The organism is Exiguobacterium sp. s28 (genome assembly GCF_018618135.1).
Lineage (GTDB): Bacteria > Bacillota > Bacilli > Exiguobacteriales > Exiguobacteriaceae > Exiguobacterium > Exiguobacterium mexicanum_A.
The window spans coordinates 1-95224 of record NZ_JACSLL010000012.1 but is presented as its reverse complement, the minus strand read 5'-3'; the positions used below and the strand labels follow the sequence as shown (position 1 = coordinate 95224).

The 95224-nt window shown below is 53.4% G+C and carries 101 protein-coding genes and 2 pseudogenes; 15 read left to right on the top strand and 88 right to left on the bottom strand.

Going from position 1 to position 95224, the window contains the following annotated elements:
- Window positions 1-110: 110 nt before the first annotated feature.
- The 5 genes from KNP78_RS12435 to KNP78_RS12415 form a co-directional block, all read right to left on the bottom strand.
- Complete coding sequence (locus tag KNP78_RS12435; protein WP_214797743.1) at window positions 111-704, bottom strand: AmiS/UreI family transporter; 594 nt, start codon at window positions 702-704, stop codon at window positions 111-113.
- A gap of 111 nt (window positions 705-815) precedes the next feature.
- Window positions 816-1676 carry a PPK2 family polyphosphate kinase gene (locus tag KNP78_RS12430; protein WP_034777421.1) on the bottom strand — a complete coding sequence of 287 codons (861 nt, stop codon included), beginning with the start codon at window positions 1674-1676 and terminating at the stop codon, window positions 816-818.
- 112 nt (window positions 1677-1788) lie between these two features.
- Complete coding sequence (locus tag KNP78_RS12425; RefSeq protein WP_214708587.1) at window positions 1789-3318, bottom strand: M4 family metallopeptidase; 1530 nt, start codon at window positions 3316-3318, stop codon at window positions 1789-1791.
- 179 nt (window positions 3319-3497) lie between these two features.
- Window positions 3498-4496: an ABC transporter permease gene (locus tag KNP78_RS12420; RefSeq protein ID WP_034777418.1), complete on the bottom strand. Its 999-nt coding sequence runs from the start codon at window positions 4494-4496 to the stop codon at window positions 3498-3500.
- A complete protein-coding gene (locus KNP78_RS12415) occupies window positions 4489-5409 on the bottom strand; it encodes an ABC transporter ATP-binding protein (protein ID WP_034779847.1) in 921 nt (306 codons plus the stop codon). Before KNP78_RS12415 ends, KNP78_RS12420 begins: the two co-directional genes overlap by 8 nt.
- 117 nt (window positions 5410-5526) lie before the next feature.
- Between KNP78_RS12415 and KNP78_RS12410 the strand changes: the two genes are divergently transcribed.
- Window positions 5527-6276 (top strand): GDSL-type esterase/lipase family protein, encoded by a 750-nt coding sequence (locus tag KNP78_RS12410; protein WP_214708585.1) that lies wholly within the window; start codon window positions 5527-5529, stop codon window positions 6274-6276.
- A 36-nt stretch (window positions 6277-6312) separates the two neighbouring features.
- Here the strand turns inward: KNP78_RS12410 and KNP78_RS12405 are convergent, their stop codons facing one another.
- Entirely contained in the window at window positions 6313-6984 is a 672-nt protein-coding gene (locus KNP78_RS12405) for a hypothetical protein (RefSeq protein ID WP_214708583.1), read from the bottom strand.
- Window positions 6971-8101, bottom strand: coding sequence for a mandelate racemase/muconate lactonizing enzyme family protein (locus KNP78_RS12400; RefSeq protein WP_214752827.1), 1131 nt, complete (start codon window positions 8099-8101; stop codon window positions 6971-6973). Before KNP78_RS12400 ends, KNP78_RS12405 begins: the two co-directional genes overlap by 14 nt.
- 78 nt (window positions 8102-8179) lie before the next feature.
- Here KNP78_RS12400 and KNP78_RS12395 point away from each other — a divergent pair, with 78 nt between their 5' ends.
- A complete protein-coding gene (locus tag KNP78_RS12395) occupies window positions 8180-9370 on the top strand; it encodes an HTH domain-containing protein (RefSeq protein WP_034777414.1) in 1191 nt (396 codons plus the stop codon).
- Window positions 9371-9387: 17 nt separating this feature from the next.
- Here the strand turns inward: KNP78_RS12395 and nhaC are convergent, their stop codons facing one another.
- The 14 genes from nhaC to KNP78_RS12325 form a co-directional block, all read right to left on the bottom strand.
- On the bottom strand, window positions 9388-10788 hold the full coding sequence (nhaC, locus tag KNP78_RS12390) for a Na+/H+ antiporter NhaC (protein ID WP_214824560.1): 1401 nt from the start codon (window positions 10786-10788) through the stop codon (window positions 9388-9390).
- A gap of 164 nt (window positions 10789-10952) precedes the next feature.
- Window positions 10953-12050, bottom strand: a complete 1098-nt coding sequence (locus KNP78_RS12385; protein ID WP_214708575.1) for an amidohydrolase — start codon at window positions 12048-12050, stop codon at window positions 10953-10955.
- A gap of 21 nt (window positions 12051-12071) precedes the next feature.
- Window positions 12072-12416 carry a DoxX family protein gene (locus KNP78_RS12380; RefSeq protein ID WP_034777412.1) on the bottom strand — a complete coding sequence of 115 codons (345 nt, stop codon included), beginning with the start codon at window positions 12414-12416 and terminating at the stop codon, window positions 12072-12074.
- A gap of 55 nt (window positions 12417-12471) precedes the next feature.
- The gene (locus KNP78_RS12375; protein WP_034777411.1) at window positions 12472-13734 is read right to left on the bottom strand and encodes a S1C family serine protease; all 1263 of its coding nucleotides are present in this window, start codon (window positions 13732-13734) and stop codon (window positions 12472-12474) included.
- Between the two features lie 121 nt (window positions 13735-13855).
- Complete coding sequence (locus KNP78_RS12370) at window positions 13856-14674, bottom strand: fumarylacetoacetate hydrolase family protein (protein WP_214824558.1); 819 nt, start codon at window positions 14672-14674, stop codon at window positions 13856-13858.
- A gap of 54 nt (window positions 14675-14728) precedes the next feature.
- Window positions 14729-15184 (bottom strand): anaerobic ribonucleoside-triphosphate reductase activating protein, encoded by a 456-nt coding sequence (gene nrdG, locus KNP78_RS12365; protein ID WP_214708567.1) that lies wholly within the window; start codon window positions 15182-15184, stop codon window positions 14729-14731.
- Window positions 15162-17006: an anaerobic ribonucleoside triphosphate reductase gene (locus KNP78_RS12360; protein ID WP_214797759.1), complete on the bottom strand. Its 1845-nt coding sequence runs from the start codon at window positions 17004-17006 to the stop codon at window positions 15162-15164. The genes nrdG and KNP78_RS12360 overlap by 23 nt, the downstream gene beginning before the upstream one ends.
- 190 nt (window positions 17007-17196) lie before the next feature.
- Window positions 17197-18048, bottom strand: a complete 852-nt coding sequence (locus KNP78_RS12355) for a formate/nitrite transporter family protein (RefSeq protein ID WP_200881482.1) — start codon at window positions 18046-18048, stop codon at window positions 17197-17199.
- 201 nt (window positions 18049-18249) lie between these two features.
- Window positions 18250-18909, bottom strand: coding sequence for a 50S ribosomal protein L25/general stress protein Ctc (locus tag KNP78_RS12350; RefSeq protein ID WP_034777406.1), 660 nt, complete (start codon window positions 18907-18909; stop codon window positions 18250-18252).
- Between the two features lie 163 nt (window positions 18910-19072).
- Window positions 19073-20875, bottom strand: a complete 1803-nt coding sequence (gene mutL / locus KNP78_RS12345) for a DNA mismatch repair endonuclease MutL (RefSeq protein ID WP_214752822.1) — start codon at window positions 20873-20875, stop codon at window positions 19073-19075.
- A gap of 4 nt (window positions 20876-20879) precedes the next feature.
- The gene (gene mutS, locus KNP78_RS12340) at window positions 20880-23405 is read right to left on the bottom strand and encodes a DNA mismatch repair protein MutS (RefSeq protein ID WP_214797750.1); all 2526 of its coding nucleotides are present in this window, start codon (window positions 23403-23405) and stop codon (window positions 20880-20882) included.
- Between the two features lie 54 nt (window positions 23406-23459).
- Window positions 23460-23891 (bottom strand): YlbF/YmcA family competence regulator, encoded by a 432-nt coding sequence (locus KNP78_RS12335; protein WP_021067281.1) that lies wholly within the window; start codon window positions 23889-23891, stop codon window positions 23460-23462.
- Window positions 23892-23992: 101 nt separating this feature from the next.
- Complete coding sequence (locus KNP78_RS12330; protein WP_214797751.1) at window positions 23993-24421, bottom strand: GNAT family N-acetyltransferase; 429 nt, start codon at window positions 24419-24421, stop codon at window positions 23993-23995.
- Between the two features lie 16 nt (window positions 24422-24437).
- Window positions 24438-25901 (bottom strand): phytoene desaturase family protein, encoded by a 1464-nt coding sequence (locus KNP78_RS12325; RefSeq protein ID WP_214797752.1) that lies wholly within the window; start codon window positions 25899-25901, stop codon window positions 24438-24440.
- A 140-nt stretch (window positions 25902-26041) separates the two neighbouring features.
- On the opposite strand from KNP78_RS12325, the gene KNP78_RS12320 reads away from it, so the two are divergent.
- From KNP78_RS12320 to KNP78_RS12290, 7 genes and pseudogenes are all read left to right on the top strand, one after another.
- Window positions 26042-26542, top strand: a complete 501-nt coding sequence (locus KNP78_RS12320; RefSeq protein WP_214797753.1) for a hypothetical protein — start codon at window positions 26042-26044, stop codon at window positions 26540-26542.
- Window positions 26543-26558: 16 nt separating this feature from the next.
- Window positions 26559-27005, top strand: a complete 447-nt coding sequence (locus KNP78_RS12315; RefSeq protein ID WP_214797754.1) for a GNAT family N-acetyltransferase — start codon at window positions 26559-26561, stop codon at window positions 27003-27005.
- Between the two features lie 13 nt (window positions 27006-27018).
- The gene (locus KNP78_RS12310; protein WP_214752815.1) at window positions 27019-27540 is read left to right on the top strand and encodes a DNA topology modulation protein; all 522 of its coding nucleotides are present in this window, start codon (window positions 27019-27021) and stop codon (window positions 27538-27540) included.
- Window positions 27537-28259, top strand: a complete 723-nt coding sequence (locus KNP78_RS12305) for a nucleotidyltransferase domain-containing protein (protein ID WP_214797755.1) — start codon at window positions 27537-27539, stop codon at window positions 28257-28259. Before KNP78_RS12310 ends, KNP78_RS12305 begins: the two co-directional genes overlap by 4 nt.
- A 9-nt stretch (window positions 28260-28268) precedes the next feature.
- Window positions 28269-28412: pseudogene (locus KNP78_RS15715) on the top strand (P-loop nucleotide/nucleoside kinase family protein); the annotation flags it as partial.
- Between the two features lie 208 nt (window positions 28413-28620).
- Window positions 28621-29379 (top strand): transporter substrate-binding domain-containing protein, encoded by a 759-nt coding sequence (locus tag KNP78_RS12295; RefSeq protein WP_034777396.1) that lies wholly within the window; start codon window positions 28621-28623, stop codon window positions 29377-29379.
- A complete protein-coding gene (locus KNP78_RS12290) occupies window positions 29376-30380 on the top strand; it encodes a pyridoxal phosphate-dependent aminotransferase (protein ID WP_214752809.1) in 1005 nt (334 codons plus the stop codon). Before KNP78_RS12295 ends, KNP78_RS12290 begins: the two co-directional genes overlap by 4 nt.
- A gap of 33 nt (window positions 30381-30413) precedes the next feature.
- Here KNP78_RS12290 and KNP78_RS12285 read toward each other — a convergent pair whose 3' ends face one another.
- Window positions 30414-30968: a maltose acetyltransferase domain-containing protein gene (locus KNP78_RS12285; protein ID WP_214752807.1), complete on the bottom strand. Its 555-nt coding sequence runs from the start codon at window positions 30966-30968 to the stop codon at window positions 30414-30416.
- Between the two features lie 90 nt (window positions 30969-31058).
- On the opposite strand from KNP78_RS12285, the gene KNP78_RS12280 reads away from it, so the two are divergent.
- Complete coding sequence (locus tag KNP78_RS12280; RefSeq protein ID WP_034777393.1) at window positions 31059-31982, top strand: DUF7916 family protein; 924 nt, start codon at window positions 31059-31061, stop codon at window positions 31980-31982.
- 42 nt (window positions 31983-32024) lie between these two features.
- Here the strand turns inward: KNP78_RS12280 and hisIE are convergent.
- The 9 genes and pseudogenes from hisIE to KNP78_RS12230 form a co-directional block, all read right to left on the bottom strand.
- A pseudogene (hisIE, locus tag KNP78_RS15825) lies at window positions 32025-32662 on the bottom strand (bifunctional phosphoribosyl-AMP cyclohydrolase/phosphoribosyl-ATP diphosphatase HisIE).
- Window positions 32611-33378 carry an imidazole glycerol phosphate synthase subunit HisF gene (gene hisF, locus KNP78_RS12265; protein ID WP_214797010.1) on the bottom strand — a complete coding sequence of 256 codons (768 nt, stop codon included), beginning with the start codon at window positions 33376-33378 and terminating at the stop codon, window positions 32611-32613. Before hisF ends, hisIE begins: the two are co-directional and overlap by 52 nt.
- Window positions 33371-34084: a 1-(5-phosphoribosyl)-5-[(5-phosphoribosylamino)methylideneamino]imidazole-4-carboxamide isomerase gene (gene hisA / locus KNP78_RS12260; protein WP_214710015.1), complete on the bottom strand. Its 714-nt coding sequence runs from the start codon at window positions 34082-34084 to the stop codon at window positions 33371-33373. Before hisA ends, hisF begins: the two co-directional genes overlap by 8 nt.
- A complete protein-coding gene (gene hisH, locus KNP78_RS12255; RefSeq protein ID WP_214797011.1) occupies window positions 34062-34649 on the bottom strand; it encodes an imidazole glycerol phosphate synthase subunit HisH in 588 nt (195 codons plus the stop codon). The genes hisA and hisH overlap by 23 nt, the downstream gene beginning before the upstream one ends.
- Window positions 34646-35233, bottom strand: a complete 588-nt coding sequence (hisB, locus tag KNP78_RS12250; RefSeq protein ID WP_214797012.1) for an imidazoleglycerol-phosphate dehydratase HisB — start codon at window positions 35231-35233, stop codon at window positions 34646-34648. Before hisB ends, hisH begins: the two co-directional genes overlap by 4 nt.
- On the bottom strand, window positions 35220-36233 hold the full coding sequence (locus tag KNP78_RS12245; protein WP_138859525.1) for a pyridoxal phosphate-dependent aminotransferase: 1014 nt from the start codon (window positions 36231-36233) through the stop codon (window positions 35220-35222). The genes hisB and KNP78_RS12245 overlap by 14 nt, the downstream gene beginning before the upstream one ends.
- A complete protein-coding gene (gene hisD / locus KNP78_RS12240) occupies window positions 36230-37447 on the bottom strand; it encodes a histidinol dehydrogenase (RefSeq protein WP_034777383.1) in 1218 nt (405 codons plus the stop codon). The genes KNP78_RS12245 and hisD overlap by 4 nt, the downstream gene beginning before the upstream one ends.
- Entirely contained in the window at window positions 37444-38052 is a 609-nt protein-coding gene (gene hisG, locus KNP78_RS12235; protein ID WP_034777382.1) for an ATP phosphoribosyltransferase, read from the bottom strand. The genes hisD and hisG overlap by 4 nt, the downstream gene beginning before the upstream one ends.
- Window positions 38049-38972: an ATP phosphoribosyltransferase regulatory subunit gene (locus KNP78_RS12230; RefSeq protein ID WP_214710981.1), complete on the bottom strand. Its 924-nt coding sequence runs from the start codon at window positions 38970-38972 to the stop codon at window positions 38049-38051. The genes hisG and KNP78_RS12230 overlap by 4 nt, the downstream gene beginning before the upstream one ends.
- A 109-nt stretch (window positions 38973-39081) precedes the next feature.
- Here KNP78_RS12230 and hisJ point away from each other — a divergent pair, with 109 nt between their 5' ends.
- Window positions 39082-39894, top strand: coding sequence for a histidinol-phosphatase HisJ (hisJ, locus tag KNP78_RS12225; RefSeq protein WP_214824556.1), 813 nt, complete (start codon window positions 39082-39084; stop codon window positions 39892-39894).
- A 162-nt stretch (window positions 39895-40056) separates the two neighbouring features.
- On the opposite strand, the gene KNP78_RS12220 is transcribed toward hisJ, so the two are convergent.
- The 13 genes from KNP78_RS12220 to KNP78_RS12160 form a co-directional block, all read right to left on the bottom strand.
- A complete protein-coding gene (locus KNP78_RS12220) occupies window positions 40057-40413 on the bottom strand; it encodes a hypothetical protein (protein ID WP_034777378.1) in 357 nt (118 codons plus the stop codon).
- A 200-nt stretch (window positions 40414-40613) separates the two neighbouring features.
- Entirely contained in the window at window positions 40614-41189 is a 576-nt protein-coding gene (locus KNP78_RS12215) for a deoxycytidylate deaminase (RefSeq protein ID WP_034777377.1), read from the bottom strand.
- 53 nt (window positions 41190-41242) lie between these two features.
- Window positions 41243-42472 (bottom strand): toxic anion resistance protein, encoded by a 1230-nt coding sequence (locus KNP78_RS12210; protein WP_034777376.1) that lies wholly within the window; start codon window positions 42470-42472, stop codon window positions 41243-41245.
- Window positions 42456-43172 (bottom strand): 5-bromo-4-chloroindolyl phosphate hydrolysis family protein, encoded by a 717-nt coding sequence (locus KNP78_RS12205; RefSeq protein WP_034777375.1) that lies wholly within the window; start codon window positions 43170-43172, stop codon window positions 42456-42458. The genes KNP78_RS12210 and KNP78_RS12205 overlap by 17 nt, the downstream gene beginning before the upstream one ends.
- Window positions 43173-43356: 184 nt before the next feature.
- Window positions 43357-44709: a sodium-dependent transporter gene (locus tag KNP78_RS12200; RefSeq protein ID WP_034777374.1), complete on the bottom strand. Its 1353-nt coding sequence runs from the start codon at window positions 44707-44709 to the stop codon at window positions 43357-43359.
- A 121-nt stretch (window positions 44710-44830) separates the two neighbouring features.
- Complete coding sequence (locus KNP78_RS12195; RefSeq protein ID WP_034777373.1) at window positions 44831-45709, bottom strand: diacylglycerol/lipid kinase family protein; 879 nt, start codon at window positions 45707-45709, stop codon at window positions 44831-44833.
- The gene (locus KNP78_RS12190) at window positions 45706-47211 is read right to left on the bottom strand and encodes an ABC transporter permease/substrate-binding protein (protein WP_034777372.1); all 1506 of its coding nucleotides are present in this window, start codon (window positions 47209-47211) and stop codon (window positions 45706-45708) included. The genes KNP78_RS12195 and KNP78_RS12190 overlap by 4 nt, the downstream gene beginning before the upstream one ends.
- Window positions 47204-47938, bottom strand: coding sequence for an ABC transporter ATP-binding protein (locus KNP78_RS12185; RefSeq protein WP_214752794.1), 735 nt, complete (start codon window positions 47936-47938; stop codon window positions 47204-47206). Before KNP78_RS12185 ends, KNP78_RS12190 begins: the two co-directional genes overlap by 8 nt.
- 158 nt (window positions 47939-48096) lie before the next feature.
- Window positions 48097-48840, bottom strand: a complete 744-nt coding sequence (locus KNP78_RS12180) for a 3D domain-containing protein (RefSeq protein WP_214752792.1) — start codon at window positions 48838-48840, stop codon at window positions 48097-48099.
- Between the two features lie 223 nt (window positions 48841-49063).
- The gene (locus KNP78_RS12175; protein WP_034777369.1) at window positions 49064-49528 is read right to left on the bottom strand and encodes a GDYXXLXY domain-containing protein; all 465 of its coding nucleotides are present in this window, start codon (window positions 49526-49528) and stop codon (window positions 49064-49066) included.
- A complete protein-coding gene (locus tag KNP78_RS12170; RefSeq protein ID WP_214752790.1) occupies window positions 49525-50715 on the bottom strand; it encodes a DUF2157 domain-containing protein in 1191 nt (396 codons plus the stop codon). Before KNP78_RS12170 ends, KNP78_RS12175 begins: the two co-directional genes overlap by 4 nt.
- 17 nt (window positions 50716-50732) lie before the next feature.
- Window positions 50733-50933 (bottom strand): DUF2187 family protein, encoded by a 201-nt coding sequence (locus tag KNP78_RS12165; protein ID WP_021067243.1) that lies wholly within the window; start codon window positions 50931-50933, stop codon window positions 50733-50735.
- A 41-nt stretch (window positions 50934-50974) separates the two neighbouring features.
- Complete coding sequence (locus KNP78_RS12160; RefSeq protein ID WP_214752788.1) at window positions 50975-51601, bottom strand: NUDIX hydrolase; 627 nt, start codon at window positions 51599-51601, stop codon at window positions 50975-50977.
- Between the two features lie 104 nt (window positions 51602-51705).
- On the opposite strand from KNP78_RS12160, the gene KNP78_RS12155 reads away from it, so the two are divergent.
- On the top strand, window positions 51706-53244 hold the full coding sequence (locus tag KNP78_RS12155; protein ID WP_353048147.1) for an FAD-dependent monooxygenase: 1539 nt from the start codon (window positions 51706-51708) through the stop codon (window positions 53242-53244).
- Between the two features lie 33 nt (window positions 53245-53277).
- On the opposite strand, the gene KNP78_RS12150 is transcribed toward KNP78_RS12155, so the two are convergent.
- Complete coding sequence (locus KNP78_RS12150) at window positions 53278-53526, bottom strand: hypothetical protein (protein WP_034779838.1); 249 nt, start codon at window positions 53524-53526, stop codon at window positions 53278-53280.
- Window positions 53527-53621: 95 nt separating this feature from the next.
- Here KNP78_RS12150 and KNP78_RS12145 point away from each other — a divergent pair, with 95 nt between their 5' ends.
- A complete protein-coding gene (locus tag KNP78_RS12145) occupies window positions 53622-53915 on the top strand; it encodes a hypothetical protein (RefSeq protein WP_235420186.1) in 294 nt (97 codons plus the stop codon).
- 28 nt (window positions 53916-53943) lie between these two features.
- Here KNP78_RS12145 and KNP78_RS12140 read toward each other — a convergent pair whose 3' ends face one another.
- From KNP78_RS12140 to recU, 8 genes are all read right to left on the bottom strand, one after another.
- Entirely contained in the window at window positions 53944-54519 is a 576-nt protein-coding gene (locus tag KNP78_RS12140; RefSeq protein WP_214752784.1) for an NERD domain-containing protein, read from the bottom strand.
- 18 nt (window positions 54520-54537) lie between these two features.
- Window positions 54538-54834, bottom strand: a complete 297-nt coding sequence (gene gpsB / locus KNP78_RS12135) for a cell division regulator GpsB (RefSeq protein WP_034777365.1) — start codon at window positions 54832-54834, stop codon at window positions 54538-54540.
- 5 nt (window positions 54835-54839) lie between these two features.
- A complete protein-coding gene (locus KNP78_RS12130; protein WP_034777364.1) occupies window positions 54840-55385 on the bottom strand; it encodes an SLOG family protein in 546 nt (181 codons plus the stop codon).
- On the bottom strand, window positions 55382-56539 hold the full coding sequence (locus tag KNP78_RS12125) for a ribonuclease H-like domain-containing protein (protein ID WP_214752782.1): 1158 nt from the start codon (window positions 56537-56539) through the stop codon (window positions 55382-55384). Before KNP78_RS12125 ends, KNP78_RS12130 begins: the two co-directional genes overlap by 4 nt.
- Complete coding sequence (locus KNP78_RS12120) at window positions 56536-58785, bottom strand: DEAD/DEAH box helicase (RefSeq protein ID WP_214752781.1); 2250 nt, start codon at window positions 58783-58785, stop codon at window positions 56536-56538. Before KNP78_RS12120 ends, KNP78_RS12125 begins: the two co-directional genes overlap by 4 nt.
- Window positions 58786-58799: 14 nt before the next feature.
- A complete protein-coding gene (locus KNP78_RS12115) occupies window positions 58800-59360 on the bottom strand; it encodes a hypothetical protein (protein WP_251128543.1) in 561 nt (186 codons plus the stop codon).
- Between the two features lie 89 nt (window positions 59361-59449).
- Window positions 59450-62077, bottom strand: coding sequence for a transglycosylase domain-containing protein (locus KNP78_RS12110; RefSeq protein ID WP_214824553.1), 2628 nt, complete (start codon window positions 62075-62077; stop codon window positions 59450-59452).
- 21 nt (window positions 62078-62098) lie between these two features.
- Window positions 62099-62695, bottom strand: a complete 597-nt coding sequence (recU, locus tag KNP78_RS12105; protein ID WP_084592793.1) for a Holliday junction resolvase RecU — start codon at window positions 62693-62695, stop codon at window positions 62099-62101.
- 352 nt (window positions 62696-63047) lie between these two features.
- Between recU and KNP78_RS12100 the strand changes: the two genes are divergently transcribed.
- Complete coding sequence (locus KNP78_RS12100; protein ID WP_034777355.1) at window positions 63048-63899, top strand: DUF3800 domain-containing protein; 852 nt, start codon at window positions 63048-63050, stop codon at window positions 63897-63899.
- A gap of 40 nt (window positions 63900-63939) precedes the next feature.
- Here the strand turns inward: KNP78_RS12100 and KNP78_RS12095 are convergent, their stop codons facing one another.
- From KNP78_RS12095 to bshB1, 15 genes are all read right to left on the bottom strand, one after another.
- Window positions 63940-65160 (bottom strand): MFS transporter, encoded by a 1221-nt coding sequence (locus tag KNP78_RS12095; RefSeq protein WP_214824550.1) that lies wholly within the window; start codon window positions 65158-65160, stop codon window positions 63940-63942.
- Window positions 65161-65264: 104 nt separating this feature from the next.
- Window positions 65265-65927, bottom strand: a complete 663-nt coding sequence (nth, locus tag KNP78_RS12090) for an endonuclease III (protein WP_034777352.1) — start codon at window positions 65925-65927, stop codon at window positions 65265-65267.
- Window positions 65927-66514 (bottom strand): DnaD domain-containing protein, encoded by a 588-nt coding sequence (locus tag KNP78_RS12085; RefSeq protein ID WP_034777350.1) that lies wholly within the window; start codon window positions 66512-66514, stop codon window positions 65927-65929. Before KNP78_RS12085 ends, nth begins: the two co-directional genes overlap by 1 nt.
- Before the next feature lie 59 nt (window positions 66515-66573).
- The gene (gene asnS / locus KNP78_RS12080) at window positions 66574-67875 is read right to left on the bottom strand and encodes an asparagine--tRNA ligase (RefSeq protein WP_034777348.1); all 1302 of its coding nucleotides are present in this window, start codon (window positions 67873-67875) and stop codon (window positions 66574-66576) included.
- A 20-nt stretch (window positions 67876-67895) separates the two neighbouring features.
- On the bottom strand, window positions 67896-69083 hold the full coding sequence (locus KNP78_RS12075) for a pyridoxal phosphate-dependent aminotransferase (RefSeq protein ID WP_034777347.1): 1188 nt from the start codon (window positions 69081-69083) through the stop codon (window positions 67896-67898).
- 21 nt (window positions 69084-69104) lie between these two features.
- Entirely contained in the window at window positions 69105-69563 is a 459-nt protein-coding gene (locus tag KNP78_RS12070) for a hypothetical protein (RefSeq protein WP_235420184.1), read from the bottom strand.
- 17 nt (window positions 69564-69580) lie between these two features.
- Window positions 69581-69766, bottom strand: a complete 186-nt coding sequence (locus tag KNP78_RS12065; protein ID WP_016509977.1) for a YpmA family protein — start codon at window positions 69764-69766, stop codon at window positions 69581-69583.
- A 66-nt stretch (window positions 69767-69832) separates the two neighbouring features.
- Window positions 69833-72643: an ATP-dependent DNA helicase DinG gene (gene dinG, locus KNP78_RS12060; protein WP_214752775.1), complete on the bottom strand. Its 2811-nt coding sequence runs from the start codon at window positions 72641-72643 to the stop codon at window positions 69833-69835.
- Between the two features lie 107 nt (window positions 72644-72750).
- Window positions 72751-73134, bottom strand: a complete 384-nt coding sequence (gene panD / locus KNP78_RS12055; RefSeq protein ID WP_021067221.1) for an aspartate 1-decarboxylase — start codon at window positions 73132-73134, stop codon at window positions 72751-72753.
- 5 nt (window positions 73135-73139) lie between these two features.
- Window positions 73140-73970 carry a pantoate--beta-alanine ligase gene (gene panC / locus KNP78_RS12050; RefSeq protein WP_214824547.1) on the bottom strand — a complete coding sequence of 277 codons (831 nt, stop codon included), beginning with the start codon at window positions 73968-73970 and terminating at the stop codon, window positions 73140-73142.
- Window positions 73967-74803, bottom strand: a complete 837-nt coding sequence (gene panB / locus KNP78_RS12045) for a 3-methyl-2-oxobutanoate hydroxymethyltransferase (protein ID WP_138859551.1) — start codon at window positions 74801-74803, stop codon at window positions 73967-73969. The genes panC and panB overlap by 4 nt, the downstream gene beginning before the upstream one ends.
- Window positions 74804-75021: 218 nt before the next feature.
- Entirely contained in the window at window positions 75022-75984 is a 963-nt protein-coding gene (locus KNP78_RS12040; RefSeq protein WP_214752773.1) for a biotin--[acetyl-CoA-carboxylase] ligase, read from the bottom strand.
- The gene (locus KNP78_RS12035) at window positions 75957-77096 is read right to left on the bottom strand and encodes a CCA tRNA nucleotidyltransferase (RefSeq protein WP_034777341.1); all 1140 of its coding nucleotides are present in this window, start codon (window positions 77094-77096) and stop codon (window positions 75957-75959) included. The genes KNP78_RS12040 and KNP78_RS12035 overlap by 28 nt, the downstream gene beginning before the upstream one ends.
- Window positions 77093-78214, bottom strand: a complete 1122-nt coding sequence (gene bshA / locus KNP78_RS12030; RefSeq protein WP_034777340.1) for an N-acetyl-alpha-D-glucosaminyl L-malate synthase BshA — start codon at window positions 78212-78214, stop codon at window positions 77093-77095. The genes KNP78_RS12035 and bshA overlap by 4 nt, the downstream gene beginning before the upstream one ends.
- On the bottom strand, window positions 78211-78894 hold the full coding sequence (bshB1, locus tag KNP78_RS12025; protein ID WP_034777339.1) for a bacillithiol biosynthesis deacetylase BshB1: 684 nt from the start codon (window positions 78892-78894) through the stop codon (window positions 78211-78213). Before bshB1 ends, bshA begins: the two co-directional genes overlap by 4 nt.
- Before the next feature lie 111 nt (window positions 78895-79005).
- On the opposite strand from bshB1, the gene KNP78_RS12020 reads away from it, so the two are divergent.
- Window positions 79006-79881 carry a YitT family protein gene (locus KNP78_RS12020; RefSeq protein ID WP_034777338.1) on the top strand — a complete coding sequence of 292 codons (876 nt, stop codon included), beginning with the start codon at window positions 79006-79008 and terminating at the stop codon, window positions 79879-79881.
- A gap of 46 nt (window positions 79882-79927) precedes the next feature.
- On the opposite strand, the gene KNP78_RS12015 is transcribed toward KNP78_RS12020, so the two are convergent.
- The 20 genes from KNP78_RS12015 to KNP78_RS11920 all read right to left on the bottom strand — a co-directional run bounded on the left by KNP78_RS12015 (window position 79928) and on the right by KNP78_RS11920 (window position 95047).
- A complete protein-coding gene (locus KNP78_RS12015; protein WP_052090100.1) occupies window positions 79928-80395 on the bottom strand; it encodes a GreA/GreB family elongation factor in 468 nt (155 codons plus the stop codon).
- Between the two features lie 59 nt (window positions 80396-80454).
- On the bottom strand, window positions 80455-81138 hold the full coding sequence (locus tag KNP78_RS12010; RefSeq protein WP_034777336.1) for a zinc metallopeptidase: 684 nt from the start codon (window positions 81136-81138) through the stop codon (window positions 80455-80457).
- A 38-nt stretch (window positions 81139-81176) separates the two neighbouring features.
- Window positions 81177-81791: a DUF1405 domain-containing protein gene (locus KNP78_RS12005; RefSeq protein ID WP_034777335.1), complete on the bottom strand. Its 615-nt coding sequence runs from the start codon at window positions 81789-81791 to the stop codon at window positions 81177-81179.
- A gap of 99 nt (window positions 81792-81890) precedes the next feature.
- Window positions 81891-82685, bottom strand: a complete 795-nt coding sequence (locus KNP78_RS12000) for a menaquinol-cytochrome c reductase cytochrome b/c subunit (protein ID WP_021067210.1) — start codon at window positions 82683-82685, stop codon at window positions 81891-81893.
- A 33-nt stretch (window positions 82686-82718) separates the two neighbouring features.
- A complete protein-coding gene (gene qcrB / locus KNP78_RS11995) occupies window positions 82719-83390 on the bottom strand; it encodes a menaquinol-cytochrome c reductase cytochrome b subunit (protein ID WP_021067209.1) in 672 nt (223 codons plus the stop codon).
- Between the two features lie 15 nt (window positions 83391-83405).
- Window positions 83406-83909 carry a QcrA and Rieske domain-containing protein gene (locus tag KNP78_RS11990; RefSeq protein WP_021067208.1) on the bottom strand — a complete coding sequence of 168 codons (504 nt, stop codon included), beginning with the start codon at window positions 83907-83909 and terminating at the stop codon, window positions 83406-83408.
- 110 nt (window positions 83910-84019) lie between these two features.
- Window positions 84020-84460, bottom strand: coding sequence for a DUF2487 family protein (locus KNP78_RS11985; RefSeq protein WP_034777334.1), 441 nt, complete (start codon window positions 84458-84460; stop codon window positions 84020-84022).
- Window positions 84461-84628: 168 nt separating this feature from the next.
- Complete coding sequence (locus KNP78_RS11980; RefSeq protein WP_034777333.1) at window positions 84629-85162, bottom strand: ReoY family proteolytic degradation factor; 534 nt, start codon at window positions 85160-85162, stop codon at window positions 84629-84631.
- Between the two features lie 24 nt (window positions 85163-85186).
- The gene (locus tag KNP78_RS11975; RefSeq protein WP_034777331.1) at window positions 85187-86458 is read right to left on the bottom strand and encodes a tetratricopeptide repeat protein; all 1272 of its coding nucleotides are present in this window, start codon (window positions 86456-86458) and stop codon (window positions 85187-85189) included.
- 36 nt (window positions 86459-86494) lie between these two features.
- Window positions 86495-87745 carry a 3-phosphoshikimate 1-carboxyvinyltransferase gene (gene aroA / locus KNP78_RS11970; RefSeq protein ID WP_034777329.1) on the bottom strand — a complete coding sequence of 417 codons (1251 nt, stop codon included), beginning with the start codon at window positions 87743-87745 and terminating at the stop codon, window positions 86495-86497.
- A 1-nt stretch (window position 87746) separates the two neighbouring features.
- On the bottom strand, window positions 87747-88793 hold the full coding sequence (locus tag KNP78_RS11965) for a 3-dehydroquinate synthase (RefSeq protein WP_034777327.1): 1047 nt from the start codon (window positions 88791-88793) through the stop codon (window positions 87747-87749).
- On the bottom strand, window positions 88787-89947 hold the full coding sequence (gene aroC, locus KNP78_RS11960) for a chorismate synthase (RefSeq protein ID WP_034777325.1): 1161 nt from the start codon (window positions 89945-89947) through the stop codon (window positions 88787-88789). Before aroC ends, KNP78_RS11965 begins: the two co-directional genes overlap by 7 nt.
- A 10-nt stretch (window positions 89948-89957) precedes the next feature.
- Window positions 89958-90737: a CheR family methyltransferase gene (locus KNP78_RS11955; RefSeq protein WP_034779832.1), complete on the bottom strand. Its 780-nt coding sequence runs from the start codon at window positions 90735-90737 to the stop codon at window positions 89958-89960.
- A 117-nt stretch (window positions 90738-90854) separates the two neighbouring features.
- The gene (ndk, locus tag KNP78_RS11950; protein WP_034777324.1) at window positions 90855-91271 is read right to left on the bottom strand and encodes a nucleoside-diphosphate kinase; all 417 of its coding nucleotides are present in this window, start codon (window positions 91269-91271) and stop codon (window positions 90855-90857) included.
- A 91-nt stretch (window positions 91272-91362) separates the two neighbouring features.
- On the bottom strand, window positions 91363-92325 hold the full coding sequence (locus KNP78_RS11945; protein WP_034777323.1) for a polyprenyl synthetase family protein: 963 nt from the start codon (window positions 92323-92325) through the stop codon (window positions 91363-91365).
- Window positions 92326-92328: 3 nt separating this feature from the next.
- Window positions 92329-93030, bottom strand: a complete 702-nt coding sequence (locus tag KNP78_RS11940) for a demethylmenaquinone methyltransferase (RefSeq protein WP_034777322.1) — start codon at window positions 93028-93030, stop codon at window positions 92329-92331.
- A 20-nt stretch (window positions 93031-93050) separates the two neighbouring features.
- Window positions 93051-93623 (bottom strand): heptaprenyl diphosphate synthase component 1, encoded by a 573-nt coding sequence (locus tag KNP78_RS11935; RefSeq protein WP_034777321.1) that lies wholly within the window; start codon window positions 93621-93623, stop codon window positions 93051-93053.
- 127 nt (window positions 93624-93750) lie between these two features.
- A complete protein-coding gene (locus tag KNP78_RS11930) occupies window positions 93751-94023 on the bottom strand; it encodes an HU family DNA-binding protein (protein WP_021067196.1) in 273 nt (90 codons plus the stop codon).
- Window positions 94024-94132: 109 nt separating this feature from the next.
- Window positions 94133-94843 carry a hypothetical protein gene (locus KNP78_RS11925; RefSeq protein ID WP_034777320.1) on the bottom strand — a complete coding sequence of 237 codons (711 nt, stop codon included), beginning with the start codon at window positions 94841-94843 and terminating at the stop codon, window positions 94133-94135.
- Between the two features lie 3 nt (window positions 94844-94846).
- Window positions 94847-95047: a DUF2768 family protein gene (locus tag KNP78_RS11920; protein ID WP_034777319.1), complete on the bottom strand. Its 201-nt coding sequence runs from the start codon at window positions 95045-95047 to the stop codon at window positions 94847-94849.
- Between the last annotated feature and the right edge of the window lie 177 nt (window positions 95048-95224).

Sequence of the window (95224 nt, the reverse complement as noted above, 5' to 3'; positions counted from 1 at the left end):
TGCGGCTCCCTGCTTGCCCCCAGAAAAGCGAGCTGTGCCCGGTCGGGCAAATAAAAAAGACTGCAGACAATGTTTTGTCTACAGTCTGAGACGCTCACGAAGAGCGTCATTCATTGTGTCACTTCAAGAACTCGGCGGCCTCGCCACATCGTGAACCCAATGTAGAGAACCGTCGTGCCGCTCGCTGCCCACCAGATCACGTCATAGAGCGGTGTCATCAAGTTGGCCAGTCCAAACAGCGCCGGGACGATTAGCGTCAACCAAGCGAGCAAGAATGCGACTCGGGCCGTCAACCCATCAATTTGGCGCCCAAGACCCATCCCTACATAGAACAGTCCCCACAGGAACGACCAGAACAACCAGGTTACGGCGCCCATCACATCGCCCATCGTGAACGAGATGGTGGCATAAAAAACGGCTGAAATCGAAACAAATAGCGAGAACCAACCGACGCCACGTCCGTCGAGGTCGAACAAAAATGTCACACCGACGTACAAATAGGTGAAAGCGAACAAATAGATGCTCGCATATCCGAACACTTCCGCCGAACTCGCCCCGATGACGAGCCACGTCGCGATGAACGTCTGCAACAGTCCTGTGAAGAGACTGAATACACCCGCACTCTTGACGTCCACTTTCCCGAATAAGACGAGGCTGTTAATGAACAGTGCCACGCCACCAAATAATAAACTAATATTCCCCACTCTCATTGCTCCTTCGTACAGATGTCTGACGTCTTATTTTATACGTCCACTGTAACGTGAATTCGTTTTCAGTGCAAGTGGGGAAATGGATGTTCACGGAGTCGACAAAGGTCACTCATTCTCGAGCGTTTCAATCGCTTCATCAATCCGGTCCTGTTCGTCCTCCGTAAATGTCGGGAATTTAGGATCGATGTCTTCAAGGACGTCAATCATAATCGTGGAGACGATATATCTGGCGTACCAGTCATCATCTGCCGGGAGCACAAACCAAGGTGCATGTTTCGACGCCGTGTTCGATAACATATCCTCAAAGATATCCTGGTAATCATCCCAATGCTTTCGCTCTTCGACGTCATTGAATGAAAACTCCCAGTTCTTGCTTGGATCTTTCAGTCGTTCAAGCAAGCGGTCACGCTGGACTTCTTTTGACACGTTAAAGAAAAATTTGATGACTTTGAATCCGTTCTCATCTAAATATTGTTCAAAGTCATTGATTTGGCGATAACGGACCTTCCATACCGACTCTTTGTCCTCTTCATCAGGGATGACCTCTTCCCCGAGCAAATCATGGACGCGCGGAGCGATCACTTCTTCATAATGCGACCGGTTCAAGATGCCTACCTGCCCCCGCTCTGGCATGAGGTCATGCATCCGCCACAAGTAATCGTGTTTCTTTTCCGTGTCCGATGGTTTTTGGAACGCGTTCGTCTTTAACCCTTGCGCGTTCAAGTTCGAAAAGATATAACTGATCGCCTCATCTTTGCCGCCGGCATCGAGCGCCTGCAAGACGACAACGATCCCTTTCTTCGATTCGGCGTACAGCTTCCAATGCAACTCTTTCAATCGCTCCACGCTCTTTGGAATCAACTCGTTTTGTAACGTCTCGTCAGATGGCCGATCTTGTATCGTGGTCGGGAAATCGCTGAGACGAATCCCATTTTTATGGTCAATGCGAAAAGTTTGAATATCCATGTGTCCTCCTTGACTCGATTGAATTCTAAGTACAACACCTATTTACCCTATTCTTTCAAAAAATAGCGACAAAAAAATCCTTTCCGCCGAAGCGAAAAGGACTGAATCAAGTTTAGTTGATGCCGACCGCATCGAACGATTTCGCCGCTGCGACTGCTTGCGTGCTCGTCGCACCGTGCAAGTCTTTGGCCGATTGAACGACGGCTTGACGTAGGCTTGAGAAGTTCGAAGTCGGTGTCAAGTAGACCGTGAGGGCACGGTAGTAGATGTCCCCCATCTCCATGACGCCGATGCCTTGGACCGAGACGCCGTAGTGTGACCCGCCGCTCGCTAAGAGATAAGCCGCTTTGTTGACGATTCCTGAGTTGATGTGGACGCCGCCGTTATCCTGCGTCCCCGTGTAACGGACCGAGTAGTGGTCCGGGTCACCATATGCTGCCGGATTCGACATCGAGCGGAGTCCGTCCCCAGCCACGCCAGGCGTGTAGATGTCTTCCCCGACCAACCAGTCGAAGTTCGAGCCGACACTATATTCCGCGACCGTACCGAAGATATCCGATACCGCCTCGTTGATCGCACCCGATTCATTTTGATAGATCAAACCGGCCGTGTATTCTGTAACGGCGTGTGACAATTCGTGAGCGACAACGTCGAGGGCACCAGAGAGGTACGTGAACGTTTGGCCGTCCCCGTCACCGTACACCATCTTGCTGCCATCCCAGAACGCATTGTTGTAGCTACGGCTATAGTGGACCGTCGAGTTGAGGGCCGCACCGTTGTTATCGTAACTGTTGCGTCCATAAGTGTTCTTGAAGAAGTCATACGTCTTCGTCGCGTTGACATGGGCACTGACAGCGGCCCGGTCGTACGTCGTGTTCAAGACGTTGTCAGCGTCGGCCCAGAGCGATCCAGGAAGGCGCGTCCGGTTTCCGGCGTCATACGTATAGATGCCTTTACCGCGCGTCGAGTCTTGGAGATAGTAGTATGAACCGCTCTTCGTCGTCTTGAACGTTTGGCTCTGACCAAGAACGTCGATTCCCGTTCCCGTAAATGTCGTACCCGTGACGCCGTTCGTCGGTTTGGCGTGCGCCAATTGGTTGTATTTGTTCAATACTTTCCCGCTTGCCGCATCGATGAAGTATGTCCAGCGTGACGGCTCATCCGCATCAAGGATCGTCCCGGTCACTTCATACGCATAGACCGCCTCTTCACCATTCGGATAGACGACGAGTTCCGCTGCCGGCTCAAGCTCGTATGCGCCTTTGTGGCCGACAAGCTCTTTATAACGAGCGACCGCTTTTTGTTCGTTCAGTTTGATCGATTTATGTAATCCTTTAAGTTGTTTCGTATCATCAACGACCGTTTTCAATTGGCCATCGTTATCGACGACACCGACGACAATTCCACCGAAGACTGGCACTCCGTCGACCGTCTGTTGTAATTTGACAACTTGTCCGACTTTGTCACGCTTCGATTCGAGCGTTTTGAATTCGCCTTTCGCTTTCGCATACTCTTTGACGATCGTCGTCGGGGCTTCGTTCGATGGTTTCGTCAACGTGCCCGACTTGAGCTCCGCCGCGCCGACGAGTTGTGGCACGAGCAAGACTCCTGCGATGAGTGATGTAGATAAAACTTTTTTCATGTGTGTTTCCCTCCTTATGTGGTGTCTCCTACTTTACATAGTTTCCCACATTTAATATATCCAACTTTTTAATTATTTTGACAATTCAAATTATTAAGACATTTGGACTAACCCGTCCTCTTCTCTAGTCGTATCAGCCGTAACAAAAAAAGCGTCACCATGGAAGGTGACGCCAGTCATCAATAGACATCTTTTTGTGTGAAATGGTAGAACGCATACGCGAGAGCCGCTAGCGACCAGACGAATATGACGATGAGCGAGAACGGCAACGTCATCCCCTCGATTGGTGGGGCTTGCCCCTCGAGATAGGTATGAAGACCGAAGTTGACGTTGACCAAATATTTCGAGCTGTCCCAATTCGACCCGAGCGACGTGAGGAGCGGTCCTGAAATCAGGACGGCCATCATGATCCCAATCCCTGTCGCCGTGTTTTTGACGATGACCGAGATCATGAGCGCAATCGTCCCGACGGCTGCGACGACAAACCAAGATAGTCCGACCGACATGAGCAAGTATTGCCACATCGGCAGCGTATGAACGAAGTCGGTCGAGAACGTCCCCGTCGACGAGGCCTGGAAGCCGGTCAAAATCGGGGCGGTCCATCCGTCCCAACCGAGCACGATGCCGGAGATGGCGTAACTAACGAACGCCGTGATGAAGATGAGAATCGACGTATAAAGCAGCGTCGTCATCCATTTGGCGAGCAAGATTTTGAATCGTCTTACGGGCCGTGACAACAGTGTCTTGATCGTCCCGTCATTGTGTTCACCGCTGACGATATCCGCCATCAAGACGATGATGAAGAGCGGCAGCACGAGCGTCGTCCCTTGCGAGAAGAAGACTCGCATGAACGTCGGAGCCCCGGGATAGTTCGGGTTGATATCATTATCTAAGTAGTATTGATTCTGTTGGACCTGGAACTCCAAGATTTGACGGAACTCGTCCTGAACGTTCGCCGAGGCGAGCCGGTTTTGCGTATCGACAATCTCTTGTTGCAAATCGACGCGCCAATCGATCGTCCCTTGTTCTTCGCGCTGTTTCTCGATTTGACGATAGTTCGCATACGTGAACATCGAAACGAGCACAATCAAGATGATCGAGACGACGAGGAGTCGTCGCTTCTTATGGATTTTTAAGACTTCGTTCCGAATAAGACCAAGTATTGACGGATTAGACAATATGGTCACCCCCGGTCAATGAGATGAATAATTCTTCGAGTGTCTGGACGCGTCGTTCAAGCCCGAATACGTCGACTCCCCGGTCAAGCAAATAGCGGTTCAAGCGGGCCGTCTCTTCAAGATTCATCGAGACGCGAATCGTGCGCTCGTCGACGACGTCGGCGTGCTCAATCGATTCGAAACCGCGCACAATCGGCAAGACTTCAAAACTGTCGGCCACATGAACATCGACAGTCGACGCCAACTCATGAATCAATTCGTCAACCGTCCCGACTTTGACGATTTTTCCGCGCGACATGATGGCGACGCGGTCCGCGAGCAGTTCAATCTCAGCCAAAATGTGGCTCGAGACGAGGACGCTCAGTCCAGTCTCTTCGACGAGACGGCGGATGAAGAGTCGAAGATCGCGAATCCCCATCGGGTCGAGCCCGTTCGTCGGTTCATCAAGAATCAAGACGCGGGGATTGTTCAACATCGCTTGGGCGATACCGAGCCGTTGCCGCATTCCGAGCGAGTAGGTCTTCACTTTATCATCGATCCGCGCCGTCAAGTCGACGAGGTCGATCACTTCTTGAATCCGGGCCTCATCGACACCGGGCAACATCCGGGCAAAGGCGTTCAAGTTCTCACGCCCGCTCATGAATTTATACAGCTCCGGATTCTCGACGATGGCCCCGATTTGGTTCATCGCCTGAACGAATTGTCGTTCGACGCTGAATCCACAAATCGAGACGGTCCCTTTCGTCGGCTTAATCAACCCGACAATCATCCGGATTGTCGTCGTTTTGCCGGCCCCGTTCGGACCTAAAAATCCGAACACCTCACCTGGGAATACATCGAACGAGATGTCATCGATGATTGTTTTCTTACCGATTACTTTTGTCAAATGGTCTATTTTCAATGTTGGTTGCATCATCTCACCTCTCCTACATTCTATCGGACTCAACCGCATCTGTCCTATTCGAACATTCACATAGGGCAGGTTCAAACTTATTTGATATGATAGTCTCATAGAAAGTGAGGGAATCACATGAAAAATGGGAAATGGTATTCGTTTTTAATCGGTTCGGTCTTCTTGACGGGCATCGCCTTATACGGTTTATGGATCGGCTATCAAGATATCGTCAACCCACCGGAACGCACACTCTCGATTAGTGAAGATTCGAGACCCGAACCGGTCGGTGACGTTTACGTCGCTTTAGGTGACTCCCTGACACGCGGCGTCGGGTCGACGTCAGGTGCTGGCTACGTTCAGCCGGTCGGTGAAACGCTCGACGAAGACGGCATTCGTACGCAGAACTTGGCCGTCTCTGGTGCCCGGACTGAGGATTTGTTGGCCCAACTCGAACAACCGGAAGTACGGCGAACGATTGAGAACGCCCGCTACATCACACTCACGATTGGCGGCAACGACCTGTTCAATCGCGGCGAGAACGTCGATAACTTTGAATCGGTCGATATCGAACAAGTCGTGACCGATGCCAAGACGAATTTGAATGACATCTTTGAACAAGTTCGCGGATTGAACGATACGGCACAAATCGTTTATATCGCGCTCTATAATCCATTCCAAGAGAACGAAAACGGTGAGGCGTTCAATCAACTGATTCTCGATTGGAACGCCTCGGCGGCCACGTTCGGAAACGCGCAACGCATCGACGTGATCGACCCGTTCGCATACGTCTCTGACGTCTCGCGTGACCTCGCGACCGACCAGTTCCATCCGAGCGATCGGACGTACGAAAAGTTAGCCGAGGACGTCCTGTTCATCCTCGAATAAGTAAGATGGCCTGATCATCGCGATCAGGCCATTTTTTCATCGTTCATATTTGACGAGCCAGCTCTCCCCGTCGCGCGTCATGGACGTTCCGTACCAACCCGCCTTCAACAAGGCGCCCTGTTGCTCCGTCTCGCCCATCTCGAGCCATGTCGCTTCTCCGGCCGGTCGCCAGTCGCTGTGCAGTTCCTTCATAAAGATGTAGCGCAACTTCCCGCCATACTTCGGTTTAAGGGCACCGATGCGAAGCCCGAGGGCAAACTTGTCTTTCAAGCTCGGGATGTTGAATGGTGCCACGGTCGCACAGACGAGGTCGAATCGGCTACCATGTTCCAGCTCTTTCATCAGAAGCCTGCCGAGATGCTGTTGCAGGCCGTAGCCGCGGTAGTCCGGATGGACGTTCGTCACTTCTTGATAAATGATGCGTTCCAGTCCCTCTGATGGATATCCGATATCATAGCCGAGATGCTCGTCATCGAGCGGTGGGATGAGGAGCGCGCGGAACGCGATTAACGTTCCCTTGTGATACGCCCCGATGAGCGTCCGGTCCGTCAACAACTTGACGAACTCCTCTGTCGACAGGGACTGATACTGGCTCCCTTCCGTCAGTGTATCCATGACATCCTGTTGCACCGCCTCGATTTGTCCCAGGTCGGTCATCGCCAAATAGGTGACCTCGATGTCGAGGCCGTTACAATCACCGCGCCACATGATCGGTCCCTCCGACGACGTACGTCGCGGTCGTCAGACGTAATAAGACAGATTCATCGACGTCGACACCGAGTCCTGGTCGTTCAGACAATCGAATGAACGGAAGGTCGTACGTCAAATTGCCGATGTCTTCTGCGAAACGGAGCGGCCCTGTCAATTCGACCGATTGGACGATTTTGCTCGAGAACGCGACGTGGAAACCTGCACTCGAGGCGACCGACGACTCGACCATCGACCCGATTTGGCACTCAATACCTGACATCTCGGCCATATGGACAAGTTTTTTCGCCGGGTAGATGCCGCCGCACTTCATCAGCTTAATGTTCACTTTGTGGGCGGCCTGCATCATCGTCAGACGACGCATTTCGGTTACACCCCGCACGCCTTCATCAATCATGAGCGGGACCGAGATTTTCCCTTTTACTTCGACCATGCCTTCAAAATCGTCGGCTTTGACCGGCTGTTCGACCCAATCGATATGGAATGGTTCGAGCAACTTCATCGCTTGGAGCGTCTTGGCAGCATTGACCCAACCTTGATTGACATCGACCCGAATCGGAACGTCCGGTCCGACAGCTTGCCGAACCGCCTCGACACGTCGTACGTCCGAGGCGACATCGACGCCGACTTTCATCTTGACGGCTGTATAGCCTTGTTCGATTTGTTCGAGCGCCTCGGCCGCCATCGCTTCCGGATCTCCGATGCTTAACACGTGCGTGACCGGGAAGGCATCGTGATAACGGCCGCCAAGCAACTCATACACAGGCAAGCCAAGTTTTTTCCCAACAACGTCGTGGCAGGCAATATCAAGCGCCGCCTTCGCCGCCGGCACGTCCCGGATGGCTCGGTCCATCACGTCATGGATTCGTTCCATATGCATCGGGTTTTGCCCGATCAAAAGTGGTCCTAGCACATGTTGGATGACGCTAATCGTACTGTCGAGCGACTCACCCGTGACGTGCTCATCAGCGACGGCCTCGCCGTAACCGACATGTCCGCACTCGGTCGTCAGTTTCACGATTACCGACGGCATGTCGTCATAGCGGTGATAACTGACGATGAACGGTACTTTCAGTGGTAGACGTATCGCAAACAGCTCGATTTTCTTTATTCTCATATCCATTCCCCTTTACTTTTTATATATCGTTAGCTATATTGTCGTTAAATAGTCGTTAAATTGCAAGGAGGAGTTTTGATGTCCATCCATATCGCCATCGTCGGGTCGCACGAATTCGTGGCGACCATCCGTACCCTCGGTGCCCCAGAAGGTGTTCGGTTCGCGTATCACCCTTATGAGCATCCCCATGAAGCAGCCGTTATCGCCAAAACGCTCGGCTCGTTCGATGGTGTCTTTTTTTCCGGGTCGTTCCCGTTCACTTATGCGGCCCCCTACCTTCAAAACGTGGCGACCCATCACGTCGTCCAAGACGAGACTGTCCTATTAACGACACTTCTCTATGCGACGCTCACCCACTCAGTCCCTCTTGATCAACTGTCCATCGATTTGGTCGAGCCGGAGCGCTTGACGTCAATCCTCGAGTCGTTCCCGAATCATGCCTCGACTCCTGTCGTTATGAAAATCGAACCGAATATCGCTTTCGAAGATGTGATTACTTTTCACACGGAGCACCGGGCCAAGCAGGCGAAACTGGCCGTGACGAGCATCGAACAAGTTCATCGTCAACTCGTCCGTGATGGGTATCATAGTCTATTGATGATCGAGCCGCGGACCACGGTCGAGCGCCATCTCGATATGTTAATTCAACGAATTCGACGCCAGTTCGCGGACGACGCCCAGTTCGCCATCATTCGTTTCGAGACCGACGACAAGGCATTACTCGAACATTTGAAAGTGGTCCGCTACCTTGGCGGACACATCGAATCGACCGACGATGGTCGTATCACGCTACTTACGACACGAGGCGAGACGAACAACGCCCTCGATACAAGTACGCTCAGCCCAACAGGTGATTATCGAATCGGAATCGGCTATGGCACGCAATATCAACAAGCATACGAACATGCTGAGATCGCACTATCGGCCGCGAGCAAGGAGCGCATTCGAATCGTCGACGATTCAAAACGCCTGTCCTTTCCGAACCGTGAGGACCGCATCCCCTATCGAGTGACCGAAGTAGCGGTCTTTGACGTCATCAAGCAAGCTGGAATCAGTCCGGTCAACATCGGTAAAATTATGCAGTTCTCAAAGCACCATCTCGAATTCACGGCAAAAGAGTTGACTGACCATCTCGCCGTCTCAAGACGGACGACGGAGCGACTCATCAAAAAATTACATGACGCGCAACTGATCGAAGTAATTGGTGAAGAGATGAGTTACAACCAAGGACGACCTCGTGCCGTCTATAAATTCAATTTCCCGACCTGAATAGGCCGGGAAATTTTTCATTGTGCTGCTTGTTTTTCGAGTGGCAGTTCCACACTCTGCACAGCAATCCGTGCAATCGTGAAGCCTGTGAACGCATAGATAATCGAGATGACCGGAACAATGAAGTTCAAGATCGCGTATGGCGCATATTCGAACGCCCCGACGCCGAGCGTCCCGAGAATGAACACACCGCACGTGTTCCATGGGATGAAGACCGACGTCAGTGTCCCGCCGTCCTCGAGTGCCCGGGATAAGTTTTTCGAGTGAAGCCCCATTTTCTCATAAGCACCTGCAAACATACGAGATGGAACGACGATCGAGATGTATTGTTCGGAACACGTGGCGTTCGTTGCTACCCCGGCGAGAATCGTCGACGCAATCATCGAACCGGCCGTCTTCGCCAGTTTGACGATTTGATTCATGATCGATTGCAGCATCCCCGAGTATTCTAAAATCCCTCCGAACGTCATCGCGACGATCGTCATCGAGACGGTGTACATCATCGCGTCGAGACCGCCCCGACTGAACAAGTTGTCGACGAGTTCATTACCGGTGTCGATCACATACCCGCTCTGCAACGCCCCGACGCTGTCGGCGAGCGAACCGCCTTGGACGATGACTTGGGCGAGAAAGCCGAGCGCAATCCCGACGACGAGTGCCGGAATGGCCGGTACTTTCCTCGCGACGAGGACGATGACAGCAAGTGGAATCAAGAGGAGCCACGGCGAGATGACGAAGCTGTCCTGTAAAATACCGAGTGTTTGGACGATTTCTGAAGAGTCCGTCGTCGTCTCACTGAACCGTCTGCCAAGCCACCAATAGGCGCCGAGCGCGATGACGAGCCCTGGAATCGTCGTGTAGAGCATATGCCGAATATGTTCGAACAAGTTCGTGTGCGTCAAACCCGCCGCGAGGTTCGTCGTATCCGACAACGGGGACATCTTATCCCCGAAGTATGCCCCTGAGATGACAGCTCCGGCGACCATCGGTGCTGGTATCCCCATACTCAGCCCGATGCCCATCCCGGCGACGCCGATCGTTCCCATCGTCGACCATGAGCTGCCGATCGAGAGCGCGACGACCGAGCAGATGATACAAATCGTCACCAAGAAATAGGCCGGTGAAATAATTGTCAATCCGTAATAAATCATCGTAGCGACGACACCTCCCCCGATCCAGGCACCGATCGTTAAACCGACCAAGATGATGATGACGACGGCCGGTAGTGCGAGCCGAATCCCTTTGTACATCATCTCCTCGATCTCTTTCCACTTGTACCCGTGTCGCCATGCGACGAGCGACGCGACCGCTGTCCCGACGATGAGTGGGATGTGCGGCCCTTGTTCCAATTTGACGATGGCTACGAGCATGACCCCGATCATGACAAGTAGCGGCAATACCGCCCAGCGAAGCTTCATGTCTACCTTGTTCCCCTGTTGTTCCATGTGTCTTCCTCCCCGATAGCGAAAAATTCAGAATTGTCGTTATATTGTCGCTAATAAGTAGATGATAACGCTTACATTTAAAGTTGGCAATAAAAAAATGAACGAGCTCGTCCGGCCCGTCCATCTAGTCAATCGCTTCAATTATCGTTTGCGGCCCGGCGCAACGTATCGGCGAGTAAGGCGGCCGCTTCTGGTAAGACGTCCCGATCGAACGACATATGAGGATGATGGAGCCCCGGTGTCAAGTTCGCGCCGATTCCGATCATCGTCGCATCGAGTCCCGGCTGTTCGACCGTATAGAAATGAAAGTCGTCACTACCTGATGTAATGATCCGGTCGACGAGCGCGCTTTCCCCGAAGCGGTCGACAATCGCTTCGGCCGCATGTCGGCTCGAGCGTTCGCCAATCTCCGCACCCGGTGTGAAGTCTTGCCAGTCCCAGTGGATGGTGACATCATGAAGGACGGCGATTTGCTGTAACAGCGTCTCGACGCGGTCACGTAACGCGAGCAGCTCCTTGTTCTGTTGAGCCCGGACGTCGAGTGAGAACGTCGCGTTCCCTGGGATGATATTCAAATTATCGCTACCGGCTTGGACGCCCGTCAACTTGATCGAATGGGGCTCGAACGGCGACAAGTAGATGCTTTTGAGCATCTGTTGAATCGTAAAGATGACATCTAACGCGTTTTGACCTTGGTGCGGTCGAGCACCATGGGCATCGTCCCCGATAACGCTTCCTCTTAGAAAGAATGCGGCTCCGTGTTGAATTGCAGCCGCATATTGTCCGCGCTGCAATTCCTCGAGCGGTCGCAAGTGGATGCCATACAGCTGACTCACTCCTTCGAGTGCCCCTTTTTGAATCATCGCGAGCGAGCCGTTCCCTTGTTCTTCCGCCGGTTGGAAAATGAAGCGAATCCGCTTCGATAGCATCTCATGTCTCAACAGGTCGAGCGCGCCGAGCACCATGCTGATGTTGGCGTCGTGCCCGCATGAGTGATTGGCTTGAAACGTCCCGTCGACTTGTTGCCATAAGGCATCGATATCGGCCCGGACAGCGATGACGTCATCACCTTGTCCAATCTCTGCGATGACCCCGGTCACGTCCGCAAACGTCTCGTGACGGACTTGCCATGACGTCAAGATGTCGGCAATCGTCTTCGTCGTCTCAACCTCTTTCCAGCTCACTTCCGGATGAGCATGAAAATGCTCAAACCAGTTCAATACGTTCGTCGTCATGATCAATTCCCCCATATGTACTTATATTTTTTTGACCCCTTTGATTAAGAGCCACTGCAGCGGCAATCGGGCCCACGTGACCCATTTTGGGAGCGGTATCTTGCCTAGTTTCGACGGTTTGAGCGCCATGTTGATATTGGCCGGGAACACCGCGATTAAGAATGCGGGTAATGTCCCTTTCACGAAGCGCGTCCCTTTGTTCATGAGCAACAACACACCATAGACGACCTCGATGACCCCGCTTGCCTGGACCATGAATCGTTTGAACGGCCATGATTTCGGAATAATCGACATGAACGCCCGCTCCTGAATGAAGTGCATGATGCCGGCCCCTAGAAATAAAATCCCGTATAGTTTACGAATCAACTGAACCCCTCCTTTTTTCTAAGCATAACAAAAAAGATGGGCTGCGTGCCCATCTTTACAGTGCGTCTCCATTTGCGTTTTGAATCTCGACATCGACCGTTTCGGTCTTACCGTCACGAACGTATTCGATTGTGACGGTCCCGTCCGTGTCTCGAATCAGTTCACTCCGCAGGTCGATGAACGATGAGACAGCCTGGTCGTTGATTTTCACGATGACATCGCGTGCCTCAAGTCCTGCCCGTGCAGCCGAACTGTTCGCTTGCACTTCAACGATGATCGTGCCCGACGTCACCGACTCCGGCAAATTGATTTGCTCGGTCAAGTACCCCGGTGGGAACTCAGACACGTCTCGGAGCGACACACCGAGCGACGGATGATTCACTTCGCCCGTCTGCTCGATTTGATTGATGAGCGGCAAAGCGATATCGACCGGGATGGAGAAGCCGACCCCTTCGACCGAGTCGGTCGCGATTTTCATCGAGTTGATCCCAATCAATTGTCCTGATTCGTTGATTAACGCGCCACCGGAGTTACCCGGGTTGATGGCCGCGTCCGTCTGAATGACTTCGGCGTTGAAGTCGGCTTGTCCGTTCTCATCCGTATCGACCGGGACGAGACGTGACGTCGACGAGACGACGCCGCGTGTGACCGAGTTCTCAAACTGCCCGAGCGGGTTCCCGATGGCGACGACGGTTTGCCCCGGTTTCAACTCGCTCGACTTTCCAATCGAGATGACGGACGAGACTTTGTCCGCATCGACTTCGAGCACGGCCAAGTCATACGTGGCGTCGCTACCCATCAATTTGGCGTCCGCTGTCGATCCGTCATTGAATGTCACGGTCAAACGGTCAGCACCGTTGACGACGTGATGGTTCGTGACGATGTAAGCCGAGTCGCCGTCTTTCTTATAGATGACACCCGAGCCGACCCCGGCTTCGACAGCTTCACTTGAAAAACCGTTTGACGCGAAATTGTTCACCGTCACGACAGCAGGCTGTGCGGTCGCGACCGCATCGGTAACCGAGCTGTCCGTTGTCGTAGACGTCGTCTGGACCGGCGACCCTTCCGACGTCACGTTCGTATCAGACACATTTGTCGGCACTTGATCGATGAACGGAAAAGCGATGGCGCCAGTCAAGACGGCACCAATCACGCCGCCGACAAACCCAGGGAACATCCGGCCGACGAACGATGGTCGGGCCGGTTGCTCTGCGCGCGACGGTTCTTGTCGTTGTTCTGACGAGCCGAGCTCGGTATCGAGCCAATCCTCGCGGTGATTTTGTTCATTTGATTCTGTTGGACGATCATTGCGTTCCATGTGTAATCATCTCCTATATGATGTTTCCTCTTTGTTCTACCCTTAGTATAAGAGGCATAGTCATCGTTTTGCGGAAATGAAGCATCGATTACAAGATTCTTCACAATTTGCGTCAATTGGGTCAGACGATGACGTTACGGAGCGTCCCGAGTCCCGTGATGCTCACTTCGACCTTGTCTCCTGATTGGAGATAGACGGGCGGCTTCATGCCGTGGCCGACCCCGGCCGGTGTGCCGGTTGCGATGATGTCTCCTGCTTCAAGTGTCATGCCCTTTGACAAAGTCCGAATTAACTCTTCGATCGGGCGAATCATATCCGCCGTCGACCCATCTTGACGTGTCTCGCCATTGACGACCGTTTGAATCATGAGTGGGAACGAGAGCTCATCCGGTGTGACGATATACGGCCCCATCGGACAGAACGTATCGAACGATTTGCCGCGGAAAAACTGGACGTGTTGTTTTTGCACATCCCTGGCCGTGATGTCGTTCAGAATCGTGTAACCAAAAATATGGGCATCGACGTCGTCAATATCCCGGCCTGATTTTCCGATGATGACGGCGAGTTCGCCTTCATAGTCGAGCTGATCGGTCAATTCGGGGTGACGTTCGACGACAGCCTCTGGGCCGACGACCGAGGTTGGCGCTTTCGTGAAGATGACGAGCTTACCGGCCCCCGCCGTATCCATCTCTTTCACATGTTCTTCGTAATTTTTCCCGATACAGATGACATTTTTGAGCGGACGATACGGTGCGACGAACGTGACGTCTTGAAGCGCCAGCCTTGGCGCGACATCTAGATCGACATCCGGTTCAAACTCACGCGCGATGACTTCTAACAGCGAAGTCGTATGTAATTGGTCACTGACGTCATAGACGAACTCTCCTGCCACGACACCGACCCTTTGCTCTCCTTCAACTTGAAAACTACACCATTTCATCAAAATTCCCCCTTCTTTGCTAGTATACAAAAAATCGGGACGCGACGGCCCCGATTACGCTTTGTTTAAGAAAATAATCCGCTGGTTGCTCGATCCCCGAAACCGGAGCGACCGGTCCATGAGCGGCTGTTCGAAACGCCCATCGACGAGCACATCGGCACGGTCGAGCACGCTTGTGACGAATTCGTCGTGCATGGCTTGCAACTGTTCGAGCGTATAGCCCGTATACACCCAAACGTTTTTCTGAAGGACCTTACATCCGTCGACGAGCCGGGCCAATTCTTCCGGTTGCAGAAATGGTTCCCCGCCAGAAATCGTCACCCCGTCCCAGCCTGATTGTTCGATTTGAGCGAGTAAGTCCGCGACCGAGACGTCTTGTCCCCCACGTGGATTCCAAGATTCTGGATTATGACACCCAGGGCAACGGTGCGGGCAGCCTGCCGTAAAGATGACCGTGCGAATGCCTGGACCGTCGACGACCGATTCTTCAAGTACGGATAGGACGCGCATGATGCTTCACCCTCGCTCGTTCTTCTTCTCGTTTTGCCGAATTCCACCGGTCCATCGTCCCGACCAAGTAGCCGGTGATGCGACGGATCCGTTCAATTCGTTCATGCTCGCCACATGTCGGGCACGCTTCGTCGATGATCCCTTCAAGGCCGCAGTTGCCACAACGGTCGACCGGATGGTTGATCGACCCGTAGCCGACGTTCTCGGTCCGCATGAGCCGGACGATCGCTTCGACCGCTTCCGCATTATGGGCGAGCGATCCGTCGACTTCGACATACGTGATATGACCCGCATCACAGAGCGCGTGGTAAGGCGCTTCGAGACGGACTTTATCGCGAATCGAGACCGATTGATACACGGGCACATGAAACGAGTTCGTATAAAAGGCGCGGTCGGTCACACCTTCGATCATCCCAAACGATTGCTGATCTCTCGTCACAAATTTACCCGACAATCCTTCGGCCGGGGTCGCCAAGAGAGAAAAGTTCAAATCGTATCGTTCCGATGCCTGCTTCATTCGATCACGTAAATGAGTGACGATATCGAGCCCAAGCCGTTCCGCCTCTCGTGACTCGGCATGCGTGCCACCTGTGAGCACACGAAGCGCTTCGGCGAGACCGATAAATCCAACCGAGAGCGTCCCTTGCTTCAGTACCTCGCGAAGATCGTCTTCTGGACCGAGTCTCTCTCCCCCCCGCCAGACGTGTTGGGCATAGAGAAACCGAAATTCGTCGGCGTGCCGCTTCGCTTGATAGTCGAATCGTTCGAGCAATTGATCGATGGCGACGTCGACGTAAGCGTCGAGCGTCTTATAAAAAGTATGGATATCCGAGGAGACGAGTGCCATTTTGACCAAGTTCAACGTCGAAAATGATAAGTTGCCTCGTCCAATCGACGTCTCGGCACCATGCCGATTCCCCATCACCCGTGTCCGACAACCCATGTAGGCGACTTCCGAGCCGTGCGTCCCGTCGTAGTATTGAAGGTTGAACGGAGCATCGACGAACGAGAAGTTCGGGAATAACCGCTTGCCCGTCACACGACAGGCGAGACGGAACAAGTCGACGTTCGGATCGTCCTCATGGAAGTTGACCCCTTCTTTCACTTTAAAGATTTGAATCGGGAAAATCGGCGTCTCCCCGTTACCGAGCCCTCGCTCGGTCGCACGCAGCAACTCTCGAATGAATACGCGTCCCCACCGGCTCGTGTCGGTGCCGTAATTGATGGAAACGAACGGTACTTGTCCGCCACCACGTGAGTGCATCGAGTTGGCGTTGTGGATAAACGCCTCACACGCTTGATACGTCGCCGCGATTGTTTCAGACTCGGCAGTTTCAAAGAGTTGCTCGGTCGTCCATTCGACTGGTAGCTTTTTGAGCCGCTCGAGCTGACGTTCATACGTCTTTTCGACATACGGTGCGAGGTCGACATCAAACATCGGGAAAGCTTGACCGCCATGCTGCATGTTTTGGTTCGCTTGAAGAATAATCGAAGCGAGCGCCATCGCCGAGCGGATATCCTGGGGCGGTCGAATCGTCCCGTGCCCGGTATGAAATCCGTTCGTGAGTAGCTCACCGAGTGGGATTTGACAACACGTCGTCGATCCTGTCACGTAGTAGTCGGCGTCATGGATATACAAAAAATTATCCTCGACGGCTTGACGTGACCGTTCTGATAATAGATATGTCGTCGACAATTGTTTTGATACTTCTGAGGATAATCGTGCCAATTTTCCAAGTGGTGATTTCCCGTCGACGTTGGCGTTCTCTTGTACGAGGTCCTGATCTGGGAGAACACAGACATCTTCATAAAGCTGGAGCATATTCACTCCGCATCACCTCACTATATATTGATTGCAAGCGAGTTAATTACTCACTTAAGTTCCATATATAGATTATGTCATGTTTTGCTATTGAGATGTGAAGTCGAAATTGTGATCAATGCTTGTGATAAAAACGCAAAAACAGTCGAGCCACTGACGTGGACTCGACTGCTCGTTGTCGTGAGCTACCTCATACTTCTTTGGCAGGTTTCACAATTTTCAATTCGACTTCTTCCGTTGCTTCCGATTCTTGGGCTTCACGCAAGCCTTTCGCGTTTAACCACGTATAGATCGCACCCATGAACAACGCGCCACCGATGATATTCCCGAACGTGGCTGGGATCAAGTTGTGGATCGCGCCGGCAAAGCTGATCGCCTCAGGATGCGGGACGACGAGCGTGAGGGCGAACAAGACGAAGTTGGCGATGACGTGATCAAATCCTGAGGCGAAGAAAACGGCGACGAGGAAGATCATCGAGAAGATTTGGGCGAACTCGTTTTTCATTTGCTTCGGCAAGAAGATGGCAAGACAGACCATCCAGTTGCAGAAGATCGCGCGGAAGAAAATTTCGACCGTCGTGTGGTGCATCTTGCTTTCGACGACCGAGAACAGCCAGTTGTCCATTCCAAGTTCTTGGATGACACCGGTAGGAGCGAGCAGCAAGGCGAACAAAACGCCACCGAGCGCATTCCCGACAAAGCAGAGCAACCAGACGAGCATCGTGTCGCTGAGCGTCGTGTACCCCCGCATCGTCGAGGTTGTGAAGTACATTGTATTCCCGGTGAACAGTTCGGCTCCGCCATAGATGATCATGACGAGGGCGATCCCGAATGAGAATCCTCCGATGAGCGTTGTGAACGGAGAATCGATCAAATACATTCCGTTGACGACTTTCAGTGTGAAAATTGAAGCGAATCCGATAAAGATCCCCGCGAGCATTGCTCGTAAAAAGTACTCCATTGGCCGATAATGAATCATTTGCGAAGATGCCTGTGCTTTCTTCCGCAACGATTCGAGTGCATGGATTTCCATTGATGCCATGTCACAAACCCTTCTTTCTGTTTGAATGAAACCATTATAATAAGAACGAACATGTGAAATCATTAACAATATAAGCCCGAAACGAATAAATTGCAATCGCCCCTTCCACATGTTGACACATTTTTCACATCGTAATCGTTTACATTTGTCGGATTTGTGACTAGAAAAAAACGACCCTTCGCAAAGGGCCGTTCGAAATGATTATTCTTTGTTTTCAGAAGCCTCTTCCGACTCTTCCGTTGAAGTTTCTGACGCCTCTTCAGTCGCTTCAACTTCGCCTTCTGTCGCTGTATCAGCTTCAAGGTCTTCGACCGCCACCGGTTCATTCACCGATGCGATTTGAAGATCACCCTCAGATACGATTTCGTAATCTTTGTTCTCTGGAATATCAGCGACAGTGAGCGAGTCACCGATGCCGAGTTCAGAAACATCAAGCTCGATACGCTCCGGAATGTTGGCTGGTGTTGCCGAGACCGTTACTTTATAGAGCGTCTGTGCCAGGTAGCCGCCTTCTTTGACGCCTTTCGCGTCGCCGACAAGTGTGACGTCCGCTTCGACTTCTGTCGCTTCGTCCATCTTCACTGCCATAAATTCGACGTGCTTGTATTCGTTCGTAAATGGGTCGACTTCTGTCCCGTGAACGAGTGTGTTCACTTTCTTACCATCGATATTGAGTTCGATCAAAGCGTTGTCGCCGTGTTCACGAAGAATCTTACGAAGTGCCATCTCTTCGAATGCGACCGGTGTGCTTTCAACTTTGTAGCCGTAAACGACACCTAACACTTTTCCTTCTTTACGCAAGTTAGCGCGGACCGAACGTGGTCGTAATTCTCGTTTCGTTACTTTAAGCGTGTCTGCCATAATCTTTTCCCCCTACTGGTTTATCGATCATGTCTACATCTTGAGGGTGAGGCAGTGAAAAAGCCACCTCTCAACCTCGATGCGTTGAGTGACATGTGTATATTGTTCCCATAGCCACCTATCCATAAACGTAACAGGAGGTTAAGAAAAGATTACAGGCGTGTCACATAACGCGTTTAAATAGCTTCTCGAGCTCGTACGTGCTCCACTTCACTAAAATCGGACGTCCGTGCGGACACGTGTACGGAGACGTCGTCTGATTCAAATCGTGAAGCAATTGCCGCATCATCTCGTGGTTCAACGGATGGTTCGCTTTAATCGACCGTTTGCATGCCATCAAAATCGACGCATCTTCCCGATATTTAGCGATGTCAATGGAGCGATCCCGGATCGCCATCTCTATCAAATCACGGACCGTTCCTTCTAAATCGTGTTGCGGGTACCACGTCGGAATCTCTCTAACGAGGAACGTGTTGCCGCCGAACGGCTCCAATTCTAGACCTGCTTCTTTTAAAAGCGGAGTGACTTCTTCAATCGCGAGCGCCTCTTCTTGCGTGAACTCGAGCGTGAGCGGAAGCAGCAACAACTGGTATTCCTTGTCAGGATTCCCGAGCTGCTCGTAAAACAACTCATATTTGATTCGTTCCTGGGCCGCGTGTTGGTCAATGACGTACATCCCGTCCTCGGCACCACAGACGATATAACTCGCATGCAATTGACCGATGACGTCGAGCGGCGGCAACCGCTCTCCTTTCGTCTCGATTGTTTCCGATTCGACCGTCGACTCTATCGGCTCAGGCGCTTCATTGACGAGCGGGGTCGGCGACCATCGACTCGGTGACGTGACAGGCTCACGTGGAATTGGATAGTTCCACGTCGGCGCTTCATCCGTGACCGGCGCCCGTTCAACCGTGAAATCAAGTCGCTCTTGTTCGGTCCGATTGACCGGTCGCTCTTTCGGTTTGACCGACGGGATTAAACGCTGTTCCCGGAGTGTCAGTTGGACCGTCTCGCGAATCAATTGACAGAGCTCTTTCTCTTTTGAAAGCCGAACTTCTCGTTTCGTCGGATGGACGTTGACATCGATCAGCATCGGGTCCATGTTCACTTCGAGGACAGCGATCGGATAACGACCAATCGGTAGCAGCGTGTGGTAGCCTTCGAGCACACTTTGGGTCAAAGCGAAGTTTTTAATGCTTCGCCCGTTCAAAATGAGTGTCACGTACTGCTTGTTCGAACGCGTCACTTCCGGACGGACGAGATGGGCGCTCAAACTATAGTCGTTCGTCTTACTCGACGCCGTGACAATTTGGGCCGCGACTTGTCGGCCATAGATGGCGAGCATGACTTGTTTGATGTCTCCGTTCCCGCTCGTCCTAAGTAGTTCCTTGTCTTCATGGAACGCCGTGAGGCGCACTTCCGGGTGGGACAAGGCAATCCGGTTCAACGTGTCGGTGATGCTCGCCAGTTCCGTCGCGGACGTTTTCAAATACTTCAATCGGGCTGGTGTATTATAGAACAATTGACTGACGGCTATCTCCGTCCCGACGTTCGCCGCGGCCGGTGTTTGCGCCGTGACAACGCCGCCTTGAAGCGTCATCTCGAACCCGTCTTCCTCGGCCCGGCGTGACTTCAGCGTCACATGGCTAACCGAAGCAATCGAGGCGAGCGCCTCCCCACGAAAGCCGAGCGTGCGAATCCGGAACAAGTCGTGCTCGTCCCGAATCTTACTCGTCGCATGACGTAAAAAGGCGCGCGGGGCGTCCTCTTCATAAAACCCGTGCCCGTTATCGCGGACTTTAATGAGACGGATGCCCGCTTCCTCCAAATCGACTTCGATTTTGGTGGCGCCGGCGTCAATCGCGTTCTCGACGAGCTCTTTCACGACCGAGGCCGGTCGCTCGACGACTTCGCCAGCCGCGATTCGGTTGGCCAGTTGTTCCGGTAACTCTTGAATGATTCCCATCGACTCACCCCTTCTTCGCGGATTGTTGGAGCGCATAGAGCGCTTGCATCGCCTCGATCGGGTTCATCGCCAACAAATCGAGTTCGAGCAATTGTCGTTTAATCTCGTCTTCCGCCTCAAAGAGCGATAGTTGGGCCACGGGTTCTGCCGTTCCCGGATTTTCAACAGCTGCCCGTTCCGGTTTCGAGTCCGTCTCAAGTTGAGACAAGATGGTCCGCGCCCGTTCAATCAAATCACGGGGCAATTCAGCGAGCTCGGCGACATGAATCCCGTACGACTTATCGGCCCGCCCCGGATGTACTTCATGTAGAAACACGACACGCCCGTCTCGCTCGATGGCGCGGACGTGCACGTTCTCAAGAGCAGGGATCGTGTCTTCGAGCACGGTCAGCTCGTGATAGTGGGTCGAGAACAACGTCTTCGCTCCAATTGTCGAAGCGATGTATTCGACGATAGCCTGGGCGAGCGCCATGCCGTCATACGTCGACGTCCCCCGACCGATCTCATCGAGCAAGATGAGGCTGTGTTCGGTCGCCTCTGTCACCGCTTGGCGTGTCTCCGTCATCTCGACCATGAACGTCGACTGGCCGCTCACCAAGTCATCGGCCGCACCGATGCGGGTAAAGATTCGATCAAACAATGGAATCTCAGCCGCTTCAGCCGGCACGAACGACCCGATTTGATGCAAGATGGCGATCAAGGCGAATTGACGCATATACGTCGATTTACCGGACATGTTCGGTCCGGTGATTAAGAGCATGCGCCGCGTGTCGTCGAGCGTCAAATCGTTGGCGACGTATTCACCGCGTGGTAGCACCGTCTCGATGACCGGATGGCGGCCACGATCGATTTGGACGTTCGTCGACGTCGTCGGCCGGACATAGTCACGTTTTTCGGCGACGATGGCGAGCGCGAGCAAGACGTCAAGCTCACTGAGCGAGCGCGCCAGTTGTTGGAGCGGTTTCGTCTCTTGCTTGACTTGGTCACGCAAGGCGACGAATAAATCATACTCGAGCGTACAACTCTTCTCTTCAGCCCCGAGAATGAGCGCTTCTTTCTCTTTTAACTCGGGTGTGACGTAACGCTCGGCGTTCGTCAGCGTCTGTTTCCGTTCGTAACGTCCCTCTTCGAGCAGGCGGGCGTTCGCTTTCGTCACTTCTAAGTAATAGCCGAAGACACGATTATAGCCGATTTTCAGCGACTTGATGCCGGTCGCGAGCCGCTCTTGTTGCTCGAGATTGGCAATCCATGTCTTTCCGTTCGCTTTCGCCTCGAGCAGTTCGTCGAGTTCGGCCGAATAGCCGGCACGAATCATCCCACCTTCTTTAATCGAGATCGGTGGCGCCTCGACAAGCGCTGCCTGGAGCATGTTGGCCAAGTCGTCGAATGTGTCGAGCGTATCATCGATTTGACGAAGCCGTGAGGCCGTGACGCCTTCGAGCAAGGCCCGCACCGCCGGGATGCGCTCGAGTGTGTTCCGGAGTTGGACGAGGTCACGGGCGTTGGCCGTCCCGTAACCGACTTTGGCGACGAGCCGTTCGATATCGTAGACGTGACGTAACTGTTCACGCAACTGGTCACGAAGCATGAAGTCATCGACCAAGTTCTCGACCGCATCTTGTCGGTCCCGAATCGCCTGCTCGGTATAGAGCGGCTGTTCGAGCCAACGTTTCAGCAACCGTCCCCCCATCGCCGTCGTCGTCTCATCAAGCAAGGCGAGAAGCGACCCTTTCCGTTCACCGGACCGGGCTGACCGAAACAATTCCAAGTTCCGGGCCGTGTTGGCATCGAGTTGCATATGGGCCTCGACTTCATAGGCGACGGCCGGTTGGAGATGATCGAGGGCGCGTTTTTGCGTGCGCGTCAAATAAGCGAACAGCAATTCAAACGCGCTCACTTGCGCCTCGTCTTTCGCTCCGCTCGACAACGGGCTCGCTAGCCGCTCTGTCTGCACCGACAACGGGATGCCTAGCGGAGCGAGTTGTTTTCTTAATTCGTCGTCGGCAACAATAATCTCACTCGGCGCTAGCCCTTCCACTTCTCGGGCCACAGCTTCTTGCGATGACAACGTCGTTAACCATGACTCACCTGTCGTCACATCGCCGCGGGCAATCCCGAAACGGCCTGCTACGTTCACGACCGATAGTAAATACCGGTTCTCTTTTTCACCGAGTGCAGCCATGTATGTACCCGGCGTGATGACTTGGATGACTTCACGTTTGACGAGCCCTTTCGTCGCTTTCGGATCTTCCATCTGTTCACAGATGGCCACGTTGAATCCTTTTTCGATCAGTTGTTCAATGTAGATAGCGGCCGAGTGATGTGGTACGCCACACATTGGAATCGGGTGCTCAGCGTTCTTCCCGTTTTTCGCGGTCAATGTCAACTCAAGTTCTTTGGCAACGATTTGGGCATCTTCAAAGAACAGCTCGTAAAAGTCACCGAGCCGGTAGAAGAGAAAGGCGTCTGGATAATCGGCCTTGATTGAAAAGTATTGTTTCATCATCGGGGTTTGATGTATCGTTTCCATTCGTGTTCACCTCTAGAAATTAGAACAGCTGACCAAAGGCCAGCTGTCTGTTTGTTAGTATCCGCAGCCGCCGCGTGATTTCTCCGCTGCCATACCGCTTCCTGTTTTACCGGCGAGAACGTCACCGTCCGTCGACTCGATAATGCGATCTGTCACCGAGTTGGCGAGTGTGACCGTCACGTATTGAAGCAAATCGTTCACTTCGACTTGCGTCTCCTGAAACGCCTGGACAACCGGGATCGAATCGAGTTCGTCCATCGCCTTGTCGATTTTCAGCTCGACTTTGGCGAGTGCTTCCGTCTTCCCGTAGTGCTTGCAGTTGACGGCTTCTTTTTGTAAGTATTTGATACGTTTAATCAACGTTTGAACGCGTTCACTTTCGTTCACTTTCGTTTCCGCTTCTTTGAAGCGGGCCACTTCCGGCGTGCTCGCCAATAAGTCGGCTAATTCTCTCGCTTTTTGAATCACAGTTTGATCAGTCACCATCGTAAACCCCTTTGCTCTCTATGATTGAACGCACGTCTTGACGCACGCAAGTATTCCTCATCATTCTACCACGAACTTATGGCAAACGGTACCGCATCGATTCACTTCGAGACGGTCGCCGTCCGAACCATATCGACGTGAGGAATCCCGTCCTCTAAGTACTCCTCGCTCGTTCGTGTGAACCCGAAGCTCGCATAGAACGGCTCCACGTATGTCTGTGCTTGCAAGTACAAATCGCGATCCCCAAAGTCAGCCACGGCTTCTTGCATCAAACGCCGCGAATGGCCTTGTCCCCGATGCGTCGATTTCGTGACGACACGGCCGATGGCAACCGGCGACTCCTCCTCGAGGACACGTAGCGCCGCGATCGGACGACCATCAGCCTCAATCCAGTAATGGACCGCCGCCACGTCTTTCCCATCGACTTCTTGATATGGGCAATCTTGTTCCACGACAAAGATTTCGGTCCGGAGCGCCAATAACTCATAGAGTTCTTTCGTCGTCAATTCGTCAAACCGTTTTTTATGCATCTCCACTTGTCTCCCCTCATAACTTCGAACCGAGCGCTCGAGCGACATGAAGCCCGCTCGTCATCGCCCCGATTGTGCCTGCCCCCGGAAATACTGTATCCCCGCAGACATACAGGTTCGGCAAGGTTGTCCGGTAGCTCGCTGCATGGAACAAAGCTTGTTGCGGTGTTTGGGCATAACCACCGACCGCGCCGTGCGGACGTTTCGTATATTTCACCCACGCCCCTGGTCCCCCGGGCAACATGACAGACGATTCGCCGTTCCAGTCCGGGAACGCTCGACTCACAACCGAGACGAGACGCTCGGTCCAATCTGTCTCTAGTTTCTCATACGTCACCTTGTCTTTCCAAGCCTGCCACTCTGTCAAATCGATATGGGTCGAGACGGTGACGGTCCGTTCCGGCCGCTCGGTCCGGAGCGAATCATCTGCGGCTGACATCGAGATGAAGGCGTGTCCTGACGGTAAGTCATCGCTATACACTTGTTGGAACAGCGGACGGTTCATGCATATCGCTTCAGGTAACGTGACGTACAGACTGAACGTTCCCCATTGCGAGCGCTTTAAGTGACGCCCGTACTGCTTGCTGAATTGACGTGACGTATCTCCGCTCAGCAGTTGAGCGGTCGCCTCGAGTGGGATGGCGGAGACGACGACATCGACGAGGTCGAGCCGGCCCCGCCGATCGGTCAAGAGCCAACCGTCCGCCACGCGCTCGAGTTTGACGATTTGTCGTCCGAGAAGGGTTTGTCCGCCGTCTTTTTGAATCGAGCGCTCCAAGGCGTGAGCGAGCGTGTACAAGCCGCCATCGACGTAAAATGCCCCTTCGTGGTAAATCGATAACGCGACGGCCGCGAGCAAGTGACTCGCCTCGCGAGCTCCGGTCTGAAGACTATCGAGCAAAATCCCGTCGATGACCCGTTCGAACGCCGTCCCGTCCAATCGATGCCGTTTTAACGTTGTACCGAGCGACCGGTATAACTTCCGAAACGCACGTAGTTGCGTCGGTCGAAAACCACGTATCGCAACCGATGCGTCATGAATCGTTCGAAACGGCAACGCCGGTAGCGTCTCAAACAAAGGACGAATCGTCTCAAAATCGGTCCATACTTCATTCAAGAAGGCACGAATCCGCGGAGCGAGTTCGGGAAACGTCGATTCAAGTTCAAGTAAAAAACGAGTCGGGTCTTGATAATAGCGGACCGTTTTCCCGTCCACATGAATCTGCATCACTTCCTTTAACGCCCGAACGTCGATCGACTCACCCAAGTACGTCAACACTCGTTCATGTAGTCCGCCCGGTTCAAATCCCATCCCGAGCGTCGCCCCGGCCGGAAACCGGTAGTCACCGCGCTCGAACTTACCGGCGCAACCACCCCACTCCCGCGATGATTCAAACACCGTCACGTCATGACCAATCCGACTTGCCAACGCCCCGGTCGTCAACCCGGCAATCCCACCGCCGATAATCCCGATTCTCATTCCTCATCCCCTCCTGACTTCATCATACATGGGTTCCTTGTATCCGAGATGTTTCGACGTGTTCGGCAACATATTTCAAGCTTTAGGCAGGGTTCTGCCAGAAGATGGCGAAAAAATCGATAAAGGACAGGTGAAACTATATGCGAAGTCGGGTCATCATTTATCTGCTCATCCCTATCTTAATTTTTATCGGCATTCTCATCACCCCGCCATCGGAAGAATCACAAAAAGTCGCCACGATGACGGCTGTGAATATTCAAGAGATGATTCCGTATGAACGCGAGTACACGGCACAAAAAGTGTTACTCAAGGAAGTGAACGATGGCCGCGAGGCAATTATCGAGGAATGGCGGCTCGAACGCGGCGCCCGGACGACATATAGTTACATCCTCCGGCTCCAAGGGTTCGAGACGGTGATTCAAGTCGATGCCGGGGCGGCCAATACGCGTTCGGACGGCTATTATGCCATGCAGGCGCACAGTCCCGTGTTCGAAGCGGACGAACCGCTATCGACCGGTTATCCGATTGTGCTCTTCGCCACCGAGCAACGGCTCGTACTGAACCAGATGGAAGTACGCGTCCTATACGAAGAGGACGGTGTCATTGAAAAATGGCGTATCCTTGAATCCACAGACTCCTAACAAAGGCGGAATCGATATGAATCTCACGTTTCAACGAGCAACCGAATCACAACTGACCGAAATTTATAGTCTTGCAGGCGTCAACCGCGAAGAAGCAACCAATCACGTCTCGGCTGATAGCCGGGAAAAGATGATTGAAGCGTACGAACACTCTGCGAAATTTGGTGCCTATTTCCTCTGTCTCGTCGATGGTGGGACGCTCGTCGGCTGGACGCAAATCGATAAAGCATTCGACTATTTGACGGGTGCAGAGGTCGGTTGGGTGAACGACCTGTATATCAAGCCCGCGTTTCGCGGTCACGGCTATGCCAAACTATTGATGCGAGAAGCACTCGATACGTTCAAACAGATGGGCCATACTGATGTGCGCCTGAACGTGTATGCTCACAATCAAACGGCGATGCAACTATATGAACAACTCGGTTTCACCGACGTCAGTAAATTTATGAAGATTGACATTTGAAAGGTGGTATTCGATGCAAAAAATACTTCTCATCGGCTCAGGCGGTTCGGGCAAATCGACGCTCGCCCGCGTGTTGGGAACCCAACTCGGCATCGACGTCCATCACTTAGACGCCTTACTATGGAAACCAAATTGGTCACCCGCCACACGGCAAGAACAAATTAAAACGCAGTCCGCATTGATTGGACGCGATTCATGGATTATCGACGGCAATTACGGGGGCACGCTCGACTTGCGCCTTCATGCTGCCGACACGATTGTTTTTCTCGACTTGCCGAGGATTATTTGTACGTATCGCGTCTTGAAGCGCATGCTTTCCTATCGTGGCAAGACACGTCCGGACATGGGCCCAGGTTGTGAGGAACGGTTTGACCCGAAGTTCTTGAAATGGGTGTGGGATTATCCGAAATCGCAACGCCCGATTGTGATCAACCGATTGCAAGCCCTTCCTGATAACAAACAAGTGATCATATTGCATTCACGGACAGAGGTTCGTGACTTTATAACGCGCGTCGGTACGGAGCAACACCTATGATTCCTAAACTTGAACCAATCGTAGCAGCGAAGACGTTCGTCACAACGCGTTTCTCCCACTGTCGGGCCGCACTGCTCGCCGGGAGCGTCGTCCGTGGTGAGGCGACCGCAACGTCGGATTTAGATATCATCATCTTCGACGACACCCTCGGCTCGTCTTATCGAGAGTCGTTCATCGAGTCCGGATGGCCCATCGAACTGTTCGCCCATAACTTGACGTCGTATCGGACGTTCTTCGAGCAGGATTGCCGACGTGCCATTCCGTCGTTGCCGAGAATGGTCGCCGAAGGCATCATCTTGAAGGACACAAATATCGTCGAAGACATCAAGCGTGAAGCGAGAGCCTTGCTCGACAGCGGACCCGAGGCTTGGTCGGACGAGACGATCGAGATGAAGCGATACTTCCTGACCGATGCACTCGAGGATTTGATTGGATGCACCACTCGGGCAGAAGGGTTATTCATCGCGGGCACTCTCGCCACGTTGGTCTGCGAGTTCATCCTGCGCACGAATCGACAATGGACGGGATCTTCCAAATGGACGTACCGCGCTCTCGACCGCTACGATGCGCAAGCAGCCCGAGAACTCGTCACTGCCCTTGAGGCGTATTATCAAACGAACGAACCCGACGCGCTCATCCGTTACGTCGATGAGACGCTCTCCCCGTTCGGCGGCCGGGTGTTCGCCGGATACAGCCGGGGGAAATCAAACGAAACGTGAGGAGTCTCTATGTTCTTTCTACAAATGTCCGGTTTCCCTGGGTCCGGCAAATCGACGCTGTCTCGGGAAATCGCTCGTCGACTGGATGCGATCATCGTCGATCACGATGTCACGAAGACGGCACTGCTTGAATCGACTTCACAACACCGCTTATGCATACGCTTACAATCGATACGAATCGCCCCCTCGAGACGTATTTACCCGAAGCCATCGCCTATCTGCAAGCGATTGATTGACCACCTGATGCATCCTGTGACTTTTTCCTGGATGTATTTTTTTAATCATTTTTGTATTTTTATGCTTTACAATTAATAATCATACATATACACTTAGTCTCATATCTTGAAGGAGGAATTCATACATGAAAAAGTGGGTCATTACAGGGGGATTAGTGGCAAGTGCATTACTAGCAGGATGTAGCCAAGAGACGACGGGCGAAGAGAAAAAAACACTCGTCATGGGGACGAGCGCCGATTACTTCCCGTATGAGTTTGTCGATACGGCGAACGGGGATGAGATTGTCGGATTTGATATCGAGATCGCCGAAACCGTCACGGAACGCCTCGGCTACGAACTCAAAATTGAAGACATGGACTTCGGCAGCCTGCTCGGGGCACTAAACGCCGGACGTGTCGACTTCGTTATGGCCGGTATGACGCCGACCGAAGAGCGGAAAGAAAATGCCGCCTTCTCGGATATCTACTTGTCGGCGACGAACTTAGTCATGACGAAAGATGAGTCACTCGAGTCGATTGAGGCGCTCGCCGGCAAGAAAATCGGCGTCCAAACCGCTTCGATTCAAGAGAACATCGCCAAAGACCAAGCTCCGGAGGCAGAGCTCGTCTCATTGAACAAGATTCCAGAGATCGTCCAAGAGTTGAATACGGGTCGGATCGACGCGATGGTCATCGAGGACACGGTCGCCCAAAAATACTTGGACCAAGATGCCGGACTGTACACGTTCGCCTTGAAAGAAGATGGCGAGAAAGGTTCAGCAGCCGCCTTTAAATTGGAGGACGACCTTCGCGATCAGTTCAACGAGGAGTTGAACAAGATGATTGACTCAGGTGAAATCGACAAACTCGCCAAAAAATGGTTCTCGATGGAGCCGACGGAATGAGACCAGTCTCGCTGCCGATTTATCCAGTCACCTATCCAGACGGGTACCGTTTGAATCAAAACGAGAGTCAGTTCCCGGTGCCGTCCCGCCTCTATGACCAGCTCGCGACGATTTCGTTCCAAGACTTGCATGAGTATCCGGTCCAACCGATTGACGAGTTGTTCACCCGTTATGCGGCCTACGCCGGTGTCGAGCCGAATCAATTGCTCGTCGGTTGCGGCAGTGACGAGATGATTCACGTCGTCACCCAGGCGCTGTTGGCACCGGAAGACGTCGTCTTGTCACCGAGCCCGGATTTCGCACTCTATCCGATCTTCACGACAATCGCGCACGGCCGGCACGTGCAAGCCGATGACCTGTCGTATGACGCACTCGTCCAGGCGATCACGCAACACACACCGAAGCTGTTGCTGTTGTCGAACCCGAACAATCCGACCGGTAAATTGTGGAGCGTCGCTGAATTGGCCGAACTCGCGGGACTCGTGCCGTACTTGATCGTCGACGAAGCCTATATCGACTTCACACCGACGTCGAGCATGGTGGCCCATCTTGATTCATTTGCGAATGTGATTGTACTGCGGACGTTATCGAAGGCGTTTGGCCTGGCCAACGTCCGCCTCGGTTTCATGGTCACGACGACCGAACTCGCCGCTTATTTCCGTCAGTTCGTCCCGCCGTTCAACATTAGCGGTGTCAGCGCGAAAATCGCCAACATCTTTTTACAAGATGCGACGTATCTCGATGAGGCCATCGCATGGCACGCCGACATGCGCGGACAGTGGACCGACTTGTTCGCCACCATCGGACACGTCCATCCCGCCGAGGCGAACTTCATTTACGTCACGCTCGATGAGCCGGAGGCCGTTTGGGCCCACCTCGTCGCGCATGGCGTTCACACATCGAAACAACCGAACGGGATTCGCATCACGCTCGGCAATGAATCTGCTCTCGAAGCAACACGTCAGGCACTAGTCACCTTCGCGTCACAACCGACAGCATAAGCAAACGACCCGACATCACGTCGGGTCGTTTCGTCATGGTATGAACTTGAGCACTTTTGCTGGATTCCCCCCGACGACGGCACGGGCTGGCACGTCTTTCGTCACAACGGCGCCAGAGGCGATGACGGCATCGTCCCCGACTGTCACCCCTGGGTTTAGAATGGCACCGCCGCCGATCCATACCCGATGTCCGACCGTGACCGGTTTCCCGTATTCAAGACCCGAGATTCGTTCGATCGGGTCGAGCGGATGCGTCGCTGTATACACGTGCACACCCGGACCGAGCATGCAATCGTCACCGAATGTGATCGGACAGATGTCGAGGAATACGCAATCAAAGTTAGCGAAGAACCGTTCTCCGAGATGAATGTTATAACCGTAGTCGCATTTGAACGTAGGCTCCAAATAAAACGAACTTCCGGTCGAGCCGAACAGCTCCGCTAACACTGCTTTTCGGTCGTCGAGTTCATCAATTCCGGATCGATTAAATCGTTCCGTCAAACGCCGTGCCTGACGCCGGTCGGCGACGAGTTCCTCGTCTCCGGCCAAGTAAAGCTCGCCCCGAATCATCTTTTCTTTTTCAGTCATCTGCATCTCCCCCTATTCTGTCATCATTATAGAGGAATTTCTAGCGAAATGGGGAATAGGAACATGACGAACTAGAGGAGGAATAGACAGATGAAACGAATTCTTGACTGTAGAGCCAGTGATTTCTTGACGTTCAACCGCTCGGATTTGATTGGATCGATTCGCAAAGCCGAAGGTCGGACGGTACTCGCCGAAGTCATCCCGACCGTACAACCACTCTATCCGGAAGTGACGAACGCCGAACTCGCGCGGGCGTTCGGTGCCGACATGATTCTTTTGAACATGCTCGACGTGTTCCACCCGTACATAAAAGGTCTCGAAAGCCACGCCTTGTTCGGAAACATGCCGGGCGAGACGATGTCTGACAATCCCATCATGGAATTGAAGCGGCTCGTCGGTCTCCCGCTCGGGGTCAACCTCGAACCGGTCGATTTCTCTGAGAAATCGGAGGATATGTATGATGTGAAACAAGGACGGCTCGCGACACGGGAAGCGTTCGCCAGAGCGTCAGAGCTCGGTATCGACTTCATCTGCCTGACCGGAAACCCGAACACCGGGGTGACGAACGAGGCGATCGAGCAAGCCATCATCAACGCGCGCCAAGAGTTCGCGGGCGTCATCATCGCCGGGAAGATGCATCAAGCCGGCGTCGGCCGTGTACTTGATCAAGAGGCGTACGTCCGTTTTGCTGAAGCCGGGGCCGATATTATCTTGATTCCAGCGCCCGGCACCGTTCCTGGCGTCCGTGAAGATGAATTCTATGAAGTCACGCGCGAGATTCAAGCGTTGGATAAACTCGTCGTCGCCGCCATCGGCACATCACAGGAAGGGTCCGATGAAGCGACGATTCGTGACATCGCCTTGTCCTCGAAGCGCGGTGGGACGGACATCTTCCATATCGGCGATGCTGGGCTGTCCGGAATCGCCACACCGGAGAATATCCAGGCGTTATCGATTGCGATTCGGGGACGGCGCCATACGTACATCCGTATGGCCGCCTCGGTCAACCGCTAATCAAAAGGAACGAAGCCGATTGTGGCTTCGTTCCTTTTTGTGTTACCAGTCGGTAACGTCTCGGCGTGGTTTCGCCGGAGTCGTCGTCCCGTGCCGTTTGGCGAGGAGCGCCTCAACGTCTTGTAATGAAACGCCTTTGGCGGCGAGTAAGACGAGCAAATGGTACAAGAGGTCGGCCGACTCTTCGACCAAATCTTCATCGTTCAGCGCCGCGATGACGACCTCGAACGACTCTTCCCCAAACTTTTTGGCAATCTTGTCGACACCTTGGTCGAACAGATACGATGTGTATGAGCCTTCCTTCGGTGACGCCTGTCGTTCTTGAATCAACTTCTCTAATTCGTGAATCATCCTTCCACCTCCGTGAAAAAGCAGCTTCGATTTCCTGTATGACACGTCGGTCCATTGGCACGGACACGGACCAACAACGCGTCTTGATCACAATCGACGTGGATGCTTTCGAGCTCGAGCGTATTTCCGCTCGACTCCCCTTTCATCCAGAGTCTCCCTTTCGAACGTGACCAGAACGTGACCGTGTTCGTCTCGAGCGTCTTCTGAATCGCCTCGTCGTTCATGTAGCCTAACATGAGGACGGCGTCGTCCTCTGTCGACACGATGATGGCTGGAATCAATCCATTGTCGTCGTAACGAACCGCATCGGCAAGTTGTGCTCGCTGCATACGTGTTTCACCTCTTCCACTGTCGTTTTCCGGTCATGCAAAATCGAGGCGAGTAGCGCCGCATCGACCTTCTCGAGCGCGTCGACGACGTGATTCGCGTTCCCGGCACCGCCAGAGGCGATAATCGGGATATCGACGGCGTCCCGGAGCAAATCAAGGATTCGCAAATCGTAGCCGCTCTGCTTTCCGTCCTGATTCATCGACGTGACGAGCAGTTCACCCGCCCCAAGTGCGGCCACTTGCTTTGCCCAATCGACGGCCCGCAACTCGGTCCGGTTCTTCCCGCCATACGTATAGACGAAGTAATCGTCGTCTTCGAACTTGACATCGATGGCGATGACGATACATTGTGACCCGAACCGCTCGGCCGCTCGTTTGATCAAATCGGGTGATTCGACGGCGAGCGTGTTGAGCGACACTTTATCGGCCCCAGCTTTTAAGAGCGAGGAAATATCCTCAAGCGACCGGATGCCGCCACCGACCGTGAGCGGAATGAACACTTTCCGGGCGACAGCACTGACGACGTCAAGCATCGTCTGGCGGCGTTCCGTACTCGCGGTGATATCGAGAAACACGAGCTCATCCGCACCGGAGGCGTCATAATACTTGGCAATCTCGACCGGGTCGCCGATGTCACGTAACGCGACAAACTCGATCCCTTTGACGACACGACCGTCTTTCACATCAAGACACGGAATGATGCGACGTTTAAGCATGGCGCGCCTCCCACTCGATCAAGTCATCAAGACTGACTTGTCCGGAGAGTAGTGCCTTCCCGACGACCGCCTCGTCGATGCCGGCCGCTTGAAGCGCCTCGACGTCAGCCTCGGTCGTCACGCCACCCGAGGCAATGATCGTGACCGAAACAGCCTCACGGAGCGCCTTCATCCGCTCAAGGTTCGGTCCGTTCAATTTCCCGTCCGAACCGATATCCGTATAGAGAATCGTCTTGACCCCACGGTCGACGAGTTCTTTCGCGGCATCGATATCTTTTAAGTCGGTCGCTTCTTGCCATCCGTTGACGGCGACGATGCCATCATAGGCGTCGAGGGCGACGGCGACACGATCACCGTACTTCGCGAGCGCCCGGTCCAAGAAATCCGGGTCTGTAAACGCCTTTGTCCCAAGCAAGACACGGTCGGCGCCGGTCGCCATGACCGCATCGAGCGCTTCCTCGGAACGAATGCCTCCGCCGGTCTGGACGAAGAAGCCGCACGATTTGGCGAATCGGACGACATCAAGATGTCTCGGTTCGCCGGCTTTCGCTCCCTCGAGATCAATCAAGTGAAGCATCGGAACGCGCCCTTGCCATTCCTTCAATTTTTCGTATGGGTCGCCATACTGTTCTTCTGTATTGAAATCGCCTTCCGTCAAGCGGACGATTTTTCCGTCAATCAAATCAATGGCCGGTAGTAATCTCACGTTCGACCGCCTCCTTCCATTCTTTCAATAAACTGAGTCCAAACGCGCCGCTCTTCTCCGGGTGGAACTGCATCCCCGTGACGAGCCCTTTTTGCACGATGGCTGGCACGTCTTCCCCCATATAATCGGCAGAAGCGATCACATGGGTCGGGTCGGTCACGACGTGATACGAGTGAACGAAATAGACGTCCTCGTCTCGCAAAATCGAGTTCCAGCCGACGTGTGGCAGACGTTTCGCCCGCATCCGTTCGACGCGCCCTTTAATCAAACCGAGTCCTTCTGTCGGCAACCCTTCCGTGCTCGACTCGAATAAGAGCTGCATGCCAAGGCAAATGCCAAGGAACGGTTTTTCTTGTGCCGACCGTTTCAACAGCGGAATCAGACCCGTCTCGTTCAGCGATTGCATCGCCTGCGGGAACGCTCCGACACCAGGTAACAAGATGGCATCAGCTGCCTTGATTTCCACTGGATCGTTCGTGATGATGACGTAACAGCCGATAGCTTGGAGTGCCCGTTCGACGTTGAACACGTTACCCATTCCATAATCGATGACCGCGATTTTCATCCTTCGATCAGTCCTTTCGTCGACGGCAATCGATTCGACCCGTCTTGCCCAATCGCCTCGGCGAGGGCGCGACCGAACGCCTTGAACAACCCTTCAATCATGTGGTGCGAGTTCGACCCGTAGAGGACCTCTAGGTGCAGTGTCAACCGGGCGTTCATCGCCACGGCCCGGAAAAACTCTTCGGCGAGCTCGGTATCAAAGTCTCCGAGTTTCGGATTTTTAATATCAGCCCGGTAGACGAGGAACGGACGGCCCGACACGTCGACGACGGCACGCGCGAGCGTCTCGTCCATCGGCAAATAACTCGTGCCGTAGCGGCGAATGCCGATTTTGTCGCCGAGCGCTTGATTGATCATCTGCCCAAGGGCGATTCCGACGTCTTCGACCGTATGGTGAGCGTCGACCCACGTATCCCCTTCGACATGGACCGTCAAATCGATTTGGCTGTGGAACGCGAACAGTGTCAGCATATGGTCAAAGAAGCCGACACCTGTCTTGATGTCACTTTGTCCTGTCCCATTCAAATCAAGCTTGAGCTCGATGTTCGTCTCTTTTGTCTCTCGTTTCGTCTCAGCTGTTCTCAAGTGAAGTCACCTCTTCTATCGTTTGTTGAAGCAAGCGGTACGCCTCGTCCGTGCCGGCACTGACACGAATCCCGTCTGCGAACGCGCGAACATGGACATCCTTTTCTAAGAAACGGGCGGCCCAAGCTTCGCTGTCCGGTGTTTTGACGTATAGGAAATTGGCACGGCTCGGTAAGACGTTTCCAATCGGTGCGAGCAACGTTTCAAGCTTTTGTCGTTGCGTTTGATGGAAGTTGATCGACTCCTCGATATATTCGGAGTCGTTCAACACGACCGTCGCCACGGCCGCACTCAGCCCGCTCACGTTGAATGGCGAACGGAACCGGTCAATCTTCTCGATTAAGCGCTCGTCGGCAATCATGAAACCGATGCGCAGATTCGCGAGTCCGAACGCTTTCGATAACGTACGGAGAATGATGACGTTCGCGTGGTCCGCGAGTCGGTCTTTGAATGAATCTTCCATCGTGAAATCGATATATGCCTCGTCCACGACGAGATATGGAACACGGCTAGCGACCGTTTCGAGTTCATCGAGTGACCACATCTTTCCCGTCGGATTGTTCGGGTTCGACACGAGCACAAGTTTCGGCCGTTCCGCCTCGATCGTCTCGAGCAATGATTGAATCGACAATCCGTCCGCATCCGGCTGCACAAAATTCCCGCGAGCGATATGCGTATAAATGCCGTACATCGAAAAATCGGGAATCGGGGCGGCGACGACGTCATCGGCGTCAAGAATTGCCTGACATAAAATGGCTAGCAGTTCGTCACTGCCGCTCCCGACCATGAGTTGTTGCGGATCCACACCAGCATATGTCGCATAACTTTGTTTCAGCGCTGCCAACTCATCGACCGGATAATGGCTCAAATCGAGCGGAAGCTCTCGGATTGCCGTCTTTAACCGCTCTGGGAACTCATATTGGCTCTCGTTTTGATTCAACGCATGTCCTTTGACCGCCTGCGGGACGTAGCGGGGAATCGTCTCATAGTTCTGTCTCATACGTCCTCCAATCGAACCGCCATCGCTCGGGCGTGGCCGTCAAGTTGTTCTTGTTGTGCGATGCGAATCGCGGCGCGTGTGACACGTTCATCGAGCTCCGTCATCTGAAGGAACGTCTGTCTCCGGTAAAAATCATCGACCGAGAGGCCGCTCGAGAAGCGGGCCGTCCCGCTCGTCGGCAAGACGTGGTTTGGTCCAGCGATGTAATCGCCAAACGCTTCCGCGGCTTCATGACCGAGGAAGAACGAACCACCGTGACGGATGGCTTGCATATAGGTTTCCGGGTCGGAGACGGCAAGTTGCACGTGCTCGGCTGCCATCTCGTTGGCGACTTCGATTGCACGTTCGCTCGACATGATGCGTACCCCGCCTCGTTTCAATGCCTCGACCGCAATGTCACGGCGTGGTAGCTCGGCCAGCTGGCGTGCCAATTCCTGTTCGATCCGTTCGGCCAACTCGTCTGACGTGACGAGAGCGAGTGCCGTCGCTTCGACGTCATGTTCGGCTTGGGCGAGCAAGTCGGCGGCGACCCATTTCGGATTGGCCGTCTCATCGGCGATGATGAGTACTTCAGACGGCCCAGCGACCGAGTCGATGCCGACGATGTGAGAGACGAGCGACTTCGCGGTCGCGACATAGGCGTTACCAGGTCCGACAATCTTGTCGACCGGTTTGATCGTCTCGGTGCCAAACGCAAGCGCGGCCACGGCTTGTGCCCCGCCGACCAGATGACACTCATCTGCCCCTGCGATTTTTGCCGCAATCAATAGCGACAAGTCGATGCCATCTGGTTTTGGCGGCGTCACCATGACGATCCGTTTCACACCGGCCACTTTCGCCGGGATGATGTTCATCAAGACGCTCGAGGGATAGACGGCCGTCCCACCCGGTACGTACACGCCGACCGAGTCGAGTGGCATGAAGCGACGTCCGAGTCTGAACATGCCATCTTCATACGCGTCGTCTTGACGACGCTGACGCTCGTGGAACGTGCGAATGCGTTCGGCGGCGAGCGTCAACGCCTCGGTCAACTCCCCGTAAGCTTCAGGTGGCGTGAAGGCCGTCAAGTCGACCGTTTCGATTACGTCGACACCGTCAAATTTCTTTGTAAACTCTAGGAGCGCCTCATCTCCGTTCGACTCCACGGCCTCGAGAATTGGCTTAACCGCTTCCGCCCAGCTTTCACGCCGGCTCCGATTCGTTTCCGTGCTCATTTCGCTTCCTCCTTGCTTAAACGACGAATCCAGGCCTTCAATTCATCAGGATCGTTAGCGAGCGCCGTCTCACTCGTGATGAACTTGGCGTTCACCGTGAAAATCGTTTCGTATTCCTCGAGGTCGTTCGCACGAAGCGTCGCCCCCGTCTCGACGATATCGACGATGCAATCGGCGAGTCCTGTGAGCGGTGCGAGTTCGACCGAACCGTTCAACGCAATCACTTCGACGTTCTGTCGCTTCGAAGCGAAGTGAGAGATGGCGATATTCGGATACTTGCTCGCGACTTTCAATTTTTTCGTCCCGTTCTTTCGTTCTTTCGGTCCGCAAACCGCCATCCGGCAACGGCCGAACGGCAAATCGACGACTTCGAGGACGCCAGGCGTCTTCTCTCGCAAGATGTCGCCACCGACGACGCCGACATCAGCCGCGCCGTGCATGACATATTTATAGACGTCATCCCCTTTGACGAAGATGAACTCATGCCCGTCGACTTCGACGGTCAGTTCTCGGCCGCGTTTTTCGGGCCAGACGGTTAATCCGACTTGTTCGAAATAGTCTCGGGCCGCTTTTTCAATGCGTCCTTTCGCGATGGCCACTTTCATAAAATCACCTCACCTAACTGTTCTAAATCAAGCGACAATCCGAACGCCCGTCGCGATTGGCCGAAATGTCCGTATAGCGAATCATAGCGACCGCCCGAGAGGACGCGCCGTCCGTCGATGCTTCCTGTCACCGTCAATCCTGAATAATAATCAAAATCGCCGGTCTGTCCAAAGTCGTACGATACGTTCAAACCGATGGCGCGTAAATGTTCGACCGCCCGCTCGACTTCATTGATCGCAGCCGTCAACCCTGGCTCGGCGACTTCTCGTAGTTCAGCGAGTGCCGAATCACCGATTAAGAACGGTAGCTTCGCGATTAACGGGTATTGGTACGTATCCGCGAGGTCACGAAGTGATTCCAAGTTACGGAGCGCCAAATATTGACGGAGCGTCCGCTCTGGGATCCCGGCCTCTTCCGCCACGGCCGCGACCAAGGCAGCCGAGCCGACTTGAATCCGAAGCCCGTCTTGCGGCAACACCCGCTCGGTCATACTGAGGAACGATGCAATCAGCTCCATATCTGGTGCATCACCATCAATCCATTCAAGCCCGAGCTGTTGACGCTCATGCGGCTGACCCGAATGTTTCGGGGTACGCCGATAGACGGCACCGGCATAGGCGACTCGCATCGGTTCATGACCATCGGCGAGCTTCCGAGCGATTTGCAACGTATAGTCCGGACGCATGACGAGCAACTCGCCGTCATTCCCGAACAGACGATAATAGGCCGACTCATCGAACAAGGCCAAGTCTTGATAGTGCGAATAATATTCCACGAGCGGCGGCTCAATGACACTGTAGCCATTTGACTCGGCTCGTTCTAAAAATGACAACATCCACTGCTTCGGACGCAGGACGTCTTCCCCTTGCAATTCGTGCCATCCTTCCGGGATGGATCCTTTTGTATTGAACCAGATCATCAATATCACCCTTTATCTTATTATCACTTTACCAAACTAAAGTAGTGTGTTAAATTTATCAAACCAAGCCGTTGCTGTCAACCGGCGAACTCGAAAGGAATGTCGACTGATGATTGACTTTACCCGTGATGGTCACCTTCACACCCCATTTTGTCCGCATGGTTCATCCGATTCGCTCGAAGCGTATGTAAAGCGCGCCTTGAACCAAGGAATCAAGACGCTCACGTTCACGGAGCACGCTCCTCTCCCGGCCCGGTTTCAAGACCCGACGCCAGACCAAGATTCAGCGATGGCGCTCGATTTGCTCCCGCGTTATATAGAAGCTTTGCAGACGTTGAAGCGGTCGTATCCCGAACTTGATCTCCGCATCGGTTTGGAGATCGACTATTTGCCCGGATATGAGTCCGAGACGCTGGCGTTGCTCGGGCCGTATGCCGACGTATTAGACGAAGCAATCTTGTCCCAACACTTTCTCCTCGTCGACGACGAGCTCCTGCCTATCGACTTCTCGGCCGACACGTTTGATGCGCTCGTCAAACGTGTCGGCTCGTTCGAGGCCGTGATGAAACAATACTACACGGCGCTCGCTGCCGGACTCGCATTCCCTTGGGAGCGCTTGAAAGTGGACCGCATCGGACATATCGACTTACCGATCAAATATCAACACAAGTACACGTGGGCCCGCTCGAACGTGCAGGACGAACAGACGCGCTTGCTACAAACGATCGCCACGCGCGGTTTCGGTCTCGATTTGAATACGGCCGGGCTCCGCAAGCCCGATTGCGGCCAACCTTACGCCATTGACGTCGCGTCCGAGGCGGCCGCACTCGGCATCCCGTTCGTGCTCGGTTCAGACGCCCATATCGCCTTCGATGTCGGCGCCGGGTTCGAAATTATACAAAAAAAAGCCACGTTCCTATGAACGTGGCTTTTTCACAGCGATCTAGCTATCTAGATCCCCATTTTTGGTTGTCGATAACGATATGGCGTTCCATTTCTTCATCTATTGACAATAATACCATACTGAACCCGCATTGCAACCCGAAAATGAAAAAAGGATGACGTGGGTGTCATCCTTACAAAGTTAGACCGCCATCTCGGCGTATAGGTCTTTCAACTCTTCCGTCGCTGCCTCGTCCATTTGTAACGCCACGAGTTCAACAAACCGGAGCGCCGGATCCGTATCCCCTGACAAGGCGACGATCTCAGCTGCGGCACCATCGAGCGCTAGCAAGATGCCCGAGACACCGAGCGTCGGATAGTAGCGAAGCAACGCCCGAACGTGCTTCAACTCCGAAACCTCATTTCCGTTGATCTTTAATGACTTAACGGCGAGCTCTTTATGCGTCCCGATGGCAAATTTATCTTCCCACACCTCTTCGAGTGTGATCAACGCTTCCACATCATAGGCACCATCTGTGAAACGAACTTGTTTTTCCATGTAACATTTCCCCTCTCGTTAATCTACTTTCATTATAAGAAAGAAACCCACGAAAAGATTGTGAAATATTGAACATTATGTGTAAACTTTGTCTCACCTGTGCTTAGCCATAAAAAAAGGTCCCTCCGAAGAGAGACGAATAATGGAAGAGTAAAACACCATTGGCAGTACATTAATAATATAACATCGAATGAAAACGTTTACAATGTGTTTTTGAAACTTTTTTCGAGTGGCATATGTACCACGTCAATCCCACTCTCACGCATCAAATCGAGGCCGTCACCGTGCTCATAGCCGACCGCATAGACGACACGGGCTACGCGTGACGCAATCAAAGCGAGCGAACAGGCATGACATGGTGAGTGGGTCACATAGGCTGTCGCGCCGAAGGCGTTCGTCGAATCCGCGGCGAGCTTACCAATCGCGTTGATTTCGGCGTGGATTTCATGTTGCTTCGACCAATTATGGTGGTCGTATGGGTCCGAACATCTAATAAATGTCACACCCTCATGGATGAATGAAACCGGTGCCTCGAGCAAATCGACCGCATCTTCTGACACGTACTCGGCCCGTTTATAAAAACCGTCTTCCCGTTTTAAAAAGATCTCATTGCAGTTCGTATGCCCGGGTGGCGTCCCATTGAGCCCAATCGAGATCGGCTTCTCATCTTTGACGATGACGCAAGCGACACTTTTCGAGGCGCATTTCGAATGGCGTACCGCCATCATATCAGCGAACTGCAACCACGTCTCATCCCATAGCCGTTGTTTTTCCATTTTCTTATCCTCCTCAAAGAAAAGGAAAGTCTGAGGGCTCAGACTTTCCTCGTTCAATATCCAGTCTCTTTTGGCAACTCTTTGTTTTTTGAAGCGATCTCGATGACTTTTTCTTTCAACTCGTGCTCCATGCGATCGAGTTCACGTTCGGCCTCACGACGCTTCTGACGTCCTTCTTGTTGAATCCGGAGCGTCTCGTCGAGCGTCGAGAGCAAGTTCTCGTGCGCCACTTTGAGCGATTCGACCGAAACGATGCCTTTCTCGTTCTCTGTGGCGATCTCGATCGATGAGTCTTTCAACATCTTCGAGTTCTGCTCGAGCAACGTGTTCGTCGTCTTCGTGACGTCTTGCTGCATGCGGAGCGCCGTCTTTTGTCGTGTCAAGCTGAGCGCAAGCACGACTTGGTTTTTCCAGAGCGGAATCGTATTGACGACCGCCGACTCGATTTTCTCGGCTAGAATCTGGTTGTTCTGTTGGATGACCCGAATTTGCGGTGCCATCTGCAGACTGATTGTCCGGCTCAGTTTCAAATCGTGCAATTTTTTCTCGAATCGGTCCGCGAGTTGAATCATGTCGTTCAACTGTTGAAGTTTGACCTGGTCTTTCGACATCTCCACTTCTTGACGGAGCGGGGCGATCTCATAGCTGCGCACGTGGTCAAGTTTCGTCTCACCGGCGGCGATATAGACGTTAAGCTCTTCAAAATAACGCTTGTTCTTATCGTACATCTGATCGAGCATCGTGATGTCCTTCATCAAACCGAACTTGGCCCGGTCTAGATTATGGATGACTTCTTCTAAATAGACGCTCATCTTTTCAAACTGGAGTTTGTAGTTCTCGGCTTTCTTCTTGGCCCGTCCGATGAGCGGCAAGTTGTCCATAAAACTCTTCTTCTCTGGCTGCAACATGTCCGGGTCCATCTTGCGTACGTTCTGCATCAAGTCGGACAATAGCTTTCCGGCGTCACCGCCATCCTTCATCCGGACCTCGGTCAAGATTTGGTCCGAGAATTGCGACAGTTCGCGTTGCACGTTTGAGCCGAACAACATGACGGAATCTGTCTTTTTAATATCGATCGACTCTGCGATGCGCGTGATCCGTTCTCGGTGTTCCTGGGGGACATCTGGATTCACTTGAATCGCCGGCACCTCATGTTTCTCTGTCATAGATGACCAGTCCACGGACGGGTCCGAAATCGCATCGGTTTCCGTCTTCGTTTTCGTCTGTGAAGTGAGCTCTTCTTCTGGCCATGACTGCCAGTTCGTTTCATTCGATGAAGTCATGTTTTTTTCTCCCTTCTGGTTGATCGGCCAATACTTTTTCCATCATGATCAACTCTCGTTCAAAGTCGACCGCATCGTCTTCTAAGAGACGGCTGCGTTGCTGTTTGAACTTATCGACGATGAGTCGCATATTGGTAATCAACTGTTCACGTGTCTCTTCTTGAATGACGACGCGTTTTCCTTCTAGTTCTTTAAATTTCAACACGACCGACACAAGCGAATCCAAATAGAACGTGAAGAGATCACGAACATGTTTCGCGTCTTGTGGATTCTCGAACAGTTCGGCGAACAGTTCGTGCGCTTCCTTCGAGACGGCCTTCATCTCACGCCGCACCTCGATGTCTTTGATTTCCGGCAAGACGCGGTCGATTTGTTGCAGTTTCTCATAGCCTTGTTCAATCGTCCGTTGCAAAAATTGAAGCTCTAAATCGTCGGTCGCCTCGAACTGACGTACCGGCGCCGCTTCTTCAAGCGGTTTCAAGATACGCGAGCCGACGAACGGTTCGTCTTCATCGAGCAACAGCTTTTTCTTGGCCCGTTTGGCAACGGGGGCCGGTGCCCGCTTCCGGCGTTTATTGGTCGACCACACTTCGTTTAATACGAGCGCCCCGACGATGATAAACAACCAAGAGAAATCAAAAACGTTTATGGCAAAATATAGGATCGCCCCGGTCAGGGCCCATTTCATCCATGTTTTCATCCGTTTCACCTCGTCTCATGATACTTCTATTGTACCTTACGTGACCCTTCAAAAAAAGTTTCGTCATCTTTATAAGCTTAGCATAATGACGCCGCACGCTCTCTCGGTCGCAAGAACGAAAAGTCAGGGTCGCTCGAATGTAAAAAAACCTCCTGATTCAATGAATCAGGAGGAGTTCGTCACGTTACACCGTGACCCACGTTGTCACCATGACGATGGCGACCGTCACCGGAATGACATACCGGATGAGGAAGTGCCAGACCGGGTACAGCTTGACACCAGCGCCCGATGTTTGAATCTCTTCTTTAAGAATGCGTTGATCAACGACATACCCGACGAAAATCGATGTCAAGAGCGCACCGACCGGCATCAAGACATAGCTGACGATATAGTCCATCGAATCGAAGAACGTACGACCGTTCAAGAACTGCATCTCGCTCATCACTCCGAACGAGAGGGCCGAAGGGATACCAACCGCAAAAACGATCGCTGCTGACAAGAGTGTGACGTTCCGTTTCGACATCGTCTGTTTCTTTTCGTTCAGTCGGTCGGTCACACCGGCGACGACGACTTCAAGCATCGCAATCGATGACGTGATCGAGGCGAACGTGAACAGCAAGAAGAACAATACCATGAAGAAACCACCGAGCGGGACTTGATTGAAGACGGCCGGCAAGACGACGAAGAGAAGCGCCGGGCCTTCAGCCGGGTCGAGACCTGATGCGAACACGGCCGGGAAAATCGCGAGACCCGCCAACAGCGAGACGGCGATGTTCAATAGAACGATCATGTTCGCCGAGCGATTGAGCGTGCCTTTCGTTTTAATGTAGGACGCATACGTCAACATGGCCGCAACCCCGAGTGATAGCGAGAAGAACGCTTGACCGAGGGCGAACAAGACCGATTCCCCCGTCAAGGCAGAGAAGTCAGGCTGCAAGAAGAAGCGAACCCCTTCCATCGCCCCGTCGAGCGTCAATGAGCGGATGACGAGGACGATGAAACTGACGAACAAGAGCGGCATCAAGATCTTGCTCATCCGCTCGATTCCAGCTTCGACGCCTTTTAGCACGATTAAGAGCGTGATCAATAAGAATAAGAATTGACCGAACACGGCGATGCCTGGTGACGAGACGACATCTCCGAAGACGGCACCGAATTCGTCAGGCGATCGGCCGTTCAATGTCCCGCTCAAGCCGAGACCGACATAGATTAAGACCCAACCACCGATGACACTGTAGAATGAGAGCAATAAGAAACATGCGATGACACCAAGGTAACCGACGAGCGTCCAACGGCCGTGTCCTAATTTTTTGAATGCGAGCAGTGCCGTTTTTTGTGTCGAGCGTCCGACGATGAACTCACCGATCAATAACGGGAGACCGAGTAAGAGCGTAAACGCTAAAAACATGAGCAAAAAGGCGCCGCCTCCACTTGTGCCGGTGACATACGGAAATTTCCAGATCGCACCGAGACCAATCGCTGACCCTGCGGCCGCTAAGATGAATCCAATTTTTGAGGCGAACGAGTTTTGCGCCATTACCATCCCTACTTCCTGTTTTCATATCTATTTTCATAATAATAGTGAAATACTAACACGGTTCAGAAATGAGAACAACAAAAAACAGAGAAAAGTCTGAATTCTTTTCTCTGTCTGGTTTTTAGTGGGATGGCACAAGGAATGTCAGTTCACTTGGCAAGACGTCGATGTGTAATCGGTCCGCCTCAAAATGTTCCCCATCGACGTCGATGATCTGTGATTCGCTCAAATGGACGGTCAGTTGAGACATCTGTAGATGGACCCACTCCGGCGACGACTGTTCGAGTCCGAGTTGTTGCGTAAGCAGTTGCCGAATCATTGGAAAGCCGATGGCCGAGCTGTGCACGACTTCGACGAGTCCGTCGGTGAACGATTGGGTCGGTAACTTTGTCGGTACCGTACCAAGATATGCCCCGTTTCCGACGTACAAAAAACTGACCGGCCCATCATGGACGACCTCCCCACCGTGTTCGATGCGGACGTCGAACGGGTCGAGTTCACGAAACTGCCGGATTGTCGCTAAAAAGTAGCCGATGGAACCAAGAGATTCTTTTTGAAGCGGATCGATTTGTCTCGATGCGTCGGCGATCAGGCCGACCCCAATAAAATTGAGGCCATATCGATCATTGACCCGCATGACGTCGACGGGCTGGACATGACTCATCTTAAATAACCGAGCCGCCTCAATCGGTTCGACTGGTAAATCGAGCGCACGGGCAAAGTCGTTGCACGTACCACCGGGGACGAGGCCGACCGTCGGCCGCTCGTCCTTCGGAAGTGACATGAGGCCGTTGACGACCTCATGCAGGGTCCCGTCCCCACCGATGACGATTAAATGCTCGAACGACCCACTCGCCTCGGCAAAACGGGCAGCATCTCCTTGTCCGAGCGTCTTTCGAATCAGAATCTCGTCATACAAGGATTCGACCGTCCCGACAACCTCACCGAGCATCGTTTCACTTGCACCGGATGTTGGATTCGAGATAATCATTGCTCTCATAGGAGACCTTCCTGCTCCAAGAAGTCTTGTGCGACGTCATAAGCACGCTCATTCCCATACGCGACGCGGCGGTTGAGTTCAGACATTTCTTCATCTGTAATTTTACCGGCCAATTGATTGAGCGCGTCCTCGATTTCAGGGTGCTCGTCTAATGTCTCTTGCTTGAGCAACGGTGCCCCTTGATATGGCGGGAAGAACTGTTGATCATCTTCAAGGACAAGCAAATCATTCTCGGCGATATCCGGGTCCGTCGCGTATGCATCGACAAGGTTGACGTCACCACGAGCGATGGCGCGGTAACGGAGTTTCTGTTCCATCGAGACGACCGACGGGAAGTCGAGACCGTAGGCTTGCTGAAGTCCAGGGTATCCGTCTTCCCGGTCCGTAAACTCGAGCGTGAAGCCGGCTTTAATGTCCGTTTGCACGTTTCGTAAATCAGAAATCGATGTGATGCCTTCCTCTTCGGCATAGTCGCGTGGGATGGCGATGGCATATGTGTTGTTGAACTGCATCGGCTCAAGCAAGGCATAGCCGTCGTCTGCCAGCGCATCACGAGCCTGTTCATACACTTCGCGAGCGTCATTTGAGTTCGGTGTCTCTTTCACGAGACTGGCGAGTACCGTCCCTGTGAATTCTGGGTAAATATCGACATCACCAGATTGGAGCGCACCCCAGACGAATGTCGTCTCGCCAAAGTTTGGTCGGACAGAAACAGTCAAATCAGTCTCTTCCTCGATCAATAATTTATACATGTTCATTAAAATTTCAGGCTCTGGTCCAAGTTTTCCGGCGACGACGAGATCGGTCTGTTGCGTGCGACCGAGCGCGAGCGGTGCCGCGACGATTAACGCCAAGACGGTAGAGACAGCAATCAATTTTGTCTTATTCCGCGTAGCTGTCGCGCCTTCCATTTGTCGGAGCAAGAAATCGAACAAGAGAGCGAGGATGGCGGCCGGGATGGCGCCGAGTAAAATCAAGTAGTTGTCATTCCGGTTGATTCCTAGAAGAATCAACGTCCCGAGCCCACCTGCTCCAACGAGGGCAGCGAGCGTCGCCGTCCCGACGATGAGGACCATCGCCGTTCGAATCCCGGCCATAATGACCGGCAAGGCGAGCGGGAGCTCGACTTTCATCAAGCTCTGGTTCGGCTTCATGCCGCAAGCTCGTGCCGCTTCGATGAGCGATTTGTCGACCTCGTTCAGTCCGGTGAACGTGTTTCGTAAAATTGGGAGTAAGGCGTACAACACGAGGGCGATCGTCGCCGGCAAGGCGCCAATCCCAACAAGTGGAATCATCAGTCCGAGGAGCGCCAAAGAAGGAATCGTTTGAATGATGGCAGTGACACCGATGGCGGTCTCGGCCACTTTTTTACGGCGCGTCAACCAAATACCGAGCGGGACGGCAATCAAGACCGCGATCAATAAGGAGACGACGGAGAGCTGCAAGTGCTCGATGAGCGCCTCGACGAGTTCCCCTCGTCGGTTTTGGAATGTCTCAAGCATCAACCTCACCTCTTCCGCGTTGTGTAAAGTCGAGGACGAACGGGTCCGTGCTCGCTCTGATTTCATCTGGTGTCCCGACGACGACCAACTCGCCGTCACGCATCAACGCGATACGGTCTCCGAGTTTCATCGCTTCCTGCATGTCGTGGGTCACGAACAAAATCGTTTTCCCAAGTTCATCGTTCAAGCGTTTAATATCGTCTTGGAGTTGGCCCCGGCTGATTGGGTCGAGTGCCGAGAACGGCTCATCCATCAAGATGACGTCAGGATCGGCCGCGAGCGCACGGAGCACCCCAACGCGTTGCTGTTGTCCACCGGATAGCTCGGTCGGCTTTTTAGCCCGCAAGACGGGATCTAATCCGGCGATTTCCATGAGTTCGGTCACGCGGTCTTTCGTCTTTTGCTTTGGCCACTTCAATAGTTCAGGAACGACAGAAATATTTTCTTCGACCGTTAAATGAGGGAATAAGGCAATTTGTTGAAGTACATAACCGATATTGCGGCGTAACTCATAAATATCGAATTGGTAAATCTCTTTCCCATCAATCAAAATTTTCCCGTCGGTATGATCGATCAGTCGATTCACCATTTTCATGGTTGTCGTCTTGCCACACCCTGATGGGCCGATCAAGACAAAAATCTCGCCTCTTCGTACTGTTAAATCCAAATCTTTGACGGCTAACGTCCCGTCTTCGTAACGCTTAGATACACTTTGGAATTCTATCAACTCTACCCCTCCTCGGCTCGTAACTTTTCATGAAAGTCAAATATTAGTTTGCCCGTTTCCAACGATTGTTAAACAATGAAACGTGCTGGGACGCGGTCGAAAGACTGCCAACCCACGAGGCGAGACAAAAAAGGTTCCCCCGCAGGAGAACCTTTAGATTATGGCAATGTGATTGTGATATGACGACGACCCCAATTGATGGCCTCGCTCTTCGTGTCGACGAGTAAATCGACGATGTTCCCTTTAATGCGTCCTCCTGTATCAAGGGCGATCGCTTGGCCGATGCCGTCGATTTGAACGACCGTACCGAGCGGGATGACAGATGGGTCGACGGCGATGATACGCATGCCGTTATAATAAATCGAGTCTGTCACGTCATGGCCTGTCGCCGTCAAGACGCGCCCCCCGTAAGAACCGTTGTCAGCTGCATCGTTCGTGTAGGCCGTTGACTCGGCTTGAATGACACGTCCTTGTGTCGAGACCGGTGTCACGGTCGCACTCGATGCCGCTTGTTGCTTCTTCTCGGTTTTTGCTGCGGCTTGGCGTTTCGCTTCTTCTTGTCGTGCCTGTTCGGCAGCGACGCGCTTTTCTTCTTCCAAACGTTCTGCTTTCGCTTTCGCTTCACGCTCGGCCTGTTCACGTTTGGCTTTCTCTTCTGCCAAGCGCTTTTCTTCGGCTAAACGTTTTTCTTCAGCGAGCCGTTTCTCTTCGGCAAGACGTTTCTTGCGTTCGATTTCTTGTTGGCGCTCCAACTCAATGGCCTGACGTTCTAATTCAAGTGGGTTTTGGACAATTTTCTGTTCAGTCCCGATTCCAATTTGGGCGGCATCGGCATTCGCAGCAAACACGAATGTTCCAACAGCGGCAAATAAAATCGCGATTATATATTTTAAGGAATGCATTAATAGGTCAGCACCTTTCTCGTCATCTAACGAACAGGAGTAAATTTACCATGTCGTTTCAATCACGAGAAGGGATTTTGACGAAGTGAAATATTTCTGACACATCGAGAAAGAACTGGTTACAATCTGTAACATTTACAATAAACCTAGTGTTACCAACCGTTTTCGTAAAAAATTACAGATTCGTTACAACATAACATGTAACAAACCTGTAATCTGATTGTCATTCTGTTTCAGCTTCAATCGAGCGTAAATCATGGGGGCGAACCATGCCCCAAGGTGCCACGTCGACATCCACTTCGAACGTTTTCGCACCTTCGATCGCCGACGTTTCTTCTTCGGCGACCCGATACGAACTCATGTCATCGATATACACTTGCCGGTCATAGTAATTGGCACGAGTGCCACCGAAGAACGGCCGTGAACTGACCCGATCAATGGTCGCGTAACCGTCGTCCCCCGTTTTGAACGACACATATACCGTCCCTGATTCGACATCTTGTCTGCCGTCGAACGAATCGTATTCCAAATAGACAAAGTCTCCAAAGAACGGATCGTACGGCTCATAGGAGGTCGCTTTGAACGTATACGTCTCTCCGAACCAGGAGACCGCATAGACGAGCAGAATAAAACCGACAGCGATCACTACTTGCAAAACCGGCACTAGCCAAGGCGTCAATCGTTTCATGTCTGAGCATCCCCTCTCGTACGGCTACGGCTGCGCCACCACAAAGCGAGCGACAATGCGAAGACGATCAATGCTCCGATGAGGAAGAACAGCGAAATGTCGAGTCGATCCCAAACGTAAATGAAGTAAATCGTCATTTGGACGAGCAAGAAATAAATGAAAGCAAGCACGATCGGTTTGCGATTGTGGTCTTGATAGACGAGATAGGCGAGTGCGACCACTTCAAGTAGCACCGCTAGCAAGATGCCGGAGTCTTCGAATAATGAGAACGGGATGACAGCGAGTAAACTGACCCACATCAAGTCCTGGCGTCGGTGAAGTAAATAGACGGCGACGAGGACGACCGAAAGGATCGTCGCCTCGATGACCGAGGGCGTTCGTTGCGACAACCAGCCTTCCGTCGCATTGATTAAATAACCGATCGATAGGACGGCCGCGACGAAGAGGTACAAATAATTCCACTGGGCCCGCTCACGATAGATAAGGAATAGGACATGTAAGGCAGCAAGGGCCCATAGCGGCCAAAAGCGTCCTTCGTAGCCGGCATATTGACCGATTGTGATGAGGAGGCCATAAAAGCCGAACCAGGCGAAGATACGATCGAGCTCGTTGTCTCCGTAATGGAACCAGACCCAGGTCACGAGGAACCCGAACGCGATCAACGTGATGCCGATGCCTTGAAAACTGTTCGTGACCGCCAAAAAGGCAGCGAGCGCGGCCAGGAACGTGTAGATGGGATGCTTATAGATCAATTTATGCAGGACAGCGACGGCAAGGAAGAGCCAAAATAAGAGCGGGATTTGCGAGGACAGATTATAAGTGGAGAAGATGACGATCATCGTGGCGACGAAGAAAGCGACGCCTAAAAGCCGGAACAGCGTGACATAGCGTGACGCCTTCACTTGCAGGCGTTCGGCGGTCACATACATCCCGACCATAAACCCGAGGAAAATAGCGACTTTCACAAGGTCAGGAATCGCTTGCCAATTGGCCGCGACAAAGCTGAATAGACTGAGTGCGAGCAAAATAGAACCGATGATCACAAGAATAGGCGGTTTGTGCTCACGTTTGTCACCGACCGCCAATTTCTTATGTTCATATTCGACCAAGCGCTGACCGGTCACTTCATCAAGTAAACCGGCCTCTTCCCATTCACGAACTTTTTTGTCAATGGACACCTGAATCATCCCTTTCGATTAAAAGGTCAGCTGGCGCGTTCGATCAATTCCAAATCTTTTTTCAGTAAAACTTGCTTCTCAAATTCGAGACCAAGCTGTTGAAATTCTTCCATGATGGAAACGTCCCCGATGACCGTATTGGTCAATACGGCAGTCACTTCTGCGACCCAACCTTCACGAGTTGACTTGACGATATCACCCACAACGAATTCTACAGACACACCCATTCACTTCCAATCTTAAATTTGTTTCTATCATTATAACGAAATTATATCGGTTTGAATACGTTTTCTTTAAGCCGTTTAATAAATTGTGTCAAAATTTTTCCAGTCAATCCCCAAATAATGTAGTCTTCATGTTCATAAAAAGGTTCTTTCATTTTAATTACCCGTTTTTCGTACGCTTTAGCATTCGCCATCCGTTCAAATGGGATATTTTGATCCGGGTTCATCGTCCATTCCATCTCCCCATGGAACGGGTCTAGCAAAAGCAACGTCTCGACCGGGATTGAAAATAAATGGTCGACCTCATCCGTATGGTGCACGTCCGGTAGCAGTGGAATTACCCCGACGAACGGATAGATCAGTTGCCGGTGCGGCGTCGCGAGTGGCTGCAGGCGACCGATGACCTCGATATCGGATAAGGCGAGTAATAACTCCTCACTCGTCTCTCGAACAGCGGCCTCGACCGGTGTCTCACCGGGATCGAGACGGCCGCCCGGAAATGAGATTTCTCCGGGTTGACGCCGCATTGTATGGGCGCGTACTTCAAAGACGACGTGCCACGTCCCGTCGACCTCGGTCAACGGGATCAAAACGGCTGCCGTCTGTTCATAGTTTTCTTCCATCGAGAAACTGTCACGTAGTTGTTGTTCCGTGATCCATGATTTGTCCATTCTCTCCACCTCGTTCTCTTTGTTTCTACACTTCCACCGTTGTCTCCTCGTTTAAACGCATCAAATGTCGGAAATATCATTATTAACGATAGGAGTTGGTGGATGTGGTGGATAAAAAAGTTGATGTATTGATCGTCGGAGCGGGCCCGACCGGACTCACGCTCGGATTGACGTTAGCCAGATATGGGATCTCATTTGAAATAATTGATCGTAAGACGACCCCGTCGAACAATTCCCGGGCCATCGGGATTCAACCGCGAACGATCGAAGTGTTCTCTCGTCTCGATGTCGCCAAGGAAGTACTCGGCCGGGCACGGACCATCGAGAAAGGCAATCTATACTTCTCGGGTCAATGGACGGCCAAACTTGAATTTTCTCGCCTCGTCACGCCGTACCCGTTCGTGACGCTGCTACGCCAAAACGAGACCGAGGCGATTTTAGAGGATGCGTTAAACGGACACGGTCATTCCGTCCAGCGCGGTGAATCGCTCGTCTCGTTGACACATTACCCGTCTCGAGTGCTCGCCCACCTTGAGTCAGATGCATCAAACCGGACGATCGAAGCCAAATACGTCGTCGCGGCCGATGGGGCGAACAGTTCGATTCGCCGGATGCTCGCCCTTCCGTTTAGCGGAAAATCGTTCAAAGAGTCGTGGGTGCTCGCCGATATGAAAGCCAAATGGAACATCTCGCGCGAAGAAGTGCATATTTTCTTTTCCGACCGGGGCGTCTTAGAAGTTTTCCCGCTCACGGATGACACGATTCGCATCACAGGGAACCTCGCGAGCGACGAGTCGTTCAATGAGTCGGAACTGCGCAAGTTGATTGAACAGCGAAGCCATATGGATGTCGAGATCGACGAAGTTGAGTGGTTCTCGCTCTTCCGGGTCCACAACCGTATGGTCGACTCGTTCATCCACAATCGAGTCATTTTAATGGGAGACGCCGCCCATATCAACTCACCCGTAGGCGGACAAGGGATGAATACCGGCATCGCCGACTCGTTCAACCTCGGGTGGAAGTTGTGGCTTCATTTGAAGGCTGGTGCCCCGTTCCGCGTCGTCGCCTCGTATCGCGACGAACGTGAACACGTGGCTCGTAACGTACTTCAGACGACGAACGTGGCGACTGAGGTGTTACAGACGACGTTGCCTGTCCTCTTGCCGTTCCAAGCGCTCGGCGCCGACGTCTTTACGCGCGTCAACTTGGTCAACCAAAAAATAACGGAACGAATCGCCCAACTGCACTTGTCTTATCCCGGGCATTCCCGAATTCCGTTTTTGCGTGTCACCAAGGGCAAAATCTTCCCGGAGATCGAGATCATCCGGACCGATGACGGGTTGCGCACCAAAATCTCGGAGATTGCGGACGGCCGGTTCCAAGTGCTCATCCTCGACGATGATAAACGTGATGCGACCGCACTCTATGATTATTTGAACGATCATCAATCGTTCTTCCAAATCATCACGCTCTCGAAGACGAGTCGTCCCTTCTTCGACCAAGGCAACGAGCTCGCGAAATCATTGTTCATGAAGCGCGGCGTGCTCGTCATCCGACCAGACGGCTATTTGCTTCATAAACAGCGGCACCTGCGCCCTGAACCGTTGCAAGAGACGATGTCCACTTGGCTGCCGACACCATGACAAAAGCTCCACTCGAGATGAGTGGAGCTTTGTTTACGCTTGGTTATAATAAAGCGTCCCTGGCTTCGAGAGCGTCAAATCGTAGAACGCCTCAAACGCTTCGATGTCCTCTAACTTGCGGAAATCGACTTTGTCCGTCTCTTCATTCGGAATCGCGACGACGATTCCGTCTTCGGTTTGTTTGATCATCCCGGTCTGCCCGTTATGGATGCGGATGTAGAGCACGTGCTTGTCTTCTAGCAGCGTCACGGCTTCGCGACGCGATTGAATCGTTGTTTTCATCGTCATCCCTCACTTTCTTTTGAGTATACCGGTCTATCGTTGTTGCTTTCAAGCGGTTGCACCCTTAAAATTATGTAAAGAAGGGGTTGAACGCTTTGGATTTGGAAACGCTATTGATTATCGTCTTAGGCATCACATTCGTCGTGCTCGTCTCGATCCGCGCTGTCCGCAACTTACAGTGGGTCCGTTTCGGCGAGGCGTTTGGCAAGCAAGGCGAGGCGCTGCTCGACGACTATACGTATTTGACGGAACAAGGCATCACGTGTCGCGTCGAACACGGCTTGCCGACCGGGCGCCTGTTCCGCCCGCTCGCAAAAAACTTGGACGACCGGGTCGCTTTGTTCGTCCATCGTAAAGATGCAGAACAAGCCCGACAATTATTGAAATGAAAATGGCGCTGAAGCTTCAGCGCCATTTTCATTTATGTACTTGACGCTCCGAGCAATAGTAGGCGATGTGTTTGATTGTCGCCTCCGATAACAGCTCGAGCTTCGTTTTCGCGATGACGTCATCGATCACATCGAACGTATCAGCACAGTTGGCTTTGATGCGTTCGACCTTGAGACGGGATGTCTCAGGGAAAATTAAGAACGCCGTGACAGGGACTGCTTGTCCGCATTGCCTCTTCAGGACGCTCCTGACGTGCTTCGTCATCCGCTCAAACTCTTCCATCGGATGCGGATAGATGTTTTTCCAACCGAGCGACGTCTCGAGACGACAGTCACGGTTCGTCATATGGACGGCCGACGTCGTCCGATTGATGCGGACTAAAAAGACGCCTTTCGGGCCGACCAATACATAATCGAGCACATCCTCACCAAGCTCGACTTGTTCGATCATCATCCAATCAAACCGGCATGTGTGACGGATAATCTCGACGATCTCGTCCGTGTACGACTTCGGCGGTGCGATGACTTCTTCTTTCGTGCGGAACAAGCCTTTCGTCTGTCGTTTCTCAGGTTCTTTTTTGACGGCCGTCAATACTTGTAACATCTTCTCCACCTCCTCACTTTATTCGCTCGGGCCGACCTGTTTTCCGAAGACGGCCTTTTCTAAATTCGAGATGCGACGCAACATGTCATAGTTCGACGCGACAGGCTGGGCCGGTTTGACCGGTTCTGCTTGTTCGTTCGAACCGCGGCGGAGCGACTCGTTCTCTTGGCGCAACCGTTCGATTTCTTTCGTCATCTTCTCATAATCGCGGATGACGACGTCCAAAAACTGGTCGACTTCTTCTTGTGAGTACCCACGAAGGGCGGTCTTGAATTCTTGTTTATAAATGGCTTCGGCTGTTAATTCAGTTTGCATCATTTTCACTCCCAATGTTGTTCCCATTGTTTTTCTTCTTCGATCACGCGTAATTCTTCCTGTGTGATCAAGAATAACTCCATCTGGTGTTTTCGTTTAGCCCCTTCGACGAGAAAGCGTGGGCTTCCTCCCGTCTCTTCGTCATACAGTGTGATTAATCCTGCTGCTTTGTCTAAAAAGAAGGCGGTTTTTGCCCGCAACTGGCTCGGGTCCTCGTAAGGACGCTGGGTCAGCGCTTCAAAAAAGTCGGCCTCGAGCTGCAAACGAATGAACAATTCTTGCTCGTACGGCTTATACTTCTCTTCCATCTGTAAAAAAGGTGGAAATACGGCGATTTTGATTGGATAAGTTTCTCTTAACTCTAACAATACTTCTCCAGCCCATAATTCACAACCGTTCGTGCCACTAAAAATGAACCATTCGGCTCCGAGCTCGATGGCTTCGACAATTTTTCGCTCATACGCTTCCTTGATGATGCCGATACCGGGATGGTCGGCTTTGAAGATGCCGAGTTCATGCGGCCGGTATCCTGTGATGGCGACAACTTTCATGACTGCTTCCTTTCTAGCCGGTTCATCCGGTGCCGAAGCGCCCGCATCTCGGTCAAAGCGGTCTGTCGAAGCACCGTCTCTTTCCGTTCCGCCAAAGCGATGGCCTGTTCGGTATAGATGATGGCCCGATTGATGTCTTTTTCGCGATGTTCGGCGTATTTCGCCAATTCGACGAGCGCCTCGACCGTACCGACTTGTTCGAACAGCGGGATTGCCTGTTCTAATTGGCCTGTTCGCTTCAACAGGAGCGCTTGACGCATCAAGGCCCGCTTCGTTGGCTGTTCGAGCCGCTCGTACTCTTGAAGCGCCGCCTCGGCGTTGCCGAGGTCGTTCAACCAGTGCGCCCGTTCTTCACCAAATGGCGTCTCGTCGGCTTCGACGAGATGACAGAGCCGTTTGTAGAGCGAGACGAGGCTTAGACAGTCGGCATGATGGTGTTCGATGACCGGCTGTAAAATATCTGGTTCCCGGTCCTTCACATATTGGAAATAGTGCATCGGGGCCAAAAAGCCGGGCAAGTCGTCCGTCCGGGCGTGGCCGAAATGGGCCTCGACCGCTTTGAGCGATACCGATTCGAGCGTCGGTTTCAACAATCGCCGTGAGGCATGCAACAAATCAACATGGCCGACGGCCGGTAACGCTTTGACTTTCGAGCGGACGAACGTGTGCCGTGTCTTGATTTGGGGCCAGTCGAACGATTTTCCGTTATACGTCACGAAACGGACCTCGTCGCCGATGTCGTTCAAGAAGTGATAATAAAACGCCGTCTCGAACGCGGGATGAGGCAACACGTATTGGATCATCTCGAGATGGTCGTCTTGGAAACGTGCGAATCCGATCAAAAAGATTGAGGTCCCCGATCCGCGGAGCCCAGTCGTCTCGGTATCCATGAACAACACCTGCTCGGACGGGACATCGACTTGGAAAAAGGGATGGGTCGATGTCGCGAGCGAAGCTTTGGCGGAACCGAACGTAAAGTCGTGGTACGTCTCGTCGAGCGGATAAATCTGCTTCAAGCGGACACACCACTCTTGTTCGAACGTCAGGATTTCTCCACCCCGGGCCCGCCATTTTGCTTGTTCGACGTCGTCCGGCGTCACGGCCGTTTGTTTCAGTTCATTCGTTTTGATGAGTCGTGATAGTTTTGCTTTCATATCGATCCTTTCAATGCATGCAACTGCTGGACGACCTGCTGTTTGAAATCACCGTATCCAATCATGCCGACGCACCGCGGACAGCCGCTCTCACACGGACAGTCCTCGACCGTACGGATGGCTGCATCCAAGACCTCATCGGCGTCGCGATAGAGCGCCTCGCTCAGCCCGATGCCGCCTGGGTAGCGGTCGTATAAATAGACGGTCGGTTTGTTCGTATGGGTCGCTTTCATTTGAATCGTCGTGAACAAGTCGAGCGTGTCACACATCAAATAGAGCGGGGCGAGCCGCCGCAAGAGATCACTGACCGCTTCGAGCTGGTCTTCCATGTCGGCCTCCGAGTAGGTGAACCGTTCGTCGAGCGTGAACCACGTCGCCGTCGTGTGCAGTTCTCGTTCCGGCAAATGAATCGGCCCGGAACCGATATTCTCGTGCGTCCCGAACTTGATTTTCTTGAATAGTGTCGCCATCGCGATGACCGATACTTCTCCAAACGTCTTCACGCCGGTCGTCTTGTTCTCTTCCAACACTTTCAGTTCGACCGCCAAATTGGCGTCCGTATAGTAGTCGACGTCGACACGTCGGACGTAAGCTTTCTTCTCTTCAAAGTCGAGTCGTTCGACTTGATATTGCTCGGCCCCATGTAAATAGATGGCCTCGTCATGCAGTAACGTCATCGCGCTGAACGTATCCATCTCACCGATGACCTGGTTTTTCGCGGTCTGGTCGACGATGACGACATTCTCTTGGTCACTCGTCCGCAGCGAGATGTCATGAGCCGGGAATGCGTCCGTCATCCAATAATATTTATTGGCCCGTTCATGCAAGATGTGGGCGTCCGTCAAGAAATCGAGAATTTCTTCCGTCTCGACCGTGCCGAATCGTTCCCCTTTTGAGAAAGGCAGTTCGAAGGCGGCACATTTCATATGGTCAACGAGAATGATTAAATTGTTCGGGTCGAGACGAGCCGCTTCCGGAGACCGGTCTAAAATCAAATCGGGCTGTTCGACGACGAGTTGATCGAGCGAAGACGACGAGGCGACAAAAATGACGAGCGCCTCGGAATGACGGCGTCCGGCCCGGCCCGCTTGTTGCCACATCGAGGCGACCGTGCCCGGATAGCCGTTCAAGACACACGCCTGCAACTGGCCGATATCGACGCCGAGTTCAAGCGCATTCGTCGAGACGACAGCTTTAATCTCACCGTTACGGAGCCGACGCTCGATTTCACGACGCTCCGACGGTAAGTAGCCGCCCCGATAGCCAACGATCGATTTTGGTCCGAGCTCGCGCCGTGTCAGTTCTTGTAAATACGTCAACAATACCTCGACCCGTACGCGTGAGCGGGCGAAGACGATCGTCTGAATGTCAGCCTCGACGAGCTTTGAGGCGATCCGCTTCGTCTCGAGCGTCGCGCTCCGACGAATCCCGAGCGCCTCATTGACGACAGGCGGATTGTAGAAAATTAAATGTTTCTTCCCTTGGGGCGCCCCGTTGTTGTCGACAAGCACGACGTCCTCTTCGGTCAACAGTTCAGCCAGCTCGACCGGGTTGGCGATCGTCGCTGACGTCATGATCCATTTCGGATGGCTCCCATAATAGGCACAGATCCGTTTCAAACGACGAAACACGTTGGCGACGTGGCTACCGAATACCCCTCGGTACGTGTGCAACTCGTCGACGACGATATATTCCAAGTTCTCGAACAAGCGAATCCATTTCGTATGATGCGGCAAGATTCCAGAGTGAAGCATATCGGGATTCGTGATGACGATATTGCCGGCGTCCCGTACTTTCGTACGAGCCGCTGGCGCCGTGTCCCCATCGTAAGTGAAACAGCGGAGGTCACCTTCGAGCGCCTCGACCATCTCCATCAAATCACTGTTTTGGTCTTGGGCGAGCGCTTTCGTCGGGTACAGGTAGAGCGCCCGGGCATTCGGTTGTTCAATCATTTTCGATAAAACCGGCAGATTGTAACAGAGCGTCTTCCCGGAAGCGGTCGGGGTGACGATGACCGTCGAGTTGCCTCGAGACGTCTGCTCGATTGCTTCGGCCTGATGGGTGTACAGTTGTTCGATTCCGCGGCCATGGAGCACCCGGACGAGATCTGGCGGGACGCTCGCTGGAATCGGCGCATACCGGGCCGGCTTCGCCTCGACCGTGTGCCAATGCGTCACGTTGCCCGAGAAACCCGGGTCGGTCTTGAGCGTCTGAATCATTTCTTCCACGGAACGTTTTTTCCGCATAGAGTTCACCTTCTTTACGATTTCGAAGGTGCAAGACGTTCCACGACAGCCTTGACTTGGCTGATCCGTTCGTCGCGTACGAGCCGGTGGACGGCCGGCAAACGGAGCACGTCCATCGCTTTGAACGAATCGGCGACATGCTCATTCTCTTCTTCGAGACGCGTGATCGCATCGTCAAACAACCGTTGCGTCGACCGTCCGAACAAGACGATGGTATGTAGCTTCGTGCACTTCGAGTGGACCGCTTGTAAATGCTTCGTGTAACGCTGCACCGCTTTATGATAATCTTCATGCGTCGCGAGCGCTTGGCGCTTGCCCCGCAGAAGTTCAGGGTAGTATGACTCGTCGCCGAGAAACATCGTCTCAACGCCGATCCGTTTCAAATAGGGATGGCCACTGGCCTCGGCCACGGCTTGATCATCAATCAAGCGTCCGAACGGAATCGATTCCTCGAGGAGCAATCGGCCCATCTTCAAGCCATTGACGCCATGTAACGGGATGCCTAAATCATCCTCTTGCAGTCGGTCGATCACAAACAATACTTTCATCTTACGTTTCAATGAGAGTTGTACCATGTGTCACCATCCTATTCGCTTTCTTTTCATTATAGCAAACGAAACAGAAAAACAGGGCGCTGATGTCGCCCTGTTTCCTGTGAGTCAGATTAGTCACGACCCCCGTTGCCATTCCCGTTGCCGTTGTTACGGTCATCCGAGTCTGACGTCGATTGACGGCTGACGTCCCCCTCCGAATCCGACTCCCCGTCTGTCTCATCGGTTGTCGGTTCTTCTTCGGTCGGTTCTTCCGTGTTCTCGTCTTCGGTGTTGTTGTCGTTTCCGTTATTCTCATTTTTTTCGTTATTGCCATTGTTCTCGTTGCTCTCACCATCGGTTTGCTCGCCTTCTTCTTCAGGAGGCGTCTCTTCCGTGGCTGGCTCTTCTTCCTCTTCGGCAGCAGGCTCCTCGCTCCGTTCGACCGTGTAGGAAGTTTGGAGCGGGCTCGACTGTTGATCGCCGACGAGCGCGTTCGTCGCGTTGGCGACAATCGTGAACGTCGTCTCCCCTTCACCGAGGCCAGAAATGGCGATGCTCGTGTCTTCGGTCGTGCCGACGACACGCTCGCTACCGTCCGGACGTGTCTCCGTCACGGTGAACGAAAGTCCTTGGTAACCAGCTGCTTCGACTGCTTGCTTGTCGTATGACCACGAGAGCGTACCTGTCTCGCCTGGCACATCGTAGTCAATCGATGCGCCGGTCGGCGCGGCGAGTTTGTCCGGCTGCAAGTCTTTCGGTTTCGTTCCTTTGACGTACAACTCGTTCCCGAGCGAGAGCACCGATTCCGGTTGCTGGAAGCGATCCGGTTGACCCGTCGCTTTCGTCACTTCTTGCATCATATACTCGAAGTAATATTGGGCGTAGTTCGGTTTAAACAACGATACGGGTATGTCATTTGATACACGGGCCGTCCATACCGAAATTGAGTAATCGGTCGTATAGCCGGTAAACCATTTATCATTCTCCTCGCCCTTTTCATCGTTCGTCGTCCCGGTCTTCCCGGCGACGTCGTACGGGAACGCGCCTGGTTCATACGTCCCGTTCGAACCGCTGACGACGTCACGAAGCATGTCCGTCAACATGTAAGCCGTATAGTCTTCCATCGCCTGCTTCGCTTTGATCGGTGAGTTGATCGTCGAGCCGTCATTGAATTCAATTTTTTGAATCAAGTGCGGCTTCGTATACATACCGTTCGTGCCGAGCGCCGCGTAAGCAGCCGCCATTTGTGTCGTGCTCGCTTCTGCTACACCAAGACTGTTTGCCGGCAGAATCTCGTCACCCGCACGCGCCGGCTCGATGCCGACGTTCTCGACGAACGACTCAATCGCCTCCGAACCGAACTCTTCCTGTACTTCATAGAAGGCACGGACGGCTGGTGTGTTCCCGGAAACCGTCAAATAGTAACGCATCGTGTTGGCACCGCGGAACCCTGGATAGTAGTTCCCTGGTTTAAAGGTTTCACTTTCGTCAAACTCTTTATCGATCAAAATTTTCCCAGTCGACCACTGTGCGTTCTCAATCCCTGGGCCGTAATCGAAGAACGGCTTCGCCGTCGAACCGATTTGGCGTTTTTCGCGCGAATAGTCGCGATAGTTCTTATCGCCTTGTTTCGCTTGTTCACTGTCGATAACGGCGACGATTTCACCCGTCTTCGTGTTCAACACGGTCGCTCCCATGCGAAGATCTTCTGGGAACTCACTTGTTGGAAGGTTGACGTTATCGTTCTTAATGTCGTTATTGAACTTCGTATGCAAATCTTTATTGATTGACGTATACACTTTCAAGCCCGTCCCGTAAATGTCGGCCTGCTCGAGACCGTAGTCTTCCTCGAGCTCGGCTTGGACGCGAGCGTAAATAGAGCGCGTGTACGTCTCTTCTTCTGTTTCTTCACCTGGTGAGATGACGTCCGCGATCTCGACGTCGAGCGCCTGGTTGTATTCTTCTTCCGTGATATGACCGTCACGCTTCATCGCTGAGAGCACTTGCTCTTGACGATAACGCGTCAGTTCCTGGTCCCCGTTGATCGGGTCATAGGCACTCGGACGTTGCGGGAGACCCGCCAAAATGGCCGCCTCTTGGTAATTCACTTCTGAGACCGGCTTATTGAAGTAGCGTTTCGATGCCGTTTGGACACCATATCCGCCTGTACCGTAATAGTTCTTATTCAAGTACATCTCGAGAATCTGCTCTTTCGTGTACTCGCGCTCAAGTTTGATGGCGAGCCACTGTTCTTGCAGCTTCCGCTTCAATTTCTTGTCGGTCGACAAGAACGATTGTTTGACGAGCTGTTGCGTGATCGTCGAACCACCTTCGGCCCCAAAGCCGTCCGTCAAGTTCGCGACCACGGCGCCGCCGATACGGCGCAAGTCGATTCCGTTATGTTCATAGAAGCGACGGTCCTCGATTGAGATGACCGCTTGTTGCATCACTTCTGAAATTTCATCGATGGAGACGTACTCCCGAATTTGTCCGCTTCCTTCGAGCGGTTCGCCTTCAGCTGATAATAGTTGGATCGGATACGTATCGACCAACTTCTCTTCATCGAGCGGCGGTGCCGTCGCGATCGCATACGCCGTGTATGCGGCGCCGGCGATGACGCCGATAATGAATAAAATCCCTAAAATCGTTAAAATGCGTCGAAACTTTGACTTCTTCGTTTTTTGTTTCGGCTTCTTGGCCGCTGGTTTACGTTTATTGCTCGTCGTATCTTGTCGACGTGCCATCCGACTTCGTTCCATTCACGCTTCACTCCTTCTATTTCAATCGAGCCACGCCTCAATCGCCGTCAAATAATCGACGGCGGGCATCGCCCGGGTTGGAACTTCAATTGCTTCTTGCTCGATATAAGAGAGCGGAATCGACTTCCGTCCCGATTCGCGCTGTTCCCACCAAACTAATAATTGCTCCGTTGATAACACATATTGCGTATTATAGCGGCTAAACCGAATGATGACAAAACAAACCCCTCCATGCCGCTCGCACTCACGCATGTGGTTGATTTGGTGGTCGTGGAAGTTTCCGAGTGGAAATGACGTCTTATTGTTCGTCTCTTTCGCCTCGAAATCGATGTACTTCCCGCGATACACTCCGTTATAATCGGTCGTCGACGCTTGCTTGAAATACGCCTCGGTCACTTTCGCCGCACTCCGTTTCGGGTAATCGACTTTCACGATTTGCAGCGGTGTCGGCTTCTTATGGATGACCGCTCGTCCATGGAGTCGGTAAAACTCATTCGTGTCGTTCAGCAGCGTCTCAAGGTTCATGCCTCGATTCGCATACGTCTGCGGATTAGAGCGGACCGGCGTTGCCGCAGGTTTCGGCTTTTTCCCGTTCGGATAATGGAACAATGTCGTCACCCCTAGTCTCTAGTTTAACAGGTTGGTCCAGCCGTTCCTTCCGTCTGAAGTCTGATTGTCGAGTTCTGTCGCTCGACTCCTGTGTGGATTTTCCGCAATCCATATCGTACCAAACTCCCGTATGTTAAACTAGTATGTAGTTCATTGTGTAGTCAAATTGACACGACCTTGTTACGGAAGAGCTATTTATTTTTCTGAAATAAGTCTTCTACTTATTAGCCATAATCAAGACAGATTAAACGCAGATTGACGTAAGTTTGAAAAAGTGCGCAATAAGCAATGTAAACCAAGGTTGGAAAACAATTAGCAGGCTCGCTTAGATAAACAGTTGAGCCATGGTTGGAGGAGTAAGATGGAAACACAAAAGAAGTATGTCATGTTCGTCGATGAGACGGGCACGCCAAAAGGAAATACCCAGTTCAACCTCACCGGCGTATTGATGGAATACAAATATGCAATCGATGCCGACGAGGCCGGGATGCCATGCGAGTTGAAGCGCCGGTTACATGCCTTCAAACGCGACGTGTTCAAGACGGAGAATATCCCGCTCCATTTAAAAGAGATTTTAAAGGCCGAGCATCCGTATGGAAAAGAGGATGGCATCACGATCGATATGCTTCGTGACTTTTGGAACAAGTTGCCGGACTTCCTACGCGATATCAACTGCACGATCATCAGCGTCGAGGTCGATAAACAAAAACTTCACGACTTTTATTCAACGCCGAAAGACCCGTACGTCGTCGCCTTCGCCCACTTGATGAAATCGTTTTATGCATTCTTAGAAGAGACGGAAGCGGTCAGCGCCCGTGTCGTCTTGGAGTCGCGAGACGACTATCAAAACTTGCTCATCCAAAAAGCGTTCTTCGATATCTTCAATTCAGGGACGGTCCATCTCGACGTCGAGAAGAGCCGACAAAAGATTAAAGGTTTCATCTTCTCGGAGAAACAGAACACCATCTATCAGTCTGGGCTTGAAATCGCTGACCTCGTCTGTCTCCCGCTCTCGCGCGTACGTCGCGGCGTCATCGAAGTGAAACCACGGTTCGTCCATTATGGGGATGAGAACCGGATCTTCAAAGCCATCAAGGACAAGATTTACATTCGTAAAGAAAGTCCTGACCAAGATTTCCGTAACTGGGGATTCAAAAAAGTACCCATCACGAAAAAACGCCGCGAATGGAGCGACCATCCGTGGAACCATTAAAAAACTGCCTTGCCGAAGCTTCGGCAAGGCAGTTTTTTGATTAACGCAAACCTGGAAGTGTCTCCCGCAAACGACCGAGCGCATTGAGTCCGGCCAGGAACGGTAGGACGGCCACAAGCCCGATTGCCCAATCGATGGACAATATGTCGGTCAACACCCCGGCAAAGATGGCTCCGAACGCATAGCCGCTGTCGCGCCAAAACCGATAAACGCCCATTGCTGAGGCGCGCCAATACGGCTCGGCGACGTCACTGATCGAGGTTTGGAGCGTCGGATAGACCATTGCCGTCCCGATGCCGAGCATGACCGCGGCGAGCACCCATTGCCAATAGTCGGACATGACAAGAATCGCCCAAAGCGAACCGGCCTGGACCCACATCCCGGTGACGATCAATCCTTTGCGTCCGATGCGATCGCTCCATACCCCGGTGAACAGTTGGAAGAAGCCCCACGCCGCGGGATATACCGCCACGATTAATCCGACTTCAGCTAGACTGAGCCCTTGTGCGGCAAAATAAATCGGGAACAAGCCCCATGCCATCCCGTCTTTCAGATTGGTCGACAGACCGGCCACCGTCAGACTCGAGAGCGAGCGATCTTTCCAAGTCGTCGTCATAAATACGTCTCTCGCAGAACGTGTTTTCTCAGACCCGCTCGTCGGTTGGAGCTGTACCTGATTCGTCGTATCGCGGACGAACAGTGATAACCCGAGACCGATGAATGCGACGAGGACGCCGATATAAAACGGTTCCGGCCGACTGCCGTACGTGACGGCAATCATCCCAGAGACGGCGGCCATCACGGCGACACCGACATAACCGGCGAATTCATTCAGTCCGACCGCGAGCCCCCGCTCCGTCGGTTTAGCCAAATCAATCTTCATATTGACCGTCATCGACCACGTCAGTCCTTGGTTGATCCCAAGCAAGACGTTCGCCACGATGATCATCCACCAGGCCGGGGCCAACATGACGAGCACGGGGACGAATAACCCGATCCCCCAGCCGAAGACGAGCACTTTCTTGCGCCCGAATCGATCGGCGATGGCCCCTGCGAAGTAATTGACGACAGCCTTCGAGAATCCAAAGCTGATGATGAACGATAGCGCCGCACTCGTCGAGACGAGACCGAAGTCCTCTTCTCCGATGATGGGCAAGATCGTCCGTTCGAGGCCGACCATCGACCCGACGAAAAAGTTCGTCACGACGAGCAAGATGAAGTTCATTTGATTTTCTTTTATTCCAATCCGGGTTTCACCCATATACATCCTCCTTGCCAATCGCTAACTGGATTGAGTATACCAAAAAATACCCCCCTGCGTATAAAAAGCGTCTTCCTGATCATTGTAATCAGGAAGACGCTTGTTCATTGTCCGGTCGCTTGCTTGGACTTCATTCGTTTCTTGCCTTCGCGGCACATGTGCAACAGCGGACATGTCTCGCAGGCAGGACGTTGCGCTTTACAATGGTAACGTCCGAAAAAGATGAACTGATGATGGAGCTGAGACCATTCTTCGCGCGGGAACTTCTTCATGAGCGTGTCCTCGACTTGACGGACGTTGTCTTTCCAACGACAAATCCCGAGCCGTTTCGAGACGCGCTCGACGTGTGTGTCGACGGCGAACGCCGGTTCATGAAACGCGACGGACAAGACGACGTTCGCCGTCTTCCGTCCGACGCCAGGCAATGCCTCGAGCGATTCGCGGTCCGACGGAACGATTCCGTTATGACGTTCCACGATTTGCATCGACAGCGCCTTCACGTTTTTCGCCTTGTTCCGATAGAGACCGATACGCTTGATTAACGCCTCGATGTCGGCGACGTCTGCCGCGGCCATCGATTCGACGGTCGGATAGGCCTCGAACAGACCAGGCGTCACTTTGTTGACGAGTGCATCCGTCGCCTGCGCCGATAACGCCACGGCCACGACCAGTTCGAACGGGTTGCGGTGCGTCAACTCACAGTGGGCGTCCGGGAACATACGGCGCATCTCGTCCGACACTTCGTTCAATTGGGCTCTCGTCAACATCACTTTTTCCTCCGTTGATAATCGACGAGGTCCTCGAGCGACTCGACGTTATGGTCTTGCCACACCCGGAGGATCTTGTCCATATATTTGAAGTTCCGTACGTTGCGTAGTTTTGCTTCCCGAAGCGCGGCCATGATCAGCTCTTCGCTGAAGCCGTCCTCGGTCAACCAGCCGACAATCTGCTCGATTTCAAATGGAGTGATTGTCCCGAACTCGCGCTCAAACGTATGAATGATGTTCTCATTCAACGAATGGGCCGATTTTTCAGGTGCCGCCCCTTCCTCGAGCGCCAAGAACAATGGAAGCAGACTGTATCGTTCGACCTCGGCCGACGCGTCGATGGCGATCAACTCTTTTTGGAGCAGGCCGAGCAACACGGCGCGGGCCTCGCTCTCGGCCACGTTCATCCGGTCCCCGAGCTCACTCGGAAGCGGCATCTCGATGCCTTCCCCAATCATTTCAAGCAGATGGATGACGAGATTGAACTCGACCGGCGTCAAGTTGAGGCGACGTGCCTCGGTGAACAGTTTCCTCGGAACGACGACTGGATTTTGTTCGAACAGCTTGATTATATTATGTGCATCCATGTCGCACATCCTTTCTAGACAAATCAATCGGGGAAGACAAAGTCATCCCCGATCGGCGATTATGGGTGAATGCGGTTCAAGAGACGTGGGAACGGGATCGCTTCGCGGATATGCTCGATACCGCTAATCCAAGCAACCGTCCGCTCAAGGCCGAGGCCGAATCCAGAATGCGGGACCGACCCGTATTTACGGAGTTCGAGGTACCAGTCGTACGCGTCCGTCTCATCAAGACCTTCTTTGATGATTTCTTCTTTCAAGCGGTCGTAGTCGTCTTCACGCTGCGAGCCGCCGATGATTTCGCCGTAACCTTCCGGCGCGATCAAATCGGCACAAAGGACGAGTTCCGGGTTCTCCGGGTCGACTTTCATGTAGAACGGTTTGATGTCTTTCGGCCAATGGGTGATGAACACCGGGAGGTCATGCGCGTTGGCGATGGCCGTCTCGTGCGGTGCACCGAAATCGTCACCGTACTCGATGTCGTCGAAGCCTTCCTCTTTCAAGAACTTGATCGCATCCGTATAACGGACGCGCGGGAACGGTGCTTGAACTTTTTCAAGTTTTGACAAGTCACGTCCGAGCAGTTCCAATTCGTTACGGCAGTTCTCAAGTGCAGACTTGGCGATGTATGAGACGTAACGCTCTTGGAGCTCGAGGCTCATGTCGTGGTCGAAGAACGCCATCTCTGGCTCGATCATCCAGAATTCGATCAAGTGACGGCGCGTCTTCGATTTTTCGGCCCGGAACGTCGGTCCGAACGAGAATACTTTCCCGAGTGCCATCGCTGCGGCTTCCATATAAAGTTGGCCCGTTTGCGACAAGTAGGCCGGCTGTCCGAAATAATCTGTCTCGAACAATTCCGTCGTGCCTTCCGGTGCGCTCGACGTGATGATTGGTGGGTCGATCTTCACGAATCCTTCTTGGTTGTAGAACTCGTACGTCGCCCGGATCAATTCGTTACGGACTTTCATGATCGCGTGCTGACGACGCGAGCGGAGCCAAAGGTGACGGTTGTCCATCAAGAACTCTGTCCCGTGCTCTTTCGGTGTGATCGGATAGTCGACGGATTCCGCGATCACTTCCATATCTGTCACCTCGAGTTCGAACCCGAGCGGCGTGCGACCACCGTCCGATTTGACGGTACCGGTCACCCAGACCGATGTTTCTTGTGTCACGCCTTTGGCGAGGGCAAACAAATCTTCGGCCACATCGGCTTTGACGACGACCGCTTGGGCGAAGCCGCTCCCGTCACGAAGTTGAAGGAACGCGATCTTTCCGCTCGAACGTTTGTTGGCGATCCAAGCTCCGACCCGGACCGTCTGGCCTTCATAGTCTTTAAATTGGCTGATTGAAATAGTTGTCATGTTCATATCCATCCTTTCGCTTATCGAGCGTTACGTGTAATGAAGTCTTCCACTCGATCGAGCGCTTCTAGTACTCGTTTTAATTCTGTTGCATATGACAAGCGGACGTAGTCGTCCTGACCAAAACCTGAACCCGGGACGAGCGCGACGTACGCTTCACCGAGGACGGCCTCGCACCACGCATCGACCGAGTCGTAACCGCTCATCGTGGCCGCTTCTTTGGCGTTGGCATATAAGTAAAATGCGCCTTGTGGCTTCAAGCATGTGATTCCTGGAATCGCAATGAGTCGTTCATAGACGATCTCGAGTCGTTCAGCAAACGAGACACGCATCATCTCGACGTCATCTTGTGGCCCATTGTAGGCTTCGACCGCCGCAGCTTGCGCGATCGACGTCGGGTTCGATGTCGAGTGCGACGCGAGGTTCGTCATCGCCTCGATGATCGTCTTGTCACCGACTGCATAGCCGATGCGCCATCCCGTCATCGCATGCGACTTTGAGACACCGTTGATGATAATCGTCCGTTCCCGCATGTCAGGAAGCGTCGCGATGGAGACGAACTCCGCCTCACCGTAAACGAGTTTCTCATAAATCTCGTCACTGACGACGAGCAGATCGTGCCGTTTGACGACGTCCGCAAGCGCCGAAAGTTCAGATTCTGTATAAATCATGCCGGTCGGGTTCGATGGGCTGTTCAAGATGACCGCCTTCGTACGATCCGTGATAGCCGCCTCGAGCAGCTCCGGCGTCAGTTTGAACATCGTCGTCTCGTTCGTGTCGACGTAGACCGGAACTCCGTCAGCCAGCTTCACTTGCTCCGGATAACTGACCCAATATGGTACCGGGATGATGACCTCGTCCCCTTCATCTAAAATCGCTTGGAACAGCGCATAGAGGGCGTGTTTCGCACCGGAAGCGACCATGACCTCTGGACGTGTGAACGTTAAGTTGCTGTCGCGTTTCGTCTTTTCGATGATCGCGTCTTTGAGTGCGACCGTCCCGCCAGATGGGGTATACTTCGTGTCGCCATCGCGTGCAGCCTGACAGGCTGCCTCGATGATGCGTTCAGGCGTATTGAAGTCCGGCTCACCGGCCCCTAGCCCGATCACGTCTTGACCCGACGCTTTTAACGCTTTCGCTTTCGCCGTGATGGCGAGTGTCGTTGAAGGTGTCAACTGCTTTACACGTTGTGCCAATAGATGTTCCATTGAGATCCCCCTCTAGTTTCGTCAAGGCGAGTCCGTCAATTGGACCCGTCGAATGAATTCGCCCGCTTGGAGCGTATAGTACGAGTACGTGTAAGACGTGCCCGCTTTTGTCACGACTTCGATCAATGCCCGTTCATCGAAGCCATATTTACAGCTGACGAGCGTACCGCCGGTCTCTGCGACCGAATCGGCACAGATTTGTTCTGAATCGACCGTTGCGATATCCCGTGTCTCGATTGGCAACTTGTCGTCGACCGGCACGAACTGGACCCGATCCGTCTCCTCGAAGACGACATACGGTTCTGTCCCGTTAAACAGTTCGGCCCGTTCAATCGAGACGGACGGTTGCTCGTCGACGAGTCGCTCACGCGCTTCCTCGATCATTTTCTCTTTCGTCCGCTCGGTGTGGCCGACCGTGAACCAATAAATGCCACTAAATACGATGACGACACCGATGAGTGCCGTCATGAACGCAATCACTACTTTTGTCTTCCGTGTCATTCCGTCCGATAGATGGTGAACACCATCTCTTCTTTCTTCGGATCATTCACTTTTTTCTCTAAAGCAAGACCGAACATTAAATCTTGGCTCTTCAACGTACGATTCAACAAGTCGACGATTTTGTAGACGTCTGCCGTCGGCTCGATTCGAACCGTCGCCAACGTCTCAATATTCGAATTCATGATTACTCCTCCTTCAAAAAACACTATACCCATTATTATAAAGCGATAATTTCACGATGCCTAGCGTTATCTCTGATTTCCTAGCCCGGTCTTCTCTTTCTCGTCTAAAAACAGCTCAAGTTCAGCGAGTGCGGTCTCGAGCGGTCCGTCAATTCGATCGACGGATGGTAGACTGTTGATGAACTGCTTGCCGTAACGCGTCGTCTCGACGCGACGGTCGAAGACGAAGATGGCGCCATAATCCTCTTTCGAACGGATCAGGCGACCGACCCCTTGCTTGAAGCGGATGACCGCTTGCGGAAGCGATAGTTCAAAGAAAGACGATTTACCGGTCGCCTCGATCTTCTCGGACCGAGCCTGCATGACCGGCTGGTCGGGCGGCGCGAACGGAAGCCGGACGATGATGAGGCAGGTGAGTGCCTCGCCTGGAATATCGACCCCTTCCCAAAAGCTTGCCGTTCCGAACAAAATCGACTGGTCGATCCGCTTGAACTGTTTCGTCAAGCGGCTTCGCGATCCGCCGCTGACCCCTTGGGCGAGGAGCGTGTACGCCTCATCCAATTGGTCTTTGACAGCCTCGTGCGTCAAACGCAACAGTTCGTTCGACGTGAACAAGACAAGCATCCGTCCTTTCGTCACGTTGGCGATTTGGGCGATCGAGTCCGCGATCTGCTCGACGAACCGCGGCAACGGAACTTCGTTGATGAGCGGGATGTCGGACGGCACGAACAGTTTCGCTTGCTTCTTGAAATCAAACGGTGACGCCAGGACGACGCGGCGAACGTTTTCCCCATCGAGTCCGAGACGCCGCTCGATGAAGCCGAATCGTCCTGAGACGGTCATCGTCGCAGACGTCAGAATGGTCGGCCGTTTGGCGAACAGCCGCTCATGCAGGAGCGGTCCGATCTCGACCGGCTGGGTGTACACCGAGGTCAACTTGCGATTAGCCAGATTGAGCTCAACCCAACTGACGGCATCGTCGTCCCGCGTGAGCATCGTCTCGTAGAGGACGCTCTCGATATCGCGCACGTCGCCGATGAATGCCTTCAAATCACCGAGCACGGCCCGTTGTTTGAACGTCATATGCTCTTTATGCTCATCGAGGAGACGGTGCAGTTGTCGCAATGTCGTCCGTAACGTGCGCAGTCGGTCCTCGAGCCGTTTCGCCACTTCACGAATCGGTCGGAACGGTTCCCCTTCCCGCTCGAAGCGGACGGTTTGACGTTGCTCCCGCTTTTTCCCGAGCGACTGGAGCGCCGTGAGCAAATCGTTCAGCTCATCGTCGACGCGGGCGAGTGCTTGATCGGTCGCTTTGCTGAACGCCTCCGCCTCTTCCGAGACGGACGTCAAATCGGCGAGCCCGAGCACGCGCGAATGAAACTTGCCGTCGGCACCGTAGCCGAACCATTTGAACAGGCGGTCAAATTGAATCGCGTCAAACGTGACTCCGAAGTGATGCGACGCGACTTCCTCGACTTGATGCGCCTCGTCCAAGACGAGTGGCGTATCGGTCGGGAGAATCCCAGCCTGGTGTTGCAAATCAGAGAACAACAAAGCATGGTTCGTCACGATGATATCGGCCTCTTTCGAGCGCAAGACGGCCCGGGTGAAGAAGTCACGGCTATACCAAGGGTCGAAGCGACCGAAGTCAGAGGCTGCATCGGCCTGGATCAGCCGTTTGAACGAGGCCGGCCCTTGTGACGCCGCACCGGGCAATGACAACTCTTCCAAGTCCCCCGTCTCGGTCTCGGTCAACCAGACGAGGACCATCGCTTTGCACATCGCCGGGAGCAGCCCGTCATTCGTTTCTTCGAGAATCATCTCGAACTTTCGGAGGTCGATGTAGTTGCGTCTCCCTTTCAAAAGTGTGAACTCGATTTCAGGGAAAATCGCTTTTAAGATTGGTAAATCTCGATTCAACAACTGTTCTTGCAACTGAATCGTATGTGTGCTGACGACGACCGGGCGCTTCGTCTCGAGGGCGTGGTGTGCGCTCGGAATCAAATACGCCAATGTCTTTCCGGTCCCCGTACCCGCCTCGATCAACAGCGTCGCCTCGTCGTCGAGCGCCTTATAGACGTGTCGCATCATCTCGAACTGGCTTTGACGCGGTTCAAATTGACCGAATAGCGCCGGAAGCGTCTCTTCGATTGTCCGGTGAAGAAACGGCTCGAACGGTTCGCGTTCGACAGCGGGTTCGAATGTATCGACGAGACGTCGGAGTGCGATTTTCCGATGAATATCGAACGTCGTCTCATCGTCGGCTCGGATCCCGACCTCAAGAATCAACTCGTCGAGGAGCGGTTCGACGTTGCTCGTCCACGACTCGGACAGGCGTCGTAACTGTTGTAACGTCACGAGTGGTAAGGCGCGCAACCGTTCAATCAAACGAATGAACAGTTCTGCCGTCGCTTCGGCATCGCTGAGCGCCCGGTGCGCGTCAGTATGCACGAGATCAAACGTCTCGGCGAGCGACTCGAGCGCATGGCTCTCAAGCGTCGGGTATAGGATCCGGGCCAGCTCGACCGTATCGATCGCTCGCCCTTGGAACGGCAAGTACCCGGCTTGCTCGAGGCTTTCATTTAAAAAATTCAAATCGAAAGACACGTTGTGGGCGACGAATATTCGCCCATCGAGCATCTTCCATATATCTGGGATCACTTCCTCAAACGTCGGGGCTTCCGCCACGTCTTGGTTCGTGATCGTCGTCAACTGCGTGATAAAAGGCGGGATTGGGCGACTCGGGCGAATCAAGGTACTGTAGCGCTCAATCACTTCACTCCCTTGAACGACCACCGCCGCAAATTCAATCAGTTCGTCGCCGGACTTGACGGAATGACCAGTCGTCTCCAAATCCACTATCACATAGGTGTCCATAACATCCATCCCATCTTCGGCACGCTCGTGCTTTCTGTCTGTCTCATCTTACCATAGAACGATACACGAAAAAACGGGGATGCCTCTATCGGACATCCCCGCTCGTTTCATAGAATCGTATGGGCGATCTCTTCATAAAGAAGTTGATCGATCTCGTTCCGTTCGTTCAAGACGGCGACTTTCGGACGATGCTGTTTCGCTTCCTCGGCCGTCATTTGGCCGTACGCCATGATAATGACGACATCTCCGACTTGGAAGTGGCGGGCCGCTGCCCCGTTCAGACAGACGACACCCGAACCTCGTTCTCCTTTGATGACATACGTCTCGATACGAGCTCCGTTATGGTTGTTCGTGATGTGCACATGTTCGTTTTCCATGATGCCGACCGCGTCCATCAAATCTTCATCGATTGTGATTGAACCGACGTAATGCAAGTTCGCCTCGGTGACGGTCGCTTTGTGTAGTTTCGCGTGCATAAATGTTCGAATCATTGGATTCATCCTCTCTTCCAAATCACATTATCAATCAAGCGGGCCCGTTCGAACTGCACCGCTACGGCAATCAATAGTTCGGTCGACGCGGAGGTCACCTCGGTCAACGTCGGGTAGTCTTTGATCTCGACATAGTCGATCGTACTGTTTGGGATGTTCTTCAGACGTTCCTCGAGATGTGCTTTCACATCTTGAATCGTTTTGCCTTGTACAAGCGCATCCTTTGCTTCAGCCAATGCCCGATTGATGTCACTTGCATCCGCCTTCTCCGTCTCCGACAAATAGACGTTCCGGGACGACTTGGCGAGACCTGATTCTTCACGGATGATTGGACAGCGTCGAATCTCGACCGGGACGAAATAGTCACGGACGTATCCTTCGATCAAGGCGACTTGTTGCGCGTCCTTCAAACCAAAATAAGCACGCGTCGGACGGACCAAGTTGAACAGCTTGGACACAACGGTCAAAACGCCATCGAAATGACCGGGCCGGCTCGCTCCGCAGAGGACATCTGCGCCGGTACGTACCGTGACGCGAGCCATGTCGAGCGGATACATCGTCTCCGTGTTCGGGTAGAACAAGACGTCGACACCCGCCTCGCGGGCGAGCGCCTCGTCACGCTCGAAATCACGCGGATAGCGGTCGAGGTCCTCGTTCGGACCGAACTGGGTCGGGTTGACGAAAATGCTCATGACGACGAGGTCGTTCTCTGACCTGGCCGCCTCGACGAGACTGAGATGCCCTTCATGCAAATAACCCATCGTCGGGACGAAACCGATCGTCCCGGCGTCGGTCAACAGTTTCTGTAAGTCATGTGGTGTCGTGACGATGTTCATGCCTTGCCCCCGTAGAGCGTGTCGAGCAACGACTCATCCATCGTGAACGTGTGCCGTTCGAGCGGGAACGAGCCGTCTTTCGTCGCCTCGACATAATTGCGGATTGCCGTCGTCGCGACCTCGTTCACATCAGCATACGCCTCGACGAACTTCGGCAGACGGTCGACGCCATATTTCAAGATATCGTGATAGACGAGCACTTGACCGTCCACGTCGGCACCGGCACCGATGCCGATGACCGGGATTGTAAGTGCCTCGGCAATCTTTTTGGCCAATTGGTGCGGCACACACTCGAGAACGAGCATCTTCGCACCGACCCTTTCGGCCTCGAGACTGTCGGCGATCAACTGTTCGGCATCCTCGAGCGATTTCCCTTGTACTTTATAGCCTTCAAGTACACCGACCGATTGTGGGGTGAGGCCAAGATGGGCCACACACGGCATACCGACTTTCGTCAGACGTTCAATCGTCTCGAGCACCTCACCGGCCCCTTCAAGTTTGATGGCATCGGCCTGACCGTCTTGGAATAACGTCGCGGCCGCTTGAAGCGTGCGGTCGAAGTCGCCATGGTATGTCGCGAACGGCATGTCGACGACGACGAACGTGTTCCGTGCCCCGCGGCGCACGGCCTTGGCATGGTGGACCATGTCGGAGGTCGTCACTGGGATTGTCGAATCGTAGCCGAGCACGACCATTCCGAGCGAGTCCCCGACTAAAATGATGTCGACCCCTGCTGCCTCGGCCAGTTTCGCCGACGGATAATCGTAGGCCGTCAACATGACCAATTTCTCTTCTTGCTTCATCTTCTTCAATAACGAAGTCATCGTGTGCATATGGTTCTCCTCCTAAATGTGGAGACAGGTTACAAAAAACGCCTTCCTACACGAATGGTAAGAAGGCGCACGAAAACGATCTCAAGTAGTTGAGTGTCCTTCTGTCCCTGTCAAAATGATCAAGGCAGACAAAATATAGAGTGGCGGTCTGCAGTTCCGGTACACTTCGCGAGCGATAGCGTCCGGCACAATCATTATAGACCACGAACCCGTTTCCATCAATCATTCCAAACTGCGATCTCCGCCGAATAAATCGGCTCGATGATTCCTTCTTGTTCCAAAAGGAGTGCGCCTTCTTCCGAAATACCGCGCATCGTTCCATACCTCGGCTTACCTGACGCCGTCAACGTGATCGATTCGTTCAGATAAGCGGCATGCTCGAGCCAATGCTTGCGCACAGGGCCGAACCCAGACTCAAGGAACAAGTCATATTCGCTTTCAAGCTCGGCGAGTAAGTTGGCAAGCAGCTCGCTTCTGCGATGCGTCTGATTCGTCTCGAGTTTGATCGATGTTGCCCGATGCGCGAGCTCTTCCGGGATGACCTCGCTGTTGACGTTCATCCCGAAGCCGAGGATGACGGCTTGAATCCGGTCACCCTCCGTCTGCATCTCGGTCAAGATGCCGCCGATTTTTTTCCCGTTTAGCAACAAGTCGTTCGGCCATTTGATGGTGGCCGGGATGCCTTGCGCGTGCAGGGCGCGCGCGAACGCGCTCGCCGCCATGAGCGTCAGCTTCGAGGCGTCTCGAATCGGCAACGCCGGCCGCAAAATCACGCTCGCCGCGATATTGACGTGGCTCGGATTATACCAGTTCCGGCCGAGTTGGCCTCGGCCCGCTGTCTGCTCTTCGCTGATGACGAGCGTTCCTTCGAGGACGCCCTTTTGCGCCAATTCATGGGCGATGCGTTGGGTCGTGTCGATTTGCTCAAACGCATGGACGACTTGTCCGAACCGCCCTTTTCGGAACGATACGAACGCCGGTTCATCGAGCCGGTCGGTCTGGCCGAACAATTGATACCCTTTTCGAGGAATCGTTTCAATCGCATACCCGTCTTGTTTTAACGTCTCGATATGCTTCCAAATAGCGGTACGTGAAATATTTAATTGGCGGGCCAACTCTTGACCGCTCCAGACGGCCCCGTCCTGCAACAGATTTAAGACTTTTCCGCGTGTCGAAGCCATTGTTCGGCCTCCTTTCGTAACGATTCCGGCTCATTGGCGAGCTCGCCAATGAGCACGAGCCGCTCAACGTGGGCGAGCAGCTGTTTGATGAGCGGTCCCCGGGCACCGAGATGTAGCGCATCGCGACCATCGAATCGGAGTTCCCGACGCGACTGGATCGGCAACTGCCGCTTCAACTGTTCGGCCGTCTCGCTTCGTCCGGACATCCGCAAGTATGTCGCTAACGTCTCCGGCGTCGTCTCATAGATGGTGAACGTGTCGAGCCCGCTGTCGAACAGACGCGCGAGCACGCCCGCCTCCCGCTTCAGTGCGTTCGAGCGTTTCCACGGTGTCAGCCAATCGGTGGCGTCAGCATAATAGACGAACAACGCCCACCCCCCGACCGGGTCGACCGGGGTCCGCTTGTCGGCGATGACACGGCGGATGAGCGTCTCCGTGACGTTCGGCAAATATTGATGGATGCCGAGGTCAAGTATCGTCGCGAGCGCCTTTCGGTATGCCGGGCCCATCATCAACTTCTCGAACTCGATGGCGACCCGTTCCATCGCGATGTCCTGCAGTTTATGGCCGAGTTCGCGTGAGGCCCGTTGCACGTCTTCGTCGAGCCGGAAATCGAGCTGGGCCATGAAGCGGAACGCCCGCATGATGCGGAGCGCGTCCTCGCTGAAGCGTTCGTAGGGGCTGCCGACGGTCCGGATGACACGTGCCTCGAGGTCCATCCGTCCGCCGAACAAGTCGACGACGTTGCCGTCGTGAAACGCCATCGCGTTCATGGTGAAGTCACGCCGTTTCATATCTTCTTCAAGCGAGACGCCGAGCGAAACATGGTCGGGTCGTCTCGAGTCCGAGTACGTCCCTTCCGAGCGGAACGTCGTCACTTCGAACGGATGATGGTCGAGGATGACCGTCACCGTGCCGTGGTCAATCCCGGTCGGTACCGATTTCGGGAACAAGCGCATGACTTCGTCCGGGAAGAGCGACGTGGCGATATCGATATCATCCGGAAGCGTACCGAGCATATAGTCACGGACGGCACCCCCGACGATGTACGCTTCGCCACCGTGGGCGTTGATCGTCTCGATGATTCGTTTGGCGTATTCCCATTCCGTCATCGGCCCACCACCTGTTCATAAAGCGATTCATACGCCGTGACGATATCGGCCGAGGCAAACTGTTTGGCCCGCTCGAGCCCGTTCGCACGGAAGCGCGCATGGAGCTCGTGGTCGAGCAAGATCGCTTCGAGCGCTTTCGTCGCCGCGGGCGCGTCGCCGCGTTTGACGACGAACCCTTCCACGCCGTCGGTGATGACTTCCGGCAATCCGCCCGCATCGCTGACGACCGACGGCACACCCGTCGCCATCGCCTCGAGAGCGACGAGGCCGAACGCCTCTTTGTCCGACAACAGGATATGGACGTCGCACATCGATAGAAGTGCCGCCACTTGCTCTTGCTTCCCGGCGAAGATGACTTGCTCTTCGAGCCCCATCTCGCTCACGAGGCGGCGCATCGCTCCCATGAGTGGACCGTCACCGACGAGGAGCAGTTTTTTGTGCGGCACGTTCATTTGCTGGAACGATTCGAGCACGAGGTCGATTCGCTTCACTTGCCGGAAGTTCGAGATATGGATGACGACCCGGTCCTGTTCCGATAAACCGTATCGTTCGCGAAGCGACGTATCGGCCTGCGGTTGATAGACGGCCTCATCGATAAAGTTATGGATGACGTCAATCGACAAATCGGACCCGATCCGCTCGAGCGTCTCTTGTTTCAAGCTGTCCGAGACGGCCGTGATCGCGTTCGATTGGCGCAACCCATAAAGGATGGCCGGCTTGAGTTCTTCGTCTTCCCCAAGCACGGTGATATCGGTCCCGTGGAGCGTCGACACGATCGGCGTCTTCGTCCCGGCCATCTCGCGGCCGAGGGCGGCACAGACAGCGTGCGGCACCGCGTAGTGGGCATGAATGACATCAAGGCCGAACGCCTGGATGACGCTCGCGATTTTCGAGGCGAGCGTGATGTCGTACGGCGGATAGCGGAACACCGAGTACTGGTTGATCTCGACTTGGTGGAACGTGATATTCGGATGGTAGGCGTTCAGTCGGAACGGGATGCTCGACGTGATGAAATGAACGTCATGCCCCCGGTCGGCGAGTTTCATGCCGAGCTCGGTGGCGAGTATGCCCGAACCTCCGACCGACGGATAACAAAGGACCCCGATGCGTAGTCTCATGCGAGCTCACCCGCCTTCATGACAACGTACGGACGGGTCGTCATGAGCCCTTCGGCGTACTCCGTACCGATCAAACTGCCGAAATGACGTTCCCGTGCCAACACCCGATCGAGATAGGCGTCCGTGAGCGGCGTCGCCACACCGTCGACCGGTGTGAACTGACTGGCATAAGCCCGTAAAGCGTTTAGTTTATGTTCGATCGTCGCCGTGATGTCGATGCAGACGTCAGGCGTCGTATGGGCGTTAATCATATATTGATAGACGCTCGACGGTCGATACGCGGCGACGTCCGGCATAAATTTACGGATTCCCGCGTTAAAGAGCGCCTCCTCGACGAGTCGGGCGCAAGCCCCGTGGTCAGGATGGCGGTCGACGCCGTATGGATAGAAGACATGTGTCGGACGTTCGGTCCGAATCAAACGGACGAGCGCCTCGACTTGTTCATTGCCCCCTGTCAAACCCCGGTCCGGAAAACCGAGGTTCACACGCCGGATACCGAGCACACGGTCGGCCGTTTCGGCTTCTTTCCCCCGGGTGACGACGTCCCCGTTCGATGACAGTTCGGCTCTCGTCAAATCGACGTATAGGACCTCGACCCCGTCCTCGGTCCATTGGGCGGTCATACCGGCGATGCCGATCTCAATGTCGTCCGGATGGGCCCCAATTGCTACTATTTTCATAAAATCACCTCTTCTGTGAAAAGTATATCGGACTCCGTCTCGATTGTCATATGTTCAGGGTAGGCAATCGAGAGGTTTTTCGAGTACGCTACTAGATGGGAGGTGAACCAGATGACGGTACAATTACCGATTCGGTTTCGCAATATATTCTTCATTTTGATTGGTTCCTTTATTTTTGCGTTCGGTGTCTACCACTTCAACGTCCAGAACAACTTGGCGGAAGGCGGCTTCACAGGCATCACCTTGATTCTGCGGGGCTTGTTCGATTGGTCGCCATCGATCACGAACTTGGCGCTCAACATCCCGCTCTTCTTCGTCAGCTATAAGCTGCTCGGGCGGACGACGTTCATCTACACGCTCATCGGGACGTTCAGCTTCTCGCTCTGGTACGCCCTCATTGCCAAGTACTCAAACCTCGTCATCGATTTGACGGACGACATGGTGCTCGCGAGTTTGTTCGCCGGCCTGTTCATCGGTGTCGGTCTTGGGATCATCTTCAATAACGGCGGTACGACCGGAGGCGTCGACATCATTGCCCGGCTCGTGCAACGTTACGTCGGCTGGTCAATCGGCAAGACGTTCCTCGTGTTCGACTTTTTCGTCATCGTCCTCAGTTTGACGTATCTCGATATTCGCGAGGCGATGTATACGCTCCTCGCCGTCTATGTCGGGGCCCGCGTCATCGACTCGATGCAGGAAGGGACGTATGCCGGGAAAGCCGCTATGATTATCAGCGACCATCGCACGGCCATCGCCGACGGCATCCACGCCACGATGAACCGCGGGACGACCCGTCTTCTCGCCAAAGGCGGCTATTCGAACAAGGAACTTGAAGTCCTCTACGTCGTCGTCGGGCGGAACGAAGTGAACCGGTTGAAGACGATCGTCAAACAGATCGACCCGCACGCTTTCGTCACGTTCCACCACGTTTATGAGGTCGGCGGCGAAGGGTTCACGTTCGATGAGAACCGGATTCCTTTGAAATAAGTCACGACGCACAACGCCCCGTTCGAATGAACGGGGCGTTGTTTCATTATCGTTCGATGCGGACGATCTCAAACGTGAGCGTGCCGCCCGGTGAAGCGATGGAGACGGTTTGACCGACGGCAGCTCCCATCAAACCGCTACCGAGCGGTGACGTCGCGGAGATCGACCCGTTTGCCAGATCGGCCTCGAGCTCGCCGACGATTTGGTACGTCTCGGTGTCACCATCCGGCAGTTCTCGCAACGTCACCGTATCACCGAACCCAACTTTTCCGGCAGTCGCTTCCTCTTCCACGACGACGGCATCGGCGAGCGTTCGCTCTAGTTCGATGATTTTCGTCTCGATGCGCTCTTGTTCACGCACTGCGTCAAAGTACGTCACATCTTCTCGAAAGTCACAAAATTTCCGGGCCGCCTTGACACGTTCGAGCGCTTCACGCCGACCCTCGATGCGAAGCGTCTCGAGTTGTTCGATCAGACGCAGACGACCCGCCTTCGTCAACTGTGGTTTTGACATCTCGGTCCCCTTTCCAAACATGATAAAAAAAGTCCCGTCGCGAGACGGGACCGTTGATTCTACTCATCACGTGGCATGAAGACGATGAGTGCCAAGCGGATCAATTCGGCGACGGCGACGAGCGTTGCCGCCACGTACGTCCATGCTGCCGCGTTGAGCACTTTGCGCGCACCCGACTCTTCGGTTGCCGTGACGATTCCGTGGCTCGTCAGTTCAGCCATGGCCCGTTTCGAGGCATCGAATTCGACTGGGAGTGTGACGAGTTGGAACACGACCGCCCCGAGCATCATGACGACACCGAGTTGGGCGAGGCCCATCGCGCCGAGCAAGAAACCACCTAAGAGAAGCGGGAACGACAAGTTCGACGTGATGTTCACGACCGGCACGAGCCGGTGACGGACACGCATCATCTTATAGTCGGTCGCATCTTGAATGACGTGGCCGATCTCGTGGGCCGCAATCGCAGCCGATGAGATTGTCGAGCCTTGATACACTTCACGTGAGAGACGGACGACTTTATTGACCGGATCGTAATGGTCACTCATTAGTCCGTCGACCATCTCGATGCGGACGTTGTTGACGCCGTTTTGTTTCATGATGAAGTCAGCGACTTGGGCGCCGGTGACGCCGCTTTGAATCGGTTGTTGAAGAAATTTTTTGTACGTACTTTTCACTCGCATCTGGGCCCATAATGGGATGAGCATAATCAGTGCAAGATAGAAAATATAGCCACCTAATGACATGTTCTCTATCACCTCTGCGTGTATTTGATACCCTGATTTTACATTCTTATGAACTTATTATCAAGTGAAGTGCGCAGGATGAGGTGGTATCCCATAAAAAAACATATTCCCGTCAACCAGAACGAACCGTAGCCGATCCAGGCGATATGCTCGGCGAGCGACGGATAGCGCGGCCATTGGCCGAGCACATAATCGACGACGTCATTGTGGACGACCCAGACGAGCGTCAAAACGAACGAACGAACCGTCCATGTCATGAACGGTGCATACAACAGCGCCTGGAACGCCATCGCTCCGTGCGACACCATCAGCATGACGGCCATGAGCACGGTGAACGTCTCGGCGTCCGGACCGAGTTCTCGCAAGAACAAGAGGTTCATGATGACGGCCCACACCCCATACTTGATGAGCGTCACGAAGGCGAGCGTCTCCATGAGCGGCGACTTCTTTCCGGCGAGCCATAGGCCGAGCACAATCGTGAAGAAGAGCGAGGCCGTCGGGCTGTCCGGTACGAACGGCCAATAGATGAGCGGCGTATCGCGAAGCTGGGGCTCATACCAGACGTACCCGTAGATCGTGCCGAGCAGATTGATGAGAAAGAGTAGTCCTAACACGAGCCGGTGTGTCAGGATCGGGCGCAACATATGTATCATTCGAGTATTCCATCCTTTTTTTCTTCATTGTAGCGCAACGAAACGAAAGTAAAAAGAAGTGTGGCCCGTTTGACGGGTCACACTTCTTGAACCAATCGTTTATTGGTTGTTTTCTCCGCCTTCACCGTATGAAGCGATGAATTCAGACATGGCTTGGAGGTCCTCATCCGAACCGTCCCATTGGCCGGCCGGCATCGTACCGACACCGTTGACCGCGATATCCGCGATCTCTTCGGCCGTGTACTGAGTGCCGACGAGTGCAGGAGCTGCTGCCCCGCCTTCTAGGTTCTGACCGTGACAGTTCACACATGACTGCGCCGAGTAAATCTCGTAACCTGGTGCGGCCGTATCGATTTCAGGGCCCTCGCCCGGTACTTCCAAGATTCCTTGTTCATGCACTTGATCCCAATGTGTCGTTTGAACCGATTCCCACGTCAAGTAGAAAATCGACAAGACGCCGAGAAGCATGAAGCTGATGGCGACCGGACGTTTCGCCGGACGGCGTTCGAGTCCTTGGTCGAGCCATGGTGCGATCAAGAGCGCCGTGAAAGCGACCCCTGGCAAGATGACCGTCCCAAGAAGAATCCAGTCCCCTGCTGCGAATTGGTATTTGAGCAATTGATACAAGAACAAGAAATACCAGTCCGGTAACGGAATGTAAGACGTGTTCGTTGGATCGGCGATGTTTTGGAGCGGTGGTGCCTCGACGATCGTCAAGGCGATGAATCCGATCAAGAAGACCGAACCGACCATCCACTCTTTCAACAAGAAGTTCGGCCAGAACGCCTCAGTGCGTCCTGGGTATTCAGAATAGTCTTTTGCAATATTTTGTTTCCGATTCGAGATTCCTACTCGAGAGTCGGTTACAAATTTCATCCCTTTACCGCGATGCATATCGTTTCTCCCCCTTTATATCTTCGAATCGGCTTATAGCGGTCCTGAAATCCCTTGTTTACGAATCATCAAGAAGTGGGCTCCGAGGAGTCCGAACAAGGCCGCCGGTAAGAAGAAGACGTGAATGGCGAAGAAGTTCGTGAGCGTCCGTGCGCCGACGATCTCACCACCGGCGAGAAGCGTCTTGGCAATGCCACCAATGACCGGGACACTCTCGGCAATTTGAAGCGTAACTTTCGTCGCGAACAACGCTTTCATATCCCACGGCAACAAGTACCCTGTAAGACCGAGCGCCAAGACGACGAAGAACAAGAGAACACCGACGACCCAGTTGAGTTCGCGCGGTTTCTTATACGATCCGGTAAAGAATACGCGGAGCGTATGTAAGAACAACATGACGATGGCGACCGATGCGCCCCAGTGGTGCATCCCACGAACGATTTGTCCATGTGCGATCTCGTTTTGTAAATAGTACACCGACGCGTGCGCGTTGATGATGTCTGGTACGTAGTACATCGTCAAGAACATCCCTGACAGAATTTGAATCACGATCGTGAAGAACGTCAGACCGCCGAAGCAATAAACAAATGCTGAAAAGTGATGGGCAGGGTTGACGTGTTCTGGAACTTCATGGTCAGCGATGTCGCGCCATAACGGCGTGATGTCGACGCGTTCATCGACCCAATCATAAATTTTTTGTAACATCGACTATTCCCCCTCTCACAACTGTGCGACTGGACTGCCCAAGTATAGGAAGCCGTCTTTTTCTTCTTTTTCGTAGCGTGCAAGTGGTGCAGTCGGAGGCGTACCAGGAATGTTCGTTCCATCTTTCTCATAGCGACCGAAGTGACACGGGCAGAAGAACTCTGTCGGTCGAGTCGGGTCTCCACCATATCCTACTTGACAGCCGAGGTGCGTACAGATCGGAGACAAGGCGATGATCTCGCCGCTCTCATCTTTAAATACCCACGCCGAAAGCGTTTCTTCAAATTCATACCAAGCATCTTGCGTTTGTTTCTTAAAGTCGACACGTTGCGGCTCAGTCGTGATGTCGTCGAGACTGATGACTTTTACTTTATCGCCCGCTCCCGATTTTTTTAAGACCGGATCGATCGCAAAGTTGACCATCGGACTGATCAATGTTGCCGCCATAAAGCCACCTACACCAGTCAACGTATACGTTAAGAACTGACGGCGTGTGACTTTTGACCCATTTTGAGCCATTTCGTTCCCCCCTCATTCGTGTGCATAACCCCATAATTCTTTATGCATTCTTCACAAAAATTTCTCACTCAACAAAATAGTATATCAATAAAACCTCCACGTCAACCGCTTCATGTCGCCATCCAACGGCTCGAAAGCTCGGTAATGACTTGCGTCGCAAAATTTTGAACCATCGTGTGCGACTGCTCGCCGGACATGCCTTTTAAAGCAAGCGGCGGAACAAACATAATCGGCAGTTCAGACGCTTTGAAACGCAAATCCGAGGAGATGAACAACACGTGGGAAAACCCAGAGGACACCGCCTTCGTGAGTACCGCTTCTGCCGTCGCCCGGCCAGCGTCCACGTCGACGTAACTAAGTGTCGGGCTGAGCATCGTCCGTCCCGACAGTTGCCGTTCGGTCTCAAGTGCCACCGCCTGAATGACTTCGTTCCCTTCGGCTTTTCGCACCATGTCCTCATCAAACGCCAGTTCGACGAGTGGGACGACGAGCGTGTCGACGTATTGGCGTTCTGTCAGCGATTTCATCGCGTCTATGCCATCGAACCTCATCTTCCTCCTCCTCTCCTCCAGACATACATCATCATCATGTCCATTGTAGCGTACCTACAAACGTTCCCTATGCGAAACTTATGAACGAAATGTGAAATTATTGTGTATTCCTACGTCATTAATATACCAAAAAACAAGCGCCGACCATAACGGAAGCGCTTGTTTTTATTAAAATAATTTTGAGGCTCGCACTTGATGCAGCTGACTCGTCAAATTGCGGAACAATTTCTCGTCACGCCGGTCGAGCGCCTTGTCGATTTCGACGAGCAGACGTTCTTCCTCGAACTGGGCGACCGAGGCCCGAATGACCGTTTGCGCGGACGTCGTCACTTCATCCTTAAGTTCGGCCACGGGTTCGAACGGGTTCAATTCAACGATGTCGATCCACATTTCGTCGATCATCATCCCTTGGAAGTTGAGCTCCACGTAGATGGCGCCGTCATGGAGCCGGATGTCGTGATACGCCTTCTCGGGATTGACCGTGATGAGGTCACCCCGGCGGTAACGGAACGGTTCCCCGTCAAAACCGTACGCCGTCATGATCAGGCTACGCGGTGAGACCGAGGCGTTCGTGACGAAATGAACGTTCCCGAGTTTTTCTGGATGTCTGAGCCAGTAGTCGATAATCCACTTGGCTTCTCGTTTGCGAAGCGTATGATGAGCGAGGAATCGCTTTAAGAACATCTTTTTCCGCTCGACCATATGACCCCATCTCCTTTGTATCGATTAATCGTGGTCCGTCAACCGTTCGAGCCGCTCCTCCAGAACTTGGCGGTCGTCGACATCGACGGTGAGCGCAAGCGTTTGCTCGAGCACTCGTTGCGCTTCGGCACGCTGTCCTTCTTCTATCAATAGTGTAGCCCATTCGATGGCAAATGACACGTCCTCTTTATAAACTTGCTCGATCGACCCGTATAACGTGACGGCTTGATTGTAGTCCTCGAGTTCATAGGCCGCCTTCGCTTTGTACCAGGTCATGAGCGGGGACGTCGAATGCTCTTCGAGCGTGTCGATCGTCTCGAGGACGGCCTCCATGTCACCCGATTCGAATAAGACTGATAAGAGGAGCTCGGTCGCCTGGAGCGATTCCGGGTTCAGCGCGAGCGCTTCCCGGAGTTCCGTGACCGCCTCGTCCGTCCGCCCTTGCTTCAAGAACAGCTTCGCCTTCACCGTCCGCAACTCGTCGTTGTAGTCGTCACGGTCGATTCCCTGATCGATCACATCCAATGCCTCTTCGAAGCGGCCGAGCGCGTCGAGCGCTTCCGTATAGGGCAAGTAGAGCGACGTGAAGTCCGGGTCCATCGCCCGGAGTGACTCGAACTGCTTCACGGCGATTTCATCGCGACCGATGCGATGGGCGGTCATCGCGTGACCGAACACGGTATTCAAGTTGCGATCGTTTGCTTTCTCATACTCATCGAGCGCCTCTTCGAACGAGCCGATCATCGTGAGCGCCTCGGCGTAGTCCGCCTGATAGTCGAGTTCTTCCGGCAAGCGCAAGTGCGGCAGACGGGCATAGAGCGGGACCGCCTGTTCGAATGAACCGATCGACGCATACAATTCGGCTAGGCCATAGATGAGGAGCGGTTCGTCTGGATTCGCCTCAAGCGCCTCCATCAATTTCTTCACCGCGACCTCATCCAACCCTTGGGATTGATAGAGATCAGCGAGCAAGACGAGGCTGCGCATATGCGCTTCCTTGTCTGTCGTATCAATCTTTTCGAGGACGGCGATCGCCTCTTCTTCCCGGTCGCTGTCCAAGTAGGCCTCGGCGAGTGACAAGGCGACGTGCGGATTGCCCGCGTAGTCGACGTAGAGTGCCGCGAGTACGTTCACGGCCCGATCGGCGAGCCCGAGTTCGAGGTAGATGTCAGCGATGGCCAGACGGTCTTCATCCGACCCTTCCTTCTCGAGCGACTCGAGATGCATGAGGGCATGCTCGGTCTCACCTTTCTCGAGCATCTCAATAATATGATTCAATTCTATTTCGTCTAACATGTTTATAATTCCTCCTACCGGCTACTCGTATTGACGTTATTCTATCTCACGGCCGAGGCGTTGTAAATCGTCACGGAATCGTGGGTAACTTACATCAGCTGCCTCGACGTGTTCAATCGTCACACGGTCCGTCGTCAATAAGTCTGCGATTTGGAGCATCATCGCCAAGCGATGATCCCCGTGCGAGGAGACATGACCCCCGTGCAACCGGCTCGGATAGACGTCAAATCCGTCCTCGGTTTCGCGCACATCGACCCCGAGTGCCGAGAGTTCGTGCACGACCGTCTGAATCCGGTCCGTCTCTTTCACTCGGAGTTCGCCCGCGTCCCGGACCGATGACGGACTCGTCGCTTGCGACGCGACGAGAGCGAACAACGGCAATTCATCAATTTGGTGCGGGATGGCGTCCCCGTCCAAACGGATGCCGTGAAGTGTACTCGTCGACACTGTCACGTCGCCGACTGACTCTTCCCCGAGCATGCGAACGTTCGTCACTTCCGTCTTCACACCCATCCGTTCGAGCGTGCGTAAAAATCCGATTCGTGTCTCGTTCAAACAGACGTCGGTCGTCGTGACGCGACTGCCCGAGACGAGCGCCGCCCCGGCCCACCAAAAGGCAGCCGAAGATGGATCGGCCGGAACGGCCACCGTGGTCCCTTTGAGCACGGATGGAGCTAACCGGATCGTTCGGACACCGTCCTCTGCCGTGATGTCCAATTGCCCACTGAACAAAGGCAGCATGCGTTCCGTATGGTCCCGCGATAAGACGGGCTCGCGCACGATCGTCGGTCCGGTCGCACGAAGTCCCGCAAGCAGGACCGCTGACTTCACTTGCGCGCTCGCGACAGGCAACGTGTAATCGATGCCCGCCAGCGTCCGGCCGTGAATTCGGATCGGGGCGAACTCCCCGTCGAGGTCCGCGCCCATTTGTCGGAGCGGGTCCGTCACCCGACGCATCGGACGTTTTGAGAGCGAGGCGTCTCCGGTAAGCGTGAACTCCCCATCGTAACCGGCGAGAAGCCCTGCCAAAAGACGCATCGTCGTGCCCGAGTTCCCGCAATCGAGTTCGGCCGATGTGAGCGTCTTCGCCCCCGTGATGAGGAGGCGGTCCGGCTCTTCGATGATGTCCGCTCCTAACCGCCGAATCGCCTCGAGCGTCGACCGGCAATCCTCCCCAAGGAGTGGATCATAAATCGTCGTCTCCCCGGTCGCCATGGCCCCGAACAAAAGAGCGCGATGCGTGATTGACTTGTCACTCGGTACCCGTATGAATCCATTCAATCCCATGTCAAAACCACCCTTTCATTTGATGGAACGCTCCAGCGAGTCGCTCGGCCGTGACGCTCGCAACGGTCACCTCAGCGCCGAGCAAGACGAAGCGGATCTGGCCGTCCCGATTCTTTTTATCGTGTCCCATGCCTGCGAGATACGTGTCAAACGATTGCCAGTTGACCGTTGTGATGCCTTCCCGCTTCATGAATGAAGCGAGGGTTTCGGCCCGCTTCTCGTCGCCCGAGACGAGGAAGGCGTACACCATCCCGTAGAGAATCGCTTCCCCGTGCGACAACCGGTATGCCTCAGCCGACTCCAACGCATGGCCGAACGTATGACCGAAATTCAGCCACGCCCTCACGCCTTGTTCGCGTTCATCGGCCTCGACGACTAATCGCTTCACTTCGATCCCTCGTGCGAGCCATGTTTCCCAATCGAGCGGTCCTTGTGCCAAAGCCGTGAACAACTCGGCCTCGAACGAGTGACCGAGGACGTAACGTGACAGATAGGCGTGCTTAATCAATTCACCGAGCCCGCTCAAGACGTCCCGAACGGACAACGTCTCGAGACGGTCCACGTTATAGTGGACGCCCGCCGGTTGATAGAAGGCACCGATCGCATTTTTCGCGAGCGGATGGTTCACCGCGACTTTCCCGCCGACGGCCGAGTCATGCGCGAGAATCGTCGTCGGCACTTGTATGTAACGCACACCGCGCATATAGACGCTCGCTAAAAAGCCGGCTAAATCCCCGACCATGCCACCTCCGAATGCCACGACGAGCGTATCCCGGTCACAACCGCCCGTCAATCCGTCCGTGACGAGCCGTTCGATCGTGTCGAGCGACTTCGAGCCGTCACCCGGGCGGACGACCGACCAGACGACGTTCCGATGTTTATGCGCGAGCCGGTCCCGGAACGCACTTCCGTGCAACCGGTCGACCGTCTCATCTGTGACCACCCAGACGGTGGAGCACGAGAAGTAAGGGACGCGGTCGAGCCAGGCGTCCCCTCGTTCAATTGTGACGTCGTACGGGGTCGAGGCGTTCACATGGAGCGTCACCACGTCCGAATCTCCTCTCGGTATGCGGCGACACGTGACTGGATCCGGTTGACCGTGTCATGTCCGAACGTCTCGCATAACTCGCGGGCGAGCTCAAACGCGACGACGGCCTCCACGACGAGCGAGGCGGCTGGGACGGCGCAGGCGTCACTCCGTTCGATTTGCGCGAGAAACGGTTCTTTCGTGTCGATATCGACGGATTGGAGCGGTTTGTAAAGCGTCGGAATCGGTTTCATCACAGCTGTACAGACGATCGGCATGCCCGTCGTCATCCCGCCTTCGAAACCACCGAGATGGTTGCTCAGCCGCGTATAACCATCCGGGCCATAGGCGATCGGGTCCATGACTTCCGACCCTGGTCGATAAGCCATCTCGAACCCATCCCCGAACGCGACGCCTTTGATGGCGTTGACGCTCATGACGGCGCGGGCGATGGCCGCGTCGAGTTTTCGGTCGTATTGGACATACGACCCGAGCCCCGGGATGACGCCATGCACTTCCGTACAGACGACACCGCCGAGCGAATCACCGGCAGCTTTCGCCTCGTCGATTCGATGCATCATCGCCTGACCTGCCGCCTCATCCATCGTCCGGACCGGCGACGCCTCAATCGCGGCGTGCAACGTGTCGAGCGACTCGTATGAGGCATCGGCCTCGACCCCACCGATCACTTTGACATAGCTGACGAGCGACATGCCGACCGCAGCGAGCAGTTGCTTGCTAAGTGCCCCGACAGCGACACGGGCCGCCGTCTCTCGAGCGCTCGAGCGTTCGAGCACGTCTCGCAGGTCGCGATGGTCATACTTCAGTCCGCCGACGAGGTCGGCATGACCCGGCCGTGGCCGGACGACGCGACGCTTGATTTCAACATCCGCGTCGACCGGTTCGGCCTGCATGACGTTCCGCCAATGGGTATGGTCCTTGTTCTCGATCCAAAACGAAATAGGGGCCCCTGTCGTCACCCCGTGACGAATACCGGCCCTCACCTCGATTCGGTCTGATTCAATTTGCATGCGCCGGCCGCGTCCATAACCCGATTGCCGTTTGGCAAGCTCGTCATTGATTGCCTGCACGTCGACTTCAAGCCCGGCCGGCACGCCCTCGATGATGATCGAGAGTCCGGGACCGTGCGATTCTCCTGCCGTCAAATAACGCATGTGCGCCACCTCACTCTTCAAATTTTTCGTAGAAGAAACTTTGTTTCATCTTGTAGCCATACCGTTTCGGTTGAAAGATTTGCTCCGTGCCTCCGACGAAAAGGATCCCGCCCGGGCGAAGCGAACGGTGGAATGATTTATAAACTTTCTCTTTCGCTTCCTCGGTGAAATAAATCAAGACGTTGCGACAGACGATCAAATCAAAATTCCGCTCGTACACGTCGGCCAACAAGTTATGTTTTTTAAACGTCACCAATTTCTTGATGTCTTCTGTGATGTAATAGTCGTCCCCACGGCGAGTGAAATAACGCTGCCGAAAATCAGGGGGCAAGTCGACGAGCGCCCGCTCATGGTACTTGCCTTGCTTCGCTTTTTCGATCACCACATCATCTAGGTCCGTCGCCGTGATCGTGAACTGGGCGGGTGACAAATGTTTCGATAATAGCATCGCTAACGAGTACGGCTCTTCTCCGGTCGAACAGGCCGCGCTCCAGACACGCAATTTGCCTTGGCTTTTTCGGATGAGCTCGGGTAAGATATCCGTCTCAAGCTGCTGCCAGCGGACGGGGTTCCGATAAAACTCGCTCACGTTGATCGTCATGCGATCTAAAAATTCATCGTACAATCCTCGATCCGCTTCCATCGCTTTGAAATACTCGATGAACGTGGCATACCCTTTCTTCTCACGAAGCGCGATCATCCGCCGCTTCATCTGAGCCTCTTTATATAAATTCAAGTCGATCCCTGACTTCAAATAAAACTTTTTAACGAAGATGGCATAATCATTTATCACCAGTTCCAACCTCAATTCTTTCTCTTCTCCTAGATCATGTCGTGCCAAAACGAGTGAGAGCGCTTCAATCCCAATATAAAAAGGGACAGGAGGCCCCCGTCCCTTTTATCGTCATCAAACGTGTGATGCTTCAGTGGCGAACCAGAGTGACAATTCACGCTCTGCGCTCTCCACGCTATCTGAACCATGGATGACGTTTTGTGACATCGTCGAGGCCAAGTCGCCACGAATCGTTCCAGGTTGTGCGTCAAGCGGGTTCGTCTTCCCGATCATCAACCGAGAGACGGCGACGATATTCTCGCCTTCCCATTCCATCGCCACAACAGGACCAGACGTTAAAAAGTCGACTAGCTCTCCAAAGAACGGCTTTTCCTTATGTTCCGCATAATGCGATTGTGCAACTTCCACTGATGGTGTCAACAATTCAAGACGATTCAACGTATAGCCTTTTTGTTCGAAGCGCGAGATGATTTCCCCAATCAATCCACGTTTCACGCCATCCGGTTTCACCATTAAAAATGTTTTTTCCATTCCCCTAATCCCCCTAAATCGATATGTGTACCATGTACGTTATTAGTTTACACGGTCATCACCATTATTGAAAGGGTTTACAAGGTGCCGATTACCATTTTCGTTTCCCGATGTACTCGGCAATCTCGATGAGGGAGCGTTTGTCGGCCACGTCCGGTAACCCGTCAAGACGTCGGATCGCCCGGTTCACATAACGGTCGATCGTCCGTTGGCTCCGCTCGAGCGTCCCGTTGCGTTGCACTTCACGAACGAGCGTGTGCGTCAAAGCATAATCAGACGAATGACTGACTTGTTGCAACCGATCGAAAAATTCCGGATTTTCCGCTGAATAGAAGAGCGGTAGCGTTTTATGACCGTGTTTCAAATCTTCACCGACCGGTTTTCCGAGTTGGAAACTTTTTGCGGTGAAGTCGAGCAAGTCGTCCGTCATTTGAAACGCCATCCCGATATCATAGCCGAACAACCGCAGCTGTTTGACAACGTCAGGAGAGGCTCCCGAGACGACGGCACCAGCCGCACAACTCGTCTCGATCAACAGCGCCGTCTTGCGGGCGATGCGGTCGAGATATCGTTTCGGAGACTGGGCCCAGTCATATTGATCTTGGATTTGATTGATTTCCCCGACACAGATCAGTTCCATCGTATCAGCCATGATTTGCATCACGTCTGGGGAATCGATCTCAGAGACGAGCCGAATCGCTTCACCGAACAACGTATTACCGGTGTACATCGCGACCCGTTCATCGTAACGTTCCATGACGGTCGGTTTGCCGCGGCGCAATGTGGCGTCATCGATGACGTCGTCATGAACGAGCGAGGCCATATGAATCAATTCTAGACTCGCCGCCACTTTCGTCAATCGGATGTCTTTCGTCTGTCCGAATCCGGCGCTAAGCAGGACGAACGCCGGCCGAATCCGCTTCCCACCCGCGTCTAACAGTTGTTTCGAAGCCGCTTCGATGACCGGATGATCGGTTTGGACTCGCGTCGACAAGAACCGGTCAATCTGTTCAATCTCTCGGTTCATGTGGCGATAAAGTCGCTTCAAAGACATCGGTCACCACTTCTTTCCTAAGTGCATGGCACACGCACCGCCGGAGAACGCCTTCACTTCGACTTGTTCGAATCCTGCCGTCTCAAACATCCGTTTTAGTGTCAACCGGTCCGGGAATTGATCGGTCGATTCTTGGAGCCACTTATATTGATCATACGAGCCGGCAAACACTTTACCGAACAGCGGCATGACCGATCCAAAGTAAAATCGGTATAGCTCGCTGAAGAGTGGTGCCGTCGGTTGGCTCGTCTCGAGACAGACGACCGTACCACCCGGCTTCAACACCCGGTGCATCTCACGGAGCACCGTCATATAGTCCGGAACGTTGCGAAGACCAAAACCGATCGTCACATAGTCGAACGAGTGATCGCCGAACGGCAATGCCATCGCGTTACCATGGATGAGTTCGATCGTCGGATATTCTTCCACTTTCTCTTGTCCGACCGCGAGCATGTTCTCGGAGAAATCGAGACCTTTGACGACACCGGTATTCCCGGCCGCCTCGGCGAGTTGAATCGTCCAATCAGCCGTCCCGCAACAGACGTCGAGACATTTAGCCCCTGGGAACACTTGCATGCGACGCATTGTCGCTTTGCGCCACCATTTATGCAAACGGAAGCTGATGATCGAGTTCATCGTATCGTAGCTCGGTGAGATTGATTGAAACACGTCATATACTTTTTGCTCTTTTTCTTTCGGTTGCAATACGTAACATCCTTTCCGTTCTAAGCGACAGCGTGCGCCAGGAGCGTCGATAGCTGTTCTCGTTGTTCTTGGCGCAGTTCCGCCGCCTTTCGTTCGATGATCGTTTTTCCGTATGCGGTCAAGTAAGCCTGACCGATCACTTCAGAAAACGTTTTGATCAATCCGAAGTTCGCTTCCATCCACGTCGTGACAGGTACGTCTGCGTCTAACGCAAGTGTACATTTCGCCCCGTTGACGAGCTGAACCGTCCGGCCGAAGCGATTGCTATAGTCGGCAGGAAACAGGGCCAGAATTTTATAAAATTGAGCCGAGGCATAATCGCCGGCGAGCACTTTCAATTGCCGCTCGAGCGATCCGTTCGGACTATCCTTTACTTGATCGTGCAGTTCGAGCGCTTGGTGCGCAAAATACGTCGCAAGCACGAGCTGACGTTGTTGATTCGATTCGATTTCAATCATCTCGACCATCCAACGAAGTAAAGGCATGTCGACTGCGGGTACAATCTCGTGTCTCGTCAAATACGGATGGGTCATGCGTTCTTCGATTTGACGAGCAAGGTCGGTGACAACGGTTTCGTATGTCATCTGTTCCATGCTATCCCCCCTCGTCCTCTTCGTTGTCATTCTGACATAGTATAGCACATTTTTGTCACATTCACGCCATGTGAACTCGCTTTCCACCACAAAAAAAGCCGCCTTTCGGCGACTTATGTATTGCACATTATTTGACCGCATCTTTGAGCGCTTTACCTGCTTTGAAGGCAGGAACTTTGCTCGCCGGGATTTCGATATCTTCTTTCGTACGTGGGTTACGGCCTTTACGGGCAGCACGTTCACGAACTTCAAAAGTACCAAAACCGATCAATTGAATTTTATCACCGTTTTGGAGTGCTTCAGTGATAGATTCGAATGTAGCTTCTACAACTTGTGTAGCTTCTTTTTTCGAAACGTTGGCTTTCTCCGCAACTGCTTGGATCAATTCAGTTTTGTTCATCACGATTCACCTCCTCTCACAGGGAGTTTACGGGATTAATCATATCGTACAAACGTTGATATGACAACATTTTTTAAGTGAAAAGCCCATATTCGACCCGTTCCGACGATCAGTTGTTTAAAAACTCGACCTCACCTTGTTCATTAATCGTGTACCCTTGCGAATAAGCAGGGGCGAACGGGGAGTCATTATAGAGCAAATACCGAATGTCTTCCCCGACTTTCGGCTCTACATCCGTGTTCTCAAGGGCGGCTTCGAGGTCGGTCCGGTAATCGACAAATAATTGCCCGGTCCCGTCGACATAGATCGGCAACTCGGTATCGGTGTATGGACTCGGGACCGTCGGTTCTTCTGAGACGAAGATGAGGTCATAGTCGATCGTGAATTGATTCTTACCGACCGACCCGTCAAACGGAAATTTCCCTTCTTTGGCCCGAAAGGCGTTAATGTTCGTCTGTAACGTTTGCAACCGTTCGGTCACGCGCAAATCAATGAGCTTGACCGTAGGCTCGGTCTCGGCGTCGACAAGGACGTATAAGAACAAGCCGCCCCCTTCGAAACTGTTCGCCGGCGGATCGGCCAAATAACCAGGCACGAGACGGGCGAATTCGATCGGGTAACGCTCCATGAGAGGCGTTTCAGCCGGTTTCGTTTTGATTGGCAAGACACCGGTCGTCTCTTTGAACGAATCAACGGCCGTCTGGACCGATGTCAATTGATCTTCATACGGCACGTTATCGACCCGGTTCGAGTCCGGGAACATACATCCACTGAGCACGGTCGCCGCCAAAAGACTAGCGACCAACAAAATCCGTTTCACGTGTTATCCTCCTGTCGGTCCTGAAGCGACCACATAAATCATGATGATCGTTCCAAATAAAAATATGACGAATGCGATGACGCGGACGAGCGCCGCGAACCATCCCGATAGCTTCGTATGGCTGATTGCCACCATAAGCGCGGCGATGGCAAACGCTCCAATCCCCGCAAATGAAATCCACATCTTGATGAGTGACGGTGTCACGTCTATCCCCTCGACTTTCTCTTTAATTCTTTCTCCGTACATAAGTGTAGCAAAAAAAACAAAGGAACTGAACGAAAACGTCAGTCCCCAGACTGTAGACAAAACATTGTCTGCAGTCTTTTTTATTTGCCCGACCGGGCACAGCTCGCTTTTCTGGGGGCAAGCAGGGAGCCGCAT

What these genes read in the sequence shown, in the direction of transcription:
- KNP78_RS12430 (WP_034777421.1), bottom strand. Translation starts at nt 1,676, where the DNA reads ATGGATATTCAAACTTTTCGCATTGACCATAAAAATGGGATTCGTCTC.
- KNP78_RS12425 (WP_214708587.1), bottom strand. Translation starts at nt 3,318, where the DNA reads ATGAAAAAAGTTTTATCTACATCACTCATCGCAGGAGTCTTGCTCGTG.
- KNP78_RS12415 (WP_034779847.1), bottom strand. Translation starts at nt 5,409, where the DNA reads ATGCAACCAACATTGAAAATAGACCATTTGACAAAAGTAATCGGTAAG.
- KNP78_RS12410 (WP_214708585.1), top strand. Translation starts at nt 5,527, where the DNA reads ATGAAAAATGGGAAATGGTATTCGTTTTTAATCGGTTCGGTCTTCTTG.
- KNP78_RS12405 (WP_214708583.1), bottom strand. Translation starts at nt 6,984, where the DNA reads ATGTGGCGCGGTGATTGTAACGGCCTCGACATCGAGGTCACCTATTTG.
- KNP78_RS12400 (WP_214752827.1), bottom strand. Translation starts at nt 8,101, where the DNA reads ATGAGAATAAAGAAAATCGAGCTGTTTGCGATACGTCTACCACTGAAA.
- KNP78_RS12395 (WP_034777414.1), top strand. Translation starts at nt 8,180, where the DNA reads ATGTCCATCCATATCGCCATCGTCGGGTCGCACGAATTCGTGGCGACC.
- nhaC (WP_214824560.1), bottom strand. Translation starts at nt 10,788, where the DNA reads ATGAAGCTTCGCTGGGCGGTATTGCCGCTACTTGTCATGATCGGGGTC.
- KNP78_RS12385 (WP_214708575.1), bottom strand. Translation starts at nt 12,050, where the DNA reads ATGACGACGAACGTATTGAACTGGTTTGAGCATTTTCATGCTCATCCG.
- KNP78_RS12375 (WP_034777411.1), bottom strand. Translation starts at nt 13,734, where the DNA reads ATGGAACGCAATGATCGTCCAACAGAATCAAATGAACAAAATCACCGC.
- KNP78_RS12370 (WP_214824558.1), bottom strand. Translation starts at nt 14,674, where the DNA reads ATGAAATGGTGTAGTTTTCAAGTTGAAGGAGAGCAAAGGGTCGGTGTC.
- nrdG (WP_214708567.1), bottom strand. Translation starts at nt 15,184, where the DNA reads ATGCGCGTCCTATCCGTACTTGAAGAATCGGTCGTCGACGGTCCAGGC.
- KNP78_RS12360 (WP_214797759.1), bottom strand. Translation starts at nt 17,006, where the DNA reads ATGCTCCAGCTTTATGAAGATGTCTGTGTTCTCCCAGATCAGGACCTC.
- KNP78_RS12355 (WP_200881482.1), bottom strand. Translation starts at nt 18,048, where the DNA reads ATGGCATCAATGGAAATCCATGCACTCGAATCGTTGCGGAAGAAAGCA.
- KNP78_RS12350 (WP_034777406.1), bottom strand. Translation starts at nt 18,909, where the DNA reads ATGGCAGACACGCTTAAAGTAACGAAACGAGAATTACGACCACGTTCG.
- mutL (WP_214752822.1), bottom strand. Translation starts at nt 20,875, where the DNA reads ATGGGAATCATTCAAGAGTTACCGGAACAACTGGCCAACCGAATCGCG.
- mutS (WP_214797750.1), bottom strand. Translation starts at nt 23,405, where the DNA reads ATGGAAACGATACATCAAACCCCGATGATGAAACAATACTTTTCAATC.
- KNP78_RS12335 (WP_021067281.1), bottom strand. Translation starts at nt 23,891, where the DNA reads ATGGTGACTGATCAAACTGTGATTCAAAAAGCGAGAGAATTAGCCGAC.
- KNP78_RS12330 (WP_214797751.1), bottom strand. Translation starts at nt 24,421, where the DNA reads ATGCATAAAAAACGGTTTGACGAATTGACGACGAAAGAACTCTATGAG.
- KNP78_RS12325 (WP_214797752.1), bottom strand. Translation starts at nt 25,901, where the DNA reads ATGAGAATCGGGATTATCGGCGGTGGGATTGCCGGGTTGACGACCGGG.
- KNP78_RS12320 (WP_214797753.1), top strand. Translation starts at nt 26,042, where the DNA reads ATGCGAAGTCGGGTCATCATTTATCTGCTCATCCCTATCTTAATTTTT.
- KNP78_RS12315 (WP_214797754.1), top strand. Translation starts at nt 26,559, where the DNA reads ATGAATCTCACGTTTCAACGAGCAACCGAATCACAACTGACCGAAATT.
- KNP78_RS12310 (WP_214752815.1), top strand. Translation starts at nt 27,019, where the DNA reads ATGCAAAAAATACTTCTCATCGGCTCAGGCGGTTCGGGCAAATCGACG.
- KNP78_RS12305 (WP_214797755.1), top strand. Translation starts at nt 27,537, where the DNA reads ATGATTCCTAAACTTGAACCAATCGTAGCAGCGAAGACGTTCGTCACA.
- KNP78_RS12295 (WP_034777396.1), top strand. Translation starts at nt 28,621, where the DNA reads ATGAAAAAGTGGGTCATTACAGGGGGATTAGTGGCAAGTGCATTACTA.
- KNP78_RS12290 (WP_214752809.1), top strand. Translation starts at nt 29,376, where the DNA reads ATGAGACCAGTCTCGCTGCCGATTTATCCAGTCACCTATCCAGACGGG.
- KNP78_RS12285 (WP_214752807.1), bottom strand. Translation starts at nt 30,968, where the DNA reads ATGACTGAAAAAGAAAAGATGATTCGGGGCGAGCTTTACTTGGCCGGA.
- KNP78_RS12280 (WP_034777393.1), top strand. Translation starts at nt 31,059, where the DNA reads ATGAAACGAATTCTTGACTGTAGAGCCAGTGATTTCTTGACGTTCAAC.
- hisF (WP_214797010.1), bottom strand. Translation starts at nt 33,378, where the DNA reads ATGCTTAAACGTCGCATCATTCCGTGTCTTGATGTGAAAGACGGTCGT.
- hisH (WP_214797011.1), bottom strand. Translation starts at nt 34,649, where the DNA reads ATGAAAATCGCGGTCATCGATTATGGAATGGGTAACGTGTTCAACGTC.
- KNP78_RS12245 (WP_138859525.1), bottom strand. Translation starts at nt 36,233, where the DNA reads ATGAGACAGAACTATGAGACGATTCCCCGCTACGTCCCGCAGGCGGTC.
- hisD (WP_034777383.1), bottom strand. Translation starts at nt 37,447, where the DNA reads ATGAGCACGGAAACGAATCGGAGCCGGCGTGAAAGCTGGGCGGAAGCG.
- hisG (WP_034777382.1), bottom strand. Translation starts at nt 38,052, where the DNA reads ATGAAAGTGGCCATCGCGAAAGGACGCATTGAAAAAGCGGCCCGAGAC.
- KNP78_RS12230 (WP_214710981.1), bottom strand. Translation starts at nt 38,972, where the DNA reads ATGATCTGGTTCAATACAAAAGGATCCATCCCGGAAGGATGGCACGAA.
- hisJ (WP_214824556.1), top strand. Translation starts at nt 39,082, where the DNA reads ATGATTGACTTTACCCGTGATGGTCACCTTCACACCCCATTTTGTCCG.
- KNP78_RS12220 (WP_034777378.1), bottom strand. Translation starts at nt 40,413, where the DNA reads ATGGAAAAACAAGTTCGTTTCACAGATGGTGCCTATGATGTGGAAGCG.
- KNP78_RS12215 (WP_034777377.1), bottom strand. Translation starts at nt 41,189, where the DNA reads ATGGAAAAACAACGGCTATGGGATGAGACGTGGTTGCAGTTCGCTGAT.
- KNP78_RS12210 (WP_034777376.1), bottom strand. Translation starts at nt 42,472, where the DNA reads ATGACTTCATCGAATGAAACGAACTGGCAGTCATGGCCAGAAGAAGAG.
- KNP78_RS12205 (WP_034777375.1), bottom strand. Translation starts at nt 43,172, where the DNA reads ATGAAAACATGGATGAAATGGGCCCTGACCGGGGCGATCCTATATTTT.
- KNP78_RS12200 (WP_034777374.1), bottom strand. Translation starts at nt 44,709, where the DNA reads ATGGCGCAAAACTCGTTCGCCTCAAAAATTGGATTCATCTTAGCGGCC.
- KNP78_RS12195 (WP_034777373.1), bottom strand. Translation starts at nt 45,709, where the DNA reads ATGAGAGCAATGATTATCTCGAATCCAACATCCGGTGCAAGTGAAACG.
- KNP78_RS12190 (WP_034777372.1), bottom strand. Translation starts at nt 47,211, where the DNA reads ATGCTTGAGACATTCCAAAACCGACGAGGGGAACTCGTCGAGGCGCTC.
- KNP78_RS12180 (WP_214752792.1), bottom strand. Translation starts at nt 48,840, where the DNA reads ATGCATTCCTTAAAATATATAATCGCGATTTTATTTGCCGCTGTTGGA.
- KNP78_RS12175 (WP_034777369.1), bottom strand. Translation starts at nt 49,528, where the DNA reads ATGAAACGATTGACGCCTTGGCTAGTGCCGGTTTTGCAAGTAGTGATC.
- KNP78_RS12170 (WP_214752790.1), bottom strand. Translation starts at nt 50,715, where the DNA reads ATGATTCAGGTGTCCATTGACAAAAAAGTTCGTGAATGGGAAGAGGCC.
- KNP78_RS12165 (WP_021067243.1), bottom strand. Translation starts at nt 50,933, where the DNA reads ATGGGTGTGTCTGTAGAATTCGTTGTGGGTGATATCGTCAAGTCAACT.
- KNP78_RS12160 (WP_214752788.1), bottom strand. Translation starts at nt 51,601, where the DNA reads ATGGACAAATCATGGATCACGGAACAACAACTACGTGACAGTTTCTCG.
- KNP78_RS12150 (WP_034779838.1), bottom strand. Translation starts at nt 53,526, where the DNA reads ATGAAAACAACGATTCAATCGCGTCGCGAAGCCGTGACGCTGCTAGAA.
- KNP78_RS12140 (WP_214752784.1), bottom strand. Translation starts at nt 54,519, where the DNA reads ATGTTACAAGTATTGACGGCCGTCAAAAAAGAACCTGAGAAACGACAG.
- gpsB (WP_034777365.1), bottom strand. Translation starts at nt 54,834, where the DNA reads ATGCAAACTGAATTAACAGCCGAAGCCATTTATAAACAAGAATTCAAG.
- KNP78_RS12130 (WP_034777364.1), bottom strand. Translation starts at nt 55,385, where the DNA reads ATGAAAGTTGTCGCCATCACAGGATACCGGCCGCATGAACTCGGCATC.
- KNP78_RS12125 (WP_214752782.1), bottom strand. Translation starts at nt 56,539, where the DNA reads ATGAAAGCAAAACTATCACGACTCATCAAAACGAATGAACTGAAACAA.
- KNP78_RS12120 (WP_214752781.1), bottom strand. Translation starts at nt 58,785, where the DNA reads ATGCGGAAAAAACGTTCCGTGGAAGAAATGATTCAGACGCTCAAGACC.
- KNP78_RS12115 (WP_251128543.1), bottom strand. Translation starts at nt 59,360, where the DNA reads ATGGTACAACTCTCATTGAAACGTAAGATGAAAGTATTGTTTGTGATC.
- KNP78_RS12110 (WP_214824553.1), bottom strand. Translation starts at nt 62,077, where the DNA reads ATGGAACGAAGTCGGATGGCACGTCGACAAGATACGACGAGCAATAAA.
- KNP78_RS12100 (WP_034777355.1), top strand. Translation starts at nt 63,048, where the DNA reads ATGGAAACACAAAAGAAGTATGTCATGTTCGTCGATGAGACGGGCACG.
- KNP78_RS12095 (WP_214824550.1), bottom strand. Translation starts at nt 65,160, where the DNA reads ATGGGTGAAACCCGGATTGGAATAAAAGAAAATCAAATGAACTTCATC.
- nth (WP_034777352.1), bottom strand. Translation starts at nt 65,927, where the DNA reads ATGTTGACGAGAGCCCAATTGAACGAAGTGTCGGACGAGATGCGCCGT.
- KNP78_RS12085 (WP_034777350.1), bottom strand. Translation starts at nt 66,514, where the DNA reads ATGGATGCACATAATATAATCAAGCTGTTCGAACAAAATCCAGTCGTC.
- asnS (WP_034777348.1), bottom strand. Translation starts at nt 67,875, where the DNA reads ATGACAACTATTTCAATCAGCCAATTTAAAGACTATGAAGGCCAGACG.
- KNP78_RS12075 (WP_034777347.1), bottom strand. Translation starts at nt 69,083, where the DNA reads ATGGAACATCTATTGGCACAACGTGTAAAGCAGTTGACACCTTCAACG.
- KNP78_RS12065 (WP_016509977.1), bottom strand. Translation starts at nt 69,766, where the DNA reads ATGAATTCGAATATTGAGACGTTGGCGACGGTTCGAATCGAGCCGACG.
- dinG (WP_214752775.1), bottom strand. Translation starts at nt 72,643, where the DNA reads ATGGACACCTATGTGATAGTGGATTTGGAGACGACTGGTCATTCCGTC.
- panD (WP_021067221.1), bottom strand. Translation starts at nt 73,134, where the DNA reads ATGATTCGAACATTTATGCACGCGAAACTACACAAAGCGACCGTCACC.
- panC (WP_214824547.1), bottom strand. Translation starts at nt 73,970, where the DNA reads ATGAACATCGTCACGACACCACATGACTTACAGAAACTGTTGACCGAC.
- panB (WP_138859551.1), bottom strand. Translation starts at nt 74,803, where the DNA reads ATGCACACGATGACTTCGTTATTGAAGAAGATGAAGCAAGAAGAGAAA.
- KNP78_RS12040 (WP_214752773.1), bottom strand. Translation starts at nt 75,984, where the DNA reads ATGGCTTCGACACGCGGAAAAGTCTTAAATCTGTTGCAGGACGGGGCC.
- KNP78_RS12035 (WP_034777341.1), bottom strand. Translation starts at nt 77,096, where the DNA reads ATGACGGAATGGGAATACGCCAAACGAATCATCGAGACGATCAACGCC.
- bshA (WP_034777340.1), bottom strand. Translation starts at nt 78,214, where the DNA reads ATGAGACTACGCATCGGGGTCCTTTGTTATCCGTCGGTCGGAGGTTCG.
- bshB1 (WP_034777339.1), bottom strand. Translation starts at nt 78,894, where the DNA reads ATGAAAATAGTAGCAATTGGGGCCCATCCGGACGACATTGAGATCGGC.
- KNP78_RS12020 (WP_034777338.1), top strand. Translation starts at nt 79,006, where the DNA reads ATGACGGTACAATTACCGATTCGGTTTCGCAATATATTCTTCATTTTG.
- KNP78_RS12015 (WP_052090100.1), bottom strand. Translation starts at nt 80,395, where the DNA reads ATGTCAAAACCACAGTTGACGAAGGCGGGTCGTCTGCGTCTGATCGAA.
- KNP78_RS12010 (WP_034777336.1), bottom strand. Translation starts at nt 81,138, where the DNA reads ATGTCATTAGGTGGCTATATTTTCTATCTTGCACTGATTATGCTCATC.
- KNP78_RS12005 (WP_034777335.1), bottom strand. Translation starts at nt 81,791, where the DNA reads ATGATACATATGTTGCGCCCGATCCTGACACACCGGCTCGTGTTAGGA.
- KNP78_RS12000 (WP_021067210.1), bottom strand. Translation starts at nt 82,685, where the DNA reads ATGCATCGCGGTAAAGGGATGAAATTTGTAACCGACTCTCGAGTAGGA.
- qcrB (WP_021067209.1), bottom strand. Translation starts at nt 83,390, where the DNA reads ATGTTACAAAAAATTTATGATTGGGTCGATGAACGCGTCGACATCACG.
- KNP78_RS11990 (WP_021067208.1), bottom strand. Translation starts at nt 83,909, where the DNA reads ATGGCTCAAAATGGGTCAAAAGTCACACGCCGTCAGTTCTTAACGTAT.
- KNP78_RS11985 (WP_034777334.1), bottom strand. Translation starts at nt 84,460, where the DNA reads ATGAGGTTCGATGGCATAGACGCGATGAAATCGCTGACAGAACGCCAA.
- KNP78_RS11980 (WP_034777333.1), bottom strand. Translation starts at nt 85,162, where the DNA reads ATGGTCGAGCGGAAAAAGATGTTCTTAAAGCGATTCCTCGCTCATCAT.
- KNP78_RS11975 (WP_034777331.1), bottom strand. Translation starts at nt 86,458, where the DNA reads ATGTTAGACGAAATAGAATTGAATCATATTATTGAGATGCTCGAGAAA.
- aroA (WP_034777329.1), bottom strand. Translation starts at nt 87,745, where the DNA reads ATGGGATTGAATGGATTCATACGGGTACCGAGTGACAAGTCAATCACG.
- aroC (WP_034777325.1), bottom strand. Translation starts at nt 89,947, where the DNA reads ATGCGTTATTTGACGGCAGGAGAATCGCACGGTCCCGGACTCTCGATC.
- ndk (WP_034777324.1), bottom strand. Translation starts at nt 91,271, where the DNA reads ATGGAAAAAACATTTTTAATGGTGAAACCGGATGGCGTGAAACGTGGA.
- KNP78_RS11945 (WP_034777323.1), bottom strand. Translation starts at nt 92,325, where the DNA reads ATGTCTTTGAAGCGACTTTATCGCCACATGAACCGAGAGATTGAACAG.
- KNP78_RS11935 (WP_034777321.1), bottom strand. Translation starts at nt 93,623, where the DNA reads ATGGAACAGATGACATACGAAACCGTTGTCACCGACCTTGCTCGTCAA.
- KNP78_RS11930 (WP_021067196.1), bottom strand. Translation starts at nt 94,023, where the DNA reads ATGAACAAAACTGAATTGATCCAAGCAGTTGCGGAGAAAGCCAACGTT.